The organism is Paenibacillus sp. CAA11 (genome assembly GCF_003060825.1).
In the GTDB taxonomy this organism is placed as follows: Bacteria; Bacillota; Bacilli; order Paenibacillales; family Paenibacillaceae; genus Fontibacillus.
Window position 1 is genome coordinate 1,599,021 of record NZ_CP028922.1, and the last position, 113,555, is coordinate 1,712,575.

Here is a 113,555-nt window from a genome sequence, read left to right on the forward strand (position 1 = left end):
ATGAATGAAGGCAGTTCATGGTTTTCCTTACAAATTAGTGGAGAGCTCAGTAAAAGAATCGGCAGCGAGAGCAAAATTACGGGCGAGATGACTCAGCATTTCTTGTTCAGCTGGGCTAGAACGGGAGAAGACACCAGCTTCGAAGATCAGCCGCAAGCTAGAGGAGGCTTGTTCTGCCTTCCTGGCAAGGGACCTTATGATTACTCGGAAGTCTGGAGCAAGCTGGATAAACTCCCGGAGGGAACGGTGACGGAAGCCTATTTATCCCTTGATCGTTATTTTTCAACAGATGAACTGCTGGCTCTCTTTAAGGGCCGAGATGTGGATGTGGTGTGGATGGCGGCTAGAACAGGTCAAGAGGGTGCGTCTGCAGAAGGAGATTCGGAAGTGCAACAACCTATGGGTTTCCCGGCGACACCGATATGGCATGAAGATGACTACACTATCATAAGTCGGCAAGTTACTGATAAGGGAACTGCGGTAAGCAGAAGATCCCCTTCGGTAGATGTATATGGCAGCGGGAAAATTCGGAATGAGAATTTTCTAAAAACTTTAAAATTAATCGGGCAGCACCCTTCCATGGTCAGACTTACAGCTCCGTCCGTTGACTTTAAAGCAGCGGCAAACTATGTAGAAAAGAATGGCGTACAGCTTTACGGAGTGGTCATTACAGGACCCACAAAGGAGATTCTTAAGCTCAAGCAAGAGAAATGGATTTCGTTCGTAAGGCTTGGAGAGTCTGAGCTGTGGAACTGGCGATGAGATAAGGTCCATTTCCTAGGAAATAAGAGAAACGGGTTTTGATCTGGGACAGGTGTGGTAATGGGTTAAGGTACGGCGTTGCTGAATAAGCAAGCCCAAAAAAGCCATGCTAGACATAAATAGCAAATCCAAACTTGATTTTAGGGAGGAGCATGCAAACATGTCGCAAAACAAGCAAACCTTGCCACCACAACATCAGTATCAGCAGCCAGGAATTGAAAGCCATATGAATCCGATGCCTCAGTATGAAGGAGACTATAAAGCTGCAGGTAAATTAAAAGGAAAGGTCGCCCTGATCACGGGCGGTGACAGTGGAATTGGCAGAGCTGTAGCCATTGCTTATGCCAAGGAAGGTGCCGATGTAGCGATTATTTATCTGAACGAACAAAGCGATGCCAAGAAGACCAAAGAAGAAATCGAACAGGAAGGCGTTAAATCTCTTCTGATCGATGGCGATGTTGGGGACGAAGAGTTCTGCAAACAAGCTGTTCAAAAAACAGTCGATACGCTTGGCGGTCTGGATATTCTGGTTAACAATGCAGGGGAACAGCACCCACAGCAAAGCATTGAGGATATCACAACAGAACAGCTGCATAAGACGTTCCAGACGAATATATTCAGCATGTTCTATCTGGTAAAGGCAGCTATGCCGCATTTTAAGAAAGGCAGTACAATTATTAATACTGCTTCGATTACAGCCTATGAGGGCAATCCGCAGCTGATTGATTACTCTTCGACCAAGGGGGCTATCATCAGCTTCACCCGCGCGCTGTCTAACAATATCGTAGGTAAGGGCATCCGCGTTAATGCTGTAGCTCCAGGACCCATTTGGACACCGCTCATTCCATCCACCTTTGATGAAAAACAGGTGAAGGAGTTCGGAGCGAATACGCCGATGAAGCGTCCAGGCCAGCCGGAAGAACTGGCACCTGCCTATGTATTCCTGGCTTCCAACGATTCCTCTTACATCAGCGGCCAGACCATTCATATCAACGGGGGTACCGTTGTTAACGGATAATAAAATATCCGCTGAAGAAGGGGAATTGGGCTCAATCTCAATCCAGAAAAAGCTTTCCGAATCAAGAGAGGTTTTCTCTTGACCGGAAAGCTTTTTTGGTGAGGCTTAAAGGCGCTAATCAGCTTATTCTTCGGTGTCTTTGGACATCTCATCCAAGGTCATCTCAAAGCTGGGAGCGAAATGCTGAAGGAAAAAGTCAACCTCAGGCATCTGCAAGGATTGGAGCTTGTCCAAGAGCTGCTGCTTCGCGGCTGCAAATTCCCGGTTGCCCACCGTAAGCTCCCAAGCGCACTTCAAGTAAGCATCCAGGCTGTCCGCCGCCTTGACATATTGGTGGAGCAGCTTGTCTTCATGATGATCATCCTGCCGGGCAGGCTCCAGCAGATGTTCATATATATCCTTGAGCTGGTCTGGTACCATGGATACCAGGCGTTCGGCCGCAATATTCTCCATCTCGCGGAAATTGGAGAGCAGCCTAGCGTTATGATGCTTGACAGGAGTAGGGATATCTCCCGTGAATACCTCGGTTGCATCGTGAAACAGGGCGATGGTCACCGCTCGCTCCGCATTTAATTGCTTGCCGAAGCTGCGGTTGCCGATCTCACAGAGCAAATGGGCCAAGAGGGCTACTTGAAAGGAATGCTCCGCAACATTCTCCCGGGCGGTGCTTCGCATAAGACTCCATCGGTCAATGTTACGCAGACGATACATATAGGCGGGGAAATGATAACTCATGAGCAAAAATCCTCTTTTCTTTATGGGAATGTAAAAGTCGTTCATGGGCTGCAGTATGTTATTATAATACTAATGAGCCGGTTCGTGTATAGTGTAGACCGCGCGCATTCTCATGATTGACATTTCGCGTACAAGAGAGGGGAATCTTAGCGTTATGGAGCATTTTGCAGAGAGCGTGTATCAATTGATCGTAGAGACGTCAACTAATTTGCCAGGCGATGTTCGGCGGGCGGTCAATCGGGGGAGAGCGGCCGAGAATCAGGCGACCCGTGCAGGTCTTGCCCTAGGTACGATCGCACAAAACATAGAGATGGCGGAGGAGAAAGTTTCCCCCATATGCCAGGACACGGGGATGCCGACGTTTATAGTGCATACTCCTGTCTTGGCCAATCAGATCGAGATGAAGAAAGCGATCAAGGCAGCCGTGGTTAGGGCCACTCGCGAAGGGAAATTAAGACCTAATTCTGTAGACTCCCTGACCGGAGAGAACAGTGGGGACAATTTAGGCGAAGGCATTCCGGTCATTCACTTTGAGCAATGGGAGAAGGATACGATCGACCTGAGACTCATTCTGAAGGGCGGAGGCTGCGAGAACAAGAATATACAGTACAGTCTGCCTGCCGAGCTTGAGGGTCTTGGACGCGCGGGCCGGGATTTGGACGGAATTCGGAAATGCATCCTGCATGCAGTCTATCAGGCCCAGGGTCAGGGGTGCAGTGCAGGCTTTATTGGCGTAGGCATCGGAGGGGATCGTACGACCGGATATGAGCTGGCCAAACATCAGCTGTTCCGTCATTTAGATGACCGCAATCCAATCCAGGAACTTGCAGAGCTTGAGGACTATGTGATGGACAAGGCGAACCAGCTCGGCATAGGCACTATGGGCTTTGGCGGCGAGGTGACCTTGCTTGGCTGCAAAATCGGTGCTGCACACCGTATTCCGGCCAGCTTCTATGTGTCTGTCGCCTATAACTGCTGGGCATTTCGGCGCCAAGGCGTTCTGCTGGACGGAAAGACCGGAACCATTGAGCAGTGGCTTTATGAAAGCGGCACCGAAGTAGCGATGTCAGCAGATGAACGTGAGGCGGCTGCAGGGCGCGAGCTGCAGGGTGAAGGTGAAGCAGGCGCTTCGCGGGAGATTATTCTGCAGACTCCAATTTCAGAGGAACAGATCCGAAATTTGCGCGTCGGTGATGTGGTCATTATTCGCGGAGAGATGCATACGGGCCGGGATGCTCTTCATAAGTACTTGATGGACCATGAGGCTCCGATCGATTTAGAAGGGGCAGTGATCTATCACTGTGGCCCGGTTATGCTTCAGGATGAGACAGGGTGGCACGTGAAGGCTGCTGGACCTACAACAAGTATCCGGGAGGAGCCATACCAGGGGGACATTATGAAGAAGTTCGGCATTCGGGCTGTTATCGGTAAAGGTGGAATGGGGCCGCGGACATTGGCAGCGCTTCAGGAGCATGGAGGCGTCTATCTGAATGCGATTGGCGGAGCTGCACAGTATTACGCGGAGTGCATCCAGAAGGTTAATGGGGTGGACTTCATGGAATTCGGCATACCGGAAGCGATGTGGCATCTTGAAGTGGATGGCTTTGCGGCCATTGTAACGATGGATTCCCACGGGAACAGTCTGCATGCCGATGTGGAGAAGTCTTCTATAGAGAGGCTGGCCCGCTTCAAAGAGCCGGTTTTTAAATAGGGAGCGGGGAGCGAGAGAGAAAACCATATGAAGACATTTCGCACTAGACTGACTTTAATCCTTATGGGTCTCGTCGGAATTTCGATGATTGCTGCCGGAATTACGATGGCTCAAATTTTTAAAAGCTCGCATATCACGGCTCTGGAAGAGAATATGGCTAGAGAAATTGATCTGCTGTCGATCACCTTTCCTTTTGTAGAGGTATCCGGAAATCCCGAGGCTGAAAACTACTACACGGACAAAGCCGCAGAACTGGAGCAAAAAGCCGATTCCAGGGTGACCTTCATCAAGGCGGACGGCACGGTGGTTGGGGATTCGGAAAGCAACCCGGCTGGAATGGATAATCATCTGGGCCGCAAGGAGATTCAGACTGCAGGAGTTGATGGTTCGATAGGCACGGCGATTCGATTTAGCCATACGCTGAATGAGAATATGCTCTATGTTGCCAAGCGTGTAACGTCGTCTCAAGGTTTTGATGGCTATATTCGGCTGTCTATGGGGCTGCATACGGTACGGGAGGGGATATGGAAGGCTTGGAGCGTCATGATCGGAGGCCTGCTCATCCTGTTTGCAGCTGCAGGACTTGTCAGTTATCGGCTAGCCTATGGAATTACTAAACCCTTGGAGCATATCACCAAGGTAGCCCGCAGAATTTCCAATCTTAAATATGACGCCAGGGTTCGGCTTAAGCGAACAGATGAAATCGGACAGCTGGGCGCAGCGATCAATGGAATGGCGGATAGCCTTCAGCAGCAGCTGAAGCAAATTCGCGATAATGAGGATCTGCTTCAGAGCGTGCTTGCGAATATGACCGGAGGTATTCTGATGGTTGACGCCAGTGACCGGATTGCACTTGTCAATCGTGAGGCAGAGCGAATTCTTCGTATGAAGGAGCGCAACCTGCTAGGGCGGCATTACCAGGAAATAAAACGCAGTTATGAATTAACCAAGTTTATGGATGAAGGTATCAGCCGTAAGGAAGTGCTGAAGGAAGAGCGGACCATCTATGACCCCGAAGAGAAGATCCTACATTTCGATGCAGTACCAATGTTCGAAGAAAGCGGCTCTTACCGCGGCATGTTGTTCCTGATTCAGGATGTTACTGAAATTCGCAAGCTTGAGGTGATGCGGAGTGAATTTGTAGCTAACGTATCTCATGAGCTTAAGACGCCTATCGCAGCGGTCAAGGGCTTTGCAGAGACGCTTCTTGCCGGCGGCGTGAAGGATGAGGAGACGATGCGCTCCTTCCTGCAGATCATTTACGACGAGGGGGATCGGCTGAATAGGCTGATCGGAGATATTCTTGAGCTGTCCAAAATTGAGTCGCGGCGAATTCCGCTCGAATATGCGCCTATTGAGGTTAAGCCGCTGTTTGAAAATTTGTTTGAGGTGCTGAAGGCTTCGGCTGAGAAAAAGTCGATCACCATGCAGCTTGAAGTCCCTGATGAAATGTTCCTTGAAGGGGATGAGGATCGCCTTCGGCAGGTGTTTATGAATCTTCTGTCCAATGCCATCAGCTACACTATGGATGGCGGACGTGTGAAGGTTACCGCATCCGAGACAGGAGCGGAGGGGGAAGAGCGGATTGAATTCGTTATTTCGGATACGGGAATCGGAATTCCCCGCAAGGATCTGCCGCGAATTTTCGAACGATTTTACAGAGTGGATAAAGCCAGGTCCAGAAGCTCAGGCGGTACGGGATTGGGGCTATCCATTGTAAAACACCTGGTAGAACTCCATCATGGCACGATTCGTGTGGAAAGCAAAGTAGGTGAAGGCTCTTCGTTCATTCTGGATTTGCCCTTGCTTCATAACATCGAATAATAATTGTCATTCATGTAAAACCTATTTCTTTTTTTACACCCCGTTAACATTGCCGTGGTATGCTGGGCATGTTAACCAGGGACAACCGGTAAGGTACCATTATGGTTTTAAGAAAATGGGGGTTCATATGGCACAGCGATTGTTAATTATTGAGGATGAGCCAACACTGTCTCGTCTGCTGTCTTACAATCTTTCCAATGAAGGATATGATGTGACGGTAGAGGAGCATGGACAGACAGGCTGCGAAGCGGCTCTTCGGTCAGAATATGACTTAATATTGCTGGATTTAATGCTTCCAGGACTAAGCGGATTTGAGATCATGTCCAAGCTGAGAAATGAGGGCGTGAGAACGCCCATTATTATTCTAACGGCAAAGAATGCAGAAGAAGAGGTAGTACAAGGCTTGAAGTCAGGGGCAGACGATTATATTACCAAGCCCTTTGGAGTGGCGGAGCTGCTCGCTAGAGTTTCGGCCGTTCTGCGGAGATCTCATGGACAGGATGAACGAGACAAGCCGCAGCAACCGCATGAGTCTCAAATTGTCCTAGGAGAACTGATTATATATCCTGAGAAATATGAAGTGACTCTTAGCGGCGAGGCTATTACGCTTCGTCCGAAAGAGTTTGAAGTTCTTCTATATTTGGCGCGCAAGCCTGGAGTGGTCATGACCCGGGATGATCTGATGAATGCCGTATGGGGATTTGATTATATCGGCGGACAGCGTACTGTCGATGTGCATGTCAGTTCCCTTCGTAAGAAGCTGGAGCTTGATCCGGAATCCGTTCACATTGATTCCATCCGTGGAGTCGGTTATAAACTGGTTGTAAGTAAGAAGAAAGCTCATCATTATGGTTCATAATGATGAGCTTTCTTTTTACATTTTGAAAACACTGATCAAATAATCCTCTTATATGATGTGAATTAGGTATAAAGTCTTAGGAGGAATAATAATATGAGTGATACAACGGCCCTTCTTGATCGTCCAGCCCCCAGACTGGAAGACCAAGAAACCTTGCCCAGATCTCAAGCCGAAGATGAACTGAGCACAGTGAAATCCGATACTTCTTCCATTGCAGCAGAGTATCTCCGAAGGGTTCCTGTTATTCCTCCCGAGGAAGTGTGCATCAATGTACTGAAGCTGCTACGAGCGGATGAAGAGATTCCTTGTGTTGTTATTTGTGATGCCGATCACAATATCCACGGATTAATTATGAGAGATCACTTCTACAGACAGCTCGCTGGGAGATTCGCTGCGGAGTTATTTTACGACAGACCTGCCCTTAGGTTTGCAGATCCTACTCCATTAATTCAAGAAGCTGATCAGCCTGCAGGACAGTTGATTGATCGCGCCTTGGAGCGCGGCAGTGACCGATTCTATGACAGTGTGATCATCACGCAGTCAGGCCGGCTTATGGGGATTCTGACGGTTCAAGATTTAATGATGATATCCCGCAGGCTGCAGCAGGAGGCAAATATGCTCAGAAAGGCAAGCATTCAGGACAGCCGCAAGAGAGTCGGGGATATTGGCGCTGCCGTTAGAGTTGTTTCGGAAGCCGCAGAGCGCAGCTTGAAGGAAGCGGAAGAGATGAGCAGCCTATCCCAAACGGGTCGTGCGGAGCTGCGTGAGGTCAAAGAGTCTTTCGATCGGGTACTGACGATGACAACAGACCAGGAGGAACAAACCACGGATCTGCTTGGAAAGGCTGGGGAAATTTCTAAAATTGCAGGAGCCATCAGAGAATTAGCAGACCGCAGCGGTCTGCTGGCCATGAATGCAGCGATCGAGGCGGCTCATGCGGGAGAGCATGGACGCGGCTTCGCCATAGTTGCTCAGGAGGTGCGGTCTCTGGCTGAGCAGACCAAACACTTCTCAGAGGAAATCGGGGCTACACTTGGCCTCATCGGCGAGCTGGTTCGCCAAACGGCCGAACTGTCCGCCAAATCCACGGCCGAAATGCGACGGAGTCAGCAGCGTGTTAAGGAAGCAGATCAGACTTTTCAGACATTGGTGGATACGGTGAAAGAGGCCCAGCACAAAGGACGAGAAATGTCTGCTTCTTCAGGTGAAGCGGAAAGTAAGGCCCGGCAGGTTCTTAGCGAGTTGGAGCTTTTGAATAAGGACTAGGTGACAAATTACCAATAGCCAGGCCCCTATAGGTCGATATTTTACACAGAGTTAACAATTAAAGCCACTGCCGTTTACATTAAAAATGTAAAATCAGTCTGATATAAATAACAATTTACAAACTATAATCTGTTGAATAACAGTTAGCGGGGACAATGAAGGAGAAGTGACATGGAACCGATTATTCACATTAATAAACTCAACCTGTATTATGGTCAATTTCACGCACTTAAGGAAGTGGCATTAGATATTCCAGAGAAAGCGATCACTGCATTTATCGGACCTTCCGGCTGCGGCAAATCCACACTCCTTCGCACGCTGAACCGTATGAACGATATGATAGCGGGAACTAGAATTGAAGGAACAGTAGAGATTGGCGGAACTGACATTTACGGAGATGACGTGCAGGTTGAATCGTTGCGCAAGCGCGTCGGGATGGTGTTTCAGCAGCCTAATCCTTTTCCGAAGAGCATTTATGATAATATCGCGTATGGGCCGCGTCTTCATGGAATTAGAAACCGTGCGAAGCTGGATGAGATCGTCGAGCAAAGCTTGCGTCAAGCCGCTCTCTGGGACGAAGTTAAGGACTTCTTGAAGCGTTCAGCGCTAAGCCTATCTGGGGGACAGCAGCAGCGTTTATGTATTGCAAGGGCTTTGGCTGTTCAACCGGACATCCTGCTAATGGACGAAGCTACCTCGGCTCTGGATCCGATCTCCACCTTGAAGATTGAAGAGCTGGTACAGGAGCTTAAAGACCGTTATACACTGGTGATGGTTACGCATAATATGCACCAGGCCGCAAGAATTTCGGGAAGGACCGTCTTTTTCTTAAATGGAGAAGTCATTGAGTCGAATGATACGCAGCAGCTGTTCTCCACTCCTCAAGATTCACGCACCGAAGATTACATCTCGGGCCGATTCGGCTAAAACTAGAAGGGGGCTCCTCATTAATATGATTCAAAGAAAAGAATTTGATTTAAACCTTGAAGTGCTGCGCAACCTGCTGCGCGAAATGGGCGAGCATGTTCGGAAGGCGTTAAAGGGTGCCGTTCAGGCGCTGCACAATCTGGATACAGCAAGTGCAGAGCAAATTGTTAAGGAAGATGCACGGCTCAACCAGCTGGAAGAGCAGGTTATGGATATCGGTTCAAGACTAATTGTAACCCAACAGCCGGTGGCGAAGGATTTGCGTAAAATTATTGTAGCGTTCAAAATCTCTAGTGATCTGGAGAGAATGGGCGATCTAGCGATTGATGTGGCGAAGGTCACGCTTCGGCTGGAGGGACAGCAGCTGGTAAAACCACAGGTTGATATTCCGAGAATGACCGAAATGGTGGATCTGATGATTGAAGAATCCCTGAATGCGTACCTTGACGAAAATACAGACCTTGCGTATAAGATGGCCCAGGATGATGATGAAGTCGATCATTTGTACAGTCAAATGATCCGGGATCTATATGCTTTTCTAATTAGCAATCCTGAGACAGTACATCAGACGATGCTGCTGACGATGGTGGGACGCTATATAGAACGTATTGCCGACCACGCTACGAATATAGGGGAAAGTGCAGTTTATTTGGTTACCGGTAAACGGCCGGATCTTAACGCATAATTTAGGATTTTAAATATAAACCGCTCTTTCGGTTATACCGAAGGGAGCGGTTTTATTTTTTTATTAAGGCTGGCTTTACCATAATCTGCTCTGCCTGCTATGCTAAAGGTAGATTTTCGTCAGTTCATAGAATTCGGCTTAATCATAGTAAGTTCAGGGTGCTCATGCTAAAGGAAGGAAGATCTTTGGGAATGTTTAAAATTATGATTGTGGAAGATGATCGCAAGATTACTCGGATGCTGCAGGAGCATTTGGAGAAGTACGGCTTTTCGGTGATCGCCGTTGAAGATTTTGATGAAGTTACAGGTGTCTTTAGTTCCGAACAGCCTGCACTGGTGCTTCTGGATGTCAATTTGCCTAAATTCGACGGTTTTTACTGGTGCCGTCAAATTCGCTTGATATCGGCTTGCCCGATTTTATTTATTTCTGCACGAGACAGTAAGATGGACCAAGTGATGGCCCTAGAATATGGTGCTGATGATTATATTACTAAGCCGTTTCATTATGAAGTGGTAGTGGCTAAGATTCGCAGTCATCTTCGTAGAGCGTACGGAGAATATGCGCCTAAGGGAGAGGAGCGAACAGTCACGGCAGGTAAGCTTATTCTTTATCCGGAGCGCTTTGAACTTACCTATGGGGAAGAGACGGTAGAGCTTACCCAGAAGGAAAGCAAGCTGGTTGAGATGCTCATGTCCAAGGCGGGGCGTGTTGTGAACCGGAACAAACTGCTTGAGATGTTATGGGAAGACAAGCACTTCGTAGATGACAATACGCTGAACGTATATGTGACGAGAATTCGGCGCAAGTTCAAGGAGTTGGGGCTTGAGGAGGCCGTTGAGACCATCCGGGGGGCAGGCTACCTGCTGAAGCTTGATGGGGGATCCGCCTCATGAAGCTGTTCCTTCGCGACCACCTTTCGCTGCTAATATTCGCTCTATTTCAGGCTTTGTTAATTCCAGTATTGTATTGGTCAGCCGATGATACAGGCTGGGGAACGGCTGTTTATGCCGTTCTTCTGGAGGCTGCAGTTCTTCTGGCTTATCTGATCTGGAGATACGCATGGAACAAGGATTTCTATAATCGTCTTGAAGAACCGATTGCTGTAATGGACGAGTCCTTTCGGGCTTCAGGGGATTCTCCGCTGGGAGAAGCTCTGGCTGGGCTGCTTGAGACTCAATTCCGCAATTATCAGAGTGAACTTCATGAAGCCAGGTCTAAGATGGAGCACCAGGCGGACTTCATGATGCGCTGGGTACACCAGATGAAGACCCCGCTTTCCGTGCTGCAGCTAACGGTACAGGATATGGACGAGCCGGAAGGCGACCATATGCAGGAGGAGCTGGACCGGCTTCATAAAGGGCTTGAAATGGCTCTTTATACGTCAAGACTGGACCGGTTCCAACATGATTTCCATGTGGAGACGATCCTTCTTAGCCAGGTAGTGGAGAGTGTCTTAGCTGTGAATCGGCGCCATTTTATTCGTTCAGAGGTATTTCCTGTACTTCAGCTGGACCCTGAGCTTAAGGTTCGGTCGGATGAGAAGTGGCTTCAGTTTGTCATTGGCCAGATTGCCGAGAACGCTGTAAATTACAGCAGAGGCAAGGGAAGAACGGTAACCTTCCGATCCTTCTCCTGGGCCAAGGGGAATGGACTTGAAATTAAGGATGAAGGCATTGGCATTGCACTGGAGGATCAGCGGCGCGTGTTTGATCCCCATTTTACAGGAAGGCAGGGACGGGATTACCGTGAATCTACAGGAATGGGGTTATATTTGGTTAAGCAGGTTTGTGACCGCTTAGGTCACCGGGTGGAGCTTTCTTCCAAGCAGGGAAAAGGAACATCGGTCTGCCTTTATTTTGTGGTTGAACAAGCTATTACAAATGCGATGAACCCTTGAACAAGGGTTCTTTTTTTGTAGAAGAGCTTGCCCCAAACGCAACCTTACAAAGGTTTAAGGTAATCGTAAGGAGTTCACATAGCGAGTACCGTAATTTATGCCTTAAAGTTAAGATATAAAAATGAACACAGGCACAGGGGTCAAAAACAAGGCTTCTGTGAGGATAGGAGTTGAACATTTAGGAAATGGATATTTTACGTGTAGACGCGCTGCATAAAGTGTATCCAGGGAAAGTACAGACACATGCCTTGAAGAACATTGAATTTACAATCGGAGAAGGCGAGTTTGTCGGGATTATGGGCCCCTCTGGCAGCGGAAAAACAACTTTGCTCAATATGGTATCTACGATTGATGCCCCCAGTTCAGGAAATGTGTGGATTGGCGGAGAGAACCCTTACACCTTGAAACGAAGAGAGCTTGCTAGATTTCGGCGGAGAAAGCTTGGGTTTGTCTTTCAGGATTTCAACCTGCTGGATACACTTACACTGGCTGAGAACATCATCCTGCCGCTTACTTTGGACAAGATCCCTTATAAAGAAATGCAGCTCCGTTTAAAGACCATTGCGGAGAGGTTGGATATCACACAAATTCTAAATAAACGAACTTATGAAGTATCCGGCGGTCAGAAGCAGCGCGCCGCCATTGCCCGGGCAATGATTCATTCCCCTGCTCTGCTGCTGGCGGATGAACCGACAGGGGCGCTTGATTCTGCCTCCTCGCGAAATGTTATGGAGATGCTGGAGTCCCTGAATAAATCGCAGGGAACCACCATGATGCTGGTCAGTCACGACCCGCTTGCGGCAAGCTATTGTGATCGTGTGCTGTTCATTCGTGACGGGAGCTTGTATAACGAAATTTACAAGGGGGAGAGCCGGCAGGAATTCTTCCAGAAGATTCTTGAGATGCTGTCCTTTTTAGGAGGGAATGCCCATGAGCTTTCTTCAATTCGCGTCTAATAATGTTAGGCGCAACAGCCGGGCCTATTTCGCCTACTTTCTCAGCAGCGCATTTATGGTCATGATCTTCTTTACTTATGCGATGTTCTTCTTCCATCCTGACATCGGCCAGACTGGGACGGGGGGGATTGCGCGACAGGGGATGCAGATCGCGGAAGTGATTCTGTATGTATTTTCTTTCCTGTTCGTACTGTATTCTACAGGTTCCTTCCTGAAAGCAAGAAGCAAGGAATTCGGCATACTGACCTTGCTTGGGGCTGAGAATCGGCAAATGAACCTTCTGATTTTTTTGGAAAATTTGCTGATAGGCCTGCTGTCTATCGGAGCCGGCATAGTCTCTGGGCTGCTGCTAAGCAAGCTGTTTCTGCTGCTCGCCAGCAAGACGGTAGTGACAGAGCAGCTGGGCTTTTATTTTCCAGCCAAGGCGATTCTGCTCACGATTGCAGCTTTTGTGCTGCTGTTTATCGTCATTTCAATGGCGACGGTCATGATGATTCGCCGCCGCCGCATCCTGGAGATGATTAAAGGGGCTAGCAAGCCGAAGGAAGAACCGAAGACTTCTTGGATCTTATCTCTGCTGGGTCTTGTCCTGCTCGTTGTGTCCTGTTTGATTCTAAGTCAGGACGAACTCACTTTCAAGATGTTGTGCATTACTGCTGTCACGGGGATTCTAGGCACCTATTTCTTTTTTACCCAGCTGAGTGTAATGGTTATCCGATGCCTTAAGCGAAGCCGCAGGTTTCTATGGCAGGGGCCAAGACTGCTCTGGATTTCTGAGATGGCATACAAGCTGAAAGATAATGCCCGTGTGCTCTTTATGGTGACGGTCGTGATTTCCATTGCGTGCATGAGCACTGCGTTTGTGCTGTCGATCGAGCAGCAGAGTCGCAGAGACTTCGAATCAATGACTTTTCAAATTGAGTTTAATTCCTATGAGCCTGCGACTGCGGACGCCAATGTTGCGAAATTTGAAGATCAGCTGCGTAAGGAAGGTTTGGCATACGAAAAATGGGAGTCGAAGCGCATGTATCATTTTATAAGGGGGAGCTCAGGTGAAGATTATGAGTACGTAATCCCTGTGTCCAGCTACAATAAGGCCGCTTCCATTCTGGGAGGCCCTCAAATTGAACGCATCCAATCAGATGAAGCTATCCGGATTGTTCCACCGAATAAGGAAGCTCCGACTGAAGAAATGGCAGATTTGGACTTAGGACCTGGTGAGAAGAACGTTCGGATTACAAAAAACAGAGTTTTTAACTTGCCAGGTTCCACACTTTATCTGGTTGTGGCCGATGACGTTTTTTCTAAGATTTTGAATGAACGTCCCCAGATTGATATTATGCAGTACTATAAAGTACCGCAGTGGGATCATAATGGTCTGGTTACAGAAGATAGCTCTGAATACAAGATCTCCAAACGCCTTGAGGATCATGCGGGGAGTATGAGTGACGCTTATGCCAGAACTCGTGCCGTCAATTATATTGATCTGAAAAATATGACAGGGATCTTCAGCTTTGTCGGGGTATTCATCGCAGCCTTATTTTCCCTTTCATCTGCTAGCTTCCTGTACTTCAAGCTGTTTGTTGAACTCGACAATGACCGGGCCGTCTATCGCTCCTTATCCAAGGTGGGGCTTGATACCAGGGAAATGAAGCGTTCCTCCGCCATTCAGATTGGAGTCCTGTTTCTTCTGCCTGTTCTTGTGGCGGCAGCACAGACGGCAATCGTTATGAACGGGATTAAGGATCAGTTTGACTTTCATGAGGTATGGACTCCAATATTCACGGCTGCGGGAGCCTTTCTGTTGGCGCAGGTGATATATTTCCTAATTATTCGATCGCGCTATGTTCGTCAGCTGAAGAAGGTTATGGTTTAAAATTCAAATGCTGTTTTAAATACTTTAAGCAAAAGGGCGCCAGCAAACTGCTGGCGTCCTTTTCACGATTTTTGTGGAAGCGTCCCCTGTGTTATCATAGAGACAGAATAGGTAGATAAGCCGAAGGACGAGGTGCCCTTAATGGATAAATTGATATTAATTGATGGAAACAGCATTATTTATCGTGCATTCTTCGCGATGCCTCCGCTGACGAACTCCAGCGGACAGCATACGAATGCCGTATACGGGTTTGCCAACATGCTGCTCCGTCTGCTCCAGGAGGAGAAGCCTAGCCATCTTCTGGTGGCTTTTGATGCAGGCAAACAAACCTTTAGGCATGAAGGTTATAAAGAGTACAAAGGGGGACGTGAGAAGACGCCGCCGGAGCTGTCTGAACAGTTCCCTTTGCTGCGGGAGCTGCTGGACAGCTTCGGTATTTCCCACTATGAGCTCGAAGGTTATGAAGCCGACGATATTATCGGCGCGGTGAGCAAGCGGGCCGACGAGGAAGGCCGGCAAGTCCTGGTCGTTACAGGCGATAAGGACATGCTCCAGCTAGTATCGGACAATGTGAAGGTGGCACTTACCCGCAAAGGGGTCACAGAAGTAGAGCCCTATGGCTTTCCCGAGATCGAGGAGCGGTATGGACTGAAGCCTGAGCAAATTACTGATCTTAAGGGCCTGATGGGGGATACCTCAGATAATATTCCAGGGGTTCCCGGCATTGGCGAGAAGACGGCGCTTAAGCTGCTGCATCAATTCGGCAGTGTTGAAGAAGTGCTCGCAAGAACGGATGAGCTGAAGGGGAAGATGAAGGAGAATCTCATCAACCATGCTGAGGATGCCCGGATGAGTAAACGGCTGGCTACCATTGACCGTGATATGCCCGTAGAGCGGAGCTGGGATGAGATGGTGTTCGGGGGGCTGGAGGAAGAGAAGGCGGCGCCGATGCTGCGCAAGCTGGAATTCAAATCCCTGCTGGAGCGCCTGTCTTTTGCAGCGTCCAGTCTTAGCGATTCTGAAGGAGGGGCGGCTTCTCAACAGGAGGAGGAGCTGCAGGTTATTTACTGCACGGAAGAAGACCTGGACGAGCTAGGCAAGGCGCTTCCTTCTATCCAAACTGTGCATGTTGAGACTCATGGCGATAACCCGCATCAGGCCGACGTGCTGGGAATCGCGTTTGCGGCCGAGGAGAAGTATTATTATGTTCCGTTCGAGCTGCTTAAGAGTGAGGGAGCGGGCAAAATAACTGAGTGGCTTGGCGACAGCTCGGCTCCTAAGCAGGGGCACGACCTGCACCGTGCTGACCTGGCTCTGCACTGGCAGGGGATCGCCTTTGCCGGAGCATCCTTTGATATCAGCCTGGCTGCTTATTTGCTTGATCCCACCGGAGGGGAACAGGCGCTTAGCGATTTAGCTGCCAAATATGGTTTGCCATCGGTCCCTTCGGATGAATCCATATATGGCAAAGGCGCGAAGTATAAGGTTCCCGATCAGGAGACACTCGGCCTGCATTTGGCTCGGAAAGCAGCGGCGGCCAGCCGTCTTGAGCCGAAGCAGCGTGAAGAGCTGGAGAAGAACGGAATGAGCGGATTGTTCTTTGACCTGGAGATGCCGCTATCCCGCATTCTAGCGGATATGGAGAAGCAGGGGGTCTCGGTCAACCGCAATGATTTACAGGAACTTGGCACGGAGTTTCAGGCCCAGATCGATAAATTAGTTGCCCGTATCTACGAGCTGGCAGGGACAGAATTCAATCTGAATTCTCCCAAGCAGCTTGGTGAGATCCTGTTCGACAAGCTGCAGCTGCCTGTCATCAAGAAGACGAAGACGGGTTATTCCACGGACGCGGATGTTCTGGATAAGCTTGCTCCTTATCATGAAATTGTGCAGTTTATTCTGGATTACCGCCAGCTCGCCAAGTTGCAGTCAACTTATGTGGAAGGGCTGCTTAAAGAAATACGCCCTGAGACGGGGAAGGTTCACACTTTCTTCCGGCAGACAATTACAGCAACGGGCCGCTTAAGCAGTCAGTATCCGAACTTGCAGAACATTCCTATCCGTCTTGAGGAAGGGAGAAAGATCCGTAAGGTCTTTGTGCCTTCGGAGGAAGGCTGGCATATGCTGGCTGCCGATTACTCTCAGATTGAACTGCGGGTGCTAGCGCATATTTCAAATGACGAGCGGCTGAAAGAAGCTTTCCTACACAATATGGATATTCATACCAAGACGGCCAGCGATGTGTTCGGGGTAGCTCCGGAAGCGGTAGATTCCAATATGCGGAGATCTGCCAAGGCCGTTAACTTCGGTATTGTGTACGGGATTAGTGATTATGGGCTTTCGCAGAACTTGAACATTACCCGGAAGGAAGCCGCCAAATTTATCGACCAATATTTTGATGTGTTCCAAGGTGTACGCCGTTATATGGATGAGATTGTGAGGGAAGCCAAGCGGGACGGGTATGTGAAGACCCTGCTTGAGCGTAGACGTTATCTCCCTGAAATTAATGCCTCCAACTTTAATATCCGTTCCTTTGCCGAGCGGACGGCGATGAACACGCCGATTCAAGGGACTGCGGCAGATATTATTAAGCTAGCCATGGTTCGCATGGACGAATCGCTGAGAAAGCACAATCTGCGCAGCCGTATGCTGCTCCAGGTACATGACGAACTGGTGTTTGAAGTTCCGCCAGAGGAGCTGGAGATGATGACGAAGCTGGTGCCGGAAACTATGGAGAAGGCGATCGAGTTGTCCGTGCCTCTTAAGGCAGAGGTCAGCAGCGGTCTGAACTGGTATGAGGCGAAATAATCCTCATACCTGTTCACTTTTCCGGTATAATGTAAGATGAGGTGAAGACAAGCAATGCCAGAATTACCAGAAGTGGAAACTGTCAGAAGAACGCTTAGTCAACTAGTGACGGGCAAGCAAATCGAGAATGTAACCGTGTCACTGCCAAGAATTGTGCAGCGACCGGATGATATAGAGCAGTTCCGACTGGAGCTGATCGGGCATACTATCACGAGTGTTGGCAGAAGAGGTAAATTTTTAAGGATTATCATGGACGGGCTCGTTCTTGTCTCCCATCTTCGGATGGAAGGGAGATATGGGCTTTATGGGAAGAATGAGCCGGTGGAGAAGCATACCCACGTCATTTTTCATTTTACGGACGGAACGGAGCTCCGCTACCGGGATGTAAGGCAGTTTGGCACTATGCATTTGTTTTACCCCGGTGAGGAATTTAACTCGAAGCCTTTGGTTAAGCTGGGACTTGAACCATTGGATGAGTCGTTCACTCTGGAGAATTTCACGGGTGTCTTGGCGTCAAGATCAACGAAGATTAAGGTTGCTCTGCTCAACCAGGAATATATCGTAGGGCTTGGCAATATCTATGTAGACGAAGCTCTGTTTCGCGCCGGAATTCATCCAGAACGCCCGGCGGCTTCTTTGTCGGCAGAGGAATTTAGAAGGCTCTACAATAGTGTCGTAACTACATTATCTGAGGCTGTTGAAGCAGGCGGTTCTTCCATTAAATCTTATGTGAACGGTCAAGGTGAAATGGGGATGTTCCAGCATCAGCTGCAGATTTACGGAAGAAAGGGCGAGGCCTGTGTTTCGTGCGGCGGACCTATCGAGAAGATGGTTGTGGGAGGAAGAGGTACCCATTATTGTCCAAGCTGTCAGCCGATTACGAAAGTAGCCGCGAGCACAGACAAAGCAAGCCCCGGTAAATAGTGTCAGAGGACTGTAAATGAAGTAGAAGTAATTCATATTGAGGTGACCCTATGAATATCGGGCTTACGGGCGGAATAGCTACAGGAAAGAGCACTGTATCCCGAATGCTTGTCAGGCTTGGAGCAAAGCTGATTGATGCCGACCTTATCGCAAGAGAAGTGATGCAGCCCGGACATTCGGTGCTTGCTGCGGTCGCTGAACGGTTTGGCCAAGCTATGCTGCTGCCTGACGGTTCTCTGAACCGTAAGAAGCTTGGGGAGCATGTATTTACCTACCCGGAGGAACGTAAAGCACTTGATGCTATTACGCATCCGGCAATCCGGAGAGAAATTAAGAAGCGTATGGAAGCTTATGAAGCGGAAGACATGCATGGCTTGGTAGTTGCAGACGTTCCTTTGCTGTATGAGTCGGGCCAGGAGTCTATGTATGAGCAAGTTATGGTTGTATATGTGCCAAGAGAACTCCAATTACGCAGATTGATGGAGCGTGATCGGTTGGATTTATTGCAGGCTGAAGCGAGGCTTGCTGCCCAAATGGATATAGAAATGAAGCGGGAGAGAGCGGATATCATCATTGACAACAGCAGAGGATTAGAAGATACTGAGGCACAGGTAAGAGCTTATTGGCAGAGCAGGGTCTGCTCATGAAGTGGCTTCGCAAGAAACGCGTTCTGCTGGTGCTCTTCCTTGGGTTTACTCTGCTCGTATTTCTTAATACCCAATGGTTAACCCTGTTCTATCCTATTTATTATAAAGAAGAAATTCGATACCATGCTGGAAAGAACCATATTGATCCTTTTGTTGTGGCGGCCATCATTCAGGTGGAATCTAAATATAAGCCCGATAAAGAATCAAGGAAAGGCGCCTTGGGCTTGATGCAGATTATGCCTGACACAGCTAAATGGGTGATGGATAAGAAGAAGCTTAAGGGGATAACCTTTGAGTCGATCAGCCATGAGCCCAATATGAATATTGAAATCGGTACATGGTATCTCAATTATCTCTCTGAGCAGTTTGACGGGAATATGTTTGCGGTGATCGCGGCCTATAATGCAGGTCCGGCTAACGTAAAAAGCTGGCTGAAGAACGGAAGATGGGATGGAAGCCTTGAGACCTCCAAGAATATTCCTTTTGGGGAGACAAGACACTACGTACAGCGAGTCGCTCATTATTACAAACAATACACACAGATATACAAGGCATTCTAATCTATATAGCAAAAAAACCGAGGGAGACGCTGAAAGTCTCTGCCTCGGCTTGGTACTGGGTAGGAACTAGTGCTTTAATTCCAACCTTATTTAAATTGACCTGCCAGTGTTTGCTCAGCCAGTGTGACCAAACGTTTTGTGATGGTACCCCCGATCGAACCGTTCTCATAAGAGGTCAGGTCGCCTGCGTATCCATCTTGAGGGAAGTTAATGCCAAGTTCTTGAGCAACCTCGTACTTCAATTGTTCCAGGGCTCCGGAAGCTTGTCTTACCACCAGATTGTTGGAATTACCATTTGAGTTTTGGGCCATTGCTGTTCACCTCCTTGCGGTTGGTAACTGTATTATGTGCCGTATTCTCGAATCTAATCATGAATTATAGAATTTTTAAATGGTATTGTTACCCATACCATTAGCTATCCATTTTGAAGAAAGGAAGTGCCTGCTGTTGAAGTGTCCGTACTGTGATTATTTAGGGACGAAAGTGCTTGACTCAAGACCAGCCAATGACAACCGTTCAATTCGCCGCAGAAGAGAATGTGAGAAGTGCAACCGGCGGTTCACCACCTTCGAGATGGTAGAGGAAACCCCACTCATTGTTGTAAAAAAGGACGGAAGCCGTGAAGAGTTCAGCCGGGAAAAAATGCTCAGGGGATTAATTCGAGCTTGTGAGAAGCGGCCAGTATCTGTAGAACAGCTGGAGACAATCGTCTCCGCTGTAGAGCGTTCGCTTCGCCATACGGCCATAGCTGAGGTGGAGAGCCGTCAAATCGGCGAGCTTGTCATGGAGCAGCTGTACCCTGTAGATGAAGTAGCCTACGTCAGGTTTGCATCGGTATATCGTCAATTCAAAGATATCAATATGTTTATGAAGGAACTGAAAGGGCTCCTATCCAAGGATACGGATTCTCTGGATTAGTCAACAGTCTCCAGCGGCATTAAGGGTTGACAACAAATTATAGGGCGTTTTTTTGCAACTTTAAGCTAATTTTCAGGTTCAAATAAGGTAGCTTTAAGGTGCGGCCGTTATATTGTAGATATCCCTCTTATTGATATAGGCTGAAGGGTTCCGTTGGGTGGGGCCTCCGGAACCCCAATCAGCCACGAGTAATACCTTTAACTACATATTAATAATATCAGCAGACGCTCATGGAATGAGCGTCTTTTTTAATTGTCTGCATAAATGATGGCAGGCCTGGGGAAAGTATACCTAGCTACAGAAATAGAGAGGAAGGGAGGAAGTCATCATGAAAAAATACGTGGCAAGTTTATTGTCTGCAGGCCTCGTTTCCGCACTCCTGCTTATGCCAGTATCTGCGGAGAGCAGTAAGGTTGCAGATCAACGCGGAGACAATCGAACAGGCAACTATACCACCAATGCAGTTAATGACGACAATGATTTTGATTGGGGCTGGCTGGGTCTGCTTGGATTGATTGGCCTTGCTGGTCTTCGCAGTAAAGACCGCGAGCGTTCTTAAGAGGAATTTGAACCCAGCACTGTAGCTATAGAGAGGCTTGAAATGAAAGGAGCCTTTTGCACGAGGACTGCTTAGAGTCAAGGTCAGTTGGCTCAGGCAGTCTTTTTATATTTTTTTATAAAAAATGCTTGCTTTATTTATCGAATCGGGATATAATCTTAATTACGGTAAATAAGTCTTTTTCAGAAGATTGAAGAAGATAACTTACTTGCGGTCGTGGCGGAATTGGCAGACGCGCACGGTTCAGGTCCGTGTGGGCTAACCCCCGTGGAGGTTCGAGTCCTCTCGACCGCATCGATTAAAACAAATGAGCTCTTGGATTTTCTTACATAGAAATCCAAGAGCTTTTTTTATACTTGGAAATTTGCAAGGTGAGTCATAAAGAGGCCACATGTATTACTTATTAGTTGATTATGTGAGCAATACAAGTCAGGTTGACTGATAAGGACACGAGCATAGCGCCCGGACGCTATACTCGGCTTAGGACTCGTTGTCGAACACGGTGAAGTCGTCTTCTCTGAGATGTACATAATGGAATAGTACAGGCTGGGAAGAAACCGGGCGTTTAGGATTCGCGTCCGGTTTCTTTTCGATGGGAACTATGTCTGTTTCCGCTGCGGATCATATTGTTTTTAAGTGGTCCTCGAGTTTTGCTGACGGCTGTATCTGGCTGAATGATAGGAGCGGTACCCCCTTCTACTTAAGTGTTACTGATTAACGGCACTGTTATAACTTTTCTTGATTTTAAACAAGTTATGTAAATTCTATCTAATTATACACATTATCCAATTTTACAGATTTAAACAAATTACATTGAATGCAAGAGATACTAGAAGTAATATAAAGAAATATATTACAGTTATTTCCGGTGGTGATGTGTAGTGAATTCGAATCTGAAGCAATTGTTCATTTATTGCAAGCCATATAAAAGACTTTATTCGTTAATATTATGTTTGAATATTTGCATAGGAATCCTTGAACTGACAGTTCCCTATATTCTAATAAAGCTTATTCATACGGTTAGTGGCGATGCTGCTGCTGGGGACAAAGGTAGTACCTTTTCCCGAATTCTATTTTATTCCATCTTTTATTTGTTAATCAGCTGCATGGGTTTTATATCACGATACAAAAATCAGCAATGCAAGAATAAGTTTGGACTGAAAATCTGTCAGACTATGAGATCAGACGTTTATGAAACTGTGTTAGGTAAAGGGCTGGACAAAGCAAAAGACAAACGTGCTGGAGATGTCGTTACTACCCTGACCCAGAACATTCATACTGTAGAGCGGTTTTTACAGACTGATTTTCATGAATTTACATATCAAGGCTTCCGTTTTCTTGGTGCGGTCATATTTATAGGTATCATGAACTGGAAATTGCTTTTGGTTTCTCTTACCATTCTTCCTTTATCCGTATGGCTCACTCGGATTACGATGAGGTCCATTTCGGAAATTTCGCAAAGTTTGGCTGACAAAAATGCAGTTCTTACATCAAGTCTTATCGAAAGCTACAATGGAATAAAAACGATAAAATCATATCTCTTGAATCCCTTGTTAGTGAGGTCATTTGCTGAGGAAACCCGTTGCGTAAAAGTGGAAGAATTAAAGTTGGAGAAAAGACTTTCACTACTAATTCCAGTCAATATATTTTTAAATGCTTTTCCATATGCGGCCTGTGTTTTGTACGGAGGATATTTAACTCTTCAACACCAGCTTGATATAGGGGAACTTCTCGCTATGGTCAGTCTAATGAATTTGATAGTTAGACCCATTTCCACGATGCCAGATATAGTTGCGCATTTAAAGAAATGTGAAGGGATTCTGGCACGTGTTTTTGAGCTTATTCCACCAGCGGGTCAACAGTTTATCGCCGTAACAGATGAAACTGCTCAACAAGATTCATTGATTTCTATGGAAATAAAAGGGCTTTCCTTCAATTTAGAAGGTCAAACCATTTTGAAGGATGTGTCATTATCAATTGATAGGCCTCAGCTCATAGCTCTTACAGGTAAAAGTGGAAGTGGTAAAACCACACTTGTAAAACTGATTTGTGGCTTTTATCAATTTCCGGAAGGAACGATTGAAATATTTGGACAGGATAACCGTAGTATTCCTCAGAATATGTTGATGCAAAACATCTCTTATGTTTCTCAGGAAAGTTTTATATTTACAACATCTCTCTACGAAAATATCCGCTATGGACAGTTGGATGCATCTAGGGAAGAAGTGTTGCATGCAGCCAAAATAGCACAAGTAGATCAATTCGCAGTTAAACTGCCCAACCAGTATGAAACAATGGTTAGTAATCAAACTCTTTCGGGAGGGCAGAGGCAGCGTGTTGCGATCGCTCGTGCATTTTTGAAAAAGGCAAAGATTCTTATTCTAGATGAACCTACTTCGGCACTGGATACAGTGACTGAGCAGAAAATCATAGAGGCTCTTGAAAGTCTTAAGCGTGAAAAAATAATTATTCTTATATCTCACCAAGTTTCTACGCTCCTAGCTGCTGATATGATTTTGTATCTAGAGCATGGGAACCTTCACCCCTTGGAAAGTTATAAAGAGTTACAGCAGAAGGATTTACATAGTCTGACTCATGAAAAAAAAGAGGAGGTGAAGCGTAATGCAACTTTCATCTAATCTACAAGTATTACTGGAAATGAAACGAAGAATGAAGCGTAATTTTGTGCCATATTTGTTTTATTTGCTTTTTGAAAACGCATTGGGTGTAGGCTTAAATGTGATTTTAGCTTTTGTCTATATGAATTTGTTCAGTGCTGTGATCGGTCAGGATGGGGAGGTATTGCTTCGCGCGACTCTATTATTCCTGATAAGTTTAGTGGTCACCTGCATTTTTTATCCTTTGTTCCGATATTCCGAAATTTATTATGTTAAGAAAACGATAGAAGACAGTAGAAATGATGCATATGAACATATACTGAAACTTCCAATACCGTGCTTTGACAAGCTGAATAAAGGAGAACTTGTATCCCGGATGTTGCATGATTTGCAACAGATGGAAGAAATTTATTTAACCCATATTGGAACAATTGTATCTATTATTTTCTATGGAGCTGGTTCTGTTGTTAGCTTATTTATCCTTGACTGGAGATATGCAATCGCTATTGTAGCTTTGGGTACGGCGTCGACTTTTTTTAATTCCAAATGGGGGAATAAAATCCAAGTTCTGAGTCAAAAAGTTCAACAAAGCAAAGCGGTGATGACGCAAACCGTTGTGGAAGGGATTTATGGCATGGAAACAGTAAAACTGTTCCAATTAAGAGACCTATTTAGAGACAATTTGGCTAGTGAGAATATGGTGTACAATGTGGACTCAACTCATTTAGTTCGTAGAAAAGCACTCCTTGAAGGATGTAACTTTTTACTGGCTTCATTAAGTACATTCATTATATATATGATAGGTGTATTGCTGGTTTTTCTGAAGATGGCTCAATTACCCACACTAATTGCTGTTAACCAGTTGGAGCATGGCGTGTCTTCTGGGTTTTCTGGTATTGGAAGAGGCATAAACCAACTTCAGGATTCTTTGTCAGGAGCCAAAAGGTTTTTGGAGATTTTTCAATATAAACAAGAAGATATGAGGTTAAAGTTAAATGAAGTTTCTCAATTCCAGGAGAATCCGCTTCTTGTTATTGAAAGAGGGTCTTTTGGATATGACTCCAGTAATGAGTTGGATTCGCTCTGTTTCGATGAATTGTCATTTACCCTTCGTAAAGGAGAATTCGCTTGTCTGGTAGGTGAAAGCGGAAGCGGGAAAAGCACGATATTGGATGTTATTCTCTGCTTCAGGGAATTGAATCATGGAAAAATTCAAATCAATATTGGAGAGAAACAAATCTCTTTACTGCGGTTGAGAGAGTTAATAGCTTATGTTCCCCAGACCCCATTTATATGTTCTGGGACTATTGAGGAGAACATCAGAATGGGAAATGAGCAAGCCTCCCTTTCGGAAATTTTACAAGCAGCTAAAGAGGCTGATTTTTATGAATTTATCTGTTCTTTGCCGGATGGGCTTAAAACGGTTATTGAGGAAAACGGAGCTAATTTATCCGGAGGACAAAAACAAAAACTTGCCTTAGCAAGAGCATTTGTCAAAAATGCGCCTTTCATTTTACTGGATGAAGCAACATCAGCTTTGGACAGTGAATCAGAAGCTTTAATTATAAGCACATTAAAGAAAAAAGCTCATGAGCATCAGAACAGTATTTTAATGGTTAGCCATCGGATGACCCCCATTACGAACGCAGACAAAGTACTGTATTTAAAAGGTGGGAACTTAGCCGCAGTCGGTTGCCATGAGGAGCTTATTTTAAACAACTCGTCATATAAAGCTTTCATTTCCAAAACAGACATATATGAATAGACCTCATAATTATTTGAGTCAAGGATGTAGAAGTAAAGAGAACATATTCGATATTCGACACCTCATTCTGAAATTATGAAGTAGGTTAGAGATGCAATTAGCGATGTAATCCTTTGCTGGTCGTAATCCTTCAGTTATATTCGATAACGTCCTTAACCGTCAGTATACTGCAGATGCGTCGAGAAAGAAGTTGGTCACCGATATTACTTGCATTCGCAGGCGAGAGAGTCATCTGCCTTGATGGCATTCATGAAATTGAACATGCTGCCGTTCGATTTGTAGGGCTGTTCAATTCCAAAGCACCAGGTCACTGCCCTGTGGGTCGAAATCCACCAGCAGGACCTTTTTTCTTTTCTGAGAGATTTGTATTTCAATTCAAACTGTGAATTAGATATAATGAAGAACAGATTGATTGAATTGAAAAATATGGGGCCTCTAGAAGGGAAGAGTTGAAGGGTGCTTTATGGCTTTTTGGTGTTGGTGCTTGCTTGCATGTGTCAAGGCAGCTTTGGTCTTGGGATGAAGAAATACCAGCCTTTCTCTTGGGAGGCATTTTGGGCCGTATTTTCAATCGTGGGGATCTTGTTGATTCCGCTGCTGTGGACATGGATTGAAGTGCCGCAATTTATGACTTATATTCATCAGACACCACTGAAGGTGCTGGGTCTGGCTTCTTTTTGCGGCCTCTTATGGGGAGTCAGCTCGGTTCTCTTCGGTAAGGCTATTGATACAATTGGGGTTTCACTTACTTATGGTGTTAATATGGGCATCTCTGCGTCCCTCGGTTCACTCATTCCGCTGTTTATCTTTGGCAACGTACCGCCAGCGCGTTCCTTTGCTGTACTTCTTATAGGAACGGTAATCATGCTGGTTGGAGTCGGCGTCATTACTAAAGCCGGACTGAATAAAGAGAAGCCGCAATCTTCGGATTCATCCACAACACGAAGTACAGCTTCTAAGCTTCCTAAAGGTCTGCTGCTCGCTTCGCTCGCTGGGCTAGGATCGGCTGCAATGAACATCGGTTTTGTTTATGCAAACCAAACTTTGGACATCGCTTCGGCTAATGGCGTTTCGGAAATATCCGCCAGCCTGATTCCTTGGGTGATCACCCTGTCCGGAGGATTTATTGCGAATTTTGCCTACGCCGTATATTTATTATTTAGAAACAAAACATACCATGATTATGCAGCAAAAGGAGCAAGCAGGGCTTACAGCAAGGCGCTAATTACAGCGGTTATCTGGTTCCTTGCACTTGGACTTTATGCTAAGGCAACGGTAATGTTAGGCTCTCTAGGCTCAGTAGTGGGCTGGCTGGCCTTTAATGGCCTGGCTCTTATTATTAGCAATGGATGGGGTCTGCGTGACGGAGAGTGGAAAGGCTTTGTGAAGCCCAAAAGGTGGCTGCTCTTCGGGAATGTGATCTTAATCGTATCATGGGTTGTTGTAGGCCTAGCTAATCAGATGGCTTGATTTGTTATGCTTACCCACAGCTTTCCTGCTTTACCGTTGAGTCAGGAAAGCTGCTATTTTTTAATGAGGAGAGGAAAAATGATGAACTTTTTTTCCTTATTAAGTCGTTCTATGCAAAATAATCTATTCATCCAGACACAACTAAACAGCGCACACACGTTAATTGAAGAGTATCAGCTGCCTGTACAGAAGCTTGAGGACGACTTCTATGCCCAGTTTATTTTGCTGGAGAACTACGCTGGTGTGAATTACTTTCAAAGGACGCTTGCCAGGTATCGTAGGTTAAATGCATGGATGTTAGTCTTAGCGGTTAGCATTTTAGGGGCAGCAGCGATCATCTTTGGTATAGAGTATACAATGCCAGAGTGGAAGATTGCAGATAAGCTGATGGATTATTTATTCGAGCATTTTCTGCCTGTCATCATAGGCTTGACTGCTTTGTTCTTGCTTGTGATCGTGCTGCAATTTGTGCGTATTCATTATGCTAATAAATTGATGTCAACGGCCGTAAACAGCTCTTGGAGGGCTATATTGCAAAAGGTTGAAAGCTCTCTCGATCTGCCAGCCAACAGCACAAGAAGCATCGCTGAGGAAATTTGGGGAAATCATTAATAATCTTTTTTATATTTTTTTGTGCTTAAGCTATTGACATAGCTTCTATTATTCTATACAATAAAGAAGTCGGCTTCGGGGCCTTAGCTCAGCTGGGAGAGCGCATCGCTGGCAGCGATGAGGTCAGGGGTTCGATCCCCCTAGGCTCCACCATAATCTCATATTTGGATTGTTAGCTCAGTTGGTAGAGCATCTGACTCTTAATCAGGCGGTCCAGGGTTCGAGTCCCTGACAATCCATCACTTAAGGATAACGGCAGAAGTGCCGTTATTCTTTTTTTATTCTCTCTAGTGATATTTATATGTTGTGTCCAAATAAGATCATAGGCAAGAGAGTTGGCTAGAGCGGGATCGTGCAGGAATGCCTTTTTATTTTAGGTTAATCGTGGTATAGTAGGGGGAGAAAAGACCTACAATGAACAAGGAGCCGTGCGGCAACACGACTCCACTTGCAATAGCCGCTTTTAAGGGCGGCGGCACGAGGTATTACAGTCAGAAATAGACCGCTACCTATAGCGAGGGCGGTCTATTTCTTGTTGAGGAAATTCAGCAGCGCGATAATGAACATCCCGAATGTGAACATTAATGAAAGCGCTTGATAAACCTCCATGGCATCACCTCCCTTCGGGAGATAAGCCGACCACCCTTGCAAGCCTTTATTGCTCTTTAAGTATAACATAATCCTGTACAATTATGCGAACAAATGTTCCTATTTATGGGCGAGTTAATCACATATCGTGGTTGGAGGGACTTAAGCAAAATGAAGGAGGGCTATTTACTTGGTTATCATTCCAGATGTCTTTCTTGAATGGCGGTCCATCCCGACCATAGAAGATGTGGAATTGCTGCAGCTATGATCGCCAGGATGCTATCTCTGTTTCCTCAGGATATGGAAATCTCTGTTACAACCTTTTGTGAGGGAGATGCGAAGGGAATTGCTCCGCGTCCATTATACAAAAAAATTTGCTTTACTTCAGGACGAACTATATAGAATGAAATAAAGAAATGAACGTTATAGGATCGTATTAGGCCGTGATAACAGAAAATTCAATGTAAAACTTTAGTTCAATCTACATAGTAGGGGAATTAAACTATCTGCATCAGCGGTTTGTGCTGCGTACAAACCGGACATAACATAGATTACAATAGCGCGCGCCAGACATCTACGGCAGGCGTTTTTTTCTTTTTATACGCATCCAAAAAAGGACATGCATAAAATTTTATCTATTGTGCCGGCTGCAAGGAATGTGCTATCTTAGTTTATAAAATTTGAGCAAAGCGAATTAGCAGCTATGTGCTTTATGGATTCTAGCTGAAGAGGAGAGCGGTTGCAACATGATTATCCGGCAAATTTTTAATAACAATGTAATTCGTGCTGAAGACCAGGTCGGCCATGAGTTTGTGGTGATCGGTAACGGTCTGGGCTTTAAGAAGAAGCCGGGGCAAACGGTAGATGAGGAAAAGATCGAAAAAACATTTATGCTTAAGCCTGATAAAGTTCCGCAAAAATTAATAGATCTGATTGGCGAAACATCCGCCGAATACTTCTCACTAGCCGATGATATTGTAAGCTATGCAAAATCTGAAATGGGCAGCATATTCAATGACAATATTTATATTACCCTGATCGACCATATACATTTTGCAATATCCCGCTATAAAAATTCAATAAACCTGAAAAATGCGTTATTTTGGCAGATTAAGAAGTTCTATCCCAAAGAGTTTTTGATCGGAATGAATGCGCTTCAATTAATCAAGAAGCATTTTGAACTAGAAATGGATGAGGATGAGGCAAGCTTTATTGCGATGCACTTTGTGAATGCCAGACAGGACGGTCAAGGCATGCAGAGGACGGTTCAGATCACGGAGATCATTGGTGAGATATTCGGCATTGTTACAGAATTTTATAATTTGGAACTGGATGAGAATTCGTTTAATTATTCCCGCTTTATTACCCATATCCAATATTTCGTGCAAAGAATGTTGAGTGGCGAACAGGAACGTTCTGCCGCAGGTGACAACTTTCTCTATGATCAAATCAAAGTCAAGTATGCTAAAGCCTTTGAGTGCATGAATTTGATTAACCGTTATTTGGAAACCAACTATGAAAGCGCTATGTCTATTGATGAAAAAGTATATCTAACGATACATATAGAGCGAGTAACATCTCGGTCTGGTGTATAAAAATGAAAAAAATGTATTGCAAACGTTTACGGTTTGATTTATAGTGTTTGTACAACCTAAACTTAAGGATTGTTACTGGTAAAGCAGGCGATACCTAAACGACTGGCATATGATCACTTTCGTGATTACTCGCGGGCCTTTCGTTTAGGTATTTTTTTATGCCCAAAATGCGGTCAAAGGAGAATTTATATGGACAACAAGAAGTTGGCTGGCGACATTGTTCGTCTAGTTGGTGGAGAAGAGAATATAAATGATCTTGTCCATTGCGCGACAAGACTTCGATTTAGTCTGAAGGATTCCAAAAAAGCGGAAAGAGAAACATTGGAGAAACACGAAGGCGTCATAACTGTTGTGGAAAGCGGAGGTCAGTTCCAGGTAGTTGTAGGCAGCCATGTCGCTAACGTATATTCGGAAATTGTAAAAAACACAACCTTCTTGAATAAAACTGCATCTGAAAGCGGGGAAAACGGCCAAAAGGTCTCAGCCGTTTCGAAAGTGTTTGAAGTAATCTCGGGAAGCTTCTCCCCGCTGATCCCGGCTATGGCCGGATCGGGCATGCTGAAGGCACTTCTCACGGTATTGACTTTAGTCGGCTGGTTGTCTGACACAAGCGACACTTACATGATTCTATCCGCTGCCGGCAATGCCGTATTCTATTTCTTGCCCATATTCCTTGGAATTACGCTGGGCTTGAAGCTCAAAACCAATCCATACGTGGCAGGGGCAATTGGAGCCGCCTTGATGGAGCCTAATTTCACAGGCCTGCTGGATAAAGGAACGGAAAGCTCGTTTCTCGGAATTCCAGTTGTTCTCATGAATTATTCGTCCAGTGTATTCCCGATCTTTATAGCGATCAGTATCTATGCCCTGCTCGATAAACTCCTGAAGAAGATCATATTGAAGGACCTGCAAATTTTCCTAGTGCCTATGATCTCCCTGATGATTATGGTTCCGTTATCTGCCATGGCATTTGGCCCCTTCGGAACAACAGTCGGGGATTGGATCGCCTCGGGAGTGACTTGGCTGATTGATTTTAGTGGAATCCTCTCAGGTATTGTGCTTGGTGGCGGCATGACCTTCATGGTTGTGCTGGGACTTCACTGGGGCTTTACACCGATTACGCTGCAAAATATAAATAACGGCGGTGATCCGATTGAAGCCATGGCCGCAGCTGCTGTTTTTGCTCAAATTGGTGTGGCGCTCGGCATCTTCTTCAAAGCTAAGAAGGACAAGTCTTTAAGATCTATAGCTGGATCTTCAGGGATTACCGGCCTCCTGGCGGGCGTAACCGAGCCGATTGTGTACGGACTGATTCTTCGTTACAAGAGAGTTATCCCGATCGTAATTATTGCCGGTGCTATTGGCGGAGCGATTAACGGCCACTTTGGTGTGAAATATACAGCTTACGTGTTCCATAACATCTTCTCGATTCCGGTTGAGAAGCCGACAGGAATTTTTGTAATCTCTATGATCCTCTCCCTTGGGGTCGGGTTCATCCTTACCTGGATCTTTGGTTATGAAAGCAAAGGGAAGGGAAAGGTCGTAGAATCAGCGGAGGTTACAGAAGCTGAGCCGCAAACGGTACAACCAGCCGTAGCTGGTGGATCTGCTATGGAGATCAAGAAAGAGCAAATTTATAGTCCCCTAACGGGCAGAGTGCTTCCGCTTAGTGCAGTTCCGGATGAGGCCTTCTCTACCGGGGCTATGGGAAAAGGCCTGGCGATTATGCCTGGGGAGGGCGTGGTCGTTGCACCGATTGCCGGTGTAGTTTCTTCATTGTTCCCAACAGGTCATGCCATCGGGCTGACATCGGCTGCAGGAACAGAAATCTTGATCCATGTCGGCGTGAATACGGTAGCCTTGAAGGGAGAACACTTCAATCCTGTAATTAAAGAGGGCGACGTGGTGAAGCAAGGGGATTTATTAATCGAGTTTGATATAGAGCAGATCCAGGCAGCGGGATACCAGACGATAACACCTGTGATTGTCACCCTAACCCCGCAAGAGGTTGAGATTTTTGAAACCGATAAGAAGTCCGCTCAGCTGGGAGATGTTCTGCTCACTCTGATTTAACAATTTACATCTGAACAAACAGGAGGAATCAAGCATGCTGCATCAACATTTAAAACCATTTCCAGAAAATTTCTTATGGGGAGGCTCCACCTCAGCTTACCAGTTTGAAGGAGCGTGGAACGAGGACGGAAAAGGACCCTCTGTCATTGATTTGGCGAATCACGTGGAAGGCGTAACGGATTTCAAAGTTGCGAGCGATCATTATCACAAGTATAAAGAAGACGTGGCGCTAATGGCGGAAATAGGATTCAAAGCCTATCGCTTCTCTATTTCCTGGTCCCGGATTTATCCAGAAGGTGCAGGAGAGCTGAATAAGAAGGGGATTGAATTCTACAGTTCTCTCATTGATGAGCTGCTCAAATACGGGATTGAACCGATTGTGACCATGTATCATTTTGATCTGCCTTATGCTCTGGAAGTGAAGGGTGGATGGTCAAACCGTGAGACGGTTACTGCATTTGAGCAATATGCCAAAACGTTATTCGAACACTTTGGAGACCGTGTTAAATATTGGCTGACGATCAATGAACAAAACATGTTGATTCTCCATCCGGGCTCGATTGGAACGCTGAATGAGGAGCTGGAGAACCCGCAAAAGGAGCTGTATCAGCAAAACCACCATATGCTGGTGGCTCAAGCCAAAGCGATGATTCTCTGTCATCAATTGCTGCCTGACGCCAAGATCGGACCTGCTCCGAACATCGGGGTCATTTATCCGGCAAGCTCAAGTCCGGAGGACGTGCTCGCGGCTGACAACTATGCGGCTATCCGCAACTGGCTGTATCTCGATATGGCGGTATTTGGGACTTACAATCATATTGCCTGGAGCTATTTGCTTGAGAAAGGATATGAACCGGTCATTGAAGATGGGGATATGGAGATTCTGAAACAAGGGAACCCCGACTTTATAGCCTTTAATTACTATACCTCTCAGACGGTGGGTGAAAGTAAGAACGATGGAAATGACTTCTCACACACAGGCGATCAGCATGAAATTGTGGGTGAACCTGGGGCTTACAGAGGTTCTGTAAATCCTAATTTGCAGAAAACAGAGTTTGGCTGGGAAATTGATCCCGTGGGCTTTAGAACTACCCTTCGGCAAATTTATTCCCGTTACCGGCTGCCGCTCATTGTTACTGAGAATGGACTGGGCGCTTTTGATAAGCTGGAGGATAACGATGTTGTCCGGGATCCTTATCGGATTGATTTTTTCAGAAAGCATATTGAGCAAATTCAACTGGCTATTACAGATGGTGTAGATGTGTTTGGCTTCTGTCCTTGGTCGGCCATTGATCTTGTAAGTACACATCAGGGGTCAAGCAAACGCTACGGATTTATCTATGTGGACCGTGAAGAGTTTGATCTCAAAGGGCTGCGCAGAATCCGGAAGCAAAGTTTTTACTGGTATCAAAAATTGATTCAAACCAACGGAGAAGTCCGTTAAGTAGAGCTAAAACCACGCTGATGCATAGCGTGGTTTTTTGCTGCTGGAAGGCTGCTATGAAGAAGTGGCTTACATTCTCTAGTAATAGCCGCAAGCCAGCAGCTTGTATCGGCCACAAGAATCAAATAAAATGCAGATACAACTAATATGAGGAGAGTTCGGATGACAAAGAAGCTGTATTATGATTCTGTGTATATTAGAGATTGGAAGACCCGGATCACGAATGTTTACGAGAAAGAAGACGGGTGTTATGTCACCTTGGAAGAGACGGCATTTTATCCGCATGGAGGTGGACAGCCATGTGATTTGGGCTGGATCAACAAGATTCCCGTTCTGGATGTATTCATTGAAGGGGAAGAAATTTTGCATAAGCTTAAGCAGCGACCCGAGCGGCTGGAAGCAGATTGCAGGCTCGACTGGCAACGGAGGTTTGACCATATGCAGCATCATAGCGGGCAGCATCTGCTCTCTGCCGTATGCCTAGAACAGTTCGGAGCAGAAACGCTAAGCTTTCATTTGGGTGACGATTATTGCACGATTGACGTGCGGCTAGAGGGATGTTCTCAGGAGGATATCGGTGTTCTGGAGGATGAGGCCAATCGGCATATTTATCTGAACCATGCAATCGTCAGCTATTTCGTGACTGCTGAAGAGGCGGCGAAGCTGCCGTTAGTCAAGGCGCCGAAGGTAACGGAGAACATCCGGATCGTTGAGATGAAGGATGTGGAGTACAATGCTTGCGGGGGTACGCATGTCTCATCGACAGGAGAGATTGGAATTATCAAGCTGCTGAAGGTGGAGAAGCAGAAGGGGAACACTAGATTATACTTCAAATCCGGTTCCAGGGCCTTGGATGAATTCAGCCGCAGCCAAGAGATACTAAGGATACTTACCTCTAAATATAAGGTAGGAAAAGATGAAATTATCGAGAGAATTGAGAAGGAGGAGGAGGAGCATAAGCGGCTGCAAACGGAGCTTACAGCACTAAAGGAACAAAATGATCAGTATTTTGTTCAACAATTGTTAGCTAGGCAGAATGGGGAATTCATCGCCGAAATTGTGTATGGTAAGTCTTTTAAAGATGCGCAAAATATAGCCTCCAAGCTGGCAGCAGCCAGTGAATTTCCGGTGATTCTTGGAGTACCTGGGGAGAATAAAGTGGTTGTCGCTTATGGAGGAAGCCAGAAACTGTCTTGCGGCGCCTTCTTCAAAGCGAATCTTGGGACTTTCCACGGCAAAGGGGGAGGCAGTGATAAAATGGCGCAGGCTGCTTTTACCGAATGGGAGGATGCGTCAGCCTTCTATGAATTTGCTATAAGCCATTTTAAAGGCTAATCAAAGTCTAATCTAAATAGAAACAGCGGAGCACCCTCCAGGAGGGTGCTCTTTCGGACTATCTTGAACAAAATCGAGACCCATCATTTCAAATGACATTCGTAAGACATATCTTGGCCCCCGCCCCCCTAAGACCGTTCCGGCTCGTCTGCCCCGAAATGGATACATATGGGAGCTTGAGCATAATACTGTCCTAAATGAGCTAGGTGACCGATTGCCTGCTCATGCTTATCAAGTGCTTGGCTCTTCTTAAGGATCACGGGTGGACAAAGTTAGCCCTTTAATGGGGCCATTTTTTTTGAAAAAGCTTAGAAATCGGTACCCCAGTACGGATGTTGACTAAAGATGGGTAATGTTGTAAGATTGATCTCGTACTAATTTACTAATTTAGTTATTTACTAAATTAGTAAATTAGTAAATCAGTAATTCTTAGATCGAGTGCAATTTATGATCATTTCATCAAAATTAAGGACGTGACTTATTATGAATATCCCAACTCATCTCAAGCATAAACCCGTTATCGTATCAGAAAATTACGACAAGGTGGACGGCCGGTACAGCGACAATTCTGATGCCAAAGGCCTTTCCTTAGGTCTTGCTCAATGGAATGATCGGGGGAAGGTGGATATTTCCGCCAAGGTGTGGAGATATACAGGGGAGAAATGGTCCAGACAATCTGAGGAGCTACCGCTCCATCGCGTGCTGGACTTGGCTATTCTGGTTGCTAGAAGCATGGTGCATTTTCGGGAGGCTTACCAATACAAGGATCTATACGATCCAGAGCATCCGGTCATTGACCGGGTTGGATTGCAGGGTGATGCTATGACAGTATCCGTATGTACGGACAATGAGCGAATTAATGAAGATATCAAGCTGTTTAGCGAGGCTTTAAGCCGGGATGATGAGCTGATCGGGGAGCGTCTCAGAATGCTGTCCGGTTTGCTCAAAGAAATGGGCTATTAATTATCATTAGATAGAGGCAGGTGAATAATATGAGCTTAGATAAGCAGAGGAAGAAGGAACTTTCTGCAAGCTATACACAAACCTTTCGCCGGATGGGTGTTTATCAGATTCGTAATGTGAAGAACGATAAGATCCTGGTGCTTGGCACCATGGACTTGGACGGTGCGAAGAACCGTTTGGCTTTTCAGCAGCAGACGAAGATGAATTCAATCTTTGAAATTGCCGAGGATTGGAAGACATTTGGCGGCGAAAGCTTTGTATTCGAAGAGCTGGATCAGATCAAGCCGAAGGAAGAGTCGCTTGGTGACAGCACAGAGCTGAAGAAGTATAAAGCGGATGTAGACGCGCTGTTGGAGCTGTGGCTTGAGAAGCTTCAGCCTTACGGTGAGCGGGGTTATAACAAGCTGAAGAGATCATAGTTTAGAGCGGTGTCCTCCAAGGGACACCCTCTTTTGTATTTTGACTTCGTACTATTTCAGGATTTGGTCCACCAGCTCGTTCATGCCCTTCCAGGAGTCCATAAGCCGAAACTCCCGCTGAATCTGCAGATTCCAGGGTCGCGGAATAAGAATGGTCTGTCTTCCGGCCTCTCTGGCGGCGATCAGATTATGGGGACCGTCATCAATCAGCAGATCGAAATTTAGCAGATATTTGCGTTTGGCAACGAAGAAATTCTCAAACGGAATGAAGGGCAGATGCTTCTGCAGCCAGTTCCATTTCTCAGCAACTGAAGCTGGCCGTGCTGCGGTAACGATAATCACATCATAGCTGTCGGTTAACCTGCGAATCTCCTCTACTGTATATTCATCAAATATCTCAAGTTCTTCATAGAGTCCCGGTCTGCCAAAGAAAATATCTTCCGTACAATCCGGATGCCAGATTCCGCTTAAGTCAAAATTGTTAATCTGCTCAATGGTAAGCGGGAAATTGGGAAACAGCTCGTTGTGATAATGAATGGCCTTGGGTACCAGATGACAGATCGTATCATCCATATCTATGGCCACGATGGGTTTATTCATGTTTTTGAGTCTCCTAAAATATATGTTTCAATTTTCTGTCATTGTAAAGGACTTGTTGTGAAATCACAAGCGTTGGCGCTAAGAATATAAGAAAGTCCTCAAGTTCAAATATCGTACTGTATAGAAACTTTTCCGCATTGTCTGCGTCTACTAATTTAGGATTAGTCTTGGAGACAAATGGATTCATTAACTAATTACTTTAAACTCGGATGGTAGGTTGACAGCATGAAGAAGCTTGGTTTCTTGGCAGTTTTTGTAGTTTGCCTGGGTTTGCTTGCAGGAAGGGGCTTCGCGGCGGATAACACAACACATATTTATCTCGATGGTAAGGAACTGGATTTAAGTAGCGATAGACAAGTTCGGGTAGAGCACCAGAGCATCATGATCCCCATCCGGGTGGTCGTTGAAGAGCTGGGCTATAAGATTGACTGGAACCCCAAAAATGGATTGATCACGATTCAGCAGAAGGATAAGGTCCTTAAGCTTGTACTGAACCAGTCCGTTGCGGATGTGAACGGGAAGTCCGTAACATTAATAGCTCCTCCAATGGCTGTGAATGAGATTACATTTGTTCCGCTTCGGTTTGTCGGAGAACAAATGGGGCTCAAGGTCGCGTGGAATAACAAGACTAGGTCGGCTACACTACAGAGCCAAACCGCGGACAGCACCAGTAAAGATAACATACATAACAGCGGGGGAAGTGCGACTGCTCCCAGCACCACTAATTCAGAGCAGGTACAGACCGCAGCCTCGCTAACCGATTTAAGCTTTGCAGATAACAGGCTCACGCTGACCGTGAGCGGCCAGGTGAAGCCTGTAGTCACTGTATTGGGCGGGCCGGATCGCATTGTAATTGATCTTCCGGATGTAAAGTATGGACAGGGCTTTGGCGATAAATATGCGCTGGACAACAACCTAAAGGGAGAGGTACCTGTCTCTGACAATCCGGACGTAAGCAAGGTTCGTTATGCCGTCTTCAGCAGGGATCCGTATACGATTCGGATCGTTCTTGATCTAAACAGCCCCCAATCCTATCAGTTTCAGAATGCAGGGGATGGGAGTTATGTGCTGGATATAAAGACGGCCAGCTCACCCAGCTCAAATTCGTCTGCATCATCCACTCCGGCTTCTGTCAATGACATGTTTGCCCAAGGAATCGATGTTTCCCATCATAACGGGGTTATTGACTGGCAGCAGGTCGCTGCGGATGGGCGCTCATTCGTGTTCATCAAGGCTAGTCAAGGAAAGACATTTCGCGACAGCCAGTTCGCGGCTAATGTTCAAGGGGCCAAGGATGCAGGACTGCTTGTAGGCGTCTATCATTTCCTTGATGCGACAACTACACAGGATGCCAAGCTCCAGGCCGCTAATTTCGCGCAGGCGATCGAAGAGGCTGGAGGAATCAGCCAGCTGGACTTGCCGCCAGTCATGGACTATGAGGACAATCCCGGCAAGCTGACTGCGGCCCAGATCCGTTCTGTAGCCCACGCTTTCTTGGATGAGGTAGAGAGATTAACCGGCTGCCAGCCGATGATTTATACGGGCAATGCTTTTGGCGCCAATTTTGACACGACCTTCTCCGGCTATAAAATATGGATGGCGAGATACAGCAGCCAGGAGCCCAAGCCTGTAGCGGCGTGGGATCGCTGGGATATTTGGCAGTATTCCTCATCGGGCAGCGTTCCCGGGATTACTGGCAGCGTGGATCTGAACGTCTACCAAGGAACTCTGGAGGAGCTCAGGGCCCAAATGGCTTTGAACCAGCCGTAATTTAGCGAATTAAAGGATATGCCAACCTGCCTCTTGCAGCTTGGCAAGGAAGAGACAGCTCCGGCGATGACACGTCTGGAGCTGTTTGGTGTGCGCCCGGCATGGGCGATAACTCGGCGGTGAAAGTCCGCTACAGGCTTGGCAGTAGGAACTGTTAGCTGAAGGCAAGGGTGTCCGCCGCGAGGCGGAATCTGAAGGAAGCCGGAGGCAAACCCTCGGTCTGACGAACAGAAATCACATAGAAGGCATCATGGGACGGACGAGCTTGCACTACAAAGCAAAGTCCAATACTGCCCGAATCCCATGGTGTAAATGTGGCAGATAGATGAGGGGAAGGTTATCGCTCTTACCCGGGGAGGTCTCACAGACGACAAGTAGGAAAAAAAAACCGAAAGACGGAGTAAAGCTTGCTGTGAGAAGTCAGCAGAGGCCATAGTACCCGGAAGGTTTTTTTTTCGGGGAAGGGCCGAACAATCGTAAGTCTCGAGTACATACCGAAAGGAGAGCTGACGCGATGAAAGCAGAATACCGAAAGGGCTACCTGCAAAGGGATAGCGTGGAACGCGAAGAGCATGCGGGAGTGCGGAGCGCCGGCACTCGGGAACGTAAAGAAAGAGGCGGTGCAACAGACCTGCTGGAGCAGATTCTGGACAGAGACAATTTGAACAGAGCCTACAAACAGGTCAAACGCAACCATGGAGCGCCAGGAATCGACGGAATGACCGTAGAAGACGCGCTACCCTGGCTGCAGGAACATAGAGACGAGCTGTTGCAAAAGATCCGGGAAGGCAGATACAAGCCCAGCCCAGTACGGCGCAAGGAAATTCCCAAAGCAGATGGAAGCGGAGTACGGAAGCTTGGCATACCCACGGTCGTAGACCGAGTGATTCAGCAGGCAGTCGCCCAGCAGCTCCAGCCCCTGTTCGAGCCGCTCTTCTCGGAGGGAAGCTATGGCTACCGCCCCGGTCGGAGCGCACAACAGGCCATTCGCAAGGTGAAAGACTATGCAGAACAGGGATACGGCTACGCAGTAGAAATCGACCTCTCCAAATACTTCGACACGCTGAATCATGAGCTGCTTATGCATCTTTTGAGCAAACAAATTCAGGACAGACGCGTAACCGAACTGATTAAGAGATACCTGAAAAGTGGGGTTATGGAGAACGGGGTGCACTGCAAAACAGAAGAAGGCTCCCCTCAGGGAGGCCCCCTGTCGCCGCTTCTGGCGAACATCTACCTGAACGAATTTGACCAAGAGATGAAAGGCCGCGGAGTGAACGTCATCCGCTATGCGGACGATATTGTGGTGCTTGCCAAAAGTAAACGGGCAGCGGTGCGGCTACTGGAATCCTGCGGAAAGTACCTGGAGACCAAACTGAGACTCCAGATCAATACGCAGAAAAGTAAGGTCGGTAGCGTAGTGGCTCGAAAGCACTTCAAATTTCTCGGCTTTGCCCTGGGAAAGAACAAGAACGGCATGTATATCCGTGCCCATGGACAATCCCTCGCAAAAGCGAAGAAGAAGTTGAAAGAACTCACAAGTCGCAGCCAGGGCAGAAATGTTCGCCAAGTCATGGAAAAGGTAAAAGTCTACATTCGGGGATGGATTGGTTACTACTATGTGGCCGACATGAAACGGATCCTGCAAAGCTGGAGCGAATGGTTGCGAAGACGACTGCGGATGTACATCTGGAAACAGTGGAAAAAGCCGCGAACAAAAGTACAAAACCTGCGGAAGCTGGGGATACCGGAATGGCAGGCTTACCAGTGGGGCAATTCCCGTCTCGGGTACTGGCGCATCGCCGGAAGTCCAGTGTTGTCTCGTTCCATAACAAACAAAAAGCTCGTACAGGCAGGATATTATGACTTTCCTGCGCAATACGAGCGTTTACGTAAATTGCACTTATGCGGTTGAACCGCCGTATACCGAACGGTACGTACGGTGGTGTGAGAGGTCGGCTACTCATCTAATGAATAGCCTCCTACTCGATTTGCTTTATGGTATACTTCACTCTAAACAGCACAAACAAAGTGAGGAATGAAGATTGACCCTACAGCAATTAAAGTATGTCATTGAGGTAGCCAACCGGGGTTCGATGAATGAAGCCGCCAAGCGGTTGTTCATCTCGCAGCCCAGCTTGTCTAATGCGATCAAGGATCTGGAGGAAGAAATCCATATTACAATCTTTGAACGGACGAATAAAGGCATCATCTTGTCTAAGGAAGGGGTTGAATTCCTGGGGTATGCCCGGCAGGTAGTCGAGCAGGCTGAGCTGCTGGAAGGCCGGTATTTAAATGCCAAGCCGTCTCCGCAGCACTTTGCTGTATCCGCACAGCACTATGCCTTTGCGGTGAACGCCTTTGTGAAGCTGGTTCGCGATCACGGACAGGACGAGTATGAACTGGCCCTCCGTGAGACAAAGACCCATGAGATCATCCAGGATGTAAAGGAGCTGCGCAGTGAGATCGGCATCCTGTATTTGAACGAGTTCAATGAGAAGGTCATCAGCAGGCTGCTGAAGGACGCTAATCTAATGTTCAACAGCCTATTTACAGCAAGGCCTCATATCTTCATCAGTGCTCGGAATCCGCTCGCAAAGCAGTCGCGGGTCACCATTGAGCAGCTGCAGGATTATCCTTACCTGTCGTTTGAACAGGGGGAGTATAACTCTTTTCACTTCTCCGAGGAAATTCTTAGCACTTTGTCTCATAAGAAGAGCATCAAAGTCAATGACAGAGCGACGCTGTTCAACTTGCTGATTGGCCTAAACGGATATACGATTTCTACCGGTGTCCTAAGTGCGGATTTGAATGGACACGATATTATCCCCGTCCCGCTGGAATGTGATGAGAGTATCAATGTCGGCTGGATTTGTCATAAGAATATGCCGCTATCCAAATTAGCATCGGCTTATGTGGAGGCTCTTCAAGAAGCGATAGCCGAGTAAACAGGTGGGCGTTATAGCCTATTGTTATAGCCAGCTATAGATTATAGGAGTTACGGTATAGCATGCAATCTATGGTATCTTTCCTGTAACAAATTAAATCCGAGTGAAAAAGGAGAGATTCCAAGATGTGCATTCATACCGAAGAACCAGCTCAGCGTAAGACCACCCCTTTCAGACATGACGTAGTCGGCAGCTTCCTCCGCCCGCAGACGATTAAGGATGCACGCCAAAAGTTCCAAAATGGCGAAATCTCCGAGCAAGAATTGAAAAAGGTAGAAGATGCGGAAATTATCAAGCTTGTTGAGAAACAGAAAGAAGTCGGACTAAGGGCCGTAACGGATGGGGAATTCAGACGCTCCTGGTGGCACCTGGATTTCTTCTGGGGTCTGGGCGGAGTAGAGAAAGCCGATATTGAGGAAGGCTACAAGTTCCAGGGGGTAGAGACCCGGGCAGAAACAGCTCGGTTGAACGGTAAAATCGTTTATGCCCATCATCCTTTCGTAGATCACTTTAAATTTTTGAAGGAGATCGCAGGAGACGATGTGATTGCGCGTCAAGCCATTCCAGCGCCGGCGCAATTTTTGGCTGAGCTGTATCGCGGAGAGAACAAAGAAATTACAGATAAATATTACAGCAGCACAGACGAACTTGTTGCGGACACAGCGAAGGCTTACAAAGGTGTGATTTTGGACCTTTACGAAGCAGGCTGCCGCAGTCTGCAGCTGGATGACTGCACCTGGGGGATGCTGTGCGATCGCAATTACTGGGAAGCAAGACAACAGGAAGGACTTCATGTGGAGGAAACGGCGAAATTGTTCGCCCGTGTGAACCAGGAGACTGTGAACGGCCTACCAGAGGATCTGGTGATTACAACCCATGTGTGCCGTGGAAACTATGCTTCTACTTGGGCATCCTCTGGCGGTTATGAGCCTGTAGCTGAAACACTTTTTGGCATTGATCATATTGACGGATACTACCTGGAATTTGATACGGACCGGGCTGGGGACTTCACGCCGCTGAAATCCCTCCGCAAAGATCAGCAGGTGGTGCTGGGATTGATCTCCTCCAAGACGGGAGAGCTTGAAAGCAAGGAAGAAATCATCAGCCGGATTAAGGAGGCGGCAGAGATCGTCGACCTTAACCAGATTTGCTTAAGTCCACAATGCGGATTCGCTTCGACGGAGGAAGGCAATATCCTTACTGAAGAGCAGCAGTGGGAGAAGCTGAAGCTGATTAAGGAAATCGCAGACGAAATCTGGCCTGCCTAATTTCATAGCAAGAGCAAAGCCGCCGAGCCTGAGATCATGGATCATTCAGAGCTTGGCGGTTCTTTTTTTATTTTCGCAAAGGAATTATTGCAAGAGAGCTAAAAAGCAGAATTCAAAGAGAGCACAAACGATCAAATATGAGGAACATGTTCCAGTTACAATAGGCTCAAGACTACAAGCAGAGGTTGTGAACCAAGTTATGGGTTATTATGAACGAATTCAGGCATCCATTGATTATATGGAGGAGCACCTGACTGAAGAGCTCAGTATTGCTGAAATTGCCGCTAAATCTCTTTTCTCTCCCTTTCATTATCAGAGATTGTTCCAGGCGATCTCGGGCTTCAGTGTGCAATCTTATATCAGGCACCGCAGGCTATCAGAGGCCGCTGTATTGCTCAAAGAGACAGAGGCGCGCGTGCTGGAGATTGCAGTAGCTTTTCAGTACGGTTCCCAGGAGGCGTTCTCCCGGGCGTTCGCAGCACAATTTGGGATCACCCCTGCGAAGTATCGGAAGGAACAGGCTTCGGTGAAGCTGCAGAAGAGAATGAACTTTGTAGATTATCGTATTCAAGGAAGGGATGTGCTCACGATGCAAAAGCCCCATATTATTCAGTTGGAACAAACCTTAATTGTTGGACATGAATATTTGACCAGCCTGAGGGAGAATCAGCACTACAGGGAGATTCCAGGGTTTTACCAGGACTTTGGCCAGAACGCTTACTTTATGCGAATTGAGGATAAGGCTGCACCGGATATGTCCTACGGCATTGCTTGCCGATTTCAGGACAACGGCGATTTCTCGTTCATTGTCGGGGAGGCGGTCACGCAGCTGCCAGAGGAGCCTGGGGAAGGGCTGATGTGCTTTGTACTTCCCGGCGGAAAATATGCGGAGTTCAGTTCCAGCAGCCAGCCTGACGGAGTGCAAAACATTCGTGACTATATTTATGGAACCTGGCTCCCCAATTCCAATTATGAGCGCAGGCCGGGGCCGGACTTTGAAGTGACGGATGTGAGGAATTCCGTTTATCCTGACAAAATCCTCATGAAGATCTATATACCGATTGAGTAGTTGTGTGAGCTGCTTGTTATTCCCCCCTTGTGAGTATTGATATTGACTTCATTAGTTAGGGTTCTGTAGGATATGGAGAAATTAAGCAAATTCATGAGGAAGGATTGATGGAAATGGGGCAGATCGAGTTGAGACATTCTATCAGGAAGCGGATGAGAAGAACCGTTTAAAACGCGGCATCGGACCTATGGAGTTCGAGCGTATGAAGGAATTAATTCTGCGGTTTTTTCCTCAGAGTCCAGCTAAGGTCATCGATATTGGAGGTGCGGCTGGAGAGTATGCCTTCTGGTTTGCCAGCCTTGGCCACTCCGTTCATCTGGTGGACCTGGTAGCGGAGCATATTGAGCAGGCCAGGTCTCGGGCGCTGAGCGACCCTAGCCGTCCGGCACCTGACAGGATGTGGGTTGCAGACGCATTGGCACTGGATATCCCAGATGAACAATATGACGCCGTATTTCTTGGAGGGCCGTTGTACCATCTTACAGAACGTGAGGATCGGGTTCAGGCGCTTTGTGAGGCGCGGAGAATCTTGAAGCCTGGGGGCGTATTGGTGGCGTACGGTATATCCAGATACGCCTCTCTTATGGCAGGACTCTTGGATGGGCGGATCTGGCGGGAAGACTTCATGGAGATGCTGCGGCTGGAAATTCCTACGGGACAGCATGTCCGTTGTGAGAGTAATGATAAGAAGGGCAGCCTAAGCTCTGCCTTCTTCCATCTTCCTGAAGAGCTGCGGGACGAGACTGAGGCGGCAGGGTTTAAGATACTGGATGTTCTAGGCGTGCTGGGGCCGGCCTGGATGGCGCAGGACTATGAGGCGGGATGGCAGGATCTGCAGCGGAGGCAGACACTTCTTGAAATTGCCCGTCTTACCGAACAACAGCCGGAACTGGGACCCAGGGTATTGGTGGCTGCCGTGAAGCCGGGCCATCCTTAAGTCGGATACGTGACCTGTTAATGACCAAGAGCTGCACGCTTTGATGTGTAGTTCTTTTTTTGTACTTGGAAATTATTTGGAGTTCCATTAGAATATCATTAACTTACATCTGGGAAGATGGAGAACGAAAAGCATGACAGATCAAGTGGCGTTTGGCTCACGAAAGCTGCTTCCTTGGGAGGACTAAAAGCGTATGTCACAACTTGAACTCTTTGATATATTTGATAATCAGATGCGGCGAATTGGCATAGCCTCACGCCAGGAAGTTCACCGGATGGGGTACTGGCATGAGACTTTTCACTGCTGGGTTGTATATGAATCTCCAGCGGGTGAGCCGAGTCTGTTGTTCCAGCTGCGAAGCAGGGACAAGGATACTTTTGCCGGGAAGTTGGACATCTCCTGCGCCGGCCATTTGCTGACAGGGGAAGGAGCAGCGGGCGGACTTCGTGAGCTGGAGGAAGAGCTCGGAATCCGGGCTGTTTGGTCGGAGCTGCATCCTTGCGGTATATATCCCAATGAATATGTGGAGCCCGGTGTGCTTATAGATCGTGAATTCAGTCATGTGTTTCTGCTGCGCTGCAATAAGCCTCTAGCAGATTATAATTTTCAGGCCGAGGAGATTGAGGGGCTTTTTCTTCTTCCTATTTCAAGCGTTGTGCAGTTGGTTACGGGCCAAGTAAAAGAAGTGATTGCGGAAGGTGTACTACTTCAGGAAGGGAAGGTTAGCACTCACCGACAGAAGGTACAGCTTCAGGACTTGGTACCGCATCCCAGGGCGTACTATGATTACATCATTGAGCATGTAGAAGCACTGCTTCATCAATTTTGAAGCAGCGTCAGAACGGAGGGAAGAGGCCATGAGCCCGTTAAAGATGAACCACATTTGTTTCTCGGTCTCGGATTTGGACCGTTCGATTGCTTTTTACCAAGAGGTATTTGAAGCAAAGCTGCTGGTGAAGGGCAGAAGGCTCGCCTATTTGGACTTGGACGGACTATGGCTTGCTCTTAACCAAGAGGATATAGAACGCACTGATCTCCCTAATTCTTACACGCATATGGCATTTTCAATGGAGGAGAAGGAATATGATCAGCTGCTTGAGCGTTTAGAACGTGCACAGGCTAAAGTACTGCCGGGCAGGGAACGCGTTCCGAGGGATCGGCAGTCTATTTATTTTCTGGATCCGGATGGGCATATGTTTGAATTCCATGCAGGAACTCTGGCCGAACGATTGGACTATTACCGTGCTGCCAAGCCGCATATGCAGTTTTTCGAGGAGCAGCTGGAGAACTAGGACTAATATGGAGAAGGGAGGGGTTTGACCGATGACCGTAGTAGGACTCATTCGTCATGGAAGCACCTATTGGAATAAGGAGGGGCGGGCTCAGGGACATACCGATAACTCACTAGATGAGGAGGGATTTGAACAGGCAAGGAGATTAGCTGAGCGGCTTGCTGGGGAAGCAGAGTGGCGCCGCATATACTCTAGTGACCTGCTTCGTGCGCGTCAGACGGCAGAGATCATTCAGGAGCGGCTTGGTATAGGCCCAGTGATCATTGATGAGAGGCTAAGGGAAATGTATGGGGGACAAATTGAAGGAACGACAGAGAAGGAGCGCCAGCAAAGATGGGGAGCAGGATGGAAGGAGCTTGATTTGGGCCTGGAGACCCCTGACGCCGGTATGCTTCGCGGCAGCGAGGCTGTGCAGGATATAGCAAGCAGACATCCTGGGGAGGGCATTCTTATCGTTAGCCATGGCGCGTTGATTCATCATTTGCTTAGAAGGCTTGTGCCGCAGCAACAGTCTGAGATGAAGCTGGGCAACACGTCCTTAACTATTTTGAATATGGAGGATGATCTATGGGAATGTGCTTTATATAACTGCATTACACACTTGAAGTCCTGAGGGAGTCAGCTGCTATGAATCTCTCGGTTTGTACTCGGGAATATTCATAGAATGAAACAGGGATATGAGGAAGCTAGCAGTCTTTGGTGGAATTCGGAGCAGCTGTTGACTGCAATCCGGCTGTGGCTGGTGCGTGGAATGGCGGCTGCCCTCTACCAATTCGGATTTAACCAGAAGACAAGAAGTTACATCGGTCAAGCCATGGCAGACCTGCGGCGTTATGAAGAGTTACTCTTAAAATAGTTGTGATTTAATAATAAAGATTTATACATAAGGAGACGAGAAACAATGAATAATCCGGCTTTAAGTAATAAGGCCTTCTCCAGAGCTAGAGCAGACAGCTCCAGCTCGGCAGCGATGAGCTTGAACGGTACTGTCTATAAGACCCTGATCCTAACACTGATTCTGGTAGGGGCAGCGGGATATGCGTGGCATTTGTATGAACAGGGCAATACAAGCATCATGCAGTACCTTACCCCGATCTGTATCAGCGTCTTTATAGCGGGGCTTGTAAACATCATTATTCCGAGGGCAGCTGCCTTTGCAGCGCCAATCTATGTTGTTTTGAATGGGTTGCTTCTTGGCATGTTATCTGCTCTAGCTGAAGAGGAATATCCAGGCATAGTGATCAATGCAGTTCTGCTTACCGTTGCGATTTTGCTCATGATGCTGGCGCTTTACGTATTTCGTATTATCGTAGTCACTCCTAGCCTTAGAACAGGAATCCTTATAAGCACAGGGGCGGTTTGTCTTGTATATCTGGCTGATTTTGTAATGAGATTTAACGGGATGGAAGTGCCTTATATTCATGATTCCGGATGGGTCGGTATTGGGATCAGTCTGGTGGTGCTGGTCATTGCTGCCATGAACCTTCTGCTGGATTTTGACTTTATTGAAACTCATGTTGCAGAGGGTGCTCCCAAGTATATGGAGTGGTATGCCGCCTTTGGACTTATGGTAACGTTAATCTGGCTATATGTTAAAGTGCTGGATATTCTAATCAAGCTAAACAAGAAGGATTAGAAGAAAGGCTCATTATGAGGTGAGGGGAATGAACCAGGAAGAAGCTGTAAGACAAATCAGCTCTGCGCTTAAGCAGGATGCTGCGGTAAGAGCCGTTTTTCTCAAAGGATCTATGGCTAGGGAAGAGAATGATGCCTATTCAGATGTGGATATGTATTGTATGGTCGATGAAGAAGAAATTTCTGACTTCTTGCAGCGTCGTCTTGCCATTATGACTTGTTACCAGCCGCTGATCTATTGGTCTGAAGCTAATTTTGTCGGGCCGCAAATCGTAGGCGTCTACGAAGATGGGCTTCACTTCGACCTGTATACCGTCACTCCTTCCAGTCTACAGAGGACGGACAGGATCAAGGTGTTGTATGATCCGGATCAATTGCTCGCTGCTTATCAGGCAGAGGATTATTCTATGAGCGATAGAGAGGTGCTGGATATATTGTCTGAATTCACCTTTTCTTTGCTTGAATTTGAAGCCGCCTTCCAGCGGCGGGATTTATTATGGGCTTCCCGTCTGGCAAGCCATCTGGCCGCAGACCTCAGTCTGGTGCTGAGGCACTTGTATGATCCTGGGAAAGCAGCTCTGGGAACTAAAAGCCTACATAGAGCGCTTGACCCAGGGATCTTGCAGCGGCTGCTTGATGCTGTAAACCATACAAGTCCTGATCGTCTGCCCCTAGGGGTGCAGCAGCTGGCAGATTTGGCCGACGAGCTGGTCGCCTCCCTGCCGGAGACGGCAAAGGCCTCTTGGAACCATAGGTTCTTTGACTTTATGCACCAAAAGGTTAGAGAGCTGAAGTGACTTAGCTGTCACTTACAGCCTTTTAGGCGTAAGCAGCTGGCAGAAACTTAATCTGAATTTTGCAGGGGAAAGGCGGGAGCAAGACGAAGATACCATCTAGTAGGGAGGGGATTAGATGGCTGACGAAGTGACAGGATTATATTTATTATTTTATATAGTACTGGCGCTAGGTCGATATTTCTTAGAGAAGGTCTTGGTCGTATATGATCGAGACATGTCCGACACGCCAGCTTATAGAAGCTATAGGCTGGGAACTTTGCTGTTCATGATTCTAATTTTTGCAGCGGCATGGATTCTGGATATCAGGAAGCCGCATCCCTTACTGTTAGTCTTGGTGGCATTAGCATTCTATTATTGTGCCTATTTGGAGAAGAAATACGTACCCGAGACAGATCGTTATAAGGTTTCGCAGATTCTCGCTTGATCTCCTTGTTCTTCGCAGGTTTATTGCTGCTTATTCGCCTCGTTAAATACTAATCTAGCTAAGCAGATAGACACAAAAAAGGACTGCGATCTTAAAGCTTAAGTGCTTTAGGTACCGCAGTCCTTTTTGACAAAAGCCGCTTAGCCGGTCTTACGTCTGTATAGAAGATGCTGCTGGTTGCGCATGTTTAAGTGAAAATGAATGCTGTGAAGCAGCTCGGAATTGCCGGATTGTTCCGCTTCCTGGATGCAGCGCAGCTTCACTGGGTCCGGGCTGCAGAGAAATTGGGTCATCCATAGGGTTAAATATTGATTGGAAACAGATTTCATGTTCAGCCCTCCTCGGATAAGTTCATTTCATTGGTTTGTGATTCTATTATATGTTTTTTTTGTTAATATATTATGGGATTTTCCTTAAGATTTGATTAAAATATGGACCCTGCTTTGCCGCTGGATTTTTGAGACAAGTTTAGGTATAATGATTATTAATGTGTATATACTACGCTAATTAAATCAACGGTAAAGGTGATGACCATGAGAGAGAATATTCATCCCAAGTTCCAACAAGTGATCTTTTATGACGCTAGTGCGGACTTTAGATTTCTGAGCGCATCCACTAAATCCTCCAGTGAGACTATGGAGTGGGAAGATGGTAACACATATCCAGTCATTCGTGTGGATACCAGCTCCGCATCCCACCCTTTCTTCACAGGAAGACAAAGAAACGTGGACGTTGGCGGTCGTGTGGACCGTTTCAACCGGAAATACAACCTCAACCAAGATCAGAAGTAATCTTCTTGATCTTGCGGAAGAACACCCGGCAGCTTATGGCTGCCGGGTGTTCTTTTTTGTGCAGCAGATCCATCCGGTGCCCTGCATAAAGTAACATATGGGAGGACTTAAACGTGTATGAGTAAACATCAATTCTTCTTTCACAACCCGGAAGGAGCTTAACGGAGGAAATCATGAATTTCATGAAGAGTCTTAGACCTTGTGGATACCCGTGGAAAATCTATATGCTTTTGCTGCTGCTCGCCTGCACCTGGGGCAATCTGGTGATGGTGTATGAGCTGGAATCTCCCTATGGGAATAGGCCGTATCTGTTCATCTTCTGGAACATGTTCCTAGCCTGGCTTCCCGCCGTATTTATGGTACTGCTGGATATTTGCTATATTGCAGCAAAAGGGCTGCTAAGAAGCATTCTCTTGCTGGGCTTTGGGGCTGGCTGGCTGTTCTTTTATCCCAATGCCGCTTATCTTGTTACGGATTTGCTTCATCTCTTTGCACGCTTCCCGTATAACCGCGCTGAGCGCTTCTGGAACGAGATTCCGTTCTGGAATCATTTGATAGCATTGCTGCTTGCAGCCTTGATTGGGCTGCTGCTAGGCACTTTTACACTATATTCGGTACATCAGCTGGTAAGGCGGTCGTATGGAACCGTAGCCGGCTGGATCTTTGCGTTCACGGTGCTGGGCCTGAGCAGCTTCGGCATCTACATGGGCCGTTTTGTACGATGGAACACCTGGGATATTGTCGCTCGGCCTAAGATGATCCTTAGGGACCTGTATGAACTGCTCGCGCTTCCGGGGCAAAGGCATCAGCTGGTATATTTTTGCTTTAATTTGTTTGTACTGACTTCGATATTATACCTTGTTGTGTACCTGTTTACATGTCTGCGGGCGCCTCTTGATCGGGAGGCAGGTTCAGATGCTATCTTAAAGCGGTCTTAAAGTCTGGAAGAGAGTGAAGGCCCTATGGTATATTTTGAAGGTAAAGATTCTATAAGCTAAACGGGGAGAGGGAGCAAGATGATCAAGCATATCGTGTTGTTTAAATTAAAGGATGGTGCGCCCGAGTCTGTAGAGAGAACAGCAGCTGTACTGCGCGGGCTGAAGGGAAAAGTGGAGCAGCTCGTAGACCTGGAAGTTGGCAAGGACATTCTCCGCTCTCAACGTTCATATGATATTGCACTTGTGGCAACCTTTGCTTCGCTAGAGGATTTGGAGGGCTACCAGGTGCATCCGGAGCATAAGAAAGTGATTGAGCACATGCAGGAGGTTCGGGAATCCCAATTTGCAGTGGATTACGAATTCTAGATTGATTGTCCTCTAAAGACCGGCCATAAATTTGAAGGGGATGAGGATTTGTACTATGTAAATCAGGAACAAATCGAGCGGCGCCTTAACGTGCTGCCGATGATTGCGGAAGCGCTTCAGCGTACCGAAGGTGGACAAGTTGATTCTCTGGAACGCTTTGCACGGGAGCGGGCACTCCATTTGGCCTTAGAGGTGGTAACCGATGTGGGCAGCTATCTGATCGACGGGTTTATCATGCGGGATGCCAGCAGCTATGAGGATATTGTAGAGATAATTCATGGCGAGCGGGTAATCGATGAAGAACTGTTTACTGTACTCATCCAGCTGGTTCGTCTCCGCAAACCGCTGGTGCAGGATTATTATGAGGAGCACGATATCTATGCGCAGTGGATGCGGCAGCTTCCTTCTTCATTAGCAGACTTTGCGGCACAAGTACGCGAGTATTTACGGCAGGAGCTTTCTGTGTCTTGAAAAAAATACTTAGCTTGCAATGTGACCGCCCAAGCTGTACCTGCTTATAATGTACTAAACAATAGGCATTCGCCCGTTTAACACTTCTAACGGAATGCCGGTAAGGGAGAGATGAGCGATGAACAAAGGAACTAAAGGATGGCTATGGGGAGCATTGGTCGGCGGTGTGGTAGGTTCTGCGGCAGCACTGCTGCTGGCGCCCAAATCAGGACGCGAGCTTCGTAAGGATCTTGCAGAGGGATCGCGCCACCTAGCCGAGAAATCCCAAGCTGCCTTCGAAAAGGTAGGAGAAGCGGGTGCTGGGATTGTAAGCATCGTGAAGGAAACTACAGATTGTCTCGTTCGCGAGGTTCAAGCACAATACGCGCATCATAAGGAAGATGGCACTGAGACTGAACTACAGGTTTCTGCCGCCGAAGAGTTCCTGGATGAAGAGAAGAAGGATGATCAGCAAGTCTATTAATTATAGATACGACCCTACGGGGTCTTTTTCTATATTTAGGCAATAGCCGCTTTCCTTGTATGGCCTGTAAAATTGGGTTAATATTTAGGTACGATTGATGCTGGCAAGGCATAAATTAACGTGAGCAGTATAACCCTATGAAAAAGGAAGCGGTATGTTCGTGCAGCAAGCCATCGCAATACTAGACTCAGGTGTGGGGGGCCTGACAGTTGCCAAAGAGGTCATTCGTCAGCTGCCCCGGGAAAAAATTATTTACTTTGGAGATACGGCGAGAACTCCCTATGGACCCCGTTCTTCTGAGGAAGTTCGCTTGTTTACCGAGCAAATCGTAAATTTTCTCATTCAATTTAACCCGAAAATGATCGTCATCGCCTGTAACACAGCAACAGCTGCGGCTTTGGATTTTATCGCAGCAAAGGTGAACATTCCAGTGATTGGAGTGATTCATCCGGGTGCCAGGGCCGCAATTAGCGCTACGAAGAACGGCAGAATTGGAGTCATAGGAACGCTTGGTACGATTCGAAGCGGCGCCTATACCGAAGCGCTGCAGCAGCTGTCCCCCTATGTACAGATTGTCAGTGAGGCCTGTCCCGAGCTCGTGCCGCTGGTGGAACAAGGACAGTTCTATACGGATCATACGAAGGAAGTTGTATACCGTTCTTTGGCCTCCATTCGTCAGTATGATATGGATTGTCTGATATTGGGGTGTACGCACTACCCTTTTCTTCGGCAGGCCATCAAGGATGTTATGGGGCCTAAGGTGAAGCTAATCAGTTCGGATGAAGAGACGGCTCGTGAGATCAGTACCGTTCTGTATAATAAGGGCCAGCTTGCCAGCGGTGATGAGACACCGGTTCATCAGTTCTACTGCAGTGGAGACCCAGTTATTTTCCGATCCATTGCTAGAGACTGGTTGGGCGAGGAGATTCAATTGACCCCCATTGTCTGGCAGGTGCGGAGTCATGTGTGAGGTTAGATTTAGAGGTAGAACCGGTTGTAAGATACATCAGGTCTGTGAATCCTAGAATTCACAGACCCTTTTTATATGCAGGACTCTAATCCTCTAGGTGCATATCGGACAGAACGGCAGGCATACCTTTTCCTAAAGGGGAGGGGATTATGATGGAAAAGACGGCTTCGCAACCACCAGAACGGATTGTCCAAGTTGGCACAGCTTATCAATTTAAGGACTATAGTGTCCAGCTAAATCAGCTTCTAGACCTATATGGGGACGTCATCTCTTGCACCTCTATTGGCTCAAGTGTACTAGGGAAGCCGTTATGGTGTTTGAAAATCGGCAGAGGTCCGCGCAAAGTTCATGTCAATGCGGCAGTACATGCCAATGAATGGATTACCGCCCCTCTGCTGCTCCGCTTTATTGAGGCGTTTGCAGCCGGCTGTAAACAAAGGGGTGCTCAGGAGAATGAAAGTTCACTTGAATGCAGGAGATGGTTTGATAATACTACGCTTATTGCTGTGCCTATGGTGAATCCCGATGGAGTAGATCTGTCCCAGGGTGGGATAGACCCAGCATGCAGCTGGGCTGAAGAGCTGTTGAAGTGGAACGGCAATCATTCAGACTTTAGCAAATGGAAAGCAAATGCGCGTGGAATCGATTTGAATGACCAGTTCCCGGCTTACTGGGAAGAAGAGCAAAGCCGAAGGGGAATAACGGAGCCGGCCCCTCAGGATTATGGAGGAACGGCCCCGCTTACTGAGCCGGAGGCTATCGCTTTAGCTGAGCTTACCTCGCGTGAGCAATTCGATTATGTCCTCTCCTTGCATACGCAGGGTAGAGAGATTTACTGGAACTATAGGGAATATGAACCTGAGATAGCGGAACAGCTGGCGCTCAGGCTGGCCAAAGTTAGCGGGTACCGAGCTGTGAAGCTTGGGGGGAGTGATGCGGGATACAAGGACTGGTTCATCTATCGTTTTGGCCGGCCAGGCTTTACCATAGAAGTAGGGGAAGGCGTTAATCCCCTACCAGTAAGCGATTTTGATGAAATGTATGGGCAGATTTATGCCATCATAGCTTCTATAATGGACTCTTAATTGTTCAAATCGGGGAGAAACGGGTACCCTTTATGTAAAAGAGAGGAGGGCCCTAAATTATGAAGTGGCGAAAAATCTGGTCATTGCGGCACTGGGCTCATGTCTTTCGAAAAGTACCCGGATTGCTTGCTTCTCCCCGTGTACCTGCCAGGGACAAGCTGTTGATGGTTGTGCCTGCTGCACTCTATTGGGTGCTTCCCGATGTGCTGCCCTTCATACCTATTGATGATATGGCAGTTACCATGCTGCTGATGAACTGGTTTGTAGAGCGTGCGGAGAAGAAGGATGCCTCGTTCCGTCCTTAAATAATCCTTAGATTTGTTGATGGATCCTTGGGATGCGGTCTTGCTTCATTAGAGCATATTCTTTACAATAGAAATATTGAGGACGAACCCAAGTAGAACAGGAGAGAGAGTTATGAGCGTGAAAATTACCCGCAATGCGGCCAAAGTGATAAAGAAAGAGCTTGAGAAGGAAGAGAACAAAGGCCTGGTGCTTAAGGTTTTTGTAACTCATGCGCATGGTGACCATGCCCATTATGGTCTGGATCTTGCCAAGCCAACCGATAAGGATCAGGTTGTATCTACGGACAAAGAGATCGATGTGTTGATTGATCTGGAGAACCCGTTCCTGAATGGTGTGAAAATTGACTATCTTTATTTTCCTGAGGAAGGCTTTGTTATTACCAATCCGTCCCAAGGCAATCACGGCGACCACTAATCGTCGGCAAAGAAGGGAAAGATCATGGCTAACGATATTCGCGTTTGCGATAAGTGCAAACATATCCGTATGAAGACTTTTGTGCCGAAGCTGCAGAAGATGGCCCCGGATGCTGAGATTAAGATCGGTTGTAAATCTTATTGCGGGCCTTGCGGCAAGCGGGCATTTGTCTACATTAACGGCCGTTATGTAAGTGCTCCGACAGAAGAAGAGGTTCTGGCGAAAGCAGAGGCTTTTGTGAAGAAGCCTGTTCAATCTTAAGATTGTAGGGATAAGCCCGGACAAGCTGTGTTGACAGCTGCCGGGCTTTTTTTATGCTGTAAAATGCTAATTCTTCTGTTGAACAGCAAGATGACCAAGTGCAGGAATAAGATCAAAGGTAATCGTCTTGGTAGAATAGTCGAGCCGCTGCTTAAGCTCCCTTGTAGCCGGAGCGGCAGCGTTCTACATTGCCCGCTTGGCGGGTGGCCAAACTGTAACAGGTACCATGTTCAAAGAGGCCGTCAGCAGAAGGGATATAAGTCAGTTGATTGCTGATAAAAGCACCGGACCGCAGTACGACAAGGTGTGATGCTTCTGCCCCATCAAACAAATTGTTACCCATCATGGAATAAGGGGCGGACGGAGGAGATGCCCAGCAGGGGCATCTGATTAATAATTTCAAACATATCCAGGTCAGCCTAAGCTTCGGCGCTTCGATGAGTTCCCCAAATGCTTCGTCAACGTAGGGATAGACTCCAAATAGTCTCCGAAGAGCAAGCCTTTAAATGCTCCTCCATCTAAGGTCTGATTCTTCTCAGGCAATGTGAATGGATGGTGGCTAGATAGCGTAATCATCATACAAAAAATGGCCCCTAATTAGGGGCCTTCTTGCTTAAGGACGGCGGGGAGGGAGAGGCCCCAGAAACTGTAGATACTGGCATTCAATTCGGCCGTTGAACAGTTTGCGGCGTTTATCCGCTGTGCGATGGAAGTCGCTCTCAAACTGCTTGGTTGGGGTGATGGCAAAAAACGACCAAGTTGGCAGGGAAGCAGCAACACGGCCGAGCTGGGAAATCAGCTTCCGCGCTTCTTTCTCATCACCGAGTCTCTCTCCGTACGGCGGATTGGTAATAAGGCAGCCGTACTCGCCCTGCGGCTCAATGCGCGCCGCCGGAAGGGTTTTGAACTTAATCTCCTTAGCGAGGCCTGCTCCTTTGGCCGCAGCCAAAGCTACTTCAATGGCTTTCTCGTCGATGTCACTGCCTGTGATCTCCAGTGGGACAGAATCATCCATTGCATCGAAGGCTTCCTCGCGGGCCTCTTCCCATAGCTTCTCGGGAATGATAGGCCAATTCTCTGCATTGAAGGAGCGGCGCAGCCCGGGAGCAATGTTCCAGCCGATCATGGCCGCCTCGATCGGCAACGTGCCTGATCCGCAGCAGGGATCGTAGAATGGGCGGTTAACATTCCAGCGGCTCAGCAGAATAAGAGCTGCGGCGAGCGTCTCCTTCAGTGGCGCCTCGGTTATCAGCCTGCGGTAGCCGCGTTTGTGCAGTCCAGGTCCGGTGGTGTCCAGGGTGATCAAGGCGATGTCATTCAGCAAGTTTACTTCAATGACATAACGCGGGCCATTCTCGGCAAACCAGTCGGTACGATAAGTCTCCTTCAGCTTCTCAACGACGGCCTTCTTCACAATGCCTTGGGAAGCCGGAACGCTGCTCAGCTGTGACTTGTGAGATCTCCCCTCTACGGGGAACTCTCCGTGAATGGGAATCCAATCGGCCCAAGGCAGCGCCTTGGTCCCTTCAAACAGCTCATCGAAGGTACGAGCGGGGAATTCACCCATCTTCACCAGAATACGGTCGGTTGTCCGCAGCCACAGGTTGCAGCGGCAGATGTCAATCAGGTCTCCTTTAAACGTAACGCGTCCATTTTCGACTTTAAGGTCTTCATAACCCAGGTCCTTTAATTCACGTGCCACTATGGCTTCAAGGCCCATCGGGGCGGTTGCAATCAATTCCAGTTGTCCGGTCATTCTTGTTCCTCAGCTCCGTTTATACTTGTAGGGGTCTTGCAAAAATCATACAATCTAGTATAGGTCAATGCTAATGAAGATACAAACGAAATAAGACACGAATTCGCTTGATTTTCTGTGAACTGTTGATGAATGAAGAAACGGGGGAAATAACGAAATGGACCTAAGTCAAGGTTTGAGTCCTGAACAATATGGAGATGCCTTATACGCACAGGATGAAATATTAAATCAAGTGAAGGAATCCATTATGGCAGCCGGAATGAACGATGTATCCATTGCGCCTGGCTATGGCCGCCTGCTTACCTTGCTGGCTTCGCTAAAGCAATCGGAGTCCGTGCTGGAGATTGGAGCCCTTGGCGGCTACAGCGGCATCTGCCTGGCTCGTGGAATGAGCCGCTCCGGGCGACTCACCTCTCTTGAGCTGAAGGAAGAGAACGCACAGCTTGCGCACCGCAATATGACGGAAGCCGGATTCGGTGACCGGGTGGAGTACCTCGTCGGGCCGGCGCTGGATAGTCTCCGGGCCTTGGAAGAGCAAGGAGCACGCTTTGATTTCTTTCTGATCGATGCCGACAAGGAGAACTATCCGAACTACCTGGAGTATGCGATCCGGTTGGCTAAGCCAGGAGCTCTGATTGCAGGCGATAACACTCTGCTCCGCGGGCGCACTCTGAATCCGGATAAGAATGGTCCTTCGGTACAAGCCATGCGCAGGTTTAATGAGATGATGGCAAGCGATGAACGGCTGATGGGGACGTTTCTTCCCGCTTACGACGGGCTTTCATTGGCAATGGTGAAGTAACTGGCCTAAGAATCCCATATTACAGCAAAATAGCTAATAGAAAACAAAAACTCCGGGCAATTTTTTGATTTGCCCGGAGTTTTTTTGTTCCCCGCAGATCTATGCGAATGAAGCAGAGCCTAGTGATAGGTAGGCAGGTCTTTGGCCTTCTTGGTATACAGCTTGGAACGTACCCAGACCGTGTTGACCAGGAGCAGAATACCGGAAATGATGAAGATGCCTTCGATTCCGATATATCCGGATAAGAAGCCGCCGATGAGGGAGCCGAGCAGGTTGCCAAGGGCCAGAGTACTGCTGTTAAAGCCGAAGGCCCGGCTTTCCATGCCGTCCGGTGTGTAGGAGCGTATCAACGCATTTACACTTGGAAGCAGTCCGCCCATGCAAACGCCCATCAAGAAGCGGATGATGATCAGCTGCCAGACGGATTGGACGAAGGCCTGTGGAATCAGTGTCAGTGCAGCGCCTATTAGAGCAAAGGTCAATATCCGGTGAGCACCGATCCTGTCACTGACTTTGCCGAGGATCGGGGATGTCACCATGTTGGACATTCCGGTAGCTGCGCTGACAAAGCCTGCCCAGAACGGAAGATTGACCGTGGTTCCGTGCAGCTTCTCCACATAAAGCGGGAGAACGGACATCGGGCTAAGCATCGCGAACTGCAGCAGGAAGGTTACCGCGAATAGAGCGGGAAGCTGCGGCGTCTTCGTGAGCTCCCGAAAGCCTGCTATGACGGAAGGCTGCGGCGTATGGGAGGCCTCCTCCCGGTCGAATTTTTCCCGTACAAAGTACAAGGAGAGCAGCGAAGCTAAGAACAGGAGCGAGCCGGTAATGTAAAAGATGGGGCGAAATCCTACCCAGTTCGCCATAAGGCCGCCAATCAGCGGGCCAAGTATCGTTCCGGCAACATTGCCGGACTGAATAATGCCCATCGAAAAGCCCATTTTCTCCTTCGGGGTGGTTGCCGAGATGAGCGAGACGGCAGCCGGGTTAAATCCTGAGATAGTACCGTTTAGCAGACGGAGCAGCAGCAGCTGCCAAGGTGCATTCGCAAAACCCATCAAGGTGATGACGATGGCCATGCCGAATCCGGAACGTAGCAGCATCAATTTTCGCCCATACTTGTCGGCAAGCTTCCCCCAAAGCGGTTGAAACAAGAACGAGGTGGCAAAATTAGCGGCAAAGATTGTTCCTGCCCAAAGTCCCAGTGCCCGTTCGCCCTCTACATGCAGATCCTGGGCTAGATAAAGTGATAGAAACGGGGTAATCATGGTCATCCCGGCGTTGACCAGAAACGAACCGAACCATAGCACAATGAGATTGACTTTCCAATTGCTCATCGCGTGATCTCACTTCCTTTCCGGGGGAATGAAAAAAATGTTGAAATTTGTAATAATTACGTTCTAGTAGTATATCATATTTTATATAACCAAACGGGTTACTATTTTCATAGGATTGTCATCGGATCTTCATGTGTGACGGTTGTTACTTACTTTTAAAAAGGGCATAATGTATCTTAGGGATTTTTATAGGAATTGATGGAGGCTTACTATACATGACTTTTAACGATCGGTTTATTCGCGCCTGTTTGAAGCAGGATGTGGATCGGATACCTGTCTGGTATATGCGGCAAGCAGGCAGATACGATCCAGAATATCGCAAAATAAAAGAAAAATATACACTGCTTGAAATTTGCCGCCAGCCTGAGCTGGCAGCCGAAGTTACTATGATGCCGGTTCGAAAGCTTGGGGTTGACGCGGCTATTTTGTATTCAGATATTATGAATCCTGTCGCTTCTCTCGGTGTAGAGTTCGATATTGTAAAGGATGTCGGTCCGGTTATTGAGAATCCGATTCGGTCCGAGGCCGATATCGATCGCCTTAAGCCGATTGATGTGGAGGGAGATCTCCCCCATATTCTAAAGACCATCCAGATTCTTAGCGGAGAGCTGAGTGTTCCGCTGATTACGTTTGCCGGTGCACCGTTCACCATTGCCAGCTACTTGATTGAAGGTCGGCCATCCAAAAATTATATCCGTACGAAGAGCATGATGTACGGGGAACCGAAGCTTTGGAACAAGCTGATGGACAAGCTGGGCGATATGGTTATTGCATACCTTCGCGCCCATATTGCAAGCGGCGGGAAGGCATTTCAGCTGTTCGACAGCTGGGTTGGAGCTCTGTCCCCGGCGGATTTCAGCAAGTATGTTCTTCCGACGATTACCCGTATTTTTGCCGAACTTGAAGATTTGGATGTACCCAAAATTTATTTTCCTGGGGTTGCTTCCGGGGAGCTCCTACCTACGCTTCAGGGTATACAGGCGGATGTAATCGGGCTGGACTGGAGGGTCTCTATCCAGGAGGGACGGCGCCGGCTGGGTGAGCGCTATGCGGTTCAAGGCAATTTGGATCCATTCGTACTCACTGCTCCAATGGATACAATCAAGAGCTATGCAAAAGATATTATAGATCAGGGACTTATGCAGAACGGTTATGTGTTCAATCTGGGACATGGCTTGTTCCCGGAAGCTTCTATAGACAAGCTGAAGCAATTAACTGAGTACGTGCATGAGTATTCGGCTTCGGTTATTGCGCAGCGTTCTTAAAGAAGAACTATTTCAAAATGAGGTGAATAAATCATGGGTCAGAAGATCGGCGTATTAGTTATGTCTTATGGCACTCCCCAGAGCATGGAGCAGGTAGAAGCCTATTATACGCACATCCGCCGGGGTAACGCTCCATCGCCAGAGCAGCTGAAGGATTTGCTCAGCCGCTATGAGGCAATTGTCGGCGGCGTGTTCCCGCTGCGGGAGAATACGGACAAACAGGTGGCTGCTCTTCAGGAAACGCTGAAGACTGAAGGGGAAGCCAGGGGCGTACAATTTGTTTGCTATCAGGGGCTCAAGCATGCCCATCCATTCATAGAGGACGGCGTAGCTCAAATGCAGCAGGACGGCATCACGGAAGCTGTGGGGATTGTGCTGGCTCCACATTATTCCATTATGAGCGTGGGCGGCTACATCAAGCGCGCACAGGAAGCGGCAGACCGCGCCGGCATTAAGATGAAATTTGTGAAGAGCTACCATCTTCACCCAAGCTTAATTGAGGCGCTTGCCCGGAATGTGACTGCGAAGCTGAACCAGTTCGAAGAAGCTGGTGCGCTGCGTTCTAATGTTCGCGTATTGTTCAGTGCCCATAGCTTGCCTGAGCGCATCTTGAAGATGGGGGATCCCTACCAGGATCAGCTGCTTGAGACCTCGCGTGCTGTCGCTGCTAAAGTAGGCTTAAATGAGGGCGGATGGCAGTTCACTTGGCAGAGTGCCGGTCGCACGGCAGAACCTTGGCTGGGCCCAGATATTCTGGATACACTGCGCAGCTTAAGCTTAGAACAGGTAGAAGATGTGTTGGTAGCTCCAGTAGGCTTTGTCTCAGACCATTTGGAGGTGCTGTATGATCTGGATATCGAGGCAAAGGCAATTGCTAAGGAGCTTGATATGCGGCTTGAGCGGATTGATATGTTGAACACCGACCCCTTATATATGAAGGCGTTGAGTGATTCCATAATGAATGAATGGGAGAAGGATGATCGGCAATGAGCGATTCTTCGTCAAGAGATGTTGTCATTATCGGGGGCGGCTTAACTGGCCTCAGTGCAGCCTTTTATATTCGTAAGTTCTATACGGAGAAGGGAATTACTCCCCACATTTCAGTGCTTGAACAATCGGATACGATGGGCGGTAAGATTTCTACGCTTAGAAAGGACGGTTTCGTGATTGAGAAAGGCCCGGATTCCTTCCTGGCACGCAAAGTTGCGATGACGGACCTGGCTAAGGAAATTGGGCTTGAGCAGGAGCTGGTATCTCAGAATCCTGAATCGAAGAAGACTTATATTGTGAGCAAAGGACAGTTACATCCTATGCCTTCAGGATTAGTTTTGGGGATTCCTACCGAGCTTACGCCCTTCCTCCGGAGCGGACTGGTATCCCCTCAAGGGAAGCTTCGAGCCCTTAAGGATTTTCTTCTTCCGCCGCGTCGAGAGCAGACCGATGAGTCTCTGGGACATTTCATTGAACGGCGCTTAGGCCCGGAGGTTCTGGAGAATGTAACTGAACCGCTGCTGGCCGGAATCTATGCAGGGGATACCCGCCATCTAAGTTTGCAGGCCACCTTCCCACAGTTCGCTGAAGTGGAGAGGGAGTATGGGAGTCTAATTAGGGGAATGATGACCGGACGGAAACCTGTTGAGACACATACGGGGACTAAGCGTAGTGCGTTCCTGACATTTAAGGGCGGCTTGCAGAGTCTTATTACAAAGCTAACTGAGCAGCTTGCGGATACGAATCTACGGGTTAATACGGCAGCGAAGTCTATAACGGAGCTTCAAGGCAAATATGAAGTGAAGCTGGCAAGCGGAGAAGTTCTTACAGCGGATGAGGTTGTGATTACAACACCTGCATTTACCGCAGCAGACTTGCTTCGAGAGCATGTCGACGTACGGGCGCTGGATGCCATCAATTATGTATCAGTAGCGAATGTGGTGCTTGGTTTCGATAAACGCGATTTTCTTGCAGAGTTCGATGGCTCAGGCTTCCTAGTTCCGCGCAAGGAGGGACGCAGTATTACGGCCTGTACTTGGACCTCAACCAAATGGCTGCATACAAGTCCTGAAGACCGAGTGCTGCTGCGCTGTTATGTGGGAAGATCGGGCGAGGAGCAGAATGTGGATCTTCCGGATGAGGAGCTTACGAAGATGGTGCTGCACGAATTGAAGGAGATTATGAGCCTTCAAGCGACTCCGCTATTTTCGGAAATCACGCGTCTCTATAAATCCATGCCGCAATATCCGGTAGGCCATTTGGAGCATATTGAACAGCTTCAGCAGGAGCTGCGAGCCAAACGCCCGGGCCTGTATGTAACCGGTGCTGCCTTCAAAGGAGTGGGGCTCCCTGACTGTATTAAGCAGGCCAAGGAGCTAGCCGAAGAGATGGCAGGACTGCATTCATAATGGCAGTCAGATCATAATACTTATGAAGACCAAGAACCCTACGCCTTTTGGCGGGGGTTCTATTTATTGCTGCTAACCTGATATAATAAAAACACTTTGAAATTATTTTGTTGTGATGCATAAGGAGTGAACCATGTACCCACCCAGATCAGATAAATACAAGGCTGAGAAGAAAATCCGGCAGAGAAAGCAGGGGCGTTTCTGGACGATATTGAATTTGTCTCTTATTGTTATTATTTGCTGCATCGGAGCCTACTATTATTATGATGCTCGTAAGCATGACAATCCGGAACCAGCAACTGCTGTACTGTCAGAGCAGGAACAATCTGCTGAAGGGGCTTCAATCACGGGGCTAAATTCTTCCTCGGAAGAGAAGACGAAGGGTCAGACACAGTCCAAAGCGGATCCAGCGGTAAGCGGGGGAGCTGGAGGCCAGACTGGCGATGCTGCCAGCAAGGCTTCTCCAGCCTCGTCTCAAGCTACCACAGCCCCTTCCGCAAACGAGAATGCTATTGTGCTTCACTTTGGTGGAGATACGCTCTTCTCGGGAAAAGTGGCAGATAAGCTGAAGGCTAGTGGTATGGATTTTCCGTTTCAATATGTCAGGGATTTATTCTTGAAGGATGACTTAACCGTACTCAATTTGGAGACCCCTATCACCGTTCGTGGTACAGGGGCCACAGACAAACAGTTCGTATTCAAATCCCACCCAGAGGTGCTGGATGCCATGAAGAATGCCGGTGTGGATGCGGTGAACCTGGCAAATAACCACACCTTGGATCAAGGGGAAGAAGGACTGCTGGATACCATCGATCATTTGAAGGCGAGTCAAATTCCTGCGGTAGGCGCGGGAAGCAACGCTGATGAGGCGTATGCGCCTGTATATTTGGAACGCAAAGGAATTAAGATTGCGCTATTCGGCTTTAGCCGGGTTCTTCCCAAGGTGGATTGGAATGCAGGTGAATCTAGCCCTGGGATTGCAGGTATATATGATCCTACCCGTGCGATCCAGGAAGTGGAGAAGGCTAAGAAACAAGCGGATCTTGTAATCGTAGTAGCCCACTGGGGCAAAGAACGGGTAACCAAGCCGGATAAGAACCAGACATCGCTTGCACATGCCTTTATCGATGCCGGAGCTGACCTTGTTATAGGCGGGCACCCACATGTGCTTCAAGGCGTGGAGCAATACAAAGGAAAATGGATTGCATACAGCACTGGTAATTTTATTTTTACACGATCATCGAACGCCAAAACTTGGGAAACTGCAGTATTCGAAGCCCGTTGTAACCGCAGTGGAGCCTGCGGAATGAAGCTGATTCCGTATCATGCAGAGCTCGGTCAGCCTGTTCCTATGAATGCTCAGGATGGAGCGAAGCTTCTGCAGGAGATTCAACAGCTGTCTCCCGGGGTAACCGTAGACAGCGGAGGGGAATTGAAGGCCGCCGGACAGTAGAACCGGCATAGAAACTATATCCTCCGCCGGAAGGGAGCTGAAGCTATAATGGAACGCATTTGTATAGCACATCGCGGATTTTCCAGTATTGCTCCGGAGAATACGATGTCTGCCATTCGAATGGCGATGGAGGAGCCCTGTGTCAACTGGATTGAAGTAGATGTGCAGATGACCAAGGACGGGGTTCCAATTCTGATCCATGATTATACGCTGAACCGGACCACAAATGGCCGTGGTTCCGTTCGTAAGCATACCCTGGCGGAGCTTAAGGCACTTGATGCCGGAAGCTGGAAGTCTCCTTTTTACGCTGGGGAAGCCCTTATCACCCTGGATGAGCTGTTAGAAGCGGTAAAGGGAAGGCAAAAGATTGATTTGGAGATCAAAACCCAGGATGATATGTATCCGGGATTGGAACAGAAGGTCATCGACAGTGTCAAGCAATTCGGAATGCAAAACGATGTGGTGCTCACCTCATTCGATCATGGGGTGCTGCTTCGTGTGAAGCGAATAGATCCTGGTATTCAAACCGGGCTGATTGTTGACAGTGTTCCGAAGGACCTTATGAAGAGACTGAACAATTTGGGCTGCAGCTTTTTGTCAATCAGACATCGGCGTCTTCATCCTGAGCTGGTTCGTCAGACTTCTAAGCAAGGTATTCAGATTATAGCTTGGACGGTTGATGATCGAAGAAGAATGCTTCGAATCGCCGCATTGGACCGTAATATCATGATTTGTACTAATCGTCCGAATGTATGGCGTGAGACATTTGTAGAACCGCCTGTAGTTCAAAAAAAACCGTGGTGGAGGTTTGGAAGATGATGAATTCGATGATCCGAAATGTGTACTGTGTCGGCAGAAATTATAGACTTCATGCCGAAGAATTGGGAAATGCTGTACCGACAGAGCCCATGATATTTCTCAAGCCAACCCACTCGGTGCTTACCTTGCAGGGTGAGACGCTAAGCCTTCCTTTTGAACAGGGCGAGATTCATTATGAGGCGGAACTGGTGATTCGCGTTGCCCGCCCCTACGAACCAGGCATTTCCATTGATGAGCTGGTAGATGTCATGGCGCTAGGAATTGATTTTACGCTGCGTGATGTTCAGACCGAGCTTAAGAAGAAAGGCCACCCTTGGACAGCGGCCAAAGGCTTTCTGAACTCGGCTCCAATGACACCTTACATCGCATTTCCTGGAATAGAGACGTTGGAACAGCATGAATTTACACTGCTTAAGAACGGTCAGGAGGTTCAGCGCGGCAATGTCAAGAACATGATCTTCTCGCTTCAGCAGATTGCTGATTACATTGCAGAGTATTATGGTCTTGGCGAAGGAGATCTCATCTTTACCGGAACGCCGGAGGGTGTGGGTCCGGCCCGTGCTGGGGATCAGCTTGAGCTTTGCTGGGATGGCAAACTGCTTGGCAGCTGTAGCATCGGGCAGAGCAAATAATGATCAGCTGGTTGTTTGGGGCTGCTGGAGCGATCCTGGTAGCCGGCGCTGCATACTGGAAGAAGTCGCTGTCCTTGTCGGGCGCCCTTGCGGCGGTCATGATGGGGACGATTTATTATGGGGCCGGCAATTTGTTTTGGTTCGGCCTGCTTTTATTGTTTTTTGTTACTTCTACGCTCTTATCCAAATGGCGCGGCGACCGGAAGGAGGAGCTTGAGAAGTCTTATGCCAAATCTTCAACCCGCGATGCTGGACAAGTATTTGCGAATGGAGGCGTTGGCATGCTGGCCTGCCTAGGCTGCTGGATCTGGCCCAGTGAATTGTGGGCTTATGGGTTTGTGGGTGTGATGGCCACGGTAACCGCAGACACCTGGGCAACAGAATGGGGAGGACTCAGCCGGAGGCCGCCCCGCTCTGTACTGACCTGGAGACCGCTTCCTCCCGGCACCTCGGGAGGAGTATCTCTGCTGGGGACTGCCGCAGCCGCAGCCGGAGGGCTGCTCATCGGAGGAGCCGGCTGGCTGCTTGGAACCTGGACCGCAGTGGTCTCAGGTTCTGCCACATTGTGGCTGCTTGTAGGCGGGATTGGCGGATTGGCTGGTGCGATGGCTGACTCCCTTCTGGGGGCCTCAGTACAGCGCATGTATCGCTGCCAAGTCTGCGGCAAACTCGTTGAAGTACAGACCCATTGCGATCATCCTACAGTATTTTATCGGGGGATGAATTGGATGAATAATGATGCCGTAAATTTAATCAGTTCTCTGGCCGGAGGGGGCATTGGCATCTGGATCGGGAGCATAGCTGGATAAGGAGGTTGAAGCCGGATGAGTGGTATGCATGGAGACAAACATCAAGCTATATTAGACGCTGCTTATACTCTCTTCGGTTCTCAAGGATTCTACGAAACAAAAATATCGCAGATCGCAGACAAAGCGGGAATTGCTAAGGGAACTGTGTATTTGTATTTTAAAAGTAAGGAACAGTTATTTGCTGCGGTATCCCAGCGGGACTTTGACCGTTTCTTGTCACGACTGGATCATGGGCTGCATCAGACGAAGTCTATTCAAGAACGTCTGGGCTTTATTGCCGACAATCATTTGCGATACTATTATGAACGCCGGGATCATACCAAGCTGTTTTTTATGGCGCCTAATAATGACCCGGATCTGATGAGAATTATGGAGGAATTCCTGAAGCGGTATACAAATGCTGTCATCGAGGTTTTGGAGGAAGGCGGTATACCGGAAGCTAAGCTGTACGCCAAAGCCTACATCGGCATGCTGGACCGTCTCAAGATGGAGATTTTGTTTGACCAGGGATTTTCTGAAGCTGATCTAAGCAAGAATATTGCATTTGCTTCCCATTTGTTCATTCACGGCTGTCCCATCACTTGATATACATTTAGTTTATAACTACAGGATTGAATATTCGGATTAAGAATATAGATTGAACACAATTTGCTTTACTAATAGGAGAACAGAATGAACATTTTAACCGCAGAGCAGTTATCAAAGAGTTACGGAGAAAAGATTTTGTTTGATCAGGCGTCATTTGGTATGGAGGATCAAGACAAAATAGGTATTGTAGGCGTGAATGGTACCGGAAAATCCACGTTCTTGAAGGTTATAGCCGGGCTGGAGCAGCCGGATAGCGGAAAAGTAGCGATTAATAACAGCGTACGAGTACGCTATTTGGCGCAGAACCCGCCCTTTGATTCTGAGCTGACTGTACTTGAACAGGTGTTTCGCGGGGAAGGGGATGAGCTGAAGGCTGTTTATCGCTATATGGATATCCTCAAGCAGCTGGAAGAGAATCCGGAGGATCTAAGTCTTCAACAGAAGCTGGCCGAACGGGGACAAGAGATGGATCGCTTGCAGGCATGGCAGCTGGAGAGTGAAGCCAAGAATGTTCTATCCCGTCTAGGCATCACTGGTTATGAACGTAAAATGGGTGAGCTTTCTGGCGGACAGCGCAAGCGGGTCGCTTTGGCTTCAGCGCTGATTCAGCCTTCAGAGCTGCTGATTCTGGACGAGCCAACCAACCATATAGACAATGAGTCGGTGGCTTGGCTTGAGCAGTATTTGCAAAAGCGCAGAGGAGCCCTCCTGATGATTACTCACGACAGGTATTTCCTGGACAGGGTCTGCAGCGTTATGCTGGAGCTCGATCACGGCAGATTGTTCCGCTATGAAGCGAACTACAGCCGTTTCCTTGAGCTTAAGAGTGAACGGGAGGAACGGGAGGCATCTGCAGAGCAGAAGCGGCAAAATTTGTTGCGTACGGAGCTCGCCTGGATTCGCCGCGGAGCAAAGGCTAGAACGACTAAGCAAAAAGCCCGGATCGAGCGGTTTGAGAAGCTGCAGGCGCAGAAGACCGAACACCGTTCAGACTCGCTGGAGGTTTCAGTAGCTTCAACCCGGCTTGGACGCAAAATCTTGGAGCTCTCCAACTTGTCTTATCAAATCCCGGGACGTACTTTAATATCGGATCTTACGTATACAGCTGTTCCGCATGATCGGGTAGGAATTGTAGGGCCGAATGGCAGCGGCAAATCGACGCTGCTTAATCTGATTGCCGGGCGTCTTCAGCCTTCCGAGGGAAGCGTAGAGCTAGGGCAGACGGTGAAGCTGGGGTATTTCACGCAAGAGCATCAGGAAATGAATGAGAGCCAGCGTGTGATGGAATATATTAAGGATGAAGCTGAAGTCGTGACGACGGCCGACGGCACTCGGATTACGGCTTCTCAAATGCTTGAGCGTTTCCTGTTCCCGCCAGCCATGCAGTGGACTCCTATTGCCAAGCTGTCTGGAGGGGAGAAGCGCCGTCTATATCTGCTTCGTGTACTCATGAGTGCACCGAATGTACTGCTGCTGGACGAGCCAACCAACGATCTTGACATTCAGACCTTGTCCGTGTTAGAGGCCTACTTGGATGAATTCCCAGGCGCGGTCTTCGTAGTATCGCATGACCGGTTCTTCCTAGATCGTACGGTTGATAAGATTATGGCCTTTGAAGGTCAAGGGACTGTGGCAGTTCATGTAGGGGATTACTCCGAGTATGCCGAACGGGTTCAGCGGCAGGGTGGAGTGAGTACCGATGGGAGCTTGGAGCGGTCTTCTAAGCAGACGGAGAAGGCCGATGCCGGTGCTGCTGCACAGCAAAGCCGAGAGAAGAAGGAAGGTTCTTCCCGCGACAAGTTGAAGTTCAGTTACAACGAGCAGCGCGAATATGAGGCGATTGATGGACTTGTAGAAGCAGCAGAGAACAAGCTTTCTGAAATTCAGGAAGCTATGGTACAGGCTGCAAGCGATGCTGCAAGGCTTCAGGAGCTGATGAAGGAGCAGCAGGAGGCAGAGCAGGAGCTGGAGCGGCTAATGGAGAGATGGACCTATCTCAATGAGCTTGCAGAGCGAATTGAACAGCAGCGAAGCTAAAAGCTTAAGAGAGACGATTTCCGAAAGGGAAACCGTCTCTCTTTTTTTAAAGGCTGGAGGGAGGAACTAAGCGTTCCAAGCCCTGCATATAAGGCCTGAGTGCTTCTGGGATTAGGATGCTGCCATCCTCCTGCTGATGGTTCTCCAGCAAAGGGATGAGAATTCGAGGGCTGGCAACAGCCGTATTATTAAGTGTGTGGCAGTAAGCGAGCCTGCCATCCTTATCTCGGAAGCGAAGGTTTGAACGTCTGGCCTGAAATTCATGAACATTCGAGGAAGAGTGGGTTTCGCCATAGCTGTTCCTGCTGGGCATCCATGTCTCAATATCATACTGTTTGTACGTCTTCTGAGACATGTCACCGATGCAGACAGCCATCACTCTATATGGCAGCTCAAGCAGCTGCAGAAGCTCTTCGGCGTTGGCAGTAATCTCTTGAAGCAGCTCCTCGGACAGGGCCGGATCATTCTCGCAAATCACGACTTGTTCTACCTTGGCGAACTGGTGAACGCGATACAGCCCATTCACATCGCGGCCAGCCGATCCAACCTCGCTTCGAAAGCAGGTCGATGAAGCAGCAAGCTTAAGGGGCTTTCTCAGGTCGAGGATCTCGTCGCTGTAATAGTTGATTAGCGGCACTTCCGAAGTGCCCACAAGCCATCTGTCCTCATCTTGAATTCGGTAGGTCTGATCCATTCCGAGCGGGAAAAAGCCGGTATGAACCAATGCCTCTTCCCGAACCATTAGTGGGACCTCAAGGAGCTCAAACCCCTTCTTGCTGAGCAAATCAAGGGCTAGCTCCTGAACTGCCCGGTGCAGCCGGACACCGGCTCCGCGAAGGTAATAATTTCGGCTGCCTGCCGTCTTAACGCCTCGCGGAATGTCGATGAGTCCATGCAGCTGTCCTAGTGTGGTGTGATCGAGCAGGGGGAAGAGAATCTCTCTTGGTGTGCCCACGCTTCGGACTAGCACGTTATCTTGATCCGAAGCACCGATCGGAGTGTCTGGCGACACGCTATTCGGTACCAGCAGCATAAGCTCGCGGAGTTCCTGCTCCAGGCGTGTGAGCTCCAGCTTCTGATTGCTAAGAACGTCGTTGTTTTCCCGCACATTTTCTTGTAAGCGGCGGACTTCATCATTAAGTTCCAGAAGCATTGCTTCACGGACTTGCCCGGTTAGCCGATTGCGGTCAGCTCTCCGCTGTTCAATCTCCTGAAGCAGCTGTCTTCGCGTTCGATCGAGCTCAAGCAGCTTGGTTACGGATAGCTGAATACCCTTTTGCTCGGCCGTCCACTGTACCTGATCGGCGTTTTCTTTAATCCACTTAAGATCCAACATGGCACTCGCTCCTTTGGTCTATAAAAATACAACAAGCGCCCTCGTCTTATGGGACGAGGAGCGCTTATACTCGCGGTGCCACCCAATTTGATTAAAGCGCAGGGCTTTAATCCACTTTGGTTCCGCGATAACGGGCGGTGCCGGTTAACTTAGGGATTAGATACGATAAGTACAGTTTCCCTTGGCGAGAACGCCTCCGAGTTGGATTCTCTTCATAGGCATAATAGTCGTATTGTCTTATTTCTGGTTATTGTATACTTGGATGAGCAACGTGTCAACCTTAGATGTGCTTTAGGCGGTTACATATGCGCCCAGCAGCTTGGCTGTATTCAGAACAGCCTGAACGGTGGTACGCTCCATTGCATGGGAGGCGTGAACACCCGGGCCAATCAATGCGGCACGAATGTTATGGCCTGCGCCTAGCGCAGCAGAGGCATCCGAGCCGTAGTGAGGGTAGATGTCAACCGCATATGGAATATCATTCGCTTTTGCCAGCTCAATTAGCCGGCTGGTCATCGCATAATCGTAAGGGCCGCTTGAATCCTTGGCACAAATGGATACATCCGTCTCCTTACAGGAGAGATCGTCTCCTATGCAGCCCATATCAACGGCAATCATCTCTTCTATGCCATCAGGGATATAGGCAGCGCCATGTCCAACCTCCTCATAGTTGGAGATTAACAGCACGAGATCTCTTGACGGCTTCCAGCCCTCCCGCTTGGAGGATTCCAGCAGTCCGAACAAAGCAGCTACACTGGCTTTGTCATCAATGTGGCGGCTCTTCACAAAGCCGCTTGGTGTAATGACCGCCCGGGCGTCAAAAGAGATGAAATCGCCGACACTGATTCCCAGAGCGAGTACATCCTCTTTGGTGTGAACCAACTCATCGATGCGGACCTCCATATTCTTCTCTTTACGCGGAAATTCTCTAGCGTCACTGTAGACGTGGACCGATGGATGAGTGCTTAGAATGGTACCCGTGTAGGTTCTGCCATCACGTGTATGAATTTGGCAGTATTCGTTCTCAATGCTGTTCATCATGAAGCCGCCCACTGAGGTAATGGCTAATGTTCCTTCTGTAGTAATGGACCGAACCATCGCTCCGAGTGTGTCTACATGGGCGCTCAGGCATAGGGCAGGGCCTTCGTGCTGCCCTTTTAATGTCAGAATTACTCCGCCCTTAGCGTTTCGCTTGCTCGGAATTCCGAGAGACTTTGCTTCTTGTTCGATCAGCTCCATGATGTTATGGGTAAACCCGCTGGGGCTCGGCGTATCAAGAAGCTTCTTCAGGAAAGGAATAACATAATCTTCTTTGACAGAAATACTCATGGCTTTAGCCTCCTTAATCTAATTTAGTTCTTCTCTTCGTGATCCCATTCGGGTTCAGTGACTTGCTTGGTCTGGCTTTCTTCGGGAGTTAAAGTTGTCTCCGGTACATAGCCGGTAGCTTCTTGAATATGTATCAGCTGTGCCTGAAGACTTTTGATTTGCTTTTGCAGGTGATAGCCGCGGTAGAGGCCAAAGGAACCGACAATAATGGCACCCAGCAGCGTACAGCCCAATATGAGCAAGATCAAAGGCACGCTTACGGACCCGAACAACAGATTGACGGGAACGGGATTAACGTTAATAACAGCGAAGATCGCAGTGATTAAAGCAAAGACGAGAGCTGCGATCAAGGACCATTGTATTTTCACATGAGAACCTCCTTGATGTCCGGCTGGTACATACATCTCTAGACAGTATAAAATCCCCTGCCTGAATAGGGCAAGGGATAGTTCAAATAGAACAATGAATTACTTGGTAAGCTGCTCCATTTGTTCAATAATATCGCCAAATACGCTCATCGCTTCACGAATTGGCTGAGGCGAAGACATATCCACGCCGGCTTTTGACAGAATGTTGATGGAGTAGTCGCTGCCGCCGCTCTTCAGGAATCCAAGGTAACGGTCAACGGCCGGCTTCCCTTCTTCAAGAATTTGTTTGGAGAAGCTGGTAGCTGCAGAGAAGCCGGTAGCATATTTGTAGACATAGAAACTTCTATAGAAGTGAGGAATTCTTGCCCATTCCATTTCAATGTCTTGGTCCACATGCATATCCGAACCATGATATTTGCGGTTAAGCTCGTAATAGATGGAGGACAGCTCTTGCGGCGTCATGGATACGCCGGCTTCGGCCCGCTCATGTACAATCTTCTCAAATTCCGCGAACATCGTCTGACGGAACACCGTCGTGCGGAATTGATCGGCATAATAGGTGAGCAGGTACAGCTTTTGCTTGGCATTGTCCGCATGCTTAAGCAGATAGTCCATCAGCAGCGCTTCATTCGTGGTGGAAGCTACTTCAGCAAGGAAGATGGTGTACTGAGCATCCCGATATTTGAGCGCTTTGTCCGAATAGTAAGAGTGAAGGGCGTGGCCCATTTCATGAGCTAGGGTGAACATGCTGTTCAAATTGTCATTGTGATTCAGAAGTACGTAAGGGTGCGTGCCGTAAGCTCCCCAGCTATAGGCTCCTGTCCGTTTGCCTTCATTCTCATAGACATCGATCCAGCGGTTGTCAAAGCCCTCTTGCAGGGCATTCAAATAGTCTTCGCCAAGCGGCTTAAGCCCTTCTTTGATGATCTTCTTTGCTTCGTCATAAGTAATATCCCATTGATATTCTTCAACAAGAGGGGCAAACAGGTCATACATATGCAGCTCATCAACTCCGAGAAGCTTCTTGCGCAGCTTCATATAACGATGAAGGAGCGGCAGGCTTTCATGGATAGTATCGATCAGATTCGTGTATACATCCTTGGAGATATTATCAGCATACAAAGACATTTCCAGCACCGAAGGATATTTGCGTACACGGGAATAAAAAATGTTCTTGGTGACGTTCGCATTAAGTGTTGCGGCGAGCGTGTTTTTCTGTTTGGCATACGTATCATAGACCGCTTTGAAGGCACGGCGGCGAACATCGCGGTTAGGATTCTCAAGGAATTGAATATAGCTGCCATGTGTCAGCTCTACTTCTTTGCCGTTCTCATCCTCGATTTTAGGGAATTTCATATCCGCATTATTGATCATGCCGAAGATGCTTTGCGGGGCCTGTGTCAGATTGCCTACTTGGGCAAGAAGTGCTTCCTCCGTCTTGGAGAGGACATGGGCTTTCTCACGCTTGATCTCCTGCAGCGTAAATTGGTAATCCTTCAAAGAAGGGTTGCTGATGAATTGGTCCAGTTCAGCTTCAGGCAGCGATAGGATTTCCGGAGTTACATAGGAGAGTGCCTCGCTGACTTCAACACTAAGTTTTTTGGATTTCTCGAGCAGCGCTTGATATGTAGGGTTAGTGGTGTCCTGATCATGATTGAGACTTGCGTAGACAAACAGCCGCTCCATCTGGAGGGACAGGTCATCTTCAAGCTCGAATACGGCTTTGATCTTCTCTGCCGAAGTGAGCTTTCCTTCGTAATCTGCAGCTTTTTTCAGATGGGATTTCAGCTCCTCATAAGACTGATCCCACGCCTGCTGGCTAGGGAACAAATCTTCAAGCTGCCAGGTGTTCTCCTTGCTTACTTCGGAACGCTTAGGTAGGGTGCTCATAGGTATCCTCCTTGGATTATGAATAGATGAAGCTGCGGAATCTCGCATAGCGGTTACTGAAGCTCCGGCCGGGGTGCTGATCAGCATGCTGGCGGTTAATAAAAGAGAGAGCCACTTTGGGCTGTTCATACTGCAAGCCTGCTTTCCTTTTTTTACCGTAGTATGCCCCGGCGATGGCCAAGATATCAGTAACTCGTTATATAGAAGTTCCTAGCTTATAAAACTGTAGACAATTAGAAAAAATGCCATAGCCACCATCAGGACGGAGACCAAGGCAAGACCCCGCTTCAGTGCGGGAGGAATATTGTTCTTGCTTAGAAGGACAACGATGGCTAGCGCAAAAGCTAAAATAACAAAAACCGTTACATTAGAAGAGTTCATAGAAACTTTCTCAGACTCCTTTAATCAAGATAAGCTGGTGTATAAGATCTATACCTGCTTGAAGGCAGCCATGAGCTCCCGCCACTCGTCTTCCTTGCCTGCATAATCCTCTTTGGGAAAGCGATTCTGTGCCCACTGCATCAGCGCTGGACGGCTTAGAAAGGTATGGGTTTCTTCACCCCATTGATCGGAAATCTCCCGCAAGACGATATATTTGCCCTGCACTTCGACAGTCATCATGTTCCATTTGTCTCTTTTATAAATTTCATGTTTTTTAATCATCGGCCTTCGTACTCCGTTCTGATGTTGTTAATAGGAAAGCTTTTTAAAATCATAACCCAGCCTTAATCGGAAAGCAAATGAAACACTGGAGAAAAGGAAGGAGATGTGAACCCTATTGAAGAAAATGAGGTAAATGTTCCGTTGCATTGTACCTGAGGATGGGGTATAATGTTGGTATTCGTCAATGATGACGATATTTTTAGGAGGTTGTTCACTTGAAAGGTACAGTTAAATGGTTTAACGCAGAAAAAGGCTATGGCTTCATCCAAGTTGAAGGCGGCGAAGACGTATTTGTTCATTTCTCCGCAATTCAAGGCGAAGGCTTCAAGACTTTGGAAGAAGGTCAAGAAGTTGAATTCGAAATCACTGAAGGTAACCGTGGTCCTCAAGCCGCTAACGTAATCAAATTATAAGATACACTCCTTAACGGATAACTTATAAGTATTAGTTTCGGCACATATAAAGACACAGCTCTTAGGGGCTGTGTTTTTTTGCGTTCTCTGTGTCTTATCTTGTCGATAACTGTTTTTTATCCCCGATTCCAGATTCTGTATGCTACAATAGTTGGAATTAGATACAAGGTAAGATGCGATAGAGGGAGACTAAGGAGGAGTCCAAACATGAACTTTAGTGAAATCAAGCTTTGGAGCCGGCGATTAAAGGATAGCATCGGCAAGGTGATCGTAGGAAAAGAGGACGAGATCGAACTGCTGCTTACGGCGTTAGTGGCCTCAGGGCATATTTTACTTGAAGATGTTCCCGGGACAGGCAAGACATTGCTTGCCAAAAGTTTAGCGAGATCACTTGAACTTTCTTTTCAGCGAATTCAGTTCACTCCGGATCTGCTTCCGTCGGATTTGACAGGAATTCATTATTTTGATCAGAAGGTAGGAGAGTTCAAATTCAGACCCGGCCCCCTATTCGCGGGGATCATACTCGCTGATGAGATTAACCGTGCAACGCCTAGAACCCAGTCAAGCCTTCTGGAATGTATGGAACAAAGGCAGATTAGTGTAGATGGAATAACCATGCCTTTGGATCGTCCTTTTATGGTGCTGGCGACACAGAATCCAATCGATAACCAAGGCACCTTCCCTCTCCCAGAGGCTCAGATGGACCGGTTCATGATGAAGCTTAAGCTGGGATATCCCACTTCGGAGGAAGCTGTTGAGGTCTTGCGCCGAACCCTGTCCGGGCAAACGGTTCAGCAATTACCTCATATCTCTGCGAGAGAGGAAATTTTACATATTCAACAGCAATACACACAAGTCAAGATCCATGAAGATTTATTATCCTATATGGTTGCCGTAGCAGAGAAGAGCAGACAGCATCCTGACGCGGCGCTTGGGGTCAGTCCGCGCGGAACACAGGCATGGCTGAGAGCCGTACAGGCTTATGCAGCCATCCAAGGGAGGGAATATGTGCTTCCTGACGATATTCAGCGACTAGCCGTGCCGGTACTGGCTCACCGGATTGTGATGCGCAGCCGGGCTCAGCAGCAGAGCGAACAGGCGGCTGCATTAATTAATGAAGCTCTATCCGTTGTCCCTGTACCCAGTGAGGCGGCGCTTGAAGAGGCAAGGGATGTCTAATGGCACTGTTATGGTTGTTAATCCTGGCGGCCGTTCTATCCATTATTCAAGGCGTGGCACTGGGGCATTTTTCTTTAAGAAGAATTACTTACAGCCGTAGTTTGAGCAGTGAACGCGTCCATGCGGGAGAACAGATTGAAATGATAGAGGTTCTCGCTAATACGAAACGCCTCCCTGTTCCCTGGCTGAGGCTGGAGGCGGAATTTCCAGCTTCTTTTCACTTTCAAGGCAGTGCTGCAGGCCGTGTTGATACCGGAATGGTCTATCAGCAGCATGTCAGTGCTTTCTCCATGATGCCAAGAACTCGCATTACCCGTCGGCATTTCATAACCTGCAGTGGGCGGGGAATCTTCAACTTTTCCACAGCACAGATGGTAGCAGGCGACATCTTCGGCATGTTTACTTCCATGCGACAGCTTGAGCTGCGCATTCCGCTCGTTGTTGCACCGAGATTGCTTGAAGAAGAGGAGATGCCTGCTGCTTGGAATACGTGGCAGGGTGATTTTGCAGTTGCAGATGGATTCTGGAGGATCCTTTTCTGATTGAGGGAGCAAGAGAATACGCGGCCGGTGACCCCATGAACCGAATCCATTGGAAAGCGACGGCTCATATAGGGACACTGCAGGTGTATAGGCAGGGTTATACAGCGGACCCGGAGGTTGTCATTTTCCTCAATGTTGAGATGGAAAAGGACAGCTGGCGGGAGCTTGAAGAGGCCGAGCAAATGGAGCATGCGATCTCTGCAGCCGCTACCTGCGTATCGGCCCTAATCGGACAGGGGGTCGCCGTCGGGTTCGGTCATAATGCATACTCTTCTTATGAACGACAGCTGCAGCCAGGCCGAGGCTCGGCCCATTTGCAAGACCTCTATCAGTGCATGGCCGGAATTCGCCTCAGGACCCAAGCGCCGCTTAAGACCTATCTTCAGGATCAGAACGGGGCTCATCCCAGCCGTGATTACATCATTATAAGCGTTGAAAACTCGCCAGCGGTTAAGGACGCTATTCAGGAGTTAGAGGGAGCAGGGCGCAGTGTAAGCCTTATTCAGACTGGAGAAGCACCTGAGCACAAGTTCAAGGAGGTGTCTGGTCAGTGAAGAAGATCACCTCTGCAATGGGTGTTGGCTTAAGAGAGACGGCTTACGCATATCCGCTGCTATTAATTTTATCTATATTTATGCTGGAGATTTCGCCTTACTTTACGGCTCTTCTGGTGTTTATCAGCAGCATGTTCGGCGCATGGGTCGGATATAGGATCAGCGGTGGCAGGGCACAGGCGATAGCTTTGCTTCCCGCGCTGATTCTTGGCGGCCTGTGTTATATGCCTGGCTATTTAGGAGGAAGAGCTGTAGTTATAATATTGATTTTGTGTGCCTTCTCTTGGCATAGTTTTGGAACGGTCCGCAAGCCGTTCAGCTTGCAGGCGGAGAAGCTACTGTCTACCTTGGGAATTGTCTGTTCTTTGGTTGTTTATATTTATTCACAACGTAGTGAGGTCCTGCAGCCTTTTTCATTATCCGTCTTTATAGCAGGAGTTGTTACTTTGTCTGCAGTCTTGCTGAGCATGAACGATTGGAAGGTTAAGCAGGCCGCAGGGGTAAGAGCAGAGGAGAAAGTTCCATTTAGCGGCATTGTGCTGATGAACCGGAGTCTTACACTTATCTTTATTGGTCTCATTGTGGTGTTAGGTGCATTTAAACAGATTCCTTCTCTAATTAAGGGACTAATCTATTTGTTGTTTGGCTGGACGGATTTCGTATGGGGCTATGACCCTGTTCCTCCGAATGAATACAACTTCCACTATCTTGAGCTGGAACCGATGCAGTATGATCTCTCGGATCCGACAGAGGTTCATAAGTTGCAGTGGATCAGCAAGGCCTGGATGGTAGTTAGCAGTATTCTGGTTCTATTATTAGCCTATTTTGTGCTTAGACTGCTCTATTCCCTATTGCGAAAATGGCTGCCCAGCTGGCTAAAAAGTCTGCTGGAACGTCTTAAGCTGGGTGGAATGATCAAGGAGCCAGAGACTGATCCAGGCTACCATGATGAATTGGAGCGTATTGCTAAGACGCGGCGCAAGCGTCGGGGAACACGAGGATATCAGGAGCCTGAGCATGTTGTCCGAAGAAATTACCAACGTTTGGTCCAGTCTGCAATGAAGAAGGGCTATGATTATCGGCCTGGTTATACTCCCAATGAGAACGGCAGACAAATTGCCGGCAGGCTTGAGTATACTGAACTTAGTGAGAACGAGGTTCGTAACCTGATTCAGGATTATAACGAGGTCCGATACGGGAGCCATAAAGATAAGAACAAAGCATGAACAGGGTAAAGCTGGAGTGGCGCGATTATCTCATTTGTAAACAAGCGATTCTGAGCCTTATGCCTTCCCGCTTGAGAGAGGAATGGCGTTTTCTGGATGTGACAAACAAATATCGGCTGGCAAAGCCGAAGAAAGCAAGAATACAGAACGTTATGGCAACCCAGTAAAAGTCCTGCCGTCCGAAGTGCTGAAAGATTATCCCGCCAAAAGCGCCGCTGACTAGGCCAGACAGACTTGACCACATTACGGTGAACAGGGCCATTCCGGTCGCCCCTGATTTCTGTCTGGGATGAGTCGCCCCAACATTCGGACAGCAGTGACAAAGAAAATTCCGAAGGAGATGTCTGCATGGCCTGAATAGCAATAATTCCTGAGGGATTGTCGACGGTGCTCATCAGTAGAAACCGCACAGAGTACATTAGGCAGGGCCTACTGCGTACAGATAGCCGATTTGGGAATTGTTGAATCCAAGTTCTGCATAATATAATGGGAAATAAGACGCAACAAGTACACTTATACCGAATATGGTATAGATAAATGCCCGAAGCCACAGTAGCGGACTTCGATACCAGCCCGTAGATTGCATTAGTCATGATCCCCTTATTTACTCGGGTGTAGTATAGCATACGTGTAGTTTGTTAGGTAAAGTATATTATTGATACTTTTGGAAGAGAGGGTGTTTTGCTATGCGGCATCCCTGTTTTGAATATAATGACAGGCTGGGTATTCATACTCCTTTATTAGAAACGCCTATAGAAGAATACAGTATGGATGAGCAACTTCGAATCATAACAGACTGGGAAGAGATTCGAGGAGCTATTCCCAGCAGAGTGATGGAGCTTGAACAGAATATTGATTTGAAGCTGAGAATGATGAGCGAGGAAGAGGACTTCGATATAACATGCAGTCTCAATGGGGAAATTGCTGAGCTTGCCAGTGTAATTAACGATCTTCATATTTGGTATCGGATTACAGCTGAGGTGTCCTCAGGACACAGACATTTGTGATATAGTTAATTTGAAGAAAGGGTTGGATCATATTATAATAATCCCATGATTTTAATAAGATGTTCCTAACTCGTGGAGGCTTACCATTGATTGATCTCGAAAAGAAGCGTAACCAAATTCCTCGTGATCCTTTGCGCCTAATGAGCCGCGTTTATAAGTTCATTCTGCCGTCTGTGCGCTCCGAGCTTGAGACATGGAAGAGGACAGCAGAGGGAATTCCGGATGCTGAACTTAGGAAACAGGCATTGGCAAGTATTGCGACCAAGGAATTTCACTGTCAAGGAGGAGCTGTGTATGCTGCGGCTAACCTATCACAGCGTCATGTTCTCATTCCCCTGATTGTAGCCTTTCAGACGATCAGTGACTATCTGGATAACCTCTGTGACCGGAGCACATCAATGGATGCAGGAGATTTTCGGCTCTTGCATCAATCCATGCTGGATGCGGTCAATCCTGGGGCGGAAATGGCGGATTATTACGCATTGCGCACGGAGAATAATGATGGGGGCTATTTGAACCTTCTAGTTGCGAAATGCCGGGAATGCATCAAGGAGCTTCCGGGATATGCGGCAGCACAAACTGAAATTACCGACCTGGTCGGATTGTATACTGATCTACAGGTGTACAAGCATATTAAGCCTCATTTAAGAGAAGACGCCTTATTGAATTGGCGCCAGAAGCATGCTCACCGTGCTCCGCATCTGCGCTGGAATGAATTTGCAGCAGCTACGGGATCTACGCTGGGAGTGTTCATGCTGTTCCTGGCCTCGTCAGAAGCAGCCTTAGACACCAATAGTGCTAGAGTTATAAAAGAGGCCTATTTCCCCCATCTTTGCGGGCTGCATATTATGCTTGATTACTTAATTGATCAAGATGAGGACAAACTTGGCGGAGATCTAAACTTCTGCAACTACTATGAGAATAATGAAATCATGCTGGAGCGGATCGCCTTTATAGTCGAGGCGGCACGAAGTGATATCAAAGCTCTCCCTGCGTCATCCTTCCATCGGATGATCATTGAAGGGTTGCTTGCACTTTATTTGTCTGATCCTAAGGTAGGCCAGCAAGAAGAAATCCAAAGCGTATCCCGCCGGTTGATGCGGAGGAGCCCGCTGACTCGGCTATTCTTTTTTGCCAACAGCCGCTGGATTCGGAAACATTTATAACAGATTCATGTTTAACTTCCAGAGTAATTTTATGATGACATGATAGAACATGAAATGAATCGGGAAGTATAGCTTGATCATAATTTAGGAGGAAATAACATGACAGCAGTTAAAAAAATCGCGGTTCTGACAAGTGGCGGTGATTCGCAAGGGATGAACGCGGCCGTACGCGCCGTTGTTCGCAGCGGGCTTTACCACGGCTTGGAGGTATTTGGTATTCAGCGCGGCTATCAAGGCCTTCTGAATAACGACATTTTCGCTATGGATATCCGCAGTGTAGGCGACATTATTCAGCGCGGGGGAACGATTCTTCAATCCGCACGCTGCTTGGAGTTCAAGACACCTGAAGGCCAACAAAAGGGCGCGCAAATTTTGCGGGATCGCGGAATCGACGGTCTGGTGGTTATCGGTGGCGACGGTTCCTATCAAGGAGCAGAGAAGTTAAGTAAGCTTGGCATCAAAACAATGGGCCTGCCGGGTACGATCGATAATGATATTTCTTTTACCGATTATACGATTGGATTTGATACCGCGGTTAATGTCGTGGTGGATGCGGTAAATAAATTACGCGATACGATGTCCTCCCACGAACGCTCTTCTGTTGTAGAAGTTATGGGACGTCATTGCGGAGATATTGCTCTTCATGCAGGACTGGCATCCGGTGCCGAGACCATTCTTGTTCCTGAAGTACCTTACGACCTTGATGAAGTGGCAGATCGGATGGCTCAGAACTTTGAACATGGCAAGAGACATAGTATTGTCATCGTAGCAGAGGGCGTAGGTAAAGGTGAAGATGTAGCGAATGCGTTGAAAGAGCGTTACGCTTCCATCGATCCGCGGGTAACTGTGTTGGGTCATATCCAAAGAGGTGGCGCACCTACGCCGTTTGACCGCAATCTTGCCAGCCGGCTCGGTGATTTTGCAGTTCGCAAGCTGATTGAGGGTGAATCCAATAAAGGCTGTGGTGTGATGAACGGACAGCTGGTGCTTACAGATATTGAGAAAGTAGTGAATACGAAGAAGCCGTTTAACATGGACATGTATGAACTGGCGCTTCGTTTGTCCCAATAAAATATCTCTTAACAGTAATAAACCCCGTTCGCCTCTGTGTAGGCAGCGGGGTTTATTGCTGTAATTTATCCTGACATGGTCAGGCTGTTAAATGATCAGTGATCTATGCTTAGCCCGGCAAGCTTTCGCTGAAGTCGGATCAGCCGGCGCAACAGCAGGACAGCTGCGATCGCAAGTCCAGTAATGAGACCAATCCAGTAGCCATAAGGTCCTTGACCCGTATAGCTGGCTAGAACATAACCTAGTGGAAGAGCAATAATCCAATACGCCACAAAGGTCAGAAAGAAGGCGGGATTGACATCCTTATAGCCTCTTAAGACACCTTGGGTCGGAGTCGCGATGGCATCCGAAATCTGAAAAAATATCGCATAGATTAGAAAATGTTTTGTCAGCTGAATGACTTCGGCATCGTTAGAATATAGCTCGGCCACGTTCTGCCGAACCAGCATTAAAATGACTGCAGTAACTACAGATAAGGCAGCTGCGGTTAGAATTCCCAGCTTGGCATATTGGCGGGCGTCTTTTAACCGGGAAGACCCGGTTTCATAGCCAACCAGAATCGTCAGTGCCATACATATGCTTAATGGAATCATGTACAGGGTAGATGCAAAGTTGTTTGCCGATTGATGGGCTGCGATAGTTACCGTATCAAACCGACTCATCAGCAGGGTCACGGCAGCAAAGACGGCCGTCTCGAAGAAGATCGCAAAGCCAATCGGTACACCAATCTTGAGCAGTTCCTTCCATTTGGCCAGCGAGGGTCGGAAGAACTGGCGAAATACGCCGTATTCTCGAAATGGAGCAGCATGTCTCACGATAATAAGTGCAAGCAGAAAGATACACCAGTAGGTAAAGGCTGAAGCAATACCGGAACCGATTCCCCCTAGTCGCGGGAAGCCCAGCTTTCCGAAGATCAGCACATAATTTGCGGCTACATTAATCGGCAGTGATGTTAGTGTAATTGCCATGGATATCCTGGTCTGGCCTAGTGAATCGATAAAGGAACGGAGTACAATATATCCGAAAAGCGGAAGCACACCGGTTCCGAGTGCAGTCAGGAAATAGAAGGCGACATGATGGACTTTGGGTTCAAGACTCATATAGTTCAGGATGGTGGGGACCAGAAAGAATCCGCAGCCGATCACCAGGACGCCGACGAGTGCTGCAAGCATCAGTGCCTGTGTTACGTTAAAAGCTACTTTATTACGCTTACCTGCGCCAATCAGATGGGATACAATAGGGGTGATTCCCATAAGTATGCCGCTTAAGCCCGTCTGAACAGGATTCCAAAGGCTTGATCCCACAGCAGCGCCGGCTAAGTCGGCAGGACTGGCGTGTCCGGACATTAAGGTGTCGAAGAACGTCATGAGGGACATCGTTACTTGAGTTATTAGAATTGGGATTAAAATACGTATAAAGACGCTGTATTTTTCCCGAAGGGTTGAAGTTGGTTTCATAAAGATACTCCATTTCATGAGAAGTAACATGCAATGTTCTATTTTATCTGATTTCTGCAGGTTTGAGAATATGTATAAGACGAAGACCAAGACGATCCCGGTATGCTGACTATCAGCACGCCGGGATCGTCTTGGTGTTAGTGGGCCTAATAAGAATAAAGGATGTCCTGGTATTAGTTCAGTAATTTACTCCACTTGTATAGCGATTTGAGGCATTCCATAATAGAAATTCATCAACGTTCATATCCTTTAAGGCTCGAATCTGCTCTTCTACTTCATGCTTCCCATACTTTACATAATGGCCGCTTCCGAGCCAGCTGGCTGTAAAGTCCTGAATCCATGGTCTGATGATCGGTTTTTTGCCGCCGAGAGGGTCCAGCTTTTTATGCGTGTCCTCCATGGAGCCCTTGATGGTCTGGTAAGGTGCCTTGTCCGGGTCCTTTGCTCCGTACCAGCCTGCTGTGTAGTGGCTTGGATAAACCATTGGACTGATGACATTGACGTTGTTGGAGATCTTCACAAAATCCTGGCCAATGCCTTCGGCTGCAGGTACGGAAGCGGCATAACCGAAGATATCAACAGATACGCGTACACCTAAGGGGTCCAGCTGCTTCCTGGCATATTCAACAAAGGAGGAGACTGCATCCACCCGGCTTAGCTCAGACTTCTGATACTTTAGAGAGTCCGCTCGTTTCTCAAATCCCTCCGGAAAGCGTACATAGTCAAATTGAATTTCTTTAAATCCCAGTTTGGCGGCCTCTTTGGCCAGTTCCACATTGTAATCCCATACCTCCTTGCTGTAGGGATTGACGAAGCTGTCGCCTTTACCATTTTTCCATACAGAGCCGTCGCTGCGCGTAAAGGAAAGCTCTGGGTGACTTTTGGCGAGCACCGTATCTTTGAAAACAACAATTCGGGCAATCGGGTAAATGTCATGCTTCTTCAGCTTTTGCATTAAAGCATCTATGTCGCCGATAAATTTCTGCGGCTTGCTGTATTTCAGCAGCTTCGCATTTTGAGTAGGGTAAGTTATGTACCCGGCATCATCCTTCAGATCAATGACCATCGAATTCAGCTCAGTAGAGTCGAGCAAGTTCACCAGTTTGTTCATGCGTGAACCGCCCGCACTATAGGCGGTGACATAAATGCCTTTGACCTTTGGAGCATCCGGCTGAGGATCTTGCTTCTCGGAGGAAGAAGCGGACCGTGCTGTGGTTCCTGATGCTTGGGAATGCGATATCATGGATTGATAGGATGAGTGCAGAAGATCTTGCAGCGCCGTGCTTTGTGGCGATCCGGTGCTCGTCTGAGTACCGGAGGAGGCTCCGATTGCAATTAGGAGCAGTGTCCATAGTATATTCATTTTCCTCTCTCCCTTGTGTACACGATAACTATAATTATAGCGGCATAACTGTCCCTTCCGATCACAAGATTGTCACTAATGTCATCTGGAGCGCCGCATTTTTGCGGACGGGGGCCTCTGTCTTTTTAAACCGATGGAAGAGATGTTAAACGGTGAATTTTCTTTTAAAAATCAAACCCTTATTGCAGCAAACAAAAACCGCCTCTATTCTCAGAAATAGAAGCGGCTTGGTTTGAACTTAATGTAACAATTCGAGCTCCTGGTGTTCACAGATGCTGTATTGAATAATTTCCATGGCATCCTCTTGCTCTAGAACGGTGAAGCCATCTCTAAGCATGATTCTGGAATTCAGCTCTTTCTCCTTGAAAAATGGAAGTAAATCAGGGAACCATTTTAAAACAATCTGCGATAGTTTTACCGTTTCCATTTCCACAAAAATCACCCTTTCCTCTCAGAATCATTCGTCATAAGAACAGAATCATTCGTACCGGAAAAGCCAGAACCTGTGAATATAGGCAACGTTACAAAGGAGAGCAGCATGAGCAAGTATGCAGGCTTATTGTATCATAAACTCATCTTAGTGCACAGGAGAGGGCGCGGATTCTCAGCTTATTCATCCTTTAACGCCTGCGAAAAGCCCCCATGACACCTACGGTCTCAACAATATTGACGAATGCAGAAGGGTCCGTCTTCTTGATGATTTCTTTCAGCTCTGTGAGCTCATACATCGTGGTTACCGTCATCAGCATATCTTTTTCTTTGTGGGAAAAGGCTCCCTCTGTTTTAATCAAGGTTACGCCCCGCGGCAAAGTTAGGAGCTTCTCCAGCAGGGCCTCTGTCTGCTCTGTGATAATAAAAAGGGTCACCTTGATATGGCCAATGTGAATCCAATTGACAACCTTGCCAGTTAGATAGATGGATACCATCGAGGCTAGAGCCAGATACCAATCTTTGTTTAGATAGCCCATAGCAAAAACAACTACCGTATTCAGCCCGACAAGCGTGTTGCCAACGGGAAAGTCACGATAACGCGTCACAATGGAACCGACGATATCAAACCCTCCCGAGGAACCGCCTACACGGAAGGACAGGCCGGCACCGAGTCCTACAAGCGCTCCGCCAAAGACACAGGCTAATAACGTATCTTTGGCCACGTCTACCTCGGGAATGATGGCGATGAACCCGGTCGTAGCGATGACGGAGAGAATACTAAGGATGATGAATCGCTTGCCCAGGAAGAACAATCCGGCGATCAGAATTGGGATGTTATAGGCAAAATACAATATACTCAAGTTAAGCGGTGTAAAGTAGTTGGTCAGCATGGAGAGACCGCTAACTCCGCCGCTGAGCAAATGTCTGGGGACCAGAAAAAGATTGAATCCGGCAGCAATGAGCAGGGCACCGAATATGATAACCACATAGTTTCTGATTTCTTTAAGCAAGCGTTTCACCTCGAATTTAAGTTCCTTGATTAGTGAGTTACTGGTGTTTCGTTAATGTTTTATGATATAATGTTTAAGATATTCTTGAGTAGGTATGGATTTCCATTTTAAAATAAATGCCCGGGAAGCACATATGTTTCAAACGATACGGTGCCGTTTAGTACTAGGGTGTGAAATGTCCCTTACAAATTTGCAGGTTCGCGTAAGATTCAGAGCACATTGGGACAGTCTATAAACGTTTACCGCTACTTAAGAATAACGTCAAGATTGTGGAGTTGTCCACCATATAGAAGGAGTTTGAACACTATTGAACACATTTGCTGATTTCGGCCTAGAGCCTAAGGTTTTACAAGCAATCACTGAACTTGGCTTTGAAGAGGCGACACCGATTCAGGCCAAATCGATCCCCCTTGCCCTTGAAGGTAAAGATTTGATCGGACAGGCCCAGACAGGAACGGGGAAGACGGCAGCATTCGGTCTTCCGTTGATTAACAAAATTTCCCGTGATGAGGACCGCATTGTAGCATTGATCATGACGCCGACACGCGAACTGGCCATCCAGGTTGCCGAAGAGATCGGCAAGCTCTCCCGCTTCAAAGGTATCCGGTCCCTTCCGATCTACGGGGGGCAGGACATTGTTCGCCAAATTCGCGCCCTGAAGAAAAAGCCTCAAATTATTATCGGTACCCCAGGACGTTTGCTTGACCACATTAACCGCAAAACCATCAAATTGGATGATGTGCAGACTGTAATTTTGGATGAAGCAGATGAAATGCTGGATATGGGCTTTATGGATGACATTCAGTCTATTCTGAAGCTTGTTCCAGAAGAACGACATACGATGTTATTCTCCGCAACGATGCCTGCGAATATCCAAAAGCTGGCTCATCAGTTCCTGAAGGATCCTGAACATGTATCCGTAATTCCTAAGCAAGTAAGTGCTCCGCTGATCGACCAAGCCTATATCGAGGTTCATGAGCGTCAGAAATTCGATGCACTCACCCGTTTGCTCGACATGGAATCTCCGGAGCTTGCCATTGTATTCGGCCGTACGAAGCGCCGGGTAGATGAGCTCTCCGAAGCTTTGCAAAAGCGCGGCTACTCTGCAGACGGCCTTCATGGTGACCTCTCGCAGAACCAGCGTGACAACGTAATGCGCAAATTCCGTGATGGCAGCATTGATGTTTTGGTAGCTACGGACGTAGCTGCGCGCGGTCTGGATGTGTCCGGCGTTACCCATGTAGTGAACTTCGACCTTCCACAAGATCCTGAAAGCTATGTTCACCGTATTGGCCGTACAGGCCGTGCGGGTAAAGAAGGGGCGGCTTATTCATTCGTAACGCCTCGTGAGATTGACCACCTGCATTTCATCGAGCGTGTAACGCGTCACCGCATTCCGCGTAAGCCGCTCCCAAGCATTGCTGAAGCCATTGAAGGCAAACAGCGTGTAACTGCAGAGCGCTTGCTTGAGATTGTAGAGCACGGCGAGCTTAATGAATATAAAGGAATCGCAATCCAGCTTCTGGACCAGTACGATTCCGTGAACCTGCTGGCTGCTGCAATGAAGCTGCTTACCGGCGATAAGAAAGAAGGAGCCAATATTGAATTGACTCCGGAAGAGCCGATCCGCGTGAAGCGTCGCAAGCCGGATCTGCGCTCCAGCGGACGCAAGCCGTCCGGCTACGGCAACCGTGGCGGCGGCTACGGCGGCAATCGTCGCGAAGGTAACCGTGATGGCAACCGCAGCAGTTATGGCAGCGGTAAGGGAGGCTACAGCAAGGACGGAGGCAATCGCGACTCCCGCTCTTACTCCGATCGTAAACCACGTACTGGCGGGGAAGGACGCCGTCCTTCACAGAATAACAATTCCGACCGGTAATATAGAGATTTGAACAGCAGGACGAGGCTTATTTTAAGCCTCGTCCTTTTGTGTATTGTCAAAATCGGCGCTGGATTGAGTGTGCCGAATAAGGTATAGTATTAAATAGAGACATATGATGGGATGAGGGGGAGAACTTTTGGAATACAAAGGTGTTATGGGCGGATTATACCGCGCGACTGAGTGGGTGATGAGAATTGCAGCAAGCAATCTGCTGTGGCTTCTATGTTCTTTGCCATTTCTCTTCTTTTTGTTCAGCAAGATGCTGTTCCTGCTTAATGGTGTGGGAGGACAAGAGAATTTAACGTGGTACGCGATGGCAATCTTGGCACCGTTTACATTATTCCCGGCAACGGCTGCACTTTTCTCTGTGGTCCGCAAATGGGTTATGGGCGATACGGATGTTAGCGTACTCAAGACGTATTTCAAGGGCTACAAAGAGAACTACAAGCAGAGCATGGTGGGCGGGATCTTCTATACCCTGCTGTTCGTAGTTATGATTGTAGACTACACCGTTTACATGAATCAAATGAAGAACCTGCAGGTAATTGGGCTAGTTATGCTCATCTTGCTGGTGCTGCTGTTTATATCTTTGTTTAACTTTTTCTCGATGGTATCGCACTATCATATGAAGACATCTTTAATCATTAAAAATGCAATCCTATTAACCATCATTCGTCCGTTTCGTGTAATATCCTCCGTTGTCGGTGCTGTTGCTCTGATATTTATAACCGCCAAGTTTCCTTGGCTGATTATCTTCGGAATAGGCAGTCTCACCGCCTGGTTTGCCTTCTTTAACTTCTATGCCACATTCCAGAAGATGCAGGCCCAGATTGAGAAGATGAATCAGGAGAAAGAGGCTGCTGCTAGTGAGGGTAACCTCTCTGAACAGGATGAAGCAGAAGGTTCTGGGGGAACGGAGCGAATTACAACCGAGTCGAAATCATAAGTCTTTTATCCAGGAAAATTTTACAACAGTGTTGAGCTGGCTCACTTAGTTTACTTTTGTTCTAGAAGGTTCTATAATGGATTTACATCCTGCGATGTGCGTTTCGGTTATTCGTTGTTTTGAACCAATGACAATGTCTAGGGAGACTCATATACGTTAGTGGCTGAACAGCCCTGTCCAAGCTGACATGGGGACTTCATAAACTGCGTTGCGGTCACCCACCTGCTAAGCAGGTTCACAGACAATGTAATCGGACGGCATATGCGGGACTTTACTTTATCCATTAGCAGCACCTTCTACTTCCTTTAAGGCAGTGTGAAGGTGCTTTTTATTTTGGCTCTACATAGGATGATGGAGGAGGAAGCAGATTGTCGCTAAAAAGAGTATTCGTAGGTATTTTTCGCAGCTTTGAAGGAACCAGTGATCGGGCTAAAAGCCCTGAACTAAAAACAAGGTATTATCAGCTTTCGAGGGAGAAGCTGTGGGATGAGGTGACCTCAACGCTTAAGAAGATACCCGGTTACAAGCTGCTGCATGAGGTCCCTTCTGTAGGGGAGATCTTACTTGAGAAACGAACGGCGTTTGGAAGAACCATGGACATTACTGTCTCCTTGGTATCCACCGGGCCAACCCGCAGTGCCATTGATATCTATTCGGCTACCCGTGGCTCCTTTGGCGACCTGGGTTCCAACTATCGTACGATCTTAAACTTATTTGCCATACTTGATAAGAAATTAGCTAATTATAAGACGAATCCATAATAAGATAAAGCGAGTGAGGGAAGAACCCACACCCGCTTTTATTTTTCTTCTAATCATTCATTATTAGATAAGCTCTTTCACTGCTGCCAGAGCTTTGTCGTAATCAGGATGCTCGGACATTTCCTTCAAATATTCGACATAACGAATTTTGTTGTCCGCATCAAGGACGAAGATCGCGCGGTGATCGATTCGGAATTCCTTAATCAACACACCATAAGCTTCACCGAATGAGTTGGTCTTGTAATCAGACAGTGTAATGACCCGGTCGATTCCTGCTGCTCCACACCAACGCGCTTGAGCGAAAGGAAGATCTGCACTGACTGTAAGGATGACCACCTTGTCGCCGAGGTTGTCGGCTTCCTGATTGAAGCGGCGGGTTTGCGCATCGCAAACACCTGTATCCAGGGAAGGAACTACGCTGATCAGCTTAATCTTACCTGCGTAATCCTGCAGTGTAGCTTCTTCCAAGAGGTTCTTGCTGAGAGTGAAGTCTGGTGCAGTGTCGCCTACTTTAAGTTCAGGCCCAATCAAAGTGATAGGGTTGCCCTTGAATGTGGCTGCTTGTGTACGTTCTTGTGCCATATTGAATCTCCTCCTTCTCATAATGGGAATTGGCTGATGAAGGCTTCATAGCCTAACATTGGTATTGCATGCCAAAATCAATTATAATCTTTTTAAAAAGAACTTGTCCAATGCTAGATGCTTAAAGGAAGGAAAGAGAGGATTTCATGATATTTATCCGCTATGAGAATTGGAGAAAGTATGTGAAATACTATCCTGTAACCACCCTGCTTGTTCTTGCTAATGTACTTATGTTCGTCATCCTCAGCTTGAACGGTGGATCAAGGGACTTTGATACCTTGTATCATTATGGTGCAGTGAGTAACTTGCAGCCTGAAGGGGAGTATTGGCGTTTTTTTGCGGCTATGTTTCTTCATCATGGTTTTGACCATCTTTTGTTCAACTGTTTTGCTATATTCGTGTTTGCTCCTCCGTTGGAGCGGCTTATGGGCTGGTGGCGGTTCGCGATCCTTTATTTGGCCAGCGGCTTCATAGCGAATCTGCTTGATCATGCCTATCAACAACATATGTTAGATCCATATACCAACTGGATTGGTGTAGGGGCCTCAGGAGCGATTTACAGCGTGTACGGTGCTTTTCTATACATTGCCCTGCTGCAGCGTCAGCTGATGGATGAGGGCTCACGCAGAACGCTCTATGCGCTTCTGTTCGTAGGGGTCATCTTCTCATTCATTCAAGAAAATGTAGGCTGGTTTGCTCATCTTGGCGGACTTTTTTGTGGGTTCTTCATATATGGGCTTATTATCCGGTGGTTTAAGCCGCCGTTACTCAGAACTTGAGATAAGGTTCAATTCAGTGAACTGACAAACAGGATTGGAGCGGACACACGTGGAACTTAGACAACTTCAGTATTTTGTTAAGGTAGCCAGGAAGCAGCATGTGACCCAGGCTGCCGAAGAGCTTCATGTGGCTCAATCTGCCGTCAGTCGGCAAATTCATCAGCTGGAGAAAGAACTTGGGGTTGACCTCTTTATTCAAAAGGGGAGGAATTTGCAGCTTACGGCTGTAGGGCAGCTCTTCTGCTCAAGGGTGGAGACGATCCTTAAAGATCTGGACAGGGCTGTCAATGAGGTGCATGAGTTTTTAAATCCGGAGCTAGGGGAGATCCGCCTAGGATTTCCGCACAGTCTGGGAATTCATGTATTGCCGAGCATAATTGCGGAGTTTAGAAAACGTTATCCAAATGTGAAATTCAGGTTCAAACAAGGGATGTATACCACGTTAATACGTGATGTTATTACGGCAGAAGTGGATCTGGCCTTCATTTCTCCGTTTCCTGAGCAGCACGACCAGATCGAAGGCAACATTATTCTTACAGAGGAATTATGCGCCATCTTACCTCATAACCATCGGCTGGCCGGGCAACAAAGCATTGCCTTAAGCGAACTGAAAGACGATAAGTTCATTCTTTTCAGTAAAGGATATTCGCTTCGCCCCATTGTGCTGCATGCTTGTTTGGAAGCGGGGTTTAGCCCAAAGATTGCATTCGAGGGGGAGGAGACGGATACGATTCGCGGCCTGGTAGCCGCAGGCATGGGAGTGAGTCTGCTGCCGGAGATGTCCTTATTTCAGACGAATTCGCTGCAGCCCGCTAGGGTTAAAATTATATCTCCCAAAGTAACAAGAACCATTGGTTTGATCCATCGCTCTGATGATAAGCTGCCGCTTGTCGCTCAATCATTCCGTGCCTTCCTTCTGGATCATTTCGGAGTTACAACAAATCCCCCACCCGGTTAGCCGGATGGGGGATTTGTTATTGTGCGCCCGGCATGGGCGATAACTCGGCGGTGAAAGTCCGCTACAGGCTTGGCAGTAGGAACTGTTAGCTGAAGGCAAGGGTGTCCGCCGCGAGGCGGAATCTGAAGGAAGCCGGAGGCAAACCCTCGGTCTGACGAACAGAAATCACATAGAAGGCATCATGGGACGGACGAGCTTGCACTACAAAGCAAAGTCCAATACTGCCCGAATCCCATGGTGTAAATGTGGCAGATAGATGAGGGGAAGGTTATCGCTCTTACCCGGGGAGGTCTCACAGACGACAAGTAGGAAAAAAAAACCGAAAGACGGAGTAAAGCTTGCTGTGAGAAGTCAGCAGAGGCCATAGTACCCGGAAGGTTTTTTTTTCGGGGAAGGGCCGAACAATCGTAAGTCTCGAGTACATACCGAAAGGAGAGCTGACGCGATGAAAGCAGAATACCGAAAGGGCTACCTGCAAAGGGATAGCGTGGAACGCGAAGAGCATGCGGGAGTGCGGAGCGCCGGTACTCGGGAACGTAAAGAAAGAGGCGGTGCAACAGACCTGCTGGAGCAGATTCTGGACAGAGACAATCTGAACAGAGCCTACAAACAGGTCAAACGCAACCATGGAGCGCCAGGAATCGACGGAATGACCGTAGAAGACGCGCTACCCTGGCTGCAGGAACATAGAGACGAGCTGTTGCAAAAGATCCGGGAAGGCAGATACAAGCCCAGCCCAGTACGGCGCAAGGAAATTCCCAAAGCAGATGGAAGCGGAGTACGGAAGCTTGGCATACCCACGGTCGTAGACCGAGTGATTCAGCAGGCAGTCGCCCAGCAGCTCCAGCCCCTGTTCGAGCCGCTCTTCTCGGAGGGAAGCTATGGCTACCGCCCCGGTCGGAGCGCACAACAGGCCATTCGCAAGGTGAAAGACTATGCAGAACAGGGATACGGCTACGCAGTAGAAATCGACCTCTCCAAATACTTCGACACGCTGAATCATGAGCTGCTTATGCATCTTTTGCGCAAACAAATTCAGGACAGACGCGTAACCGAACTGATTAAGAGATACCTGAAAAGTGGGGTTATGGAGAACGGGGTGCACTGCAAAACAGAAGAAGGCTCCCCTCAGGGAGGCCCCCTGTCGCCGCTTCTGGCGAACATCTACCTGAACGAATTTGACCAAGAGATGAAAGGCCGCGGAGTGAACGTCATCCGCTATGCGGACGATATTGTGGTGCTTGCCAAAAGCAAACGGGCAGCGGTGCGGCTACTGGAATCCTGCGGAAAGTACCTGGAGACCAAACTGAGACTCCAGATCAATACGCAGAAAAGTAAGGTCGGTAGCGTAGTGGCTCGAAAGCACTTCAAATTTCTCGGCTTTGCCCTGGGAAAGAACAAGAACGGCATGTATATCCGTGCCCATGGACAATCCCTCGCAAAAGCGAAGAAGAAGTTGAAAGAACTCACAAGTCGCAGCCAGGGCAGAAATGTTCGCCAAGTCATGGAAAAGGTAAAAGTCTACATTCGGGGATGGATTGGTTACTACTATGTGGCCGACATGAAACGGATCCTGCAAAGCTGGAGCGAATGGTTGCGAAGACGACTGCGGATGTACATCTGGAAACAGTGGAAAAAGCCGCGAACAAAAGTACAAAACCTGCGGAAGCTGGGGATACCGGAATGGCAGGCTTACCAGTGGGGCAATTCCCGTCTCGGGTACTGGCGCATCGCCGGAAGTCCAGTGTTGTCTCGTTCCATAACAAACAAAAAGCTCGTACAGGCAGGATATTATGACTTTCCTGCGCAATACGAGCGTTTACGTAAATTGCACTTATGCGGTTGAACCGCCGTATACCGAACGGTACGTACGGTGGTGTGAGAGGTCGGCTACTCATCTAATGAATAGCCTCCTACTCGATTATCTATGAAGCTGCTTATTCGCGGTTATTGGTAAAGATAAGGATATAGCGTAACAGCTCCAGAACCGCTACGAGAGCGGCTGCTACATAGGTCAAGGCGGCGGCATTTAATACTTTGCCTACCTTGCGTTCTTCCTGATGTGTTACATAACCTTGCTCAAGCATAATTTTACGAGCCCGGTTGCTGGCATTAAATTCTACCGGAAGTGTAATCAACTGAAAGGCAACGGCACAGGAGAAGAAGACGATTCCAAGGCCTATAAGGTTCAGCGATTGCAGGAAGAATCCGGCAAGCAGCAGAATTGGCGCAAAACCGGAAGCAAAGTTCACAAGGGGAAAGATTCGATGACGTGCTACCAGCATAGGGTATTTCACTTTATGCTGGATCGCATGGCCAACCTCGTGACATGCAACAGACACAGCAGATATGGATCTTTCATAATAGACCGGCTCGGAAAGACGAACAACCCGATGGATTGGATCGTAGTGATCTGTTAGGCTCCCCCGAACAGGTTCAATAGGAACATCGTAAAGTCCATTGGCATCCAGCATCCGGCGTGCCGCTTCTTGACCGGTCATTCCACTGTAGTTCTCATCTTTGCTGTATTTCTTAAAAGTGCCTTGGACCCGGAATTGAGCCCAGAGAGAGAAGATAAACGCTACAATAATTAGTACATACAATCCGCCCATATATCATTCCTCCATTTTTGAATGTTAAGTAAATAATGTTAAGTGAATGGCCCGTGAGTAAGAAGAATGCGCAGCGCCTCAATGCAGGCCATGCTTTGCGGCATAAGATGGGTGAAAGCTTTGTTCACCTGAGAGGGCTTCATCTGAGAGAGGATGGGCTGCAGCTCCTTAACCTCTCGTTCCAGCTGCTGCAAATGAATTTCGAGAGAGGTTAACTTCTCCTTAACCTTCTCTTCATCACTGACACCGCTCCATTCATCGAGCTTGGTTCGAATTTCTTCGAGTGTGTATTTCTCCTGCTTTAATTGATTAATACGTTTGAGCCGAATTAAAGTTTCATGGCTGTATAGTCTGTAGTTTTTTACAGTGCGGGTTTCCGGTTCAATTAATCCCAGCTTGGTGTAGTAATCAATTGTCCGTTCGCTAATCTCAGCCTCTCTGGCTAGTTCTCCGATGCGGTATAGCTTATTAACCCCAAATGAATCACTCCCCGAATACTACCATTCTTATAAGTTACTTCTCTATATATACATCGTATGATACAAGATCAGAAAGCATACAGTCAAACGTTACACTTTGCAAACTTTAGTGAAGAACAAATAGTAACAACAATACCTTACGTACAATGTTACATAAATTAATTTTCTCGCTAATCTAACATTTTTTTGTTGTCAAGTTGTATGTGTTTTGATTATAATCACTTTAAACATTAGATTCATGTAAAGAAACATGACATTAAGGAGAGGGTTGTATGAAGAGAAAGTGGTTTTTTGGGTTACTTGCCTTAGGATCGGCAATGGCATTTCCGGTCACTGCCTTTGCGGCAGATGAAGTAACAGCACCCATGCTGCAGATCGGACTGAATTCACTATTTGTATTCCTTGCTTTTATTCTGGTCTTCTTCATGCAGGCGGGGTTCGCCTTGCTTGAAGCGGGATCTGTACGAATGAAGAATGCGGGTCACGTTGCTGGCAAGACGATCCTTACCTTAGGTATCGCAGTGATTGCTTTCTGGGCACTAGGTTTCGGGTTCGGGTTTGGTAACGGGAACGGCTTTTTTGGATATACAGGCTTCTTCTTTGGAGGAAATGCGGATACAGGGTCTTTCGATGCGTTGACGGCATCCGGTGTGCCGATGGTGATCCTGTTCCTATTCCAGTTCTCCTTCGCAGCTGTATCCCTGGCTATTGCCTGCGGCGGTATGGCAGAGCGTGCCAAGCTCAGTGTTTACATTATATTCGGCATTCTGTTCATGATTATTATCTATCCGATTATCGCTCACTGGGTTTGGGGCGGCGGATGGTTGGCAGAGATGGGCATGCAGGATTACGCCGGTTCCGCCGTGGTTCACTTGACGGGGGCTACTGCAGCCTTGGTTGCTACCTATCTTCTCAAACCGCGTCTCGGTAAATATGGCAAGGATGGTAAGCCTAACAGCATTCCAGGCCACAATCAGGTCTTGTCCGTACTCGGTGTAGTTTTTCTATGGGTAGGTTGGTTCGGATTTAACCCAGGCAGTGGGCTTTCTGCTTTGGGAGACGGATTCTTTGGCTATGTTGCATTAACCACGAATCTGGCTGCCGCTGCTGGCGGTGTTGCAGCCTTGCTGGTATCCTGGGCCGTATTCGGCAAAGCGGATATTCCAAGCATGCTGAACGGTGTCTTGGCAGCACTTGTTGCGATCACGGGTTCCTGTGCTTTTGTTGAGCCATGGGCGGCTGTTGTAATCGGGGTGATCGCCGGTGTTCTTACCTTCTTTACGGCACAGTGGTTTGAAAAGGCAGGACTTGATGATCCGGTCTATGCGTTCTCTGTGCACGGTATCGCCGGAATGTGGGGCGCTCTGTCAACAGGCTTCTTTGCAACCCCAGAACTTGCAGAGAACGCTGGAGTGGGTAAAGCAGGTTTGTTTTACGGAGGTGGCTTTGAGCAACTAGGCGTTCAAGCTTTGGGGATGATTGGCGTATTTGCGTTCGTCCTGGTACTCTCCTTCATTATTCTTGGTATTATGAAGGCAGTGATGGGAATTCGTGTTACGGAAGAAGAGGAGACCATGGGCCTTGATATCAGCGAACATGGCACTTATGGTTATCCAGAGCAAATGGGTTTGATTTCGGGACAAAGCAAGAAAGACCTTAACAGCTAATTTTAAGTCTTATTGAACATGAATTATGGGATTCTATTATTGCTGCAAGAGAGGAAGTGCGCCGGATGGATTCGAAGACAGCTTATGATCATGTTGATTTCGCAGCCATTCGGTCTGCGGCATCCCTGATGGAATTGGGCTCTGCAAGAACGGAGGGAGCAAAGCGGTTATTGGGTGTCTTCTCCTCCGTACCGATCGAGACATGGAATGAGAGTGTGAACCTCTTGCAGGATGAGGTCATGTCAAGAGCTGTGTTCTTGTGTGAGCGTGATATGGCGGGGGAGGGCTGGGGCGTAGCTCCAGCTCCCTTCGCTTTTGTTGTATTTGGAAGTGGGGGAAGAGGGGAACAGACGCTTTGGAGCGATCAGGACAATGGCCTGATTATTAGTGACACCGATGACGACGTGTTGGTGCCTTATTTTGCTGAGTTCGGGAAACGGCTATCAAGCTACCTTGAGTCCGCAGGTTATCCGCCTTGCGAAGGCAAGGTAATGGCGAATAATCCGATGTGGAGCCAGACTGGTTCCTCTTGGGTGAGGCAGCTGAGCCATTGGACGAATGAGATGGGGTGGGAGGATGTACGCTACCTTACTATTGCTTCGGATATGAGACATATTGTCGGCCCGGAAAGCTTATCTGAAGCATGGAGACAGAATTTAATGAATCTGCTTAGTGGCTCTGAGGAGATAGAGGCTGCACTGCTGAGAAATACGATGCGACATAAGGCGGCTACAAATATATTAGGTCAAATTATTACTGAACGCTTTGGAGAGCATGCGGGTGAGTTTGATATCAAGTATGGGCTGTACATTCCGCTGGTTAATGGGATCCGCTGTTTGGCATTTAAATATGGCATCAAGGAGACATCGACTCTTAAGCGGATCTCCAGATTGTATGAGCTTGAGGCTTTTCCCAGGCCCTGGCTTGATGCTTGCCGGCGTGCTTTTCATACAGCTCTCAAGTTCAGGTCGATGACTGGAAAGGTCACTGAGCAGGGTCAGCTCGCAGGAAGCGCCTATCTCTCGGCAGAAGCTCTTAAGGATAAGCAGATTATCCGTGAATTGAGAGAAAACCTCGGAGCGGTAAGACAGCTGTATCGGATGCTGCAAAGGCAGCATCGCTTTGCGGAAAGGAGAAGACCATGAGAGAGCCGGGAAAGGAAGGGGGAGGATGGTGGAACGCCCTGAAGAACGGGGGGGTGCCTTCCGCAATTGCTTCTGTGCTTGGAACCCACAGCGCCCAGCAGATCGCGTTTCTGCGTTCGCTGACAAAGGGAAAGCGAAGACCCGAGACGCTCCATGTTCCGCTGCGAGAGCTTGAGACAGCTGTGTTTGATCTTGAAACGACAGGATTTCTGTATAAGCAGGGGGACGAGATTTTGTCATTTGGGGCAGTAAAGACAGACGGGGAAAGGGTGGAGCTTGAGAATACGTTCTATACGCTGACAAGGTCCTCTTGTCCGATTCCTCCAGAGATTACTGCACTCACGGGTATTACCCAGGAAATGGTCGAGCAGGCTAGTCCTCTGGTGGAGAGTCTTCACGGATTTATGAGCTTTGTGGATGACAGGGTCCTTGTGGCCCATGGCAGTGCTCATGACAAGTCGTTTCTGGATACAGCCTTGTGGAGGACATCTAAGGTCCGATTGTCTCATCGGGTGCTGGATACCATGATGATTGCACAGAAGCTGGACCATGATGACCGAATTGCCAGCTTAGACGATTGGCTCGGAATTTACGGAATACCGGTTGCGAACCGCCATCACGCCCTGGAAGATGCCAAGATGACCGCTTTTCTATGGCTGGCCTTGGTTGATCGGCTGCGTGAGCGGGGGGTTCATACTTTAGGGGATCTCTATATATTTCTAAGTCAAACCTAGACAAGCTGGAATTGTGCGGGATGAAAATCATAAGTTAGATTCGAGTCCCTGATGATTGTATAAGCCCTTAAGTCTAGTGGAAGCGAATTGTCGTTATTCATACAGCTTAGTATAAAGTACAACGGGAAGCAGCCTCCAAATTGCTGGAGCTGCTTCTTGTCTATTGTTGATGGGATTGGGACAGTGGTCGGGTGGCTGTGCATGATACCGATTAGCCTCGGAGAAAAACTGGCAGGAATCCAAACGGCGGGATCCAGTTCAAATGTATGCTCCGGAATCGCCGCAATATTGTTCACCTGCTGAAATTGTTCTACCATCCACCTGTTGCTTGAGCGCCGGCCATAAAGAAGTCCGCAAGCCTCTTTAGGCATCTGCTCAAGCGCATAATCTCTCATCTCGTTCAGAATGGAAGACCCAAGCAGTATCATTTTTCTATCCCTTCTCTCCTGCACCGGAGGCCGTATATTTATTTGACTTAAGTATGATAATTGTAACAAGGTAAGGCCACTTGAGGAAGAGGAGGGGGATCCAATTTATGAGAATGCGAAGAAACATGCGAAGCCTATTCGTGCTTCAATCCCTGGTTATTCTATTGTTGGTAAGTACCTTGCAGCTTTTTCCAATCTGCTCAATTATGGTAAGGGCATCGGGGAAAATCATTAAGACAGGGGACAAGGCTCCAACTGTAAGTATGGAGAGCCTTGATGGCCAGGTATACAAGCTGGGAGGGGAGCGCAGCCGCCCGCTGCTGCTTAATTTCTGGGCATCCTGGTGTGAGCCTTGCAAGCTGGAAGCTCCCGAGCTTCAGCGGCTAACCCAGAAATATGGAGAAAAACTGGATATCTACGGGGTAAACGTTACATCAGATGACAGCATTCAGGAGGTTCAAAAATTTGTAGACAACTATAGACTTACGTTCCCGATCCTATTAGACAAGCAGGGAAGCCTGTTTGCTAAATTCAGCGGTGTCGCTTTCCCTACTAATATTGTAATTGGAAAAGACGGAAGGGTGAAGCATATCAATATTGGACTGCTGCCGATGGAACGGTTAGAGTCACAGATTCAAGGAGAGATTGACCGGACTCAACCTAAATAAAATAAAGGAGAAGAGCTGGCTAGAAGGCTCTTCCCCTAAATGAATAGGATCTATCCAATTAGTGATTGATAATACCTTGGCTGGAAACTTCGTCTTCGTTCTCCTGGCTAGGATTGGCTTCTCCGAGAAGTGCATAACGGATACTATCCACGAGTGCTTCCCAACTGGCTTCAATGACGTTACCGGATACCCCAACGGTATTCCAGGCGCTTGAAATATCACGGGATTCAATGAGCACCCGCACCTTGGCTGCCGTGGCATCTTTCTCATCAAGCACGCGGACTTTGTAGTCTGTGAGGTGCATTTCTTTCAATCTAGGGAAATAAGTGACCAGGGCCTTCCGCAGCGCGTTGTCTAGTGCGTTGACAGGGCCATTCCCCTCTGCAGCGGTATAGACGCTGGAACCATTGACTTTAACCTTGACAAAGGCTTCGGAGACAACAGGGTTTCCGGCTGTCTTCTCGACCAGAATTTTGAAGGATTCAAATTCAAACAGCTCTTTAAGCTCCCCGTTGGCCTGTCGAAGCAGCATCTCGAGCGAAGCGTCGGCGCCTTCAAACTGGTAACCTTGATGTTCCAAATCCTTGATCTTCTGGATCACCCCACGGGTATCGGCATTGTCAGGATCAAACCCGATCCCCATTTCTTTTGCCTTCGACAGCACATTGCTCTGGCCCGCAAGCTCAGAGACTAGTATGCGCTGTTTGTTGCCCACTGCTTCAGGTGCAATGTGCTCATAGGTTCGAGAGTCTCTAAGTATAGCCGACACATGAATGCCACCTTTGTGGGCAAAAGCGGAAGATCCTACATAAGGCTGGTTGTTCGGCATATGAACATTAGCGATTTCACTTACATACCTTGCTGTATTGCTCAGCTGGGCCAGCTGCTCACTTCCAAGGACCTCATAACCTAGCTTAAGTTGTAAATTAGGAATGACCGAACAAAGATTGGCATTGCCGCAGCGTTCACCATATCCGTTAATTGTTCCCTGGATTTGCTGCGCTCCCGCCTGCACCGCACTAATGGCATTAGCAACAGCGAGCTCGCAATCATTATGGGTATGAATGCCGAGCAGGGCATCGCCTGTTTGAGCTTTGAGCGAAGCTACAATGGAATGGACCTCATGAGGCATGGTTCCGCCATTTGTATCACACATAACTAGCCAGTCCGCTCCTGCTTCGGCAGCCCTCTTCATAACAGCTGCAGCATATTCAGGATTGTGCTTATAGCCGTCAAAGAAATGCTCTGCATCAAAAATAACCTCAATGCCGTTTTGCTTCAAATAGCTAATCGAATCGCCAATCATGGCCAAGTTCTCCTCAAGTGAGGTTTGCAGGGCCGTATGGACATGAAAATCCCAGGACTTCCCGACCAATGTGGCAGCTTGTACGCCGGATTCAATAATTCGGTTCAGACTGGTATCTTGTTCTACTTTGCTGTTCTTGCGCCGTGTGCTTCCAAAGGCTGTGATCTTTGCGTTAAGCCCCATCTCTTTGACCCGACGAAAAAACTCGATATCCTTGCTGTTGCTGCCAGGGTTTCCGCCTTCAATATAATGTACACCAAGCTGATCGAGCTTCCTGGCGATTTTAAGTTTGTCGTCGGCGGACAGGCTGATGCCTTCCCCTTGTGTTCCGTCTCGCAGGGTTGTGTCAAAAATAGTTATTGCTTGTGACATGTAGGAGGTCCCCCTTATCATCTAATATCCGCTCTGACTTTTTGCTATAATAGACATATAAGTCAAACGCTTTATTACTTCACTGTATCACGGTTTTAAATTTTTTGCATGAATTGAATTTTAAAAGTTCGGGAGGGCCGGGACGTGAAGGATGTTGAGCAATACTATCCGGTGAACGGTCGAGTCATACTCCATGTTGATATGAATGCATTTTATTGCTCGGTTCATGCTGCCGAGGAGCCCGCTAAATACAAGAATAAGCCTACAGCGGTTGCCGGCAGTGTGGAGCTTCGCAAAGGGGTGATCGTCACCTGCTCCTACACGGCAAGGAAAATGGGCATATCTACCGGAATGCTGGTCAGTCAGGCTTTGAAGAAATGCCCTGATCTGATTGTGATCGCACCAAATTTTCATCTGTATCGTCAATATTCCCGGGGGTTCATGAATATTGCCTACCAATATACTCCTCTTCTTCAAGCGACATCTATTGATGAATGTTATCTTGACATTACGGGCTCTAAGCAATTCGGCACACCGCTGGACATCGCGCAGGAAATCCAGAGCCGTATAGCAGATGAACTCGGGCTCCCATGCTCCATCGGCATTGCCCCTAACAAGCTGCTGGCGAAGATGGCCTCAGATATGAAGAAGCCTAACGGGATCACTGTTCTTCGGATTCGGGATGTTCCTCAGCTGCTGTGGAATAAGCCATGTTCTGACCTGTTCGGCATTGGCCGCAAGACGGCGGAAAAGCTCAAGAAGCTGAGAATTTATACCATTGGCCAGTTAGCGGCAGCAGATGAGCGATTCCTTGTCGAACGATTCGGCATCGTCGGCAGCTGGATGAAGCGAGCTGCTAACGGATTGGATGAATCCCCTGTTCGAGAAGAGAGGGATAAGAATAAATCTGTAGGGCATACCACGACACTTCCTCACGATATAACAACGCTGGATGAAGCTCAGAAGGTGCTGCTGAACTTGTCCGACCAAGTAGCCAGACGTCTGCGCAGACAGTCGCTTATGGCACAGACGGTACAGATTACGATCCGTACGCCGGATATGAAGACCATTACAAGATCTCAAACCTTAGGCAATGTTACTGAGACAGCAGCAGATATATATCACGAGGCTTGCGAACTGTATCGCAGGCATTGGACAGAAGGGCGGCCCGTTCGCCTGTTAGGGGTGACGTTGCAAAATTTGGTGGCTAAGGAAGAGGCGGCGCTGCAGCTGGATTTGTTTGATTACCAGAATCAGCCCAAGAAGGAGCAGCTGACTAAGGTTATGGATGAGCTGCGTGATAAATTTGGAGAAGGAGCGATGCTTACAGCAGGTATGTTAAGTGACGATCCTTCCTCCCTGATTCGCAATCATAAGGTGCGCGGAACCTCGCTGCAAACGGATTTTTTGCGGGAAACTAGGGAAGAATAATCTTTTACCCTATGGAATAATTAGGAAAATGAATTGAAATTGTATTTTTTTTATATTATATTGAACATGGTGGATTGATAGCACCGCACTTGTACCGTCTTAACAGGAGGCAGATCAAATGGCGAAATATACTTGGGTTGAAAAGGATACTTGCATCGCTTGCGGCGCATGTGGCGCCACAGCACCCGATATTTACGACTATGACGATGAAGGCTTGGCGGAAGTCATTTACGAAGGTGACGCAAACCGCGGCGTTACAGAGATCGCTGAAGATCTGTATGATGATCTCCAGGACGCCTGTGACGGTTGTCCGACAGATTCGATCAAAGTCGCAGACGAACCGTTCAATAAAGAAGGCTAATTTGCCCGTATAGCCGGCAAAACGAAGGCATCTCTCACAGTTTTTGGTGGGGGATGTTTTTTTTGTGAGAGGATCTGCCGATATAAGAATAGAGAATAATCCATAGAATTCCAATTGGAGGTTTCGATGAAGAATTCGGTGTACCTCAAAGATTATGTCAGAATGCATCCAGACAATCGTATGGCTTGGTATCTGCTAGGGAAAGAATATGACCGCAGCGGCCAGGAGGGGAAAGCCCACTACTGTTATATTCAAGCAGGCGAGATTTACGAGGCCTTTGAGTCCAGTAAGGTGCCTGCTGAGGTGTGGAAGGAGTATGAAGCGAAGCTGCTTGAGGCTCAGGTGCGCAAGCAACGCAATCGGCGGAGAGTAAGGAAATTGCTGCTGGCCTGTATTTTTCTGCTGCTGATTTGGATTCCGTCACCATCCTTGAACGAAAATTCTAAGAACAACCGCGATAATGTTAGGACAGCTGGCATGGATGCAGTTGGAGAACAAGAGATCTATTTTACCGCAAAGCCGCTTGTGACAGCAAAGGATAAGCTTCAAACCAAAGCGCAGCTGCTTTCGGCGACCGATGGAACACCTGATGCCACAACGGCTGTGCTTGCGATGGGCCGAGCAGACAAGTGGCTGGTTTGGAAACCGGAGATGAAAGTGAATTTTACGATAGACAATCGAAAAGCTGAGGGGAAGAAAACCCTGCAATCCTATGATGCCGCAGACTGTGTCTGCAGGCCACCGGATGCTGAAGACCTTAAGCGCAAGGCGCTCAAGTGGACACAGGAACAGGAGATGCTGGTCATGCTCATGTCAGCTATTCAGCACTATCAAGAGCAGAAAGGGAAGCTGCCGGGGAAGCTGTCAGATTTGGCTCTTCCTTTTCCAAATAACTGGATCGCTGGTGAAGCTGTAGAGACATCTATCGCATTTCCGAAAGCGCTACATAGGGTAAAGGAGCTACAGAACAAGGCAGCGAATTCTCCGCAAAATGCGGAGGAGTTAAAGAACAACTCATCTGCGAACAAAAAGACGGCTCCTTTTTTTCAGAAAGAATTAGAAATTAAGGTTGATAAGGCGAAGCATAAGCTGGCTTTAGTCAGCGGAAATGTAATATTGAGGGTGTACGATGTAGGGCTTGGAGGACAACGAACACCGGAGGGCTCGTTCAGGATCACGGATAAGGTGGTCAATCCTAATGGCCATGATGACGGAGAATTTGGCAGCCGGGGAATGGAGCTGTCAGCAGGAAATTATGCCATACATGGTACAAATGAAGAAGACAGCATCGGAAAAGATGAATCCCTGGGCTGCATCCGAATGCGAAAGGCAGATGTGGAGGAGCTGTTCGATCTAGCGCCTAAAGGAACGAAGGTTACGATTGGTTCGGATTTGGTGCCGGATAGTGCCAAGCCCGGAGCCGCTCCACGATTCAGGCTGCCGGACCGGCAGGATCAGACCAATCCTCACAAAACTTATCATTGGTTGAATTAGATAGACATGATGACTTAAGATTATTTGACCAAGATAAACAGAACGACAAAGAGGATGACCATGGCAGCTAAGATCGAACCCAACCAAATAATCGCTTTTTTATTAACCTCTTCCTTCTTCTGCTGTAAGGTTGGTGGTTTCCGTTTGACAGACATATTCAGATCCCCTTTCAAAAGGTTGATTATACGGACAGGCACTTACCGTACAATAGCTATATTGTAATTGCTTTCAATTAAAAATTCTATATAGAGCTTTACAGTTTGCTTGCATTCATTCAGAACTTTTCTTTTCCTTCGGAAACCGCTAAACTACAGTAAGGGCGTTGCTTCCTTAAGTTAATGCATAGAACGGAGTGAAGTACCATTGATTTACCGCAGTTTGGGAAAACCGGTTTTGTTTAAGCTTGATCCTGAAAGGGCCCATCATCTGGTGATCGGGGGGCTGCATAAAGCTGCTCAATTTCCAGGTGGCACAGCGGGTTTGAGATCCGTGTACGGGGTGAAGGAGACTCCTGATTTAGCTGTCGATTTATTTGGGTTGCACTTTCCAACTCCTGTGGGGCTTGCTGCCGGATTGGATAAAAATGCAGATGCTGTTGAAGGCTTCTCAGCCATTGGCTTTGGCTTTATGGAGGTCGGAACTGTGACCCCGCTTGGCCAGCCAGGAAATGAACAGCCTCGTTTGTTCCGGCTTCCGCCTGATGAAGCGTTAATTAATAGAATGGGCTTCAATAACCGGGGCGCTGAAGAAATGGCCAAGCAGCTGGCAGGACTGAAGCGGCGTTATATTCCGATTGCTGTGAATATCGGTAAGAACAAGGTTACTCCGAATGAGCTGGCTTATACGGATTATGAGAAGTGCATTCAAGAGCTTTATGAATACGCTGATTTTTTTGTCGTAAATATCAGCTCTCCTAATACGCCTGATTTACGAAATCTTCAGCACGGCGATGATCTGTCCGAGCTGCTTGCTGCGGTGACAGCCGAGATGAAGGCTCAAGGCGCCAAGAGAGGCACCGATAAGGCCGTGCTGGTTAAGATTGCTCCTGATGTCACCGATGAGGAGCTTGAATATATGGTAGATACGATATCCCGAAGCGGAGTTTCGGGCATTATTGCTACGAATACCACAATTTCCCGCGAGGGCCTAGCCCATCCGCATGCCAAAGAGACCGGGGGCTTAAGCGGTAAACCGCTCAAGGATCGATCAACTGAGATCATATCGAGGGTTTACCGTCAAACTGCAGGGGGCTTGCCGATCATCGGTTCTGGCGGAATTTTTAACAGTGATGATGCATATGCCAAAATCCGTGCAGGGGCCAGTCTGGTTGAAATCTATACGGCATTGATTTATAAAGGGCCTGAAGTGAACCGCCAATTGCACAAGGGGCTTAGGGAGCTGCTTAAGCAGGATGGATTTGAGCATATCTCCGAAGCAGTGGGGGCAGATCACCGCTGACCCTTGCGGGAGTTTAAGACAGGAGGCACATACAAATGGATGTAAGAGATTGGGGAACCTTTCTGCTTCCGTACGAGCAGACTGTTGAAGAACTTAAAGTTAAATTTAAAACGATGCGTGCAGAGCTCAAGAAAAGGGAAGAGTATGCACCGATCGAATTTGTCACCGGACGCGTGAAGAAGATATCCAGCATCCTTGACAAGGCCAAACGTCTTGGTGTAGCTATGGAGGATTTGGAGACAGGGATTGAGGATATTGCTGGCATACGTATCATGTGTCAGTTCGTTGAGGATATTCGCCGGGTTGCGGAATACATTCGCGGTCGTAAGGATCTGACTGTCCTGTACGAGAAGGACTATATTACCAATTATAAAGAGAGTGGTTATAGAAGCTTTCATATGATTATCGAATACCCGGTTCAAACCGCAGTGGGTCAAAAAAAGGTGCTTGCCGAAATTCAGATTCGGACGCTGGCCATGAATTTCTGGGCTACCATCGAGCACTCGCTGAATTACAAGTACCGGGATAAGCTGCCTGGCGAAATGAAAGAGCGTCTGAAAATTGCCGCTGAAGCTGCTTTCGTTCTGGATAATGAAATGTCCAGTATCAGGGAAGAGATTCTAGAGTCTCAGAAAACGTTCGAGGATGACTCTAATCTGGTCTCCAAGACGCTCGGGGCGATTCACCAGCTTTATTTCTATCATCTGATCTCAGAGGCCATCGACGCACAGCGGCGCTTTAATGAGATCTGGGAATCGCGGAACTTAAGCGCGATGAAGGATCTGCTGGATGAAGTCAAAGGCCTGCTTCGTTCCGCGAAGAAGGGCGAGGACATGGAGACCACTGATGGTCTATGACCCGAAATATGAGGCTTTTCTGGTGTATTTCAACAGGGATCATGACTATTTTGAATGCCATGAGGTCATGGAGGAGCTGTGGCTTTCGCAAGAGAGAGACCTTTTCTATAAAGGTCTCTTGCAAATTGCAGTAGGGGCATTTCATTTTCGTGCAAAAAATTATAAGGGCGCTATCAAAATGCTGGAATCTGCTGCTGAAATGCTTCGTCCTTACCCAGTGGAGCATGCTGGGATCCAGTTAGGCAAAATCAGGGACGAGGCTGTGCAATTAGCACAGGAGCTCAAGCAGATGTCCGAAGAGCCGGTTCCTTATAGGGATCTGTTCATAGAGGTAACAGATCCTAAGCTGGGTGATGCGGTATCCAGACTATCTGCTCAGATTTCGCCCAATGATCCGATTCGGCTCAGACCGCAAAGAGGACCCAATCATGATCTTCGTGATCTTAGGTGGAGAAACAAGCATACCAATGAATAAACATAATGAAAGGGTGTCCGTATGGCTGTTTCCTTACCGCCATTATTTCTAGACCGTATGCAGCGATTGCTTAAGGATGAGTATAATGCCTTTCTTGCTTCCTACGAGAAGCCTCGCTTCGCTGGCATTCGGGTTAACACACTCAAAATTAGCCGGGACGCCTTCTTCACATTATCCCCGTTTTCCCTTCGGCCAGTGCCGTGGTGCGAAACGGGGTTTTACATCGATGAAGGCCTAAAGCCCGGCAAACATCCCTATTACCATGCAGGCTTGTATTATATTCAGGAGCCCAGTGCGATGGCTCCGGCAGAGGCGCTGGATGTCCAGCCGGGCGACCGCGTACTTGATCTGTGCGCAGCCCCTGGGGGGAAATCAACTCAGATTGCTGCAAGACTCCAAGGAGAAGGCCTTCTAGTGACAAATGATATAAGCGCGGAGCGTACAAAGGCACTCGCCAAAAATATTGAGCTGTACGGGGTCCGGAATGCTATTGTGCTGAATGAAACTCCTGAGCGAATTGCCAAGGCGTTTCCTCATTTTTTCAATAAAATACTGATTGATGCCCCATGCTCAGGGGAGGGAATGTTCCGCAAGGACGAAGATATGGCGAGACAATGGGAGAAGCATTCGGTGGAGAAATGCTCTTTGATGCAGCGGGATATCCTACAGTCGGCCGCACGTCTCCTCAGTCCAGGAGGAACAATTGTCTACTCCACGTGCACCTTTGCGCCTGAAGAGGACGAGGGACAAATCGCTAGCTTTCTCAAGCAGCATGAAGATTTCGAAGTGATTCCCCTGCCTGAGGCTTGGGGAATTGCTTCAGGACGGCCGGAATGGCTGCAGCCTTCGGATCTTGATACAGAATGGACTCAGGCTGATCAAGAGGCCTTGGCCCGAACAGCGGATACCGGTAGACTATGGCCGCATCGGATTGAAGGAGAAGGTCATTTTGTAGCGGTGTTAAGGCATACTGGGGAGGCACATGAGGCCACGACCGATAAGGCTGTCAATGAGTCTGTGAAGCCCGGGGCTGTAAGACGGAAGGAACAAGCGGCAGCCCGAGGGCGCGGAGGGAAGCGGGATTCCCGTCAGGCGCCTTCCCAGGACGAACTGCTACGGGCATGGAAGCATTTCTGTGACAATCATCTTGCCGGGCAGCCGGAGCACGCCGGACATCCCGTATGGTTTGGGTCTCAGCTGTATTTAGCACCGCTTGAAGCAGAGCGGCTATCCGGTTTGAAGACTGTGCGCCCGGGGTGGTATGTCGGTAGCGTGAAGAACGGGCGTTTTGTTCCCGCACAGCCGCTGGCTGCTGCTCTGCGGCCCGAGGAGGCTGGGCGTGTTCTGAAGCTGTCCTCGGAAGAAGGAGAGGCAGTCAGGTATTTAAAAGGGGAAACGCTGCAAGTGCCTCAGGAACGCTTGCAATGCCAAGCGGGAATGGAGGCAAAGGGATATATCCTAGTCTGTGTGGATGGCTATTCGCTAGGCTGGGGAAAATGGCAGGACGGGATGCTTAAGAATGAATATCCGCCCGGCTGGAGGTGGCAGTAACGAATGGCTGGAGGCAAAACAACTCAGCGGATCGATAAGATGCTTGGGCATCTAGGGTATGGTTCGCGTGCGGAGCTTAAGAAGATGGCCAAGCAGGGTCGTATTACTTTGAACGGCAATGTGATCAAGGATACCGGAACCCAGGCCGATCCAGATCAGGACCGGATTGAAGTCGATGGAGAGCTTGTTCTGTACCGGGAGCATATTTATCTACTGATGCATAAACCGGCAGGGGTGATCTCCGCGACGGAGGATACAAGAGAGAAGACGGTGATCGACCTGCTTCCCGAAAGCTATAGGGTATTTAGCCCCTTTCCTGTAGGTAGGCTTGATAAAGACACTGAAGGACTGCTGCTGCTTACGAATGACGGGGCACTCGCCCATGAGCTGCTGTCCCCGAGAAAGCATGTCCCCAAAACCTATGAAGCGGATGTGATCGGCGAAATCGGGCCGTATGAAATTCAGCGGTTTGCCGAGGGCGTTACCTTAGACGACGGATATATAACTAAGCCGGCCAAGCTGCAGGTATTAAGCATCCAGGAGACTGGTGTCCAGGTAACAAGCCGGATATCTCTAACGATTACTGAGGGCAAGTTTCACCAGGTTAAACGGATGTTTGAATCGGTAGGCTCGAAAGTGTTGTATCTCAAGCGTACAGCGATGGGGCCGCTGAGGTTGGAGGATTCGCTGGCTAAAGGATCTTATCGAGAGCTGACCGAAGAGGAGCTGAAGCTTCTAAGCGGTTACTCTCCAGGTACTGCTGCTGAGGACAAGCCTTGAGCCTGCTTGACAGTATCTTTGACATAGAAGCATAGTAATTCATATAGAATGCTGCACTGAAGGGGTGGAGGAATGAAATATAAACTGATTGCACTTGATGTAGACGGTACGCTGCTGAATGACGACCACGTGCTCACTCAGGGAACTAAAGAGGTGATCGCCGAGGTTGCTGCGCAAGGGACGGAAATTGTTCTCTGTACCGGACGTGCCCCAAGCGGCTCCATTCCTTATATGGAATCTCTGGGCTTAGAAGGCTACATCATTACTCATAACGGAGCAGCCGCTGTTACGGTAGGAAGCACCAGAGAAGTGGTTCATGAATTCGCCATGAATGCTCAGGGGCTGGAGCCTTATTTTGACTACTGCCGCAAGCATGGAGTTCACTTTGATGTGAACACAACCTTTGAGCTGTACACGGATCGTGCCGAGGAACTGGATCCCGAGATTCTGGAGATGTACCATAAGTTTCTTGTTCACCCCAAGTCCATGCCAGCCTGGTCCGAGTTTCATGAGCCAATTGTGAAGATTACGGCTTCAGGAACCCCAGAAGCTATTGATAAAGTCCAGCAGGATTGGGGCCTGTGGGAACAAGAATTTAATATGCTGCGCAGCGGCGACTACTTCCTGGATTTGATGCACAAGGAGGCATCCAAGGGCGCCGCACTTAAGAAACTGGCGGAGAAGAGAGGGATTGCTCCAGAGGAAGTGATGGCCATCGGCAACTATTATAACGATATTACAATGCTTACATTTGCCGGCCTGGGAGTTGCGATGGAGAATTCCCCGCTTGAAGTGAAGGCGGCAGCTGATGCGATTACACTGACCAATAATGAGGAAGGCGTTAAGGCTGCTCTTGAGAAATACTGTCTGGAGATTTCATCATCACGTTCTTAATTTGCCAGATGCAATATTATAAAAGCAATAAAAGAGCAGGGGGAATCCTCTGCTCTTTTATTGCTTCTTGCTATCGGTATGTGTTCTACAGCTGAAGCCTTAAGCCTTTGGGGAGATGATTTTTGAGCTGTCCTCCGCTCGCCTTTCCCCAGCCTAAGGGGAAATTATCAGCGGTAACTAATGTCCAGCCCTTAATAGAATCAGGCACGCTCAGAGTTTCTCCTCGTAAATAGGCAGAACCATCCGCAGAATCGGAAGCTAGATTGAATCGGCGGATGGCTTCCTCCGGCTTAAGAGCTGCGGCCAGTGCATGATCTGGTTCGAAACGTCCTTTCTTGGCTACGCCAAGCTTCAAGCCAGGCCGGGGTGTCTTTAACCCTTTTAACAAATCTGCATCCGGATTCATCGTACGGCTATGTGGAAGCATGTATATCGCTTCTCCAAAAGACAAATAGGTCCCGCTTGGTTCAAAGCCTCTCAAATGATCCTTGGCCCAAGCCTCAAACTCCTGCTGCACCATGGCCGCGTGATTAGCGCCTCGCTGTTTGGAGGAAGCCTTTCTCGATCGTTTACCAGAGGGGCTTGCCAGCATCTCGTCTCCTTCGTCTACTCGCCGGAGCAAAGCTACATAGTGACCTTCACCCTCAGACTGCTGGGGCCAAATTCGATGCTCTCGAATAAGCTCCATAAAAGGGTAAGTCTGGAGAACGTACGCCATGTTCTCTTCATTTTCCTGACGGTTAAAAGTACAGGTTGAGTAAGCCAGTGTACCTCCGGGTTTTAGCATGGCGATCGCGTCATGTAAGATGTCTCTCTGTCTCGCTGCGCAAAATTGCACAGATGCTTCCGACCATTCTTGAATAGCGGCGGGGTCCTTGCGGAACATGCCTTCCCCTGAACAAGGGGCGTCGAGCATAATCCGATCAAATGCTAAAGGGAATTTAGCCGACAGCTCTGCTGGGGTGGCCTGTGTAACAATCGCATTACGAATGCCCAGCCTTTCGATGTTTTCCGCTAATATTTTGGCGCGCTGCGGGTGAATTTCGTTCGTGATCAGCACGCCCTTACCCTGCATGCGGGCTGCAATTTGTGTAGACTTTCCTCCTGGAGCAGCAGCAAGATCCAGGATGGTCTCGCCTGGCTGAGGGTCCAACAGCTGAACTGCGCTCATGGCTGAAGGTTCTTGAATATAATAAATCCCGGCAGCATGATACAGATGACGGCCAGGACGGGTGGATTCCTCATAATAGAAGCCTTCAGGGCACCATGGCACAGCTCTTAAAGAGAACAAATGCTCCAATTTGTGAAAAACCGGTGATCCAAGCTCAAGCTTCAGGGTGTTTATCCTGAGTCCAAAGGTTCGAGGCTGATTATAGCTGTGTAGAAACCGGGCGCCCTCCTCGTCGCCGAGCTGCTGGGTTAAGGCATACCGGTAAGCTTCAGGTAGCTGTATATCTGACATATTAAATCCGTACTCCTTTTTTCTAATGGGCGTAGCCGCTCTCAGCAGTTTATCATAGGATGAAGGCTACTTAAAGGGGAATGGCTGTAGCTCCCCGTCTATGGCATAATGGAAATGCAGGAGGTGCTAGTAGGCTAGAACCTCAAGGTTGTGAACTTTTAGTTAGAGTCAGAAAGGGGGATTTCTTCATGAAGCTTCTACAGGCACTATTTTTTCCTCCCGAACAGCCTGGGGGCGTATCATCTATGGTCCCTTACCTGCAAGAGCGATTTACTTCGCCTAGGTGGGAAATGGAGCTGTTCTCTATTCCGAAGCGAGTGCGCTTCAAGGGCAGTGGTCCAGTTGAATTTCATACTTTTGATTGGCGGCAATATGAGGAGAGTCCTATTGTACAGAAATACGTTCAGACCTATTTGGATTATATATGGTGGACACGGCTGCGAATCAAGCAGGGTTATGATCTGATCCATGCGCACCATCCTATCGTAGGGTTGGCCATGAAGGAGGTATTCCCGGATACGCCAGTGCTTCAGACTGTTCACTCAAGCTATGAGAGGGAACTGCTGCTTAATGGGCGAATTCAGACTGGCGGCCCCGAACACCAATTCCTTACGTCTATTTATCGGGAGCTTGAGTATCGGACAGACCAATTATTAACGGTGTCAGATTCATTCCGAAGCTATTTGTCTCCTTATGTAGAACGACCTGATGATATTCTTGTCATTTCGAATGGATTTGATGAGAAAAGGTTCAAGCCCATCCCGCATGAGAATGAGGTGGCCCAGCTGGTGACTGTCTGTCGATTGGTGCCCGCCAAAGGGCTTGACATCCTCCTCCAGGCTTGTGCCAAGCTTAAGAAACGTGAGATTCCGTTCGTGCTGCATATCATTGGGGATGGTCCAATCCGACCTGAGCTCGAAGCATTGGCTCAACAGCTCGGCATTTATGAAGAGACCATTTTCTATGGATATACCCTGCATCCCGAGGAATTTATGCCTTTTTTTGATATTTTTGTGCTTCCTTCCCGGGCAGAGGCTTTCGGTTCCGTCTTTGCGGAAGCAGCTCTGTGTAGTTTGGCGCTTGTGGGAACCAATGTTGGCGGTATTGCCGAACAGATCGAGGATGGAATTAACGGACTTCTTGTTCCGTCTGAGCATCCAGAAGCTCTAGCTGAAGCGCTTGAGCAAGTGATTTCTGATCCGGATTACCGCTATACACTTGCAAGAGCAGGATCCGAGAAAGCCAAAAGCCATTATTCGCTGAATCGGGCAGTTCACGAGCTGAAGAAGCTGTACCTTCAATATGGGAACAAAAAATCTCAATATTGTGATAAATAACATGCGTAAGCGAAGAGGAAAGCTGCTATTCTGAACGGTGATCCTTAGGGCTGAGAATCAACATAACGACCCAGACCATGCTCAGCATGCCGAAGATCGGATATAGCACGGACAGCAGAGAGCTGAAGCCGATCTGGCTTGTCAAATAGCATATGGCCATGATTCCTGGTGCTAACCATCGTTCGGACAGGCCTGTTCTTTGCTTAAGCTGTAAAGACATACCGTAAATGTCAGCTACAAAAGTGCTGAAGATTTCCATAAATATCAGCATGACATAAATAAGCTGTATGGTAGTACCCAGCAGTCGGGCGATGCTGCCCATAGGTATTTCAAATTGGGTGATGCCTGGCATATGGGCCGATAAAGCAAAATGCCCAGCCAGAAGCATAAAGCCTACGCCTAACCCGCCGATGACGCCTCCCCATTTCAACACTTGTCTATTTTGTGTATGACTGCCGATAGGCACCAGCACGGCTTGAGCCATAGCCAGGTTAAAGGCCGTATACATGAAAGGGGAGGCCCAGGCGGCCATCAGGCTTTTATCGGTACTCAGGCTTAAGAAGCGGTCAGCCGTAGGTAAATCCGCTGTATGGCCGATGATGAAGAGGGAGAAA

Annotated in this window: 117 protein-coding genes, 3 tRNA genes and 1 other RNA gene (2 of these 121 cut by a window edge); 94 read left to right on the forward strand and 27 right to left on the reverse strand. The window is 47.9% G+C overall.

The window, feature by feature from the left end; translation table 11 throughout:
• Together DCC85_RS07485 and DCC85_RS07490 are read left to right on the forward strand one after the other, a co-directional pair.
• Positions 1 to 762 carry the 3' portion of an anti-sigma factor gene (locus DCC85_RS07485; RefSeq protein WP_108465013.1) on the forward strand. It extends 411 nt beyond the left edge of the window, so only the last 762 of its 1,173 coding nucleotides appear in the window; its start codon lies beyond the left edge, outside the window; the stop codon is at positions 760 to 762.
• 160 nt (positions 763 to 922) lie between these two features.
• Positions 923 to 1,780, forward strand: coding sequence for an SDR family oxidoreductase (locus DCC85_RS07490; protein WP_108465014.1), 858 nt, complete (start codon positions 923 to 925; stop codon positions 1,778 to 1,780).
• A gap of 123 nt (positions 1,781 to 1,903) precedes the next feature.
• On the opposite strand, the gene yfbR is transcribed toward DCC85_RS07490, so the two are convergent.
• Positions 1,904 to 2,515, reverse strand: coding sequence for a 5'-deoxynucleotidase (gene yfbR, locus DCC85_RS07495; RefSeq protein ID WP_108465015.1), 612 nt, complete (start codon positions 2,513 to 2,515; stop codon positions 1,904 to 1,906).
• 154 nt (positions 2,516 to 2,669) lie between these two features.
• On the opposite strand from yfbR, the gene DCC85_RS07500 reads away from it, so the two are divergent.
• The 14 genes from DCC85_RS07500 (at position 2,670) to DCC85_RS07565 (ending at position 19,455) form a co-directional block, all read left to right on the forward strand.
• Complete coding sequence (locus DCC85_RS07500; RefSeq protein ID WP_108465016.1) at positions 2,670 to 4,226, forward strand: fumarate hydratase; 1,557 nt, start codon at positions 2,670 to 2,672, stop codon at positions 4,224 to 4,226.
• Positions 4,227 to 4,253: 27 nt separating this feature from the next.
• A complete protein-coding gene (pnpS, locus tag DCC85_RS07505; RefSeq protein ID WP_108465017.1) occupies positions 4,254 to 6,050 on the forward strand; it encodes a two-component system histidine kinase PnpS in 1,797 nt (598 codons plus the stop codon).
• A 127-nt stretch (positions 6,051 to 6,177) separates the two neighbouring features.
• A complete protein-coding gene (locus tag DCC85_RS07510) occupies positions 6,178 to 6,909 on the forward strand; it encodes a response regulator transcription factor (protein WP_108465018.1) in 732 nt (243 codons plus the stop codon).
• Between the two features lie 93 nt (positions 6,910 to 7,002).
• Positions 7,003 to 8,175, forward strand: coding sequence for a methyl-accepting chemotaxis protein (locus DCC85_RS23645; protein ID WP_108465019.1), 1,173 nt, complete (start codon positions 7,003 to 7,005; stop codon positions 8,173 to 8,175).
• A gap of 171 nt (positions 8,176 to 8,346) precedes the next feature.
• On the forward strand, positions 8,347 to 9,102 hold the full coding sequence (gene pstB / locus DCC85_RS07520) for a phosphate ABC transporter ATP-binding protein PstB (protein ID WP_108465020.1): 756 nt from the start codon (positions 8,347 to 8,349) through the stop codon (positions 9,100 to 9,102).
• 25 nt (positions 9,103 to 9,127) lie between these two features.
• The gene (gene phoU, locus DCC85_RS07525; protein ID WP_108465021.1) at positions 9,128 to 9,787 is read left to right on the forward strand and encodes a phosphate signaling complex protein PhoU; all 660 of its coding nucleotides are present in this window, start codon (positions 9,128 to 9,130) and stop codon (positions 9,785 to 9,787) included.
• Positions 9,788 to 9,978: 191 nt separating this feature from the next.
• Positions 9,979 to 10,680 carry a response regulator transcription factor gene (locus DCC85_RS07530; RefSeq protein ID WP_108465022.1) on the forward strand — a complete coding sequence of 234 codons (702 nt, stop codon included), beginning with the start codon at positions 9,979 to 9,981 and terminating at the stop codon, positions 10,678 to 10,680.
• On the forward strand, positions 10,677 to 11,684 hold the full coding sequence (locus DCC85_RS07535; RefSeq protein WP_108465023.1) for a sensor histidine kinase: 1,008 nt from the start codon (positions 10,677 to 10,679) through the stop codon (positions 11,682 to 11,684). The genes DCC85_RS07530 and DCC85_RS07535 overlap by 4 nt, the downstream gene beginning before the upstream one ends.
• Before the next feature lie 185 nt (positions 11,685 to 11,869).
• Entirely contained in the window at positions 11,870 to 12,640 is a 771-nt protein-coding gene (locus tag DCC85_RS07540) for an ABC transporter ATP-binding protein (RefSeq protein ID WP_108465024.1), read from the forward strand.
• On the forward strand, positions 12,615 to 14,516 hold the full coding sequence (locus DCC85_RS07545; protein WP_159081811.1) for an ABC transporter permease: 1,902 nt from the start codon (positions 12,615 to 12,617) through the stop codon (positions 14,514 to 14,516). Before DCC85_RS07540 ends, DCC85_RS07545 begins: the two co-directional genes overlap by 26 nt.
• A gap of 141 nt (positions 14,517 to 14,657) precedes the next feature.
• Positions 14,658 to 17,324, forward strand: a complete 2,667-nt coding sequence (gene polA / locus DCC85_RS07550) for a DNA polymerase I (protein ID WP_108465026.1) — start codon at positions 14,658 to 14,660, stop codon at positions 17,322 to 17,324.
• Positions 17,325 to 17,378: 54 nt separating this feature from the next.
• The gene (gene mutM, locus DCC85_RS07555) at positions 17,379 to 18,248 is read left to right on the forward strand and encodes a DNA-formamidopyrimidine glycosylase (RefSeq protein ID WP_108465027.1); all 870 of its coding nucleotides are present in this window, start codon (positions 17,379 to 17,381) and stop codon (positions 18,246 to 18,248) included.
• Positions 18,249 to 18,298: 50 nt separating this feature from the next.
• A complete protein-coding gene (gene coaE, locus DCC85_RS07560) occupies positions 18,299 to 18,895 on the forward strand; it encodes a dephospho-CoA kinase (protein WP_108465028.1) in 597 nt (198 codons plus the stop codon).
• Complete coding sequence (locus DCC85_RS07565) at positions 18,892 to 19,455, forward strand: lytic transglycosylase domain-containing protein (RefSeq protein ID WP_108465029.1); 564 nt, start codon at positions 18,892 to 18,894, stop codon at positions 19,453 to 19,455. Before coaE ends, DCC85_RS07565 begins: the two co-directional genes overlap by 4 nt.
• An 86-nt stretch (positions 19,456 to 19,541) precedes the next feature.
• On the opposite strand, the gene DCC85_RS07570 is transcribed toward DCC85_RS07565, so the two are convergent.
• Positions 19,542 to 19,766, reverse strand: a complete 225-nt coding sequence (locus tag DCC85_RS07570) for an alpha/beta-type small acid-soluble spore protein (protein ID WP_108465030.1) — start codon at positions 19,764 to 19,766, stop codon at positions 19,542 to 19,544.
• 136 nt (positions 19,767 to 19,902) lie between these two features.
• Between DCC85_RS07570 and nrdR the strand changes: the two genes are divergently transcribed.
• The 9 genes from nrdR to DCC85_RS07615 all read left to right on the forward strand — a co-directional run bounded on the left by nrdR (position 19,903) and on the right by DCC85_RS07615 (position 27,636).
• Complete coding sequence (gene nrdR / locus DCC85_RS07575; RefSeq protein ID WP_108465031.1) at positions 19,903 to 20,373, forward strand: transcriptional regulator NrdR; 471 nt, start codon at positions 19,903 to 19,905, stop codon at positions 20,371 to 20,373.
• 328 nt (positions 20,374 to 20,701) lie between these two features.
• A complete protein-coding gene (locus DCC85_RS07580; RefSeq protein ID WP_108465032.1) occupies positions 20,702 to 20,932 on the forward strand; it encodes a WGxxGxxG family protein in 231 nt (76 codons plus the stop codon).
• 210 nt (positions 20,933 to 21,142) lie between these two features.
• Positions 21,143 to 21,226, forward strand: a tRNA-Leu gene (locus DCC85_RS07585).
• Positions 21,227 to 21,813: 587 nt separating this feature from the next.
• Positions 21,814 to 23,571 (forward strand): ABC transporter ATP-binding protein, encoded by a 1,758-nt coding sequence (locus tag DCC85_RS07590; protein ID WP_108465033.1) that lies wholly within the window; start codon positions 21,814 to 21,816, stop codon positions 23,569 to 23,571.
• Positions 23,555 to 25,315, forward strand: a complete 1,761-nt coding sequence (locus DCC85_RS07595) for an ABC transporter ATP-binding protein (protein WP_108465034.1) — start codon at positions 23,555 to 23,557, stop codon at positions 25,313 to 25,315. Before DCC85_RS07590 ends, DCC85_RS07595 begins: the two co-directional genes overlap by 17 nt.
• 456 nt (positions 25,316 to 25,771) lie before the next feature.
• Positions 25,772 to 26,785, forward strand: coding sequence for an L-rhamnose/proton symporter RhaT (locus DCC85_RS07600; protein ID WP_108465035.1), 1,014 nt, complete (start codon positions 25,772 to 25,774; stop codon positions 26,783 to 26,785).
• A gap of 78 nt (positions 26,786 to 26,863) precedes the next feature.
• Positions 26,864 to 27,397: a DUF6097 family protein gene (locus DCC85_RS07605; protein WP_108465036.1), complete on the forward strand. Its 534-nt coding sequence runs from the start codon at positions 26,864 to 26,866 to the stop codon at positions 27,395 to 27,397.
• Positions 27,398 to 27,474: 77 nt separating this feature from the next.
• Positions 27,475 to 27,550 (forward strand) — tRNA-Ala (locus DCC85_RS07610).
• 13 nt (positions 27,551 to 27,563) lie between these two features.
• Positions 27,564 to 27,636, forward strand: a tRNA-Lys gene (locus tag DCC85_RS07615).
• A gap of 286 nt (positions 27,637 to 27,922) precedes the next feature.
• Here the strand turns inward: DCC85_RS07615 and DCC85_RS23650 are convergent.
• The gene (locus tag DCC85_RS23650) at positions 27,923 to 28,075 is read right to left on the reverse strand and encodes a putative holin-like toxin (RefSeq protein ID WP_325048408.1); all 153 of its coding nucleotides are present in this window, start codon (positions 28,073 to 28,075) and stop codon (positions 27,923 to 27,925) included.
• Positions 28,076 to 28,731: 656 nt separating this feature from the next.
• On the opposite strand from DCC85_RS23650, the gene licT reads away from it, so the two are divergent.
• From licT to DCC85_RS07645, 6 genes are all read left to right on the forward strand, one after another.
• Positions 28,732 to 29,580 (forward strand): BglG family transcription antiterminator LicT, encoded by an 849-nt coding sequence (licT, locus tag DCC85_RS07620; RefSeq protein ID WP_108465037.1) that lies wholly within the window; start codon positions 28,732 to 28,734, stop codon positions 29,578 to 29,580.
• Between the two features lie 189 nt (positions 29,581 to 29,769).
• Positions 29,770 to 31,653, forward strand: coding sequence for a beta-glucoside-specific PTS transporter subunit IIABC (locus DCC85_RS07625; RefSeq protein WP_108465038.1), 1,884 nt, complete (start codon positions 29,770 to 29,772; stop codon positions 31,651 to 31,653).
• Between the two features lie 34 nt (positions 31,654 to 31,687).
• Positions 31,688 to 33,097: a glycoside hydrolase family 1 protein gene (locus DCC85_RS07630; protein WP_108465039.1), complete on the forward strand. Its 1,410-nt coding sequence runs from the start codon at positions 31,688 to 31,690 to the stop codon at positions 33,095 to 33,097.
• Positions 33,098 to 33,259: 162 nt separating this feature from the next.
• A complete protein-coding gene (locus DCC85_RS07635; RefSeq protein WP_108465040.1) occupies positions 33,260 to 34,432 on the forward strand; it encodes an alanyl-tRNA editing protein in 1,173 nt (390 codons plus the stop codon).
• A 483-nt stretch (positions 34,433 to 34,915) separates the two neighbouring features.
• Positions 34,916 to 35,395: a DUF6530 family protein gene (locus tag DCC85_RS07640; protein WP_108465041.1), complete on the forward strand. Its 480-nt coding sequence runs from the start codon at positions 34,916 to 34,918 to the stop codon at positions 35,393 to 35,395.
• Between the two features lie 29 nt (positions 35,396 to 35,424).
• Positions 35,425 to 35,814, forward strand: a complete 390-nt coding sequence (locus DCC85_RS07645; RefSeq protein WP_108465042.1) for a GIY-YIG nuclease family protein — start codon at positions 35,425 to 35,427, stop codon at positions 35,812 to 35,814.
• A 51-nt stretch (positions 35,815 to 35,865) separates the two neighbouring features.
• Here DCC85_RS07645 and DCC85_RS07650 read toward each other — a convergent pair whose 3' ends face one another.
• Positions 35,866 to 36,414, reverse strand: a complete 549-nt coding sequence (locus tag DCC85_RS07650) for a 5' nucleotidase, NT5C type (protein WP_108465043.1) — start codon at positions 36,412 to 36,414, stop codon at positions 35,866 to 35,868.
• Positions 36,415 to 36,639: 225 nt separating this feature from the next.
• On the opposite strand from DCC85_RS07650, the gene DCC85_RS07655 reads away from it, so the two are divergent.
• The 13 genes from DCC85_RS07655 (at position 36,640) to DCC85_RS07715 (ending at position 48,554) form a co-directional block, all read left to right on the forward strand.
• Positions 36,640 to 38,184 (forward strand): GH25 family lysozyme, encoded by a 1,545-nt coding sequence (locus DCC85_RS07655; protein ID WP_108465044.1) that lies wholly within the window; start codon positions 36,640 to 36,642, stop codon positions 38,182 to 38,184.
• 514 nt (positions 38,185 to 38,698) lie between these two features.
• Positions 38,699 to 40,099: a group II intron reverse transcriptase/maturase gene (gene ltrA, locus DCC85_RS07660; RefSeq protein ID WP_108465045.1), complete on the forward strand. Its 1,401-nt coding sequence runs from the start codon at positions 38,699 to 38,701 to the stop codon at positions 40,097 to 40,099.
• Positions 40,100 to 40,229: 130 nt separating this feature from the next.
• Positions 40,230 to 41,132, forward strand: coding sequence for a LysR family transcriptional regulator (locus DCC85_RS07665; RefSeq protein ID WP_108465046.1), 903 nt, complete (start codon positions 40,230 to 40,232; stop codon positions 41,130 to 41,132).
• A gap of 125 nt (positions 41,133 to 41,257) precedes the next feature.
• Positions 41,258 to 42,400 carry a 5-methyltetrahydropteroyltriglutamate--homocysteine S-methyltransferase gene (locus DCC85_RS07670; RefSeq protein ID WP_108465047.1) on the forward strand — a complete coding sequence of 381 codons (1,143 nt, stop codon included), beginning with the start codon at positions 41,258 to 41,260 and terminating at the stop codon, positions 42,398 to 42,400.
• 199 nt (positions 42,401 to 42,599) lie between these two features.
• On the forward strand, positions 42,600 to 43,469 hold the full coding sequence (locus DCC85_RS07675; RefSeq protein WP_108465048.1) for an effector binding domain-containing protein: 870 nt from the start codon (positions 42,600 to 42,602) through the stop codon (positions 43,467 to 43,469).
• 202 nt (positions 43,470 to 43,671) lie between these two features.
• Complete coding sequence (locus tag DCC85_RS07680; RefSeq protein WP_159081812.1) at positions 43,672 to 44,406, forward strand: class I SAM-dependent methyltransferase; 735 nt, start codon at positions 43,672 to 43,674, stop codon at positions 44,404 to 44,406.
• A gap of 193 nt (positions 44,407 to 44,599) precedes the next feature.
• Positions 44,600 to 45,235: an NUDIX hydrolase gene (locus DCC85_RS07685; protein WP_108465050.1), complete on the forward strand. Its 636-nt coding sequence runs from the start codon at positions 44,600 to 44,602 to the stop codon at positions 45,233 to 45,235.
• Positions 45,236 to 45,263: 28 nt separating this feature from the next.
• Complete coding sequence (gene fosB, locus DCC85_RS07690) at positions 45,264 to 45,698, forward strand: metallothiol transferase FosB (protein ID WP_108465051.1); 435 nt, start codon at positions 45,264 to 45,266, stop codon at positions 45,696 to 45,698.
• A 31-nt stretch (positions 45,699 to 45,729) separates the two neighbouring features.
• Positions 45,730 to 46,311, forward strand: a complete 582-nt coding sequence (locus DCC85_RS07695; protein WP_108465052.1) for a histidine phosphatase family protein — start codon at positions 45,730 to 45,732, stop codon at positions 46,309 to 46,311.
• A 51-nt stretch (positions 46,312 to 46,362) separates the two neighbouring features.
• Positions 46,363 to 46,554, forward strand: coding sequence for a hypothetical protein (locus tag DCC85_RS07700; protein ID WP_108465053.1), 192 nt, complete (start codon positions 46,363 to 46,365; stop codon positions 46,552 to 46,554).
• A 45-nt stretch (positions 46,555 to 46,599) separates the two neighbouring features.
• Positions 46,600 to 47,334, forward strand: coding sequence for a Bax inhibitor-1/YccA family protein (locus tag DCC85_RS07705; protein WP_108465054.1), 735 nt, complete (start codon positions 46,600 to 46,602; stop codon positions 47,332 to 47,334).
• Between the two features lie 28 nt (positions 47,335 to 47,362).
• Entirely contained in the window at positions 47,363 to 48,130 is a 768-nt protein-coding gene (locus tag DCC85_RS07710) for a nucleotidyltransferase domain-containing protein (protein ID WP_108465055.1), read from the forward strand.
• A gap of 115 nt (positions 48,131 to 48,245) precedes the next feature.
• Positions 48,246 to 48,554, forward strand: coding sequence for a DUF4181 domain-containing protein (locus tag DCC85_RS07715; protein WP_108465056.1), 309 nt, complete (start codon positions 48,246 to 48,248; stop codon positions 48,552 to 48,554).
• 140 nt (positions 48,555 to 48,694) lie between these two features.
• Here the strand turns inward: DCC85_RS07715 and DCC85_RS07720 are convergent, their stop codons facing one another.
• Positions 48,695 to 48,883 carry a hypothetical protein gene (locus DCC85_RS07720; protein ID WP_108465057.1) on the reverse strand — a complete coding sequence of 63 codons (189 nt, stop codon included), beginning with the start codon at positions 48,881 to 48,883 and terminating at the stop codon, positions 48,695 to 48,697.
• Between the two features lie 204 nt (positions 48,884 to 49,087).
• Between DCC85_RS07720 and DCC85_RS07725 the strand changes: the two genes are divergently transcribed.
• From DCC85_RS07725 to DCC85_RS07770, 10 genes are all read left to right on the forward strand, one after another.
• A complete protein-coding gene (locus DCC85_RS07725) occupies positions 49,088 to 49,345 on the forward strand; it encodes a type B 50S ribosomal protein L31 (protein WP_108465058.1) in 258 nt (85 codons plus the stop codon).
• 173 nt (positions 49,346 to 49,518) lie between these two features.
• Positions 49,519 to 50,283 (forward strand): DUF1361 domain-containing protein, encoded by a 765-nt coding sequence (locus tag DCC85_RS07730; protein WP_108465059.1) that lies wholly within the window; start codon positions 49,519 to 49,521, stop codon positions 50,281 to 50,283.
• 78 nt (positions 50,284 to 50,361) lie between these two features.
• A complete protein-coding gene (locus DCC85_RS07735; protein WP_108465060.1) occupies positions 50,362 to 50,649 on the forward strand; it encodes a Dabb family protein in 288 nt (95 codons plus the stop codon).
• Positions 50,650 to 50,697: 48 nt separating this feature from the next.
• Complete coding sequence (locus DCC85_RS07740) at positions 50,698 to 51,120, forward strand: DUF86 domain-containing protein (RefSeq protein ID WP_108465061.1); 423 nt, start codon at positions 50,698 to 50,700, stop codon at positions 51,118 to 51,120.
• A gap of 118 nt (positions 51,121 to 51,238) precedes the next feature.
• Entirely contained in the window at positions 51,239 to 51,583 is a 345-nt protein-coding gene (locus DCC85_RS07745; RefSeq protein ID WP_108465062.1) for a YtxH domain-containing protein, read from the forward strand.
• Positions 51,584 to 51,737: 154 nt separating this feature from the next.
• On the forward strand, positions 51,738 to 52,553 hold the full coding sequence (racE, locus tag DCC85_RS07750) for a glutamate racemase (RefSeq protein ID WP_199909984.1): 816 nt from the start codon (positions 51,738 to 51,740) through the stop codon (positions 52,551 to 52,553).
• 149 nt (positions 52,554 to 52,702) lie between these two features.
• Positions 52,703 to 53,638: a M14 family metallopeptidase gene (locus tag DCC85_RS07755; protein ID WP_234414380.1), complete on the forward strand. Its 936-nt coding sequence runs from the start codon at positions 52,703 to 52,705 to the stop codon at positions 53,636 to 53,638.
• 59 nt (positions 53,639 to 53,697) lie between these two features.
• A complete protein-coding gene (locus DCC85_RS07760) occupies positions 53,698 to 53,943 on the forward strand; it encodes a YkvA family protein (protein WP_108465064.1) in 246 nt (81 codons plus the stop codon).
• Positions 53,944 to 54,055: 112 nt separating this feature from the next.
• Positions 54,056 to 54,358 carry an iron-sulfur cluster assembly accessory protein gene (locus DCC85_RS07765; protein WP_108465065.1) on the forward strand — a complete coding sequence of 101 codons (303 nt, stop codon included), beginning with the start codon at positions 54,056 to 54,058 and terminating at the stop codon, positions 54,356 to 54,358.
• Between the two features lie 24 nt (positions 54,359 to 54,382).
• A complete protein-coding gene (locus DCC85_RS07770; protein WP_108465066.1) occupies positions 54,383 to 54,619 on the forward strand; it encodes a YuzB family protein in 237 nt (78 codons plus the stop codon).
• Positions 54,620 to 54,770: 151 nt separating this feature from the next.
• Here the strand turns inward: DCC85_RS07770 and DCC85_RS22915 are convergent, their stop codons facing one another.
• From DCC85_RS22915 to DCC85_RS07775, 3 genes are all read right to left on the reverse strand, one after another.
• Complete coding sequence (locus tag DCC85_RS22915; RefSeq protein WP_159081813.1) at positions 54,771 to 54,965, reverse strand: hypothetical protein; 195 nt, start codon at positions 54,963 to 54,965, stop codon at positions 54,771 to 54,773.
• A gap of 68 nt (positions 54,966 to 55,033) precedes the next feature.
• Positions 55,034 to 55,198: a hypothetical protein gene (locus DCC85_RS22920; RefSeq protein ID WP_159081814.1), complete on the reverse strand. Its 165-nt coding sequence runs from the start codon at positions 55,196 to 55,198 to the stop codon at positions 55,034 to 55,036.
• A gap of 34 nt (positions 55,199 to 55,232) precedes the next feature.
• A complete protein-coding gene (locus DCC85_RS07775) occupies positions 55,233 to 56,375 on the reverse strand; it encodes a THUMP domain-containing class I SAM-dependent RNA methyltransferase (protein WP_108465067.1) in 1,143 nt (380 codons plus the stop codon).
• A gap of 157 nt (positions 56,376 to 56,532) precedes the next feature.
• Here DCC85_RS07775 and DCC85_RS07780 point away from each other — a divergent pair, with 157 nt between their 5' ends.
• Positions 56,533 to 57,177, forward strand: coding sequence for an O-methyltransferase (locus DCC85_RS07780; protein WP_108465068.1), 645 nt, complete (start codon positions 56,533 to 56,535; stop codon positions 57,175 to 57,177).
• Between the two features lie 119 nt (positions 57,178 to 57,296).
• Here the strand turns inward: DCC85_RS07780 and DCC85_RS07785 are convergent, their stop codons facing one another.
• Positions 57,297 to 58,514: an MFS transporter gene (locus DCC85_RS07785; protein ID WP_108465069.1), complete on the reverse strand. Its 1,218-nt coding sequence runs from the start codon at positions 58,512 to 58,514 to the stop codon at positions 57,297 to 57,299.
• 215 nt (positions 58,515 to 58,729) lie between these two features.
• Here DCC85_RS07785 and hemE point away from each other — a divergent pair, with 215 nt between their 5' ends.
• The 9 genes from hemE (at position 58,730) to DCC85_RS07830 (ending at position 68,516) form a co-directional block, all read left to right on the forward strand.
• The gene (gene hemE / locus DCC85_RS07790) at positions 58,730 to 59,779 is read left to right on the forward strand and encodes a uroporphyrinogen decarboxylase (RefSeq protein ID WP_108465070.1); all 1,050 of its coding nucleotides are present in this window, start codon (positions 58,730 to 58,732) and stop codon (positions 59,777 to 59,779) included.
• Positions 59,780 to 59,812: 33 nt separating this feature from the next.
• Entirely contained in the window at positions 59,813 to 60,769 is a 957-nt protein-coding gene (gene hemH / locus DCC85_RS07795; protein WP_108465071.1) for a ferrochelatase, read from the forward strand.
• Positions 60,766 to 62,178, forward strand: a complete 1,413-nt coding sequence (gene hemY, locus DCC85_RS07800; protein ID WP_108465072.1) for a protoporphyrinogen oxidase — start codon at positions 60,766 to 60,768, stop codon at positions 62,176 to 62,178. The genes hemH and hemY overlap by 4 nt, the downstream gene beginning before the upstream one ends.
• A 133-nt stretch (positions 62,179 to 62,311) precedes the next feature.
• Positions 62,312 to 63,631: a CapA family protein gene (locus DCC85_RS07805; protein WP_108465073.1), complete on the forward strand. Its 1,320-nt coding sequence runs from the start codon at positions 62,312 to 62,314 to the stop codon at positions 63,629 to 63,631.
• 48 nt (positions 63,632 to 63,679) lie between these two features.
• Positions 63,680 to 64,450: a glycerophosphodiester phosphodiesterase gene (locus DCC85_RS07810; protein ID WP_108465074.1), complete on the forward strand. Its 771-nt coding sequence runs from the start codon at positions 63,680 to 63,682 to the stop codon at positions 64,448 to 64,450.
• Complete coding sequence (locus DCC85_RS07815) at positions 64,450 to 65,082, forward strand: fumarylacetoacetate hydrolase family protein (protein WP_108467772.1); 633 nt, start codon at positions 64,450 to 64,452, stop codon at positions 65,080 to 65,082. The genes DCC85_RS07810 and DCC85_RS07815 overlap by 1 nt, the downstream gene beginning before the upstream one ends.
• A gap of 2 nt (positions 65,083 to 65,084) precedes the next feature.
• Positions 65,085 to 65,891, forward strand: coding sequence for a DUF92 domain-containing protein (locus tag DCC85_RS07820; protein ID WP_442789539.1), 807 nt, complete (start codon positions 65,085 to 65,087; stop codon positions 65,889 to 65,891).
• A 15-nt stretch (positions 65,892 to 65,906) separates the two neighbouring features.
• On the forward strand, positions 65,907 to 66,476 hold the full coding sequence (locus tag DCC85_RS07825) for a TetR/AcrR family transcriptional regulator (protein ID WP_108465076.1): 570 nt from the start codon (positions 65,907 to 65,909) through the stop codon (positions 66,474 to 66,476).
• A gap of 87 nt (positions 66,477 to 66,563) precedes the next feature.
• Entirely contained in the window at positions 66,564 to 68,516 is a 1,953-nt protein-coding gene (locus DCC85_RS07830; protein WP_108465077.1) for an ABC-F family ATP-binding cassette domain-containing protein, read from the forward strand.
• 46 nt (positions 68,517 to 68,562) lie between these two features.
• On the opposite strand, the gene serS is transcribed toward DCC85_RS07830, so the two are convergent.
• The 6 genes from serS to DCC85_RS07855 form a co-directional block, all read right to left on the reverse strand.
• Positions 68,563 to 69,852 (reverse strand): serine--tRNA ligase, encoded by a 1,290-nt coding sequence (gene serS, locus DCC85_RS07835; protein ID WP_108465078.1) that lies wholly within the window; start codon positions 69,850 to 69,852, stop codon positions 68,563 to 68,565.
• A gap of 291 nt (positions 69,853 to 70,143) precedes the next feature.
• Entirely contained in the window at positions 70,144 to 71,181 is a 1,038-nt protein-coding gene (locus DCC85_RS07840) for a M42 family metallopeptidase (RefSeq protein ID WP_108465079.1), read from the reverse strand.
• Between the two features lie 23 nt (positions 71,182 to 71,204).
• The gene (locus DCC85_RS07845) at positions 71,205 to 71,549 is read right to left on the reverse strand and encodes a LapA family protein (RefSeq protein WP_108465080.1); all 345 of its coding nucleotides are present in this window, start codon (positions 71,547 to 71,549) and stop codon (positions 71,205 to 71,207) included.
• A gap of 99 nt (positions 71,550 to 71,648) precedes the next feature.
• The gene (pepF, locus tag DCC85_RS07850; RefSeq protein ID WP_108465081.1) at positions 71,649 to 73,439 is read right to left on the reverse strand and encodes an oligoendopeptidase F; all 1,791 of its coding nucleotides are present in this window, start codon (positions 73,437 to 73,439) and stop codon (positions 71,649 to 71,651) included.
• Between the two features lie 210 nt (positions 73,440 to 73,649).
• A complete protein-coding gene (locus DCC85_RS23150; protein WP_199909985.1) occupies positions 73,650 to 73,820 on the reverse strand; it encodes a hypothetical protein in 171 nt (56 codons plus the stop codon).
• Positions 73,821 to 73,868: 48 nt separating this feature from the next.
• Positions 73,869 to 74,102, reverse strand: coding sequence for a hypothetical protein (locus DCC85_RS07855; RefSeq protein ID WP_108465082.1), 234 nt, complete (start codon positions 74,100 to 74,102; stop codon positions 73,869 to 73,871).
• Positions 74,103 to 74,317: 215 nt separating this feature from the next.
• Between DCC85_RS07855 and DCC85_RS07860 the strand changes: the two genes are divergently transcribed.
• From DCC85_RS07860 to pfkA, 9 genes are all read left to right on the forward strand, one after another.
• The gene (locus DCC85_RS07860; protein WP_108465083.1) at positions 74,318 to 74,515 is read left to right on the forward strand and encodes a cold shock domain-containing protein; all 198 of its coding nucleotides are present in this window, start codon (positions 74,318 to 74,320) and stop codon (positions 74,513 to 74,515) included.
• Between the two features lie 207 nt (positions 74,516 to 74,722).
• Complete coding sequence (locus DCC85_RS07865) at positions 74,723 to 75,694, forward strand: AAA family ATPase (RefSeq protein WP_108465084.1); 972 nt, start codon at positions 74,723 to 74,725, stop codon at positions 75,692 to 75,694.
• Entirely contained in the window at positions 75,694 to 76,236 is a 543-nt protein-coding gene (locus DCC85_RS07870; protein ID WP_108465085.1) for a hypothetical protein, read from the forward strand. Before DCC85_RS07865 ends, DCC85_RS07870 begins: the two co-directional genes overlap by 1 nt.
• Positions 76,236 to 76,790 (forward strand): DUF58 domain-containing protein, encoded by a 555-nt coding sequence (locus tag DCC85_RS07875; protein WP_325048418.1) that lies wholly within the window; start codon positions 76,236 to 76,238, stop codon positions 76,788 to 76,790. Before DCC85_RS07870 ends, DCC85_RS07875 begins: the two co-directional genes overlap by 1 nt.
• Positions 76,787 to 78,016: a DUF4129 domain-containing protein gene (locus DCC85_RS07880; RefSeq protein WP_108465087.1), complete on the forward strand. Its 1,230-nt coding sequence runs from the start codon at positions 76,787 to 76,789 to the stop codon at positions 78,014 to 78,016. The genes DCC85_RS07875 and DCC85_RS07880 overlap by 4 nt, the downstream gene beginning before the upstream one ends.
• Positions 78,013 to 78,183 (forward strand): hypothetical protein, encoded by a 171-nt coding sequence (locus DCC85_RS22925; RefSeq protein ID WP_159081815.1) that lies wholly within the window; start codon positions 78,013 to 78,015, stop codon positions 78,181 to 78,183. The genes DCC85_RS07880 and DCC85_RS22925 overlap by 4 nt, the downstream gene beginning before the upstream one ends.
• Before the next feature lie 600 nt (positions 78,184 to 78,783).
• On the forward strand, positions 78,784 to 79,023 hold the full coding sequence (locus tag DCC85_RS07885; protein WP_325048409.1) for a hypothetical protein: 240 nt from the start codon (positions 78,784 to 78,786) through the stop codon (positions 79,021 to 79,023).
• A gap of 59 nt (positions 79,024 to 79,082) precedes the next feature.
• The gene (locus tag DCC85_RS07890; RefSeq protein WP_442789525.1) at positions 79,083 to 80,189 is read left to right on the forward strand and encodes a tetraprenyl-beta-curcumene synthase family protein; all 1,107 of its coding nucleotides are present in this window, start codon (positions 79,083 to 79,085) and stop codon (positions 80,187 to 80,189) included.
• A gap of 99 nt (positions 80,190 to 80,288) precedes the next feature.
• Positions 80,289 to 81,260, forward strand: coding sequence for a 6-phosphofructokinase (gene pfkA, locus DCC85_RS07895; protein ID WP_108465090.1), 972 nt, complete (start codon positions 80,289 to 80,291; stop codon positions 81,258 to 81,260).
• A gap of 95 nt (positions 81,261 to 81,355) precedes the next feature.
• On the opposite strand, the gene DCC85_RS07900 is transcribed toward pfkA, so the two are convergent.
• From DCC85_RS07900 to DCC85_RS07915, 4 genes are all read right to left on the reverse strand, one after another.
• A complete protein-coding gene (locus tag DCC85_RS07900) occupies positions 81,356 to 82,717 on the reverse strand; it encodes an MATE family efflux transporter (protein ID WP_108465091.1) in 1,362 nt (453 codons plus the stop codon).
• Positions 82,718 to 82,895: 178 nt separating this feature from the next.
• Positions 82,896 to 84,080, reverse strand: a complete 1,185-nt coding sequence (locus tag DCC85_RS07905; protein ID WP_108465092.1) for a putative glycoside hydrolase — start codon at positions 84,078 to 84,080, stop codon at positions 82,896 to 82,898.
• A gap of 238 nt (positions 84,081 to 84,318) precedes the next feature.
• On the reverse strand, positions 84,319 to 84,507 hold the full coding sequence (locus DCC85_RS07910) for a hypothetical protein (RefSeq protein WP_234414381.1): 189 nt from the start codon (positions 84,505 to 84,507) through the stop codon (positions 84,319 to 84,321).
• Between the two features lie 193 nt (positions 84,508 to 84,700).
• Positions 84,701 to 85,522 (reverse strand): YitT family protein, encoded by an 822-nt coding sequence (locus DCC85_RS07915; protein ID WP_108465093.1) that lies wholly within the window; start codon positions 85,520 to 85,522, stop codon positions 84,701 to 84,703.
• Positions 85,523 to 85,829: 307 nt separating this feature from the next.
• Between DCC85_RS07915 and DCC85_RS07920 the strand changes: the two genes are divergently transcribed.
• The 4 genes from DCC85_RS07920 (at position 85,830) to DCC85_RS07935 (ending at position 89,111) form a co-directional block, all read left to right on the forward strand.
• Positions 85,830 to 87,401, forward strand: a complete 1,572-nt coding sequence (locus DCC85_RS07920) for a degradosome RNA helicase CshA (RefSeq protein ID WP_108465094.1) — start codon at positions 85,830 to 85,832, stop codon at positions 87,399 to 87,401.
• A gap of 139 nt (positions 87,402 to 87,540) precedes the next feature.
• Positions 87,541 to 88,350, forward strand: coding sequence for a YesL family protein (locus DCC85_RS07925; RefSeq protein ID WP_108465095.1), 810 nt, complete (start codon positions 87,541 to 87,543; stop codon positions 88,348 to 88,350).
• An 83-nt stretch (positions 88,351 to 88,433) separates the two neighbouring features.
• Positions 88,434 to 88,624, forward strand: a non-coding RNA gene (gene ssrS / locus DCC85_RS07930) — 6S RNA.
• A gap of 94 nt (positions 88,625 to 88,718) precedes the next feature.
• Entirely contained in the window at positions 88,719 to 89,111 is a 393-nt protein-coding gene (locus DCC85_RS07935) for a DUF1499 domain-containing protein (protein WP_108465096.1), read from the forward strand.
• Positions 89,112 to 89,174: 63 nt separating this feature from the next.
• Here DCC85_RS07935 and tpx read toward each other — a convergent pair whose 3' ends face one another.
• Positions 89,175 to 89,693, reverse strand: coding sequence for a thiol peroxidase (gene tpx / locus DCC85_RS07940; protein WP_108465097.1), 519 nt, complete (start codon positions 89,691 to 89,693; stop codon positions 89,175 to 89,177).
• Between the two features lie 146 nt (positions 89,694 to 89,839).
• Here tpx and DCC85_RS07945 point away from each other — a divergent pair, with 146 nt between their 5' ends.
• The 3 genes from DCC85_RS07945 to ltrA (DCC85_RS07955) all read left to right on the forward strand — a co-directional run bounded on the left by DCC85_RS07945 (position 89,840) and on the right by ltrA (DCC85_RS07955) (position 93,276).
• Positions 89,840 to 90,472 (forward strand): rhomboid family intramembrane serine protease, encoded by a 633-nt coding sequence (locus tag DCC85_RS07945; RefSeq protein ID WP_108465098.1) that lies wholly within the window; start codon positions 89,840 to 89,842, stop codon positions 90,470 to 90,472.
• Positions 90,473 to 90,521: 49 nt separating this feature from the next.
• A complete protein-coding gene (locus tag DCC85_RS07950; protein WP_108465099.1) occupies positions 90,522 to 91,430 on the forward strand; it encodes a glutamate biosynthesis transcriptional regulator GltC in 909 nt (302 codons plus the stop codon).
• Positions 91,431 to 91,875: 445 nt separating this feature from the next.
• Positions 91,876 to 93,276: a group II intron reverse transcriptase/maturase gene (ltrA, locus tag DCC85_RS07955; protein ID WP_108463800.1), complete on the forward strand. Its 1,401-nt coding sequence runs from the start codon at positions 91,876 to 91,878 to the stop codon at positions 93,274 to 93,276.
• A gap of 91 nt (positions 93,277 to 93,367) precedes the next feature.
• On the opposite strand, the gene DCC85_RS07960 is transcribed toward ltrA (DCC85_RS07955), so the two are convergent.
• Positions 93,368 to 94,042, reverse strand: a complete 675-nt coding sequence (locus DCC85_RS07960) for a zinc metallopeptidase (protein WP_108465100.1) — start codon at positions 94,040 to 94,042, stop codon at positions 93,368 to 93,370.
• 38 nt (positions 94,043 to 94,080) lie between these two features.
• Positions 94,081 to 94,497: a MerR family transcriptional regulator gene (locus tag DCC85_RS07965; RefSeq protein WP_108465101.1), complete on the reverse strand. Its 417-nt coding sequence runs from the start codon at positions 94,495 to 94,497 to the stop codon at positions 94,081 to 94,083.
• 296 nt (positions 94,498 to 94,793) lie between these two features.
• On the opposite strand from DCC85_RS07965, the gene DCC85_RS07970 reads away from it, so the two are divergent.
• From DCC85_RS07970 to DCC85_RS07980, 3 genes are all read left to right on the forward strand, one after another.
• The gene (locus DCC85_RS07970; protein ID WP_108465102.1) at positions 94,794 to 96,188 is read left to right on the forward strand and encodes an ammonium transporter; all 1,395 of its coding nucleotides are present in this window, start codon (positions 94,794 to 94,796) and stop codon (positions 96,186 to 96,188) included.
• A gap of 65 nt (positions 96,189 to 96,253) precedes the next feature.
• Complete coding sequence (locus DCC85_RS07975) at positions 96,254 to 97,333, forward strand: DUF294 nucleotidyltransferase-like domain-containing protein (RefSeq protein WP_108465103.1); 1,080 nt, start codon at positions 96,254 to 96,256, stop codon at positions 97,331 to 97,333.
• Positions 97,330 to 98,067, forward strand: a complete 738-nt coding sequence (locus DCC85_RS07980; RefSeq protein WP_108465104.1) for an exonuclease domain-containing protein — start codon at positions 97,330 to 97,332, stop codon at positions 98,065 to 98,067. The genes DCC85_RS07975 and DCC85_RS07980 overlap by 4 nt, the downstream gene beginning before the upstream one ends.
• Here DCC85_RS07980 and DCC85_RS07985 read toward each other — a convergent pair.
• Positions 98,064 to 98,495: a M67 family metallopeptidase gene (locus tag DCC85_RS07985; protein WP_108465105.1), complete on the reverse strand. Its 432-nt coding sequence runs from the start codon at positions 98,493 to 98,495 to the stop codon at positions 98,064 to 98,066. The two genes, DCC85_RS07980 and DCC85_RS07985, sit on opposite strands and share 4 nt — an antisense overlap.
• 107 nt (positions 98,496 to 98,602) lie before the next feature.
• On the opposite strand from DCC85_RS07985, the gene DCC85_RS07990 reads away from it, so the two are divergent.
• Positions 98,603 to 99,163 (forward strand): TlpA family protein disulfide reductase, encoded by a 561-nt coding sequence (locus DCC85_RS07990; protein WP_108465106.1) that lies wholly within the window; start codon positions 98,603 to 98,605, stop codon positions 99,161 to 99,163.
• 58 nt (positions 99,164 to 99,221) lie between these two features.
• Here the strand turns inward: DCC85_RS07990 and cimA are convergent, their stop codons facing one another.
• Positions 99,222 to 100,841: a citramalate synthase gene (cimA, locus tag DCC85_RS07995; RefSeq protein WP_108465107.1), complete on the reverse strand. Its 1,620-nt coding sequence runs from the start codon at positions 100,839 to 100,841 to the stop codon at positions 99,222 to 99,224.
• Positions 100,842 to 100,985: 144 nt separating this feature from the next.
• Between cimA and DCC85_RS08000 the strand changes: the two genes are divergently transcribed.
• From DCC85_RS08000 to DCC85_RS08010, 3 genes are all read left to right on the forward strand, one after another.
• Positions 100,986 to 102,272, forward strand: coding sequence for a DNA polymerase IV (locus tag DCC85_RS08000; protein WP_108465108.1), 1,287 nt, complete (start codon positions 100,986 to 100,988; stop codon positions 102,270 to 102,272).
• Between the two features lie 118 nt (positions 102,273 to 102,390).
• Positions 102,391 to 102,633 carry a ferredoxin gene (locus DCC85_RS08005; RefSeq protein ID WP_108465109.1) on the forward strand — a complete coding sequence of 81 codons (243 nt, stop codon included), beginning with the start codon at positions 102,391 to 102,393 and terminating at the stop codon, positions 102,631 to 102,633.
• Between the two features lie 126 nt (positions 102,634 to 102,759).
• The gene (locus DCC85_RS08010; protein ID WP_108465110.1) at positions 102,760 to 104,127 is read left to right on the forward strand and encodes a L,D-transpeptidase; all 1,368 of its coding nucleotides are present in this window, start codon (positions 102,760 to 102,762) and stop codon (positions 104,125 to 104,127) included.
• 20 nt (positions 104,128 to 104,147) lie between these two features.
• On the opposite strand, the gene DCC85_RS23575 is transcribed toward DCC85_RS08010, so the two are convergent.
• Complete coding sequence (locus DCC85_RS23575) at positions 104,148 to 104,282, reverse strand: hypothetical protein (protein ID WP_267896070.1); 135 nt, start codon at positions 104,280 to 104,282, stop codon at positions 104,148 to 104,150.
• A gap of 208 nt (positions 104,283 to 104,490) precedes the next feature.
• Between DCC85_RS23575 and DCC85_RS08015 the strand changes: the two genes are divergently transcribed.
• The 6 genes from DCC85_RS08015 (at position 104,491) to DCC85_RS08040 (ending at position 110,142) form a co-directional block, all read left to right on the forward strand.
• Positions 104,491 to 105,585 carry a quinone-dependent dihydroorotate dehydrogenase gene (locus tag DCC85_RS08015; protein WP_108465111.1) on the forward strand — a complete coding sequence of 365 codons (1,095 nt, stop codon included), beginning with the start codon at positions 104,491 to 104,493 and terminating at the stop codon, positions 105,583 to 105,585.
• Positions 105,586 to 105,620: 35 nt separating this feature from the next.
• Positions 105,621 to 106,442 (forward strand): GTP diphosphokinase, encoded by an 822-nt coding sequence (locus DCC85_RS08020; protein WP_108465112.1) that lies wholly within the window; start codon positions 105,621 to 105,623, stop codon positions 106,440 to 106,442.
• On the forward strand, positions 106,432 to 106,917 hold the full coding sequence (locus DCC85_RS08025; RefSeq protein ID WP_108465113.1) for a DUF309 domain-containing protein: 486 nt from the start codon (positions 106,432 to 106,434) through the stop codon (positions 106,915 to 106,917). Before DCC85_RS08020 ends, DCC85_RS08025 begins: the two co-directional genes overlap by 11 nt.
• Before the next feature lie 21 nt (positions 106,918 to 106,938).
• The gene (locus DCC85_RS08030; RefSeq protein WP_108465114.1) at positions 106,939 to 108,468 is read left to right on the forward strand and encodes an RsmB/NOP family class I SAM-dependent RNA methyltransferase; all 1,530 of its coding nucleotides are present in this window, start codon (positions 106,939 to 106,941) and stop codon (positions 108,466 to 108,468) included.
• A 3-nt stretch (positions 108,469 to 108,471) separates the two neighbouring features.
• Entirely contained in the window at positions 108,472 to 109,248 is a 777-nt protein-coding gene (locus DCC85_RS08035) for a pseudouridine synthase (protein ID WP_108465115.1), read from the forward strand.
• A gap of 72 nt (positions 109,249 to 109,320) precedes the next feature.
• Positions 109,321 to 110,142 (forward strand): Cof-type HAD-IIB family hydrolase, encoded by an 822-nt coding sequence (locus DCC85_RS08040; protein WP_108465116.1) that lies wholly within the window; start codon positions 109,321 to 109,323, stop codon positions 110,140 to 110,142.
• 85 nt (positions 110,143 to 110,227) lie between these two features.
• On the opposite strand, the gene DCC85_RS08045 is transcribed toward DCC85_RS08040, so the two are convergent.
• Positions 110,228 to 111,604, reverse strand: a complete 1,377-nt coding sequence (locus DCC85_RS08045; protein ID WP_108465117.1) for an RsmB/NOP family class I SAM-dependent RNA methyltransferase — start codon at positions 111,602 to 111,604, stop codon at positions 110,228 to 110,230.
• A 188-nt stretch (positions 111,605 to 111,792) separates the two neighbouring features.
• Here DCC85_RS08045 and DCC85_RS08050 point away from each other — a divergent pair, with 188 nt between their 5' ends.
• Positions 111,793 to 112,941 (forward strand): glycosyltransferase family 4 protein, encoded by a 1,149-nt coding sequence (locus DCC85_RS08050; protein WP_108465118.1) that lies wholly within the window; start codon positions 111,793 to 111,795, stop codon positions 112,939 to 112,941.
• Positions 112,942 to 112,966: 25 nt separating this feature from the next.
• Here DCC85_RS08050 and DCC85_RS08055 read toward each other — a convergent pair whose 3' ends face one another.
• A protein-coding gene (locus tag DCC85_RS08055) for a YkvI family membrane protein (RefSeq protein ID WP_108465119.1) crosses the window boundary here: on the reverse strand, positions 112,967 to 113,555 show its 3' portion. Its footprint extends 455 nt past the window's final position; 589 of the gene's 1,044 nt are visible here — the last part of the coding sequence; its start codon lies off the right edge, out of view; its stop codon occupies positions 112,967 to 112,969.

Bases quoted from the DNA above. Each gene is read 5' to 3' on its own strand.
- DCC85_RS07655 (WP_108465044.1), top strand. From the start codon at position 36,640: ATGAAGAAGCTTGGTTTCTTGGCAGTTTTTGTAGTTTGCCTGGGTTTG.
- DCC85_RS07730 (WP_108465059.1), top strand. From the start codon at position 49,519: ATGAATTTCATGAAGAGTCTTAGACCTTGTGGATACCCGTGGAAAATC.
- DCC85_RS07815 (WP_108467772.1), top strand. From the start codon at position 64,450: ATGAATTCGATGATCCGAAATGTGTACTGTGTCGGCAGAAATTATAGA.
- DCC85_RS07540 (WP_108465024.1), top strand. From the start codon at position 11,870: ATGGATATTTTACGTGTAGACGCGCTGCATAAAGTGTATCCAGGGAAA.
- DCC85_RS07545 (WP_159081811.1), top strand. From the start codon at position 12,615: ATGAGCTTTCTTCAATTCGCGTCTAATAATGTTAGGCGCAACAGCCGG.
- DCC85_RS07635 (WP_108465040.1), top strand. From the start codon at position 33,260: ATGACAAAGAAGCTGTATTATGATTCTGTGTATATTAGAGATTGGAAG.
- DCC85_RS07670 (WP_108465047.1), top strand. From the start codon at position 41,258: ATGTGCATTCATACCGAAGAACCAGCTCAGCGTAAGACCACCCCTTTC.
- DCC85_RS08010 (WP_108465110.1), top strand. From the start codon at position 102,760: ATGAAGAATTCGGTGTACCTCAAAGATTATGTCAGAATGCATCCAGAC.
- DCC85_RS22925 (WP_159081815.1), top strand. From the start codon at position 78,013: ATGAACAGGGTAAAGCTGGAGTGGCGCGATTATCTCATTTGTAAACAA.
- DCC85_RS08030 (WP_108465114.1), top strand. From the start codon at position 106,939: ATGGCTGTTTCCTTACCGCCATTATTTCTAGACCGTATGCAGCGATTG.
- DCC85_RS08040 (WP_108465116.1), top strand. From the start codon at position 109,321: ATGAAATATAAACTGATTGCACTTGATGTAGACGGTACGCTGCTGAAT.
- coaE (WP_108465028.1), top strand. From the start codon at position 18,299: ATGAATATCGGGCTTACGGGCGGAATAGCTACAGGAAAGAGCACTGTA.
- DCC85_RS08020 (WP_108465112.1), top strand. From the start codon at position 105,621: ATGGATGTAAGAGATTGGGGAACCTTTCTGCTTCCGTACGAGCAGACT.
- DCC85_RS07645 (WP_108465042.1), top strand. From the start codon at position 35,425: ATGAGCTTAGATAAGCAGAGGAAGAAGGAACTTTCTGCAAGCTATACA.
- DCC85_RS07700 (WP_108465053.1), top strand. From the start codon at position 46,363: ATGAAACAGGGATATGAGGAAGCTAGCAGTCTTTGGTGGAATTCGGAG.
- DCC85_RS07565 (WP_108465029.1), top strand. From the start codon at position 18,892: ATGAAGTGGCTTCGCAAGAAACGCGTTCTGCTGGTGCTCTTCCTTGGG.
- pfkA (WP_108465090.1), top strand. From the start codon at position 80,289: ATGACAGCAGTTAAAAAAATCGCGGTTCTGACAAGTGGCGGTGATTCG.
- DCC85_RS07650 (WP_108465043.1), bottom strand. From the start codon at position 36,414: ATGAATAAACCCATCGTGGCCATAGATATGGATGATACGATCTGTCAT.
- DCC85_RS07725 (WP_108465058.1), top strand. From the start codon at position 49,088: ATGAGAGAGAATATTCATCCCAAGTTCCAACAAGTGATCTTTTATGAC.
- DCC85_RS08035 (WP_108465115.1), top strand. From the start codon at position 108,472: ATGGCTGGAGGCAAAACAACTCAGCGGATCGATAAGATGCTTGGGCAT.
- DCC85_RS08050 (WP_108465118.1), top strand. From the start codon at position 111,793: ATGAAGCTTCTACAGGCACTATTTTTTCCTCCCGAACAGCCTGGGGGC.
- DCC85_RS07595 (WP_108465034.1), top strand. From the start codon at position 23,555: ATGCAACTTTCATCTAATCTACAAGTATTACTGGAAATGAAACGAAGA.
- DCC85_RS07760 (WP_108465064.1), top strand. From the start codon at position 53,698: ATGAAGTGGCGAAAAATCTGGTCATTGCGGCACTGGGCTCATGTCTTT.
- DCC85_RS22920 (WP_159081814.1), bottom strand. From the start codon at position 55,198: ATGATGATTACGCTATCTAGCCACCATCCATTCACATTGCCTGAGAAG.
- DCC85_RS22915 (WP_159081813.1), bottom strand. From the start codon at position 54,965: ATGATGGGTAACAATTTGTTTGATGGGGCAGAAGCATCACACCTTGTC.
- racE (WP_199909984.1), top strand. From the start codon at position 51,738: ATGTTCGTGCAGCAAGCCATCGCAATACTAGACTCAGGTGTGGGGGGC.
- DCC85_RS07680 (WP_159081812.1), top strand. From the start codon at position 43,672: ATGAAGGAATTAATTCTGCGGTTTTTTCCTCAGAGTCCAGCTAAGGTC.
- DCC85_RS07985 (WP_108465105.1), bottom strand. From the start codon at position 98,495: ATGATACTGCTTGGGTCTTCCATTCTGAACGAGATGAGAGATTATGCG.
- DCC85_RS07770 (WP_108465066.1), top strand. From the start codon at position 54,383: ATGGCTAACGATATTCGCGTTTGCGATAAGTGCAAACATATCCGTATG.
- DCC85_RS07885 (WP_325048409.1), top strand. From the start codon at position 78,784: ATGGATGAGCAACTTCGAATCATAACAGACTGGGAAGAGATTCGAGGA.
- yfbR (WP_108465015.1), bottom strand. From the start codon at position 2,515: ATGAGTTATCATTTCCCCGCCTATATGTATCGTCTGCGTAACATTGAC.
- DCC85_RS08025 (WP_108465113.1), top strand. From the start codon at position 106,432: ATGGTCTATGACCCGAAATATGAGGCTTTTCTGGTGTATTTCAACAGG.
- DCC85_RS07720 (WP_108465057.1), bottom strand. From the start codon at position 48,883: ATGAAATCTGTTTCCAATCAATATTTAACCCTATGGATGACCCAATTT.
- DCC85_RS07980 (WP_108465104.1), top strand. From the start codon at position 97,330: ATGAGAGAGCCGGGAAAGGAAGGGGGAGGATGGTGGAACGCCCTGAAG.
- ltrA (WP_108463800.1), top strand. From the start codon at position 91,876: ATGAAAGCAGAATACCGAAAGGGCTACCTGCAAAGGGATAGCGTGGAA.
- mutM (WP_108465027.1), top strand. From the start codon at position 17,379: ATGCCAGAATTACCAGAAGTGGAAACTGTCAGAAGAACGCTTAGTCAA.
- pstB (WP_108465020.1), top strand. From the start codon at position 8,347: ATGGAACCGATTATTCACATTAATAAACTCAACCTGTATTATGGTCAA.
- DCC85_RS07785 (WP_108465069.1), bottom strand. From the start codon at position 58,514: ATGAGCAATTGGAAAGTCAATCTCATTGTGCTATGGTTCGGTTCGTTT.
- DCC85_RS07870 (WP_108465085.1), top strand. From the start codon at position 75,694: ATGGCACTGTTATGGTTGTTAATCCTGGCGGCCGTTCTATCCATTATT.
- polA (WP_108465026.1), top strand. From the start codon at position 14,658: ATGGATAAATTGATATTAATTGATGGAAACAGCATTATTTATCGTGCA.
- tpx (WP_108465097.1), bottom strand. From the start codon at position 89,693: ATGGCACAAGAACGTACACAAGCAGCCACATTCAAGGGCAACCCTATC.
- hemH (WP_108465071.1), top strand. From the start codon at position 59,813: ATGGGTCAGAAGATCGGCGTATTAGTTATGTCTTATGGCACTCCCCAG.
- DCC85_RS07625 (WP_108465038.1), top strand. From the start codon at position 29,770: ATGGACAACAAGAAGTTGGCTGGCGACATTGTTCGTCTAGTTGGTGGA.
- DCC85_RS07970 (WP_108465102.1), top strand. From the start codon at position 94,794: ATGAAGAGAAAGTGGTTTTTTGGGTTACTTGCCTTAGGATCGGCAATG.
- DCC85_RS07630 (WP_108465039.1), top strand. From the start codon at position 31,688: ATGCTGCATCAACATTTAAAACCATTTCCAGAAAATTTCTTATGGGGA.
- DCC85_RS07745 (WP_108465062.1), top strand. From the start codon at position 51,239: ATGAACAAAGGAACTAAAGGATGGCTATGGGGAGCATTGGTCGGCGGT.
- DCC85_RS07825 (WP_108465076.1), top strand. From the start codon at position 65,907: ATGAGTGGTATGCATGGAGACAAACATCAAGCTATATTAGACGCTGCT.
- DCC85_RS07775 (WP_108465067.1), bottom strand. From the start codon at position 56,375: ATGACCGGACAACTGGAATTGATTGCAACCGCCCCGATGGGCCTTGAA.
- DCC85_RS07910 (WP_234414381.1), bottom strand. From the start codon at position 84,507: ATGGAAACGGTAAAACTATCGCAGATTGTTTTAAAATGGTTCCCTGAT.
- hemE (WP_108465070.1), top strand. From the start codon at position 58,730: ATGACTTTTAACGATCGGTTTATTCGCGCCTGTTTGAAGCAGGATGTG.
- DCC85_RS07490 (WP_108465014.1), top strand. From the start codon at position 923: ATGTCGCAAAACAAGCAAACCTTGCCACCACAACATCAGTATCAGCAG.
- DCC85_RS07755 (WP_234414380.1), top strand. From the start codon at position 52,703: ATGATGGAAAAGACGGCTTCGCAACCACCAGAACGGATTGTCCAAGTT.
- DCC85_RS08005 (WP_108465109.1), top strand. From the start codon at position 102,391: ATGGCGAAATATACTTGGGTTGAAAAGGATACTTGCATCGCTTGCGGC.
- DCC85_RS07865 (WP_108465084.1), top strand. From the start codon at position 74,723: ATGAACTTTAGTGAAATCAAGCTTTGGAGCCGGCGATTAAAGGATAGC.
- DCC85_RS07840 (WP_108465079.1), bottom strand. From the start codon at position 71,181: ATGAGTATTTCTGTCAAAGAAGATTATGTTATTCCTTTCCTGAAGAAG.
- hemY (WP_108465072.1), top strand. From the start codon at position 60,766: ATGAGCGATTCTTCGTCAAGAGATGTTGTCATTATCGGGGGCGGCTTA.
- DCC85_RS07705 (WP_108465054.1), top strand. From the start codon at position 46,600: ATGAATAATCCGGCTTTAAGTAATAAGGCCTTCTCCAGAGCTAGAGCA.
- serS (WP_108465078.1), bottom strand. From the start codon at position 69,852: ATGTTGGATCTTAAGTGGATTAAAGAAAACGCCGATCAGGTACAGTGG.
- DCC85_RS07960 (WP_108465100.1), bottom strand. From the start codon at position 94,042: ATGGGCGGATTGTATGTACTAATTATTGTAGCGTTTATCTTCTCTCTC.
- DCC85_RS07675 (WP_108465048.1), top strand. From the start codon at position 42,600: ATGGGTTATTATGAACGAATTCAGGCATCCATTGATTATATGGAGGAG.
- DCC85_RS07735 (WP_108465060.1), top strand. From the start codon at position 50,362: ATGATCAAGCATATCGTGTTGTTTAAATTAAAGGATGGTGCGCCCGAG.
- phoU (WP_108465021.1), top strand. From the start codon at position 9,128: ATGATTCAAAGAAAAGAATTTGATTTAAACCTTGAAGTGCTGCGCAAC.
- DCC85_RS07975 (WP_108465103.1), top strand. From the start codon at position 96,254: ATGGATTCGAAGACAGCTTATGATCATGTTGATTTCGCAGCCATTCGG.
- DCC85_RS07945 (WP_108465098.1), top strand. From the start codon at position 89,840: ATGATATTTATCCGCTATGAGAATTGGAGAAAGTATGTGAAATACTAT.
- DCC85_RS07905 (WP_108465092.1), bottom strand. From the start codon at position 84,080: ATGAATATACTATGGACACTGCTCCTAATTGCAATCGGAGCCTCCTCC.
- DCC85_RS07510 (WP_108465018.1), top strand. From the start codon at position 6,178: ATGGCACAGCGATTGTTAATTATTGAGGATGAGCCAACACTGTCTCGT.
- DCC85_RS07640 (WP_108465041.1), top strand. From the start codon at position 34,916: ATGAATATCCCAACTCATCTCAAGCATAAACCCGTTATCGTATCAGAA.
- DCC85_RS07715 (WP_108465056.1), top strand. From the start codon at position 48,246: ATGGCTGACGAAGTGACAGGATTATATTTATTATTTTATATAGTACTG.
- ltrA (WP_108465045.1), top strand. From the start codon at position 38,699: ATGAAAGCAGAATACCGAAAGGGCTACCTGCAAAGGGATAGCGTGGAA.
- DCC85_RS23575 (WP_267896070.1), bottom strand. From the start codon at position 104,282: ATGTCTGTCAAACGGAAACCACCAACCTTACAGCAGAAGAAGGAAGAG.
- DCC85_RS07535 (WP_108465023.1), top strand. From the start codon at position 10,677: ATGAAGCTGTTCCTTCGCGACCACCTTTCGCTGCTAATATTCGCTCTA.
- DCC85_RS07805 (WP_108465073.1), top strand. From the start codon at position 62,312: ATGTACCCACCCAGATCAGATAAATACAAGGCTGAGAAGAAAATCCGG.
- fosB (WP_108465051.1), top strand. From the start codon at position 45,264: ATGAGCCCGTTAAAGATGAACCACATTTGTTTCTCGGTCTCGGATTTG.
- DCC85_RS23150 (WP_199909985.1), bottom strand. From the start codon at position 73,820: ATGAACTCTTCTAATGTAACGGTTTTTGTTATTTTAGCTTTTGCGCTA.
- DCC85_RS07500 (WP_108465016.1), top strand. From the start codon at position 2,670: ATGGAGCATTTTGCAGAGAGCGTGTATCAATTGATCGTAGAGACGTCA.
- DCC85_RS07765 (WP_108465065.1), top strand. From the start codon at position 54,056: ATGAGCGTGAAAATTACCCGCAATGCGGCCAAAGTGATAAAGAAAGAG.
- DCC85_RS07810 (WP_108465074.1), top strand. From the start codon at position 63,680: ATGGAACGCATTTGTATAGCACATCGCGGATTTTCCAGTATTGCTCCG.
- DCC85_RS07580 (WP_108465032.1), top strand. From the start codon at position 20,702: ATGAAAAAATACGTGGCAAGTTTATTGTCTGCAGGCCTCGTTTCCGCA.
- pepF (WP_108465081.1), bottom strand. From the start codon at position 73,439: ATGAGCACCCTACCTAAGCGTTCCGAAGTAAGCAAGGAGAACACCTGG.
- DCC85_RS07530 (WP_108465022.1), top strand. From the start codon at position 9,979: ATGTTTAAAATTATGATTGTGGAAGATGATCGCAAGATTACTCGGATG.
- DCC85_RS07855 (WP_108465082.1), bottom strand. From the start codon at position 74,102: ATGATTAAAAAACATGAAATTTATAAAAGAGACAAATGGAACATGATG.
- DCC85_RS23645 (WP_108465019.1), top strand. From the start codon at position 7,003: ATGAGTGATACAACGGCCCTTCTTGATCGTCCAGCCCCCAGACTGGAA.
- licT (WP_108465037.1), top strand. From the start codon at position 28,732: ATGATTATCCGGCAAATTTTTAATAACAATGTAATTCGTGCTGAAGAC.
- DCC85_RS07990 (WP_108465106.1), top strand. From the start codon at position 98,603: ATGAGAATGCGAAGAAACATGCGAAGCCTATTCGTGCTTCAATCCCTG.
- DCC85_RS07605 (WP_108465036.1), top strand. From the start codon at position 26,864: ATGATGAACTTTTTTTCCTTATTAAGTCGTTCTATGCAAAATAATCTA.
- DCC85_RS23650 (WP_325048408.1), bottom strand. From the start codon at position 28,075: ATGTTATACTTAAAGAGCAATAAAGGCTTGCAAGGGTGGTCGGCTTAT.
- DCC85_RS07695 (WP_108465052.1), top strand. From the start codon at position 45,730: ATGACCGTAGTAGGACTCATTCGTCATGGAAGCACCTATTGGAATAAG.
- DCC85_RS07570 (WP_108465030.1), bottom strand. From the start codon at position 19,766: ATGGCCCAAAACTCAAATGGTAATTCCAACAATCTGGTGGTAAGACAA.
- DCC85_RS07780 (WP_108465068.1), top strand. From the start codon at position 56,533: ATGGACCTAAGTCAAGGTTTGAGTCCTGAACAATATGGAGATGCCTTA.
- DCC85_RS07890 (WP_442789525.1), top strand. From the start codon at position 79,083: ATGTTCCTAACTCGTGGAGGCTTACCATTGATTGATCTCGAAAAGAAG.
- DCC85_RS07710 (WP_108465055.1), top strand. From the start codon at position 47,363: ATGAACCAGGAAGAAGCTGTAAGACAAATCAGCTCTGCGCTTAAGCAG.
- pnpS (WP_108465017.1), top strand. From the start codon at position 4,254: ATGAAGACATTTCGCACTAGACTGACTTTAATCCTTATGGGTCTCGTC.
- DCC85_RS07900 (WP_108465091.1), bottom strand. From the start codon at position 82,717: ATGAAACCAACTTCAACCCTTCGGGAAAAATACAGCGTCTTTATACGT.
- cimA (WP_108465107.1), bottom strand. From the start codon at position 100,841: ATGTCACAAGCAATAACTATTTTTGACACAACCCTGCGAGACGGAACA.
- DCC85_RS08045 (WP_108465117.1), bottom strand. From the start codon at position 111,604: ATGTCAGATATACAGCTACCTGAAGCTTACCGGTATGCCTTAACCCAG.
- DCC85_RS07830 (WP_108465077.1), top strand. From the start codon at position 66,564: ATGAACATTTTAACCGCAGAGCAGTTATCAAAGAGTTACGGAGAAAAG.
- DCC85_RS07685 (WP_108465050.1), top strand. From the start codon at position 44,600: ATGTCACAACTTGAACTCTTTGATATATTTGATAATCAGATGCGGCGA.